At 43.2% G+C, this 114,425-nt stretch carries 111 protein-coding genes, 3 tRNA genes, 2 rRNA genes, 3 other RNA genes, 1 pseudogene and 1 CRISPR repeat array (2 of these 121 running past the window's edge); of the genes and pseudogenes, 45 read left to right on the top strand and 75 right to left on the bottom strand.

Annotated elements, in window-relative coordinates:
• Together PH_RS01165 and PH_RS01160 are read right to left on the bottom strand one after the other, a co-directional pair.
• Nucleotides 1-428 carry the 5' portion of a DUF92 domain-containing protein gene (locus tag PH_RS01165; protein ID WP_083755784.1) on the bottom strand. The gene continues 295 nt to the left of window position 1, outside the view, so only the first 428 of its 723 coding nucleotides appear in the window; its start codon is at nucleotides 426-428; its stop codon lies beyond the left edge, outside the window.
• Between the two features lie 30 nt (nucleotides 429-458).
• Nucleotides 459-965 (bottom strand): DUF3201 domain-containing protein, encoded by a 507-nt coding sequence (locus PH_RS01160; RefSeq protein ID WP_010884357.1) that lies wholly within the window; start codon nucleotides 963-965, stop codon nucleotides 459-461.
• 54 nt (nucleotides 966-1,019) lie between these two features.
• Between PH_RS01160 and PH_RS01155 the strand changes: the two genes are divergently transcribed.
• The 4 genes from PH_RS01155 to PH_RS01140 all read left to right on the top strand — a co-directional run bounded on the left by PH_RS01155 (nucleotide 1,020) and on the right by PH_RS01140 (nucleotide 4,028).
• Nucleotides 1,020-2,153 (top strand): site-2 protease family protein, encoded by a 1,134-nt coding sequence (locus PH_RS01155; RefSeq protein WP_010884356.1) that lies wholly within the window; start codon nucleotides 1,020-1,022, stop codon nucleotides 2,151-2,153.
• On the top strand, nucleotides 2,150-2,677 hold the full coding sequence (locus tag PH_RS01150) for a TIGR00725 family protein (protein ID WP_010884355.1): 528 nt from the start codon (nucleotides 2,150-2,152) through the stop codon (nucleotides 2,675-2,677). The genes PH_RS01155 and PH_RS01150 overlap by 4 nt, the downstream gene beginning before the upstream one ends.
• Complete coding sequence (locus PH_RS01145; protein WP_048053070.1) at nucleotides 2,658-3,356, top strand: HAD family hydrolase; 699 nt, start codon at nucleotides 2,658-2,660, stop codon at nucleotides 3,354-3,356. Before PH_RS01150 ends, PH_RS01145 begins: the two co-directional genes overlap by 20 nt.
• A gap of 96 nt (nucleotides 3,357-3,452) precedes the next feature.
• A complete protein-coding gene (locus PH_RS01140) occupies nucleotides 3,453-4,028 on the top strand; it encodes an ECF transporter S component (protein WP_010884352.1) in 576 nt (191 codons plus the stop codon).
• Here the strand turns inward: PH_RS01140 and PH_RS01135 are convergent.
• The 3 genes from PH_RS01135 to PH_RS01125 are packed head-to-tail and all read right to left on the bottom strand — an operon-like array spanning nucleotide 4,008 to nucleotide 7,323.
• The gene (locus PH_RS01135) at nucleotides 4,008-4,631 is read right to left on the bottom strand and encodes a DUF257 family protein (RefSeq protein WP_010884351.1); all 624 of its coding nucleotides are present in this window, start codon (nucleotides 4,629-4,631) and stop codon (nucleotides 4,008-4,010) included. The genes PH_RS01140 and PH_RS01135 overlap by 21 nt on opposite strands.
• Nucleotides 4,632-4,681: 50 nt before the next feature.
• Nucleotides 4,682-5,962 carry a TldD/PmbA family protein gene (locus PH_RS01130; RefSeq protein WP_010884350.1) on the bottom strand — a complete coding sequence of 427 codons (1,281 nt, stop codon included), beginning with the start codon at nucleotides 5,960-5,962 and terminating at the stop codon, nucleotides 4,682-4,684.
• Nucleotides 5,959-7,323 (bottom strand): TldD/PmbA family protein, encoded by a 1,365-nt coding sequence (locus PH_RS01125; protein ID WP_048053068.1) that lies wholly within the window; start codon nucleotides 7,321-7,323, stop codon nucleotides 5,959-5,961. The genes PH_RS01130 and PH_RS01125 overlap by 4 nt, the downstream gene beginning before the upstream one ends.
• A 60-nt stretch (nucleotides 7,324-7,383) precedes the next feature.
• Here PH_RS01125 and psmB point away from each other — a divergent pair, with 60 nt between their 5' ends.
• The 4 genes and pseudogenes from psmB to PH_RS01105 all read left to right on the top strand — a co-directional run.
• Nucleotides 7,384-7,977, top strand: coding sequence for an archaeal proteasome endopeptidase complex subunit beta (psmB, locus tag PH_RS01120; RefSeq protein WP_010884348.1), 594 nt, complete (start codon nucleotides 7,384-7,386; stop codon nucleotides 7,975-7,977).
• A 14-nt stretch (nucleotides 7,978-7,991) separates the two neighbouring features.
• On the top strand, nucleotides 7,992-9,044 hold the full coding sequence (locus tag PH_RS01115) for a hypothetical protein (protein ID WP_010884347.1): 1,053 nt from the start codon (nucleotides 7,992-7,994) through the stop codon (nucleotides 9,042-9,044).
• A gap of 78 nt (nucleotides 9,045-9,122) precedes the next feature.
• Nucleotides 9,123-10,919, top strand: coding sequence for a glutamine--fructose-6-phosphate transaminase (isomerizing) (gene glmS, locus PH_RS01110; RefSeq protein ID WP_048053067.1), 1,797 nt, complete (start codon nucleotides 9,123-9,125; stop codon nucleotides 10,917-10,919).
• 14 nt (nucleotides 10,920-10,933) lie between these two features.
• Nucleotides 10,934-13,741: pseudogene (locus tag PH_RS01105) on the top strand (STT3 domain-containing protein); the annotation flags it as partial.
• An 85-nt stretch (nucleotides 13,742-13,826) separates the two neighbouring features.
• Here the strand turns inward: PH_RS01105 and PH_RS09535 are convergent.
• Nucleotides 13,827-13,884, bottom strand: an RNA gene (locus tag PH_RS09535) — C/D box small nucleolar RNA.
• 108 nt (nucleotides 13,885-13,992) lie between these two features.
• On the opposite strand from PH_RS09535, the gene PH_RS09530 reads away from it, so the two are divergent.
• Together PH_RS09530 and asnS are read left to right on the top strand one after the other, a co-directional pair.
• Nucleotides 13,993-14,049: C/D box small nucleolar RNA (locus PH_RS09530), an RNA gene on the top strand.
• Nucleotides 14,050-14,148: 99 nt separating this feature from the next.
• Nucleotides 14,149-15,453: an asparagine--tRNA ligase gene (asnS, locus tag PH_RS01100; protein WP_010884344.1), complete on the top strand. Its 1,305-nt coding sequence runs from the start codon at nucleotides 14,149-14,151 to the stop codon at nucleotides 15,451-15,453.
• A 7-nt stretch (nucleotides 15,454-15,460) separates the two neighbouring features.
• Here asnS and purF read toward each other — a convergent pair whose 3' ends face one another.
• Nucleotides 15,461-16,795, bottom strand: a complete 1,335-nt coding sequence (gene purF, locus PH_RS01095) for an amidophosphoribosyltransferase (protein ID WP_048053066.1) — start codon at nucleotides 16,793-16,795, stop codon at nucleotides 15,461-15,463.
• 83 nt (nucleotides 16,796-16,878) lie between these two features.
• On the opposite strand from purF, the gene purC reads away from it, so the two are divergent.
• Nucleotides 16,879-17,583, top strand: a complete 705-nt coding sequence (purC, locus tag PH_RS01090; protein WP_048053065.1) for a phosphoribosylaminoimidazolesuccinocarboxamide synthase — start codon at nucleotides 16,879-16,881, stop codon at nucleotides 17,581-17,583.
• A gap of 6 nt (nucleotides 17,584-17,589) precedes the next feature.
• Here the strand turns inward: purC and PH_RS01085 are convergent, their stop codons facing one another.
• Together PH_RS01085 and PH_RS01080 are read right to left on the bottom strand one after the other, a co-directional pair.
• Complete coding sequence (locus PH_RS01085) at nucleotides 17,590-18,390, bottom strand: hypothetical protein (RefSeq protein ID WP_048053064.1); 801 nt, start codon at nucleotides 18,388-18,390, stop codon at nucleotides 17,590-17,592.
• On the bottom strand, nucleotides 18,335-19,027 hold the full coding sequence (locus tag PH_RS01080) for a hypothetical protein (RefSeq protein ID WP_010884340.1): 693 nt from the start codon (nucleotides 19,025-19,027) through the stop codon (nucleotides 18,335-18,337). Before PH_RS01080 ends, PH_RS01085 begins: the two co-directional genes overlap by 56 nt.
• 85 nt (nucleotides 19,028-19,112) lie before the next feature.
• Between PH_RS01080 and PH_RS01075 the strand changes: the two genes are divergently transcribed.
• Together PH_RS01075 and PH_RS01070 are read left to right on the top strand one after the other, a co-directional pair.
• Nucleotides 19,113-19,730, top strand: a complete 618-nt coding sequence (locus tag PH_RS01075) for a potassium channel family protein (RefSeq protein ID WP_010884339.1) — start codon at nucleotides 19,113-19,115, stop codon at nucleotides 19,728-19,730.
• Nucleotides 19,717-20,289, top strand: a complete 573-nt coding sequence (locus PH_RS01070; RefSeq protein WP_010884338.1) for a potassium channel family protein — start codon at nucleotides 19,717-19,719, stop codon at nucleotides 20,287-20,289. The genes PH_RS01075 and PH_RS01070 overlap by 14 nt, the downstream gene beginning before the upstream one ends.
• On the opposite strand, the gene PH_RS01065 is transcribed toward PH_RS01070, so the two are convergent.
• From PH_RS01065 to PH_RS01050, 4 genes are read right to left on the bottom strand one after another with little or no spacing between them, the layout of a single operon-like run.
• Nucleotides 20,278-21,213, bottom strand: a complete 936-nt coding sequence (locus PH_RS01065) for a radical SAM protein (protein WP_010884337.1) — start codon at nucleotides 21,211-21,213, stop codon at nucleotides 20,278-20,280. The two genes, PH_RS01070 and PH_RS01065, sit on opposite strands and share 12 nt — an antisense overlap.
• A complete protein-coding gene (locus PH_RS01060) occupies nucleotides 21,203-22,366 on the bottom strand; it encodes an MFS transporter (protein ID WP_010884336.1) in 1,164 nt (387 codons plus the stop codon). The genes PH_RS01065 and PH_RS01060 overlap by 11 nt, the downstream gene beginning before the upstream one ends.
• On the bottom strand, nucleotides 22,366-23,283 hold the full coding sequence (locus PH_RS01055) for an isoaspartyl peptidase/L-asparaginase family protein (RefSeq protein ID WP_010884335.1): 918 nt from the start codon (nucleotides 23,281-23,283) through the stop codon (nucleotides 22,366-22,368). Before PH_RS01055 ends, PH_RS01060 begins: the two co-directional genes overlap by 1 nt.
• 53 nt (nucleotides 23,284-23,336) lie before the next feature.
• Nucleotides 23,337-24,248 carry a phosphate signaling complex PhoU family protein gene (locus PH_RS01050; RefSeq protein WP_010884334.1) on the bottom strand — a complete coding sequence of 304 codons (912 nt, stop codon included), beginning with the start codon at nucleotides 24,246-24,248 and terminating at the stop codon, nucleotides 23,337-23,339.
• Nucleotides 24,249-24,343: 95 nt separating this feature from the next.
• Here PH_RS01050 and PH_RS01045 point away from each other — a divergent pair, with 95 nt between their 5' ends.
• The gene (locus PH_RS01045) at nucleotides 24,344-25,501 is read left to right on the top strand and encodes an MFS transporter (protein WP_010884333.1); all 1,158 of its coding nucleotides are present in this window, start codon (nucleotides 24,344-24,346) and stop codon (nucleotides 25,499-25,501) included.
• Here the strand turns inward: PH_RS01045 and PH_RS01040 are convergent.
• The 3 genes from PH_RS01040 to PH_RS01030 are packed head-to-tail and all read right to left on the bottom strand — an operon-like array spanning nucleotide 25,498 to nucleotide 28,189.
• Nucleotides 25,498-26,082: an indolepyruvate oxidoreductase subunit beta gene (locus PH_RS01040; RefSeq protein ID WP_048053062.1), complete on the bottom strand. Its 585-nt coding sequence runs from the start codon at nucleotides 26,080-26,082 to the stop codon at nucleotides 25,498-25,500. The genes PH_RS01045 and PH_RS01040 overlap by 4 nt on opposite strands.
• Nucleotides 26,083-26,094: 12 nt before the next feature.
• Nucleotides 26,095-27,246: a DUF1464 family protein gene (locus PH_RS01035; protein ID WP_010884331.1), complete on the bottom strand. Its 1,152-nt coding sequence runs from the start codon at nucleotides 27,244-27,246 to the stop codon at nucleotides 26,095-26,097.
• Nucleotides 27,239-28,189, bottom strand: coding sequence for a beta-ribofuranosylaminobenzene 5'-phosphate synthase family protein (locus PH_RS01030; RefSeq protein ID WP_010884330.1), 951 nt, complete (start codon nucleotides 28,187-28,189; stop codon nucleotides 27,239-27,241). The genes PH_RS01035 and PH_RS01030 overlap by 8 nt, the downstream gene beginning before the upstream one ends.
• A gap of 61 nt (nucleotides 28,190-28,250) precedes the next feature.
• Between PH_RS01030 and PH_RS01025 the strand changes: the two genes are divergently transcribed.
• Complete coding sequence (locus PH_RS01025) at nucleotides 28,251-28,934, top strand: class I SAM-dependent methyltransferase (RefSeq protein WP_010884329.1); 684 nt, start codon at nucleotides 28,251-28,253, stop codon at nucleotides 28,932-28,934.
• Here PH_RS01025 and PH_RS01020 read toward each other — a convergent pair.
• Both PH_RS01020 and lysS read right to left on the bottom strand, forming a co-directional pair.
• Entirely contained in the window at nucleotides 28,905-29,810 is a 906-nt protein-coding gene (locus PH_RS01020) for a hypothetical protein (RefSeq protein WP_010884328.1), read from the bottom strand. The genes PH_RS01025 and PH_RS01020 overlap by 30 nt on opposite strands.
• Nucleotides 29,811-29,813: 3 nt before the next feature.
• A complete protein-coding gene (lysS, locus tag PH_RS01015; RefSeq protein ID WP_010884327.1) occupies nucleotides 29,814-31,385 on the bottom strand; it encodes a lysine--tRNA ligase in 1,572 nt (523 codons plus the stop codon).
• A 231-nt stretch (nucleotides 31,386-31,616) separates the two neighbouring features.
• Here lysS and PH_RS10070 point away from each other — a divergent pair, with 231 nt between their 5' ends.
• A complete protein-coding gene (locus tag PH_RS10070; protein WP_010884326.1) occupies nucleotides 31,617-31,790 on the top strand; it encodes a hypothetical protein in 174 nt (57 codons plus the stop codon).
• Nucleotides 31,791-31,855: 65 nt separating this feature from the next.
• On the opposite strand, the gene PH_RS01005 is transcribed toward PH_RS10070, so the two are convergent.
• The 6 genes from PH_RS01005 to PH_RS00980 form a co-directional block, all read right to left on the bottom strand.
• Complete coding sequence (locus PH_RS01005) at nucleotides 31,856-32,419, bottom strand: DUF366 family protein (protein WP_048053061.1); 564 nt, start codon at nucleotides 32,417-32,419, stop codon at nucleotides 31,856-31,858.
• 5 nt (nucleotides 32,420-32,424) lie between these two features.
• Complete coding sequence (locus PH_RS01000) at nucleotides 32,425-33,894, bottom strand: DUF2139 domain-containing protein (RefSeq protein ID WP_010884324.1); 1,470 nt, start codon at nucleotides 33,892-33,894, stop codon at nucleotides 32,425-32,427.
• A gap of 95 nt (nucleotides 33,895-33,989) precedes the next feature.
• Nucleotides 33,990-37,039: ribosomal RNA gene (locus PH_RS00995) — 23S ribosomal RNA — on the bottom strand.
• Nucleotides 37,040-37,160: 121 nt separating this feature from the next.
• Nucleotides 37,161-37,238, bottom strand: a tRNA-Ala gene (locus PH_RS00990).
• A gap of 58 nt (nucleotides 37,239-37,296) precedes the next feature.
• Nucleotides 37,297-38,793, bottom strand: a 16S ribosomal RNA gene (locus PH_RS00985).
• The 16S and 23S rRNA genes sit together here with 1 tRNA gene alongside, the layout of an rRNA operon.
• 335 nt (nucleotides 38,794-39,128) lie before the next feature.
• On the bottom strand, nucleotides 39,129-40,019 hold the full coding sequence (locus PH_RS00980) for an LEA type 2 family protein (RefSeq protein ID WP_010884323.1): 891 nt from the start codon (nucleotides 40,017-40,019) through the stop codon (nucleotides 39,129-39,131).
• Between the two features lie 62 nt (nucleotides 40,020-40,081).
• On the opposite strand from PH_RS00980, the gene PH_RS00975 reads away from it, so the two are divergent.
• Entirely contained in the window at nucleotides 40,082-40,690 is a 609-nt protein-coding gene (locus PH_RS00975; RefSeq protein WP_010884322.1) for a MarC family protein, read from the top strand.
• On the opposite strand, the gene PH_RS00970 is transcribed toward PH_RS00975, so the two are convergent.
• Both PH_RS00970 and PH_RS00965 read right to left on the bottom strand, forming a co-directional pair.
• On the bottom strand, nucleotides 40,677-41,192 hold the full coding sequence (locus PH_RS00970) for a metal-dependent hydrolase (RefSeq protein WP_010884321.1): 516 nt from the start codon (nucleotides 41,190-41,192) through the stop codon (nucleotides 40,677-40,679). The two genes, PH_RS00975 and PH_RS00970, sit on opposite strands and share 14 nt — an antisense overlap.
• Nucleotides 41,189-42,376, bottom strand: coding sequence for an ATP-binding protein (locus PH_RS00965; protein ID WP_010884320.1), 1,188 nt, complete (start codon nucleotides 42,374-42,376; stop codon nucleotides 41,189-41,191). Before PH_RS00965 ends, PH_RS00970 begins: the two co-directional genes overlap by 4 nt.
• A 73-nt stretch (nucleotides 42,377-42,449) precedes the next feature.
• Here PH_RS00965 and speE point away from each other — a divergent pair, with 73 nt between their 5' ends.
• The gene (gene speE / locus PH_RS00960; RefSeq protein ID WP_048053060.1) at nucleotides 42,450-43,283 is read left to right on the top strand and encodes a polyamine aminopropyltransferase; all 834 of its coding nucleotides are present in this window, start codon (nucleotides 42,450-42,452) and stop codon (nucleotides 43,281-43,283) included.
• Here the strand turns inward: speE and PH_RS00955 are convergent.
• Nucleotides 43,271-44,605 carry a DEAD/DEAH box helicase gene (locus PH_RS00955; RefSeq protein ID WP_010884318.1) on the bottom strand — a complete coding sequence of 445 codons (1,335 nt, stop codon included), beginning with the start codon at nucleotides 44,603-44,605 and terminating at the stop codon, nucleotides 43,271-43,273. The two genes, speE and PH_RS00955, sit on opposite strands and share 13 nt — an antisense overlap.
• A 103-nt stretch (nucleotides 44,606-44,708) precedes the next feature.
• On the opposite strand from PH_RS00955, the gene PH_RS00950 reads away from it, so the two are divergent.
• The 10 genes from PH_RS00950 (at nucleotide 44,709) to engB (ending at nucleotide 54,350) form a co-directional block, all read left to right on the top strand.
• On the top strand, nucleotides 44,709-44,921 hold the full coding sequence (locus PH_RS00950; protein ID WP_010884317.1) for a PRC-barrel domain-containing protein: 213 nt from the start codon (nucleotides 44,709-44,711) through the stop codon (nucleotides 44,919-44,921).
• Nucleotides 44,918-45,313, top strand: a complete 396-nt coding sequence (locus PH_RS00945; protein WP_010884316.1) for a UPF0146 family protein — start codon at nucleotides 44,918-44,920, stop codon at nucleotides 45,311-45,313. Before PH_RS00950 ends, PH_RS00945 begins: the two co-directional genes overlap by 4 nt.
• Entirely contained in the window at nucleotides 45,310-46,275 is a 966-nt protein-coding gene (locus tag PH_RS00940; protein ID WP_048053059.1) for a ribose 1,5-bisphosphate isomerase, read from the top strand. The genes PH_RS00945 and PH_RS00940 overlap by 4 nt, the downstream gene beginning before the upstream one ends.
• A 260-nt stretch (nucleotides 46,276-46,535) precedes the next feature.
• Nucleotides 46,536-47,768, top strand: coding sequence for a PLP-dependent aminotransferase family protein (locus PH_RS00935; RefSeq protein WP_048053058.1), 1,233 nt, complete (start codon nucleotides 46,536-46,538; stop codon nucleotides 47,766-47,768).
• Nucleotides 47,769-47,900: 132 nt separating this feature from the next.
• Entirely contained in the window at nucleotides 47,901-49,535 is a 1,635-nt protein-coding gene (locus PH_RS00930; RefSeq protein ID WP_010884313.1) for an extracellular solute-binding protein, read from the top strand.
• 4 nt (nucleotides 49,536-49,539) lie between these two features.
• Nucleotides 49,540-50,478, top strand: coding sequence for a carbohydrate ABC transporter permease (locus PH_RS00925; protein WP_010884312.1), 939 nt, complete (start codon nucleotides 49,540-49,542; stop codon nucleotides 50,476-50,478).
• Nucleotides 50,478-51,347, top strand: coding sequence for a carbohydrate ABC transporter permease (locus PH_RS00920; protein ID WP_010884311.1), 870 nt, complete (start codon nucleotides 50,478-50,480; stop codon nucleotides 51,345-51,347). The genes PH_RS00925 and PH_RS00920 overlap by 1 nt, the downstream gene beginning before the upstream one ends.
• Nucleotides 51,348-51,360: 13 nt before the next feature.
• Nucleotides 51,361-52,449: an ABC transporter ATP-binding protein gene (locus tag PH_RS00915; RefSeq protein WP_010884310.1), complete on the top strand. Its 1,089-nt coding sequence runs from the start codon at nucleotides 51,361-51,363 to the stop codon at nucleotides 52,447-52,449.
• 79 nt (nucleotides 52,450-52,528) lie between these two features.
• The gene (locus PH_RS00910; protein WP_048053057.1) at nucleotides 52,529-53,719 is read left to right on the top strand and encodes a proteasome-activating nucleotidase; all 1,191 of its coding nucleotides are present in this window, start codon (nucleotides 52,529-52,531) and stop codon (nucleotides 53,717-53,719) included.
• A gap of 58 nt (nucleotides 53,720-53,777) precedes the next feature.
• On the top strand, nucleotides 53,778-54,350 hold the full coding sequence (engB, locus tag PH_RS00905) for a GTP-binding protein EngB (protein WP_010884308.1): 573 nt from the start codon (nucleotides 53,778-53,780) through the stop codon (nucleotides 54,348-54,350).
• Here the strand turns inward: engB and PH_RS00900 are convergent.
• Together PH_RS00900 and PH_RS00895 are read right to left on the bottom strand one after the other, a co-directional pair.
• Entirely contained in the window at nucleotides 54,322-54,789 is a 468-nt protein-coding gene (locus PH_RS00900) for an Lrp/AsnC family transcriptional regulator (RefSeq protein ID WP_010884307.1), read from the bottom strand. The two genes, engB and PH_RS00900, sit on opposite strands and share 29 nt — an antisense overlap.
• Nucleotides 54,790-54,860: 71 nt before the next feature.
• A complete protein-coding gene (locus PH_RS00895; protein ID WP_048053056.1) occupies nucleotides 54,861-55,925 on the bottom strand; it encodes a Clp1/GlmU family protein in 1,065 nt (354 codons plus the stop codon).
• A 48-nt stretch (nucleotides 55,926-55,973) separates the two neighbouring features.
• Here PH_RS00895 and priL point away from each other — a divergent pair, with 48 nt between their 5' ends.
• Both priL and priS read left to right on the top strand, forming a co-directional pair.
• The gene (gene priL / locus PH_RS00890; RefSeq protein WP_048053055.1) at nucleotides 55,974-57,158 is read left to right on the top strand and encodes a DNA primase large subunit PriL; all 1,185 of its coding nucleotides are present in this window, start codon (nucleotides 55,974-55,976) and stop codon (nucleotides 57,156-57,158) included.
• A complete protein-coding gene (gene priS, locus PH_RS00885) occupies nucleotides 57,106-58,146 on the top strand; it encodes a DNA primase catalytic subunit PriS (protein WP_010884304.1) in 1,041 nt (346 codons plus the stop codon). Before priL ends, priS begins: the two co-directional genes overlap by 53 nt.
• Here priS and PH_RS00880 read toward each other — a convergent pair.
• The 11 genes from PH_RS00880 to PH_RS00835 all read right to left on the bottom strand — a co-directional run bounded on the left by PH_RS00880 (nucleotide 58,143) and on the right by PH_RS00835 (nucleotide 67,714).
• Nucleotides 58,143-59,261, bottom strand: a complete 1,119-nt coding sequence (locus tag PH_RS00880; RefSeq protein ID WP_010884303.1) for an ABC transporter ATP-binding protein — start codon at nucleotides 59,259-59,261, stop codon at nucleotides 58,143-58,145. The genes priS and PH_RS00880 overlap by 4 nt on opposite strands.
• 69 nt (nucleotides 59,262-59,330) lie before the next feature.
• On the bottom strand, nucleotides 59,331-61,232 hold the full coding sequence (locus PH_RS00875) for an alpha-amylase/4-alpha-glucanotransferase domain-containing protein (protein ID WP_010884302.1): 1,902 nt from the start codon (nucleotides 61,230-61,232) through the stop codon (nucleotides 59,331-59,333).
• Between the two features lie 38 nt (nucleotides 61,233-61,270).
• Nucleotides 61,271-61,593: RNase P RNA component (gene rnpB, locus PH_RS09510), an RNA gene on the bottom strand.
• A gap of 5 nt (nucleotides 61,594-61,598) precedes the next feature.
• Entirely contained in the window at nucleotides 61,599-62,168 is a 570-nt protein-coding gene (locus tag PH_RS00870) for an aldolase (RefSeq protein WP_010884300.1), read from the bottom strand.
• On the bottom strand, nucleotides 62,155-62,736 hold the full coding sequence (locus tag PH_RS00865; RefSeq protein WP_010884299.1) for a membrane protein: 582 nt from the start codon (nucleotides 62,734-62,736) through the stop codon (nucleotides 62,155-62,157). Before PH_RS00865 ends, PH_RS00870 begins: the two co-directional genes overlap by 14 nt.
• A gap of 33 nt (nucleotides 62,737-62,769) precedes the next feature.
• Entirely contained in the window at nucleotides 62,770-63,891 is a 1,122-nt protein-coding gene (locus PH_RS00860; RefSeq protein ID WP_010884298.1) for a tripartite tricarboxylate transporter permease, read from the bottom strand.
• Nucleotides 63,866-64,567, bottom strand: coding sequence for a hypothetical protein (locus PH_RS00855; protein ID WP_010884297.1), 702 nt, complete (start codon nucleotides 64,565-64,567; stop codon nucleotides 63,866-63,868). The genes PH_RS00860 and PH_RS00855 overlap by 26 nt, the downstream gene beginning before the upstream one ends.
• A gap of 67 nt (nucleotides 64,568-64,634) precedes the next feature.
• Nucleotides 64,635-65,390, bottom strand: coding sequence for an RAD55 family ATPase (locus PH_RS00850; RefSeq protein ID WP_010884296.1), 756 nt, complete (start codon nucleotides 65,388-65,390; stop codon nucleotides 64,635-64,637).
• Between the two features lie 12 nt (nucleotides 65,391-65,402).
• The gene (locus PH_RS00845) at nucleotides 65,403-66,149 is read right to left on the bottom strand and encodes an ATPase domain-containing protein (RefSeq protein WP_048053054.1); all 747 of its coding nucleotides are present in this window, start codon (nucleotides 66,147-66,149) and stop codon (nucleotides 65,403-65,405) included.
• Nucleotides 66,150-66,240: 91 nt separating this feature from the next.
• On the bottom strand, nucleotides 66,241-67,164 hold the full coding sequence (locus PH_RS00840; RefSeq protein WP_048053053.1) for a radical SAM protein: 924 nt from the start codon (nucleotides 67,162-67,164) through the stop codon (nucleotides 66,241-66,243).
• A 100-nt stretch (nucleotides 67,165-67,264) separates the two neighbouring features.
• A complete protein-coding gene (locus tag PH_RS00835) occupies nucleotides 67,265-67,714 on the bottom strand; it encodes a molybdenum cofactor biosynthesis protein MoaE (protein ID WP_010884293.1) in 450 nt (149 codons plus the stop codon).
• 54 nt (nucleotides 67,715-67,768) lie between these two features.
• Between PH_RS00835 and PH_RS00830 the strand changes: the two genes are divergently transcribed.
• Together PH_RS00830 and PH_RS00825 are read left to right on the top strand one after the other, a co-directional pair.
• Nucleotides 67,769-68,725: a tetratricopeptide repeat protein gene (locus tag PH_RS00830; RefSeq protein WP_010884292.1), complete on the top strand. Its 957-nt coding sequence runs from the start codon at nucleotides 67,769-67,771 to the stop codon at nucleotides 68,723-68,725.
• Nucleotides 68,722-69,495 carry an NAD+ synthase gene (locus PH_RS00825; protein WP_010884291.1) on the top strand — a complete coding sequence of 258 codons (774 nt, stop codon included), beginning with the start codon at nucleotides 68,722-68,724 and terminating at the stop codon, nucleotides 69,493-69,495. Before PH_RS00830 ends, PH_RS00825 begins: the two co-directional genes overlap by 4 nt.
• Here the strand turns inward: PH_RS00825 and PH_RS00820 are convergent.
• From PH_RS00820 to PH_RS00815, 3 genes are read right to left on the bottom strand one after another with little or no spacing between them, the layout of a single operon-like run.
• On the bottom strand, nucleotides 69,479-70,660 hold the full coding sequence (locus PH_RS00820) for an NAD(P)/FAD-dependent oxidoreductase (protein ID WP_010884290.1): 1,182 nt from the start codon (nucleotides 70,658-70,660) through the stop codon (nucleotides 69,479-69,481). The two genes, PH_RS00825 and PH_RS00820, sit on opposite strands and share 17 nt — an antisense overlap.
• Nucleotides 70,657-70,851 carry a DUF362 domain-containing protein gene (locus PH_RS09640; protein WP_010884289.1) on the bottom strand — a complete coding sequence of 65 codons (195 nt, stop codon included), beginning with the start codon at nucleotides 70,849-70,851 and terminating at the stop codon, nucleotides 70,657-70,659. The genes PH_RS00820 and PH_RS09640 overlap by 4 nt, the downstream gene beginning before the upstream one ends.
• Entirely contained in the window at nucleotides 70,820-71,536 is a 717-nt protein-coding gene (locus PH_RS00815) for a sulfur metabolism transcriptional regulator SurR (protein ID WP_048053052.1), read from the bottom strand. The genes PH_RS09640 and PH_RS00815 overlap by 32 nt, the downstream gene beginning before the upstream one ends.
• 130 nt (nucleotides 71,537-71,666) lie before the next feature.
• Here PH_RS00815 and PH_RS00810 point away from each other — a divergent pair, with 130 nt between their 5' ends.
• Complete coding sequence (locus PH_RS00810; protein WP_010884287.1) at nucleotides 71,667-72,347, top strand: protein disulfide oxidoreductase; 681 nt, start codon at nucleotides 71,667-71,669, stop codon at nucleotides 72,345-72,347.
• On the opposite strand, the gene PH_RS00805 is transcribed toward PH_RS00810, so the two are convergent.
• From PH_RS00805 to cas6, 15 genes are all read right to left on the bottom strand, one after another.
• Nucleotides 72,344-73,792: a hypothetical protein gene (locus tag PH_RS00805; protein WP_048053051.1), complete on the bottom strand. Its 1,449-nt coding sequence runs from the start codon at nucleotides 73,790-73,792 to the stop codon at nucleotides 72,344-72,346. The two genes, PH_RS00810 and PH_RS00805, sit on opposite strands and share 4 nt — an antisense overlap.
• Nucleotides 73,793-73,802: 10 nt before the next feature.
• On the bottom strand, nucleotides 73,803-75,875 hold the full coding sequence (locus PH_RS00800; RefSeq protein WP_010884285.1) for a CRISPR-associated helicase/endonuclease Cas3: 2,073 nt from the start codon (nucleotides 75,873-75,875) through the stop codon (nucleotides 73,803-73,805).
• Nucleotides 75,876-75,878: 3 nt separating this feature from the next.
• Nucleotides 75,879-76,367 carry a CRISPR-associated protein Cas4 gene (gene cas4, locus PH_RS00795; protein ID WP_010884284.1) on the bottom strand — a complete coding sequence of 163 codons (489 nt, stop codon included), beginning with the start codon at nucleotides 76,365-76,367 and terminating at the stop codon, nucleotides 75,879-75,881.
• Entirely contained in the window at nucleotides 76,364-76,621 is a 258-nt protein-coding gene (gene cas2, locus PH_RS00790) for a CRISPR-associated endonuclease Cas2 (protein ID WP_048053050.1), read from the bottom strand. The genes cas4 and cas2 overlap by 4 nt, the downstream gene beginning before the upstream one ends.
• Nucleotides 76,621-77,574, bottom strand: coding sequence for a type I-B CRISPR-associated endonuclease Cas1b (gene cas1b, locus PH_RS00785; protein WP_010884282.1), 954 nt, complete (start codon nucleotides 77,572-77,574; stop codon nucleotides 76,621-76,623). Before cas1b ends, cas2 begins: the two co-directional genes overlap by 1 nt.
• Before the next feature lie 20 nt (nucleotides 77,575-77,594).
• Nucleotides 77,595-79,350: a CRISPR direct-repeat array (repeat unit 29 nt; unit sequence CTTTCCACACTACTAAGTTCTACGGAAAC).
• Between the two features lie 526 nt (nucleotides 79,351-79,876).
• A complete protein-coding gene (gene cas5, locus PH_RS00780; RefSeq protein ID WP_010884280.1) occupies nucleotides 79,877-80,560 on the bottom strand; it encodes a CRISPR-associated protein Cas5 in 684 nt (227 codons plus the stop codon).
• On the bottom strand, nucleotides 80,553-81,548 hold the full coding sequence (gene cas7i, locus PH_RS00775) for a type I-B CRISPR-associated protein Cas7/Cst2/DevR (protein WP_048053048.1): 996 nt from the start codon (nucleotides 81,546-81,548) through the stop codon (nucleotides 80,553-80,555). The genes cas5 and cas7i overlap by 8 nt, the downstream gene beginning before the upstream one ends.
• Nucleotides 81,535-82,830 carry a hypothetical protein gene (locus PH_RS00770; RefSeq protein ID WP_010884278.1) on the bottom strand — a complete coding sequence of 432 codons (1,296 nt, stop codon included), beginning with the start codon at nucleotides 82,828-82,830 and terminating at the stop codon, nucleotides 81,535-81,537. Before PH_RS00770 ends, cas7i begins: the two co-directional genes overlap by 14 nt.
• A complete protein-coding gene (gene csx1, locus PH_RS00765; protein ID WP_010884277.1) occupies nucleotides 82,821-84,074 on the bottom strand; it encodes a CRISPR-associated CARF protein Csx1 in 1,254 nt (417 codons plus the stop codon). Before csx1 ends, PH_RS00770 begins: the two co-directional genes overlap by 10 nt.
• The gene (csm5, locus tag PH_RS00760) at nucleotides 84,071-85,177 is read right to left on the bottom strand and encodes a type III-A CRISPR-associated RAMP protein Csm5 (protein ID WP_143522634.1); all 1,107 of its coding nucleotides are present in this window, start codon (nucleotides 85,175-85,177) and stop codon (nucleotides 84,071-84,073) included. The genes csx1 and csm5 overlap by 4 nt, the downstream gene beginning before the upstream one ends.
• Complete coding sequence (csm4, locus tag PH_RS00755; RefSeq protein ID WP_010884275.1) at nucleotides 85,170-86,036, bottom strand: type III-A CRISPR-associated RAMP protein Csm4; 867 nt, start codon at nucleotides 86,034-86,036, stop codon at nucleotides 85,170-85,172. Before csm4 ends, csm5 begins: the two co-directional genes overlap by 8 nt.
• The gene (csm3, locus tag PH_RS00750; RefSeq protein WP_010884274.1) at nucleotides 86,026-86,901 is read right to left on the bottom strand and encodes a type III-A CRISPR-associated RAMP protein Csm3; all 876 of its coding nucleotides are present in this window, start codon (nucleotides 86,899-86,901) and stop codon (nucleotides 86,026-86,028) included. Before csm3 ends, csm4 begins: the two co-directional genes overlap by 11 nt.
• Nucleotides 86,898-87,380, bottom strand: coding sequence for a type III-A CRISPR-associated protein Csm2 (csm2, locus tag PH_RS00745; protein WP_010884273.1), 483 nt, complete (start codon nucleotides 87,378-87,380; stop codon nucleotides 86,898-86,900). Before csm2 ends, csm3 begins: the two co-directional genes overlap by 4 nt.
• 2 nt (nucleotides 87,381-87,382) lie before the next feature.
• Nucleotides 87,383-89,668: a type III-A CRISPR-associated protein Cas10/Csm1 gene (gene cas10, locus PH_RS00740; RefSeq protein WP_048053047.1), complete on the bottom strand. Its 2,286-nt coding sequence runs from the start codon at nucleotides 89,666-89,668 to the stop codon at nucleotides 87,383-87,385.
• Nucleotides 89,665-90,384: a CRISPR-associated endoribonuclease Cas6 gene (gene cas6, locus PH_RS00735; RefSeq protein ID WP_048053046.1), complete on the bottom strand. Its 720-nt coding sequence runs from the start codon at nucleotides 90,382-90,384 to the stop codon at nucleotides 89,665-89,667. The genes cas10 and cas6 overlap by 4 nt, the downstream gene beginning before the upstream one ends.
• A gap of 176 nt (nucleotides 90,385-90,560) precedes the next feature.
• On the opposite strand from cas6, the gene PH_RS00730 reads away from it, so the two are divergent.
• Nucleotides 90,561-91,070, top strand: a complete 510-nt coding sequence (locus PH_RS00730; RefSeq protein ID WP_048053543.1) for an RNA 2'-phosphotransferase — start codon at nucleotides 90,561-90,563, stop codon at nucleotides 91,068-91,070.
• Nucleotides 91,071-91,084: 14 nt separating this feature from the next.
• Complete coding sequence (locus tag PH_RS00725; RefSeq protein WP_010884269.1) at nucleotides 91,085-91,573, top strand: biotin transporter BioY; 489 nt, start codon at nucleotides 91,085-91,087, stop codon at nucleotides 91,571-91,573.
• Here PH_RS00725 and wtpC read toward each other — a convergent pair.
• Genes wtpC through wtpB form a run of 4 tightly spaced genes read right to left on the bottom strand, consistent with a single transcriptional unit; the run spans nucleotide 91,558 to nucleotide 95,015 of the window.
• Nucleotides 91,558-92,595 (bottom strand): tungstate ABC transporter ATP-binding protein WtpC, encoded by a 1,038-nt coding sequence (gene wtpC, locus PH_RS00720; protein WP_010884268.1) that lies wholly within the window; start codon nucleotides 92,593-92,595, stop codon nucleotides 91,558-91,560. The genes PH_RS00725 and wtpC overlap by 16 nt on opposite strands.
• Before the next feature lies 1 nt (nucleotide 92,596).
• A complete protein-coding gene (locus PH_RS00715; protein WP_010884267.1) occupies nucleotides 92,597-93,322 on the bottom strand; it encodes a DUF3226 domain-containing protein in 726 nt (241 codons plus the stop codon).
• Nucleotides 93,322-94,275 carry an AAA family ATPase gene (locus PH_RS00710; protein ID WP_010884266.1) on the bottom strand — a complete coding sequence of 318 codons (954 nt, stop codon included), beginning with the start codon at nucleotides 94,273-94,275 and terminating at the stop codon, nucleotides 93,322-93,324. Before PH_RS00710 ends, PH_RS00715 begins: the two co-directional genes overlap by 1 nt.
• Entirely contained in the window at nucleotides 94,272-95,015 is a 744-nt protein-coding gene (gene wtpB / locus PH_RS00705) for a tungstate ABC transporter permease WtpB (RefSeq protein WP_048053045.1), read from the bottom strand. Before wtpB ends, PH_RS00710 begins: the two co-directional genes overlap by 4 nt.
• A gap of 97 nt (nucleotides 95,016-95,112) precedes the next feature.
• On the opposite strand from wtpB, the gene PH_RS00700 reads away from it, so the two are divergent.
• Both PH_RS00700 and PH_RS00695 read left to right on the top strand, forming a co-directional pair.
• A complete protein-coding gene (locus tag PH_RS00700; RefSeq protein WP_048053044.1) occupies nucleotides 95,113-96,285 on the top strand; it encodes an MFS transporter in 1,173 nt (390 codons plus the stop codon).
• Nucleotides 96,282-97,004, top strand: a complete 723-nt coding sequence (locus PH_RS00695; protein ID WP_010884263.1) for a DUF72 domain-containing protein — start codon at nucleotides 96,282-96,284, stop codon at nucleotides 97,002-97,004. The genes PH_RS00700 and PH_RS00695 overlap by 4 nt, the downstream gene beginning before the upstream one ends.
• On the opposite strand, the gene wtpA is transcribed toward PH_RS00695, so the two are convergent.
• The gene (wtpA, locus tag PH_RS00690; RefSeq protein ID WP_010884262.1) at nucleotides 96,984-98,006 is read right to left on the bottom strand and encodes a tungstate ABC transporter substrate-binding protein WtpA; all 1,023 of its coding nucleotides are present in this window, start codon (nucleotides 98,004-98,006) and stop codon (nucleotides 96,984-96,986) included. The genes PH_RS00695 and wtpA overlap by 21 nt on opposite strands.
• Nucleotides 98,007-98,125: 119 nt before the next feature.
• On the opposite strand from wtpA, the gene PH_RS00685 reads away from it, so the two are divergent.
• Both PH_RS00685 and PH_RS00680 read left to right on the top strand, forming a co-directional pair.
• Nucleotides 98,126-99,421, top strand: coding sequence for a 2,3-diphosphoglycerate synthetase (locus PH_RS00685; protein ID WP_048053043.1), 1,296 nt, complete (start codon nucleotides 98,126-98,128; stop codon nucleotides 99,419-99,421).
• Nucleotides 99,393-100,298 (top strand): 2-phosphoglycerate kinase, encoded by a 906-nt coding sequence (locus PH_RS00680; RefSeq protein ID WP_010884260.1) that lies wholly within the window; start codon nucleotides 99,393-99,395, stop codon nucleotides 100,296-100,298. Before PH_RS00685 ends, PH_RS00680 begins: the two co-directional genes overlap by 29 nt.
• On the opposite strand, the gene PH_RS00675 is transcribed toward PH_RS00680, so the two are convergent.
• From PH_RS00675 to PH_RS09785, 4 genes are all read right to left on the bottom strand, one after another.
• Entirely contained in the window at nucleotides 100,284-100,991 is a 708-nt protein-coding gene (locus PH_RS00675; protein WP_010884259.1) for a biotin--[acetyl-CoA-carboxylase] ligase, read from the bottom strand. The two genes, PH_RS00680 and PH_RS00675, sit on opposite strands and share 15 nt — an antisense overlap.
• Nucleotides 100,992-101,222: 231 nt before the next feature.
• Nucleotides 101,223-101,726 (bottom strand): putative toxin-antitoxin system toxin component, PIN family, encoded by a 504-nt coding sequence (locus tag PH_RS00670; protein ID WP_010884258.1) that lies wholly within the window; start codon nucleotides 101,724-101,726, stop codon nucleotides 101,223-101,225.
• Complete coding sequence (locus PH_RS00665) at nucleotides 101,681-101,983, bottom strand: hypothetical protein (RefSeq protein WP_048053042.1); 303 nt, start codon at nucleotides 101,981-101,983, stop codon at nucleotides 101,681-101,683. The genes PH_RS00670 and PH_RS00665 overlap by 46 nt, the downstream gene beginning before the upstream one ends.
• Before the next feature lie 89 nt (nucleotides 101,984-102,072).
• Entirely contained in the window at nucleotides 102,073-102,210 is a 138-nt protein-coding gene (locus PH_RS09785) for a hypothetical protein (protein WP_158298154.1), read from the bottom strand.
• Between the two features lie 306 nt (nucleotides 102,211-102,516).
• On the opposite strand from PH_RS09785, the gene PH_RS00660 reads away from it, so the two are divergent.
• The 3 genes from PH_RS00660 (at nucleotide 102,517) to corA (ending at nucleotide 103,689) form a co-directional block, all read left to right on the top strand.
• Nucleotides 102,517-102,593: transfer RNA gene (locus tag PH_RS00660), tRNA-Phe, on the top strand.
• 7 nt (nucleotides 102,594-102,600) lie between these two features.
• A tRNA-Gly gene (locus tag PH_RS00655) sits at nucleotides 102,601-102,678 on the top strand.
• A gap of 39 nt (nucleotides 102,679-102,717) precedes the next feature.
• Nucleotides 102,718-103,689 (top strand): magnesium/cobalt transporter CorA, encoded by a 972-nt coding sequence (gene corA, locus PH_RS00650; protein WP_010884256.1) that lies wholly within the window; start codon nucleotides 102,718-102,720, stop codon nucleotides 103,687-103,689.
• Between the two features lie 8 nt (nucleotides 103,690-103,697).
• Here corA and PH_RS09915 read toward each other — a convergent pair whose 3' ends face one another.
• On the bottom strand, nucleotides 103,698-104,180 hold the full coding sequence (locus PH_RS09915; RefSeq protein WP_231833705.1) for a hypothetical protein: 483 nt from the start codon (nucleotides 104,178-104,180) through the stop codon (nucleotides 103,698-103,700).
• On the bottom strand, nucleotides 104,181-105,041 hold the full coding sequence (locus tag PH_RS09910) for a serine hydrolase domain-containing protein (protein ID WP_231833704.1): 861 nt from the start codon (nucleotides 105,039-105,041) through the stop codon (nucleotides 104,181-104,183).
• A gap of 115 nt (nucleotides 105,042-105,156) precedes the next feature.
• Between PH_RS09910 and PH_RS00640 the strand changes: the two genes are divergently transcribed.
• A complete protein-coding gene (locus PH_RS00640; protein WP_010884252.1) occupies nucleotides 105,157-105,633 on the top strand; it encodes an Lrp/AsnC family transcriptional regulator in 477 nt (158 codons plus the stop codon).
• Here the strand turns inward: PH_RS00640 and PH_RS00635 are convergent, their stop codons facing one another.
• From PH_RS00635 to PH_RS00615, 5 genes are all read right to left on the bottom strand, one after another.
• On the bottom strand, nucleotides 105,634-107,025 hold the full coding sequence (locus tag PH_RS00635; RefSeq protein WP_048053041.1) for an aspartate aminotransferase family protein: 1,392 nt from the start codon (nucleotides 107,023-107,025) through the stop codon (nucleotides 105,634-105,636).
• Between the two features lie 18 nt (nucleotides 107,026-107,043).
• Nucleotides 107,044-108,180 carry a YkvI family membrane protein gene (locus tag PH_RS00630; protein WP_010884250.1) on the bottom strand — a complete coding sequence of 379 codons (1,137 nt, stop codon included), beginning with the start codon at nucleotides 108,178-108,180 and terminating at the stop codon, nucleotides 107,044-107,046.
• Between the two features lie 274 nt (nucleotides 108,181-108,454).
• The gene (locus PH_RS00625) at nucleotides 108,455-109,582 is read right to left on the bottom strand and encodes a cation:proton antiporter (protein WP_010884249.1); all 1,128 of its coding nucleotides are present in this window, start codon (nucleotides 109,580-109,582) and stop codon (nucleotides 108,455-108,457) included.
• Between the two features lie 24 nt (nucleotides 109,583-109,606).
• Nucleotides 109,607-111,319: an archaeosine synthase subunit alpha gene (arcS, locus tag PH_RS00620; RefSeq protein ID WP_010884248.1), complete on the bottom strand. Its 1,713-nt coding sequence runs from the start codon at nucleotides 111,317-111,319 to the stop codon at nucleotides 109,607-109,609.
• An 11-nt stretch (nucleotides 111,320-111,330) separates the two neighbouring features.
• A complete protein-coding gene (locus PH_RS00615) occupies nucleotides 111,331-112,233 on the bottom strand; it encodes a coiled-coil protein (RefSeq protein ID WP_010884247.1) in 903 nt (300 codons plus the stop codon).
• A gap of 178 nt (nucleotides 112,234-112,411) precedes the next feature.
• On the opposite strand from PH_RS00615, the gene PH_RS00610 reads away from it, so the two are divergent.
• On the top strand, nucleotides 112,412-113,194 hold the full coding sequence (locus PH_RS00610; RefSeq protein ID WP_010884246.1) for an energy-coupling factor ABC transporter ATP-binding protein: 783 nt from the start codon (nucleotides 112,412-112,414) through the stop codon (nucleotides 113,192-113,194).
• Nucleotides 113,191-113,940, top strand: coding sequence for an energy-coupling factor transporter transmembrane component T family protein (locus tag PH_RS00605; protein WP_010884245.1), 750 nt, complete (start codon nucleotides 113,191-113,193; stop codon nucleotides 113,938-113,940). Before PH_RS00610 ends, PH_RS00605 begins: the two co-directional genes overlap by 4 nt.
• Here the strand turns inward: PH_RS00605 and PH_RS00600 are convergent.
• Nucleotides 113,876-114,425 carry the 3' portion of a hypothetical protein gene (locus PH_RS00600; protein ID WP_048053040.1) on the bottom strand. Its footprint extends 104 nt past the window's final position, so 550 of the gene's 654 nt are visible here — the last part of the coding sequence; the start codon falls outside the window, past its right edge — the gene reads right to left on this strand; its stop codon occupies nucleotides 113,876-113,878. The genes PH_RS00605 and PH_RS00600 overlap by 65 nt on opposite strands.

Here is a 114,425-nt window from a genome sequence, read left to right as displayed (position 1 = left end):
ATAATGGGGTTTTTACCGAAGGCCTTACCGATTTCACTCGCTAATGTATCAGCGTTTGCAGTAGCTATCGCAGAGAAAACCCCGGCCCATCCCCAATCCTTCTCAGCAAGGACTTCAAGTATTAGGAAGAGAAGAGGAGCCAAACCATTACCTAGGACGTTACCAACACTCCTATAGACATCTTCATTTAAACCCAGAGCATTCTTCTCATTCCATTTAATCCTAGTAGCTAACGTTCCAGCTATTAAGAAAGTTAAGAGTGCGAGAAATGGAAGATAACCGCCAAGTATTATTATAGCATACCCAAGAAGGATAGCAATTAATGACCCCTTTTTATCCAAGGCCTTAACCTTATAGGCCAGGTATCCCAGGAACGGAATCACAATTATTGCAAGGAGTCCCTCCATACCTATCCCTTGAGAGACCATAACCAGCACCCTATATTTAAGCTTTATATACTAGAGGAGGTCAAATTCTCTAGCGAGCTCAATAAACTCCCTTAGTTTTCTTTTTAGCTCTTCCCTGTTAAAGCTCGTATCAACTTCGAAGTTTATAAACTCTTCATCACTATTTTTTATCTTTTCAAAAACTTCTTCATATCCCCTCGGATTGTTCGGATTGTAAAAGTCCTCCAGAAAATTTTTCATACCATAGATAAACGATTGCTTCTTAAACTTCCTTAGAAATCTACCTATGAACTCTTTCGTTAATTCATCCTTCGAAAATGCAAAGACGAAATAAAATCCCTGAGGTGTAGCCCCCACTTCACCTCCCGGTCTTATCGTAAATGCAGGGTGGGGATACTTCATCTCTTCCCATCTCCCATCAACGTAGAGATAAGCATTAAACACTTCACCTACCTCCTCCACCTCAAAATCTTTAAGCTCTTCTCTTAGCTCTTCCCTTAGTTTAAATGTCTCCTCCCACATTTTATTTAGAAAATTATGGATCTCCCTAATATCCATAGGACTTCCCCCTCTAGGTGAACCTTAAAAAGGTTTTTAATTATCACCCAACTGGTGGGACTGTTGGGAACGCTCACATATGCAATCCTGGGTATCTTAATATTTTGGGCTTTAATATCGATACTCGGAACAAGTATGAGAAGTGAAAGTTTAGAGATAGCTCCCTTCCAGATAATATGGCGAACTAAAAAATTTATTAATTTCATCGATAGGATAGGAAGAAAGTATCAAAGATTCTGGAAGATTTACGGAGATCTAGGGATTATAACGGGATTTGGAGGAATGATTTTCGTGCTTTATTATTTTGCAAAGCAAGCTTACAATATAATAAGGCCGATAAAACCTGTAACCATGCCATCCGTTCAATTGGTAATTCCTGGTGTTACAATTCCCTTAGTCTACGGTTTAATAGCACTAGCCATTTTGGTAATTGTTCACGAGCTAAGTCATGGCTTCGTTGCAAGATCTGAGGATATTCCCCTCAAATCTGTGGGTTTACTACTCTTTATAATAATCCCTGGGGCATTCGTTGAGCCGGATGAAGATCAACTCAAAAAAGCCCCTCTTAGAAGTAGGCTAAGGGTCTTTGGAGCCGGAAGCTTTGCAAACTTTGTGGTCGCCCTAATATCTTTACTTCTTGTTAACGGAATTGCACTGGCATTCGAACCCCATGGAGTTGAGATAGCAGGTACGATAAAGGATAGCCCAGCGTACAATGTACTACAGAAAGGAGACGTAATAATCGGGATAAATGGTATGAAAATAGAAACCCTGGAAGAATTCATGGAATTTATGAACAAAACTAGGCCCAATGAAGAGATAACTCTCACAGTAATAAGGAATAAAAAGATAATTAACATTTCAATAATCCTGGGAGAGCATCCAGAAAGGGCAGGGAAGGGGTTTATAGGAATTTACCCAACCCAACACTGGATCTCTAAGATTGGATTTGATAAACCCCTCACCATTGTTCTAACAACATTCTACTGGATATATGTTCTGAATTTTGGAGTCGGATTAATGAATCTCCTCCCCGTTATCCCACTCGATGGAGGAAGAATGCTAATTGACACTCTAACGGAGCTCTCTCCAAAGTTTGGAAAAGCCATAGGGTATTCAATCATGCTTATCTCCCTCCTTCTTCTTGGAATAAATCTAATACCCGCTATTAGGGGGTTTGTAGGATGATACAGATAGCGATAGCAGGCTCAAGCGATGAAAAACCACTGGAAGTCGCAGTTAGAAAGACCAAAGAATTCATCAAAGCCCTACCATCTGATGTAATACTTATGACCGGTGGTAGAGGAGGAATAATGGAGGTAGCAAGCGAGGAATTTAGGAAAAAGGGAGGAATTGTGGTTGGGATCTTACCGTATTCAGATAATGGAAACAGATTTAACACGGTCAGGGTAAAAACAGGATTAAACCCTGTAGAGAGAAGCGGGGTTTTGATTGAATCTGCCGATGTTCTGGTCGTCCTAGGAGGGGGAGTTGGAACGATGATAGAGGCTTTAATGGCCTACAATCTAGGGATCCCAGTAATAGTAATCACAGGAACAGGGTACGCGAGTGACAGGTTAATGGAACTTGCAAAGGAAGGATACTTCGATCACAAGAGGATTGTGAAGGTTATATTTACTGATGATCCTAAAGAAGCCGCTAAATTAGCCCTCAAAATTGGGGGTGAGAGAAGTGAAGCTCGTGACATTTGATGTCTGGAATACCCTACTTGATCTAAACATTATGCTGGATGAATTCTCCCATCAGCTTGCAAAAATTAGTGGACTTCATATAAAGGATGTTGCAAATGCTGTTATAGAAGTTAGAAACGAGATAAAAAAGATGAGAGCCCAAGCGTCTGAAGATCCCAGGAAAGTTCTTACCGGTAGCCAAGAAGCCCTCGCAGGAAAGCTGAAGGTAGACGTTGAACTCGTAAAAAGAGCTACCGCGAGGGCCATTTTAAATGTCGATGAAAGCTTAGTTCTGGAAGGAACCAAAGAGGCTTTGCAATTCGTAAAAGAGAGAGGATTAAAGACAGCTGTTATAGGAAACGTTATGTTCTGGCCTGGCTCATACACAAGGTTACTTCTTGAGAGATTTGGGTTAATGGAGTTCATAGACAAAACATTCTTTGCTGATGAAGTTCTCAGTTATAAGCCGAGGAAGGAGATGTTTGAAAAGGTACTTAACTCCTTTGAAGTGAAACCAGAAGAGTCCCTACACATAGGGGATACGTACGCCGAAGACTATCAGGGGGCAAGAAAAGTCGGGATGTGGGCCGTGTGGATAAACCAGGAAGGAGATAAAGTCAGAAAGTTAGAGGAAAGGGGATTTGAGATTCCAAGCATAGCTAACCTGAAGGATGTTATTGAATTGATCTCAAAAACTTAACTCCGAGCCTTTTTTAGTATTCATTACTTCTCGCTTGTTCCAATTATAGAACATATATTTAAAAATATTGTCTCAAAGTTAAAACGGGATGTAAAAATGAGCAAAGCAAAGCTAGTAGCGTTTACATCAATTATGGTTGCACTAAGTATTATTTTCGAGATACTTCCCTTAAAGGTCAGAACACCCTGGGGGATGAACATAGATTTAGTTGCTGTGCCAATAATCGCACTGTACCTCCTCCTGGGATTTAGGGCGGGATTTTTCGGCTTGATAACCATGACAATTGCTCTTTTCATAATATCAGGGCCAAATACTATGGGAATCGGGCCTATAATGAAATTCTTTGCAACCCTCTCAGTACTCATAGGTTTAGAAATTTCTGGAAGGATAACGAATAAATTTGGAGTGGGATACCTTATAATCGCATTTATCCTGGGAAGCATAATTAGGGATGTTCTAATGATACTCCTCAATTATTACTTTGCCCTTCCCCTCTTCCTCAAGATGCTCGGGTACAGCATAAGCTCGAGGAGCGATGTAATTAGAATAGTCGAGGAAATGACAAAGACGCCCTTCTGGCTAGCGATAGCACTACCAAATACAATCCAAACTGGAGTTGATATCTTTGTTGCTTCACCAGTTATTAAAAGGCTAAAAGTTGAGGAGCGGTGATACTATTTTCCCAGCTATCTCATCTTTTATCGATTTTTTGATAATGATTCCCGAATCCGTTATTTCTAGAATCGAAGTAACGACCTCCTCAAGAAGATCCAAGATTGGGGAAGAATGCTTCTCTATTACATTCCTATTAACGAAATAGAACGCTATCCTTTCCTCTCTTCCCACATAGTTAGAAACCATTTTGACGACATTTATGTTCTCAAAGGTATTTCCAAGTAAGATTAACTTATGAAGTCCTAAAACAGGATTTATTACCGGGTAATCCTTTAACTGGCTTACTATCTCCATATACTCCTGCTCACTTATTACATATTTACTAATATTCAACCTCCCGATTACCCTTCCTATATCCTTTGTTCCACCCATTTTTATTACTTGGACGTTCTCTAATGGAGCAACGTCAAACCCCGCAACCTTCAACCTCGTGTAAAATTCATAGTAGGTATCAAGTATGTCATCTACAACAATGGGAAGTTTTGAATTATTGACTATATAATATAGTAACAGCTCGGCCCTAGATGTTCCAGAGTATTCCACCAATACAGTCTCACCAACTCTGAATAACTTAAAGAATTTCTCGCTATTCATTTGCATCCCCTGATATTATTCTTTAAACTATTTTTAAACCTTAGTAAAGGTTTATATTAAACTATCCTCCCCCAGGTAGTTATTTTTGGCGCAATAAAGTCATCTAAAATTTCAACATTTTTATCAATACTTGTAACATTTTTTAACATTTCAAAAATATTGCCTACTATCATGTTTCCTTTAAAGGGTTTAACTCCCCTATTATTGACGATATATCCTAGTTCGATGTTCAAAGAAAAATCTCCCGTTATAGGATTTGCCGTATGCTCCCCATAAACGCTCCTTATAAAAATTCCTTCGTCAAGAGTTTCATTTCCCGAAGGAATTAGCAAATTACTTGAGTCTATAATAGGCTGAGATGAGTAACTCCTAATGGCGTTTCCTGTGCTCCCTATTCCAAGTAGAGAGCCGTATTTTTGGTCAGAGAGGAAAGATGTCAAAACACCATCTTTAATTATGAATTTCCTCATCCCAGGATTTCCTTCTCCATCAAAACTATAACTTCCTAAACCTTCGTCGATCGTAGGATCATCAATAATGCTGAAACTTTCAGAGGACACTTCAACTCCAAGTCTTTCAAATCTACTTCTCTTCATGTAAACACTTTTTGCCGAAACGTTTGGGACAAATATTGAGAGAAAAGATATCAAAGCCTTCGGCTCAATTATAATCTCTCCTTCATATTTCTCAATTTTCTTAGCCTCTCTACTAAGCTTGAACTCAAACATTGCAGTCTCCTTAATTTCCTCTACTACTTTTTCCATGTCTGGAAGAACTCTAAATGATTTACCATAACTACCGCTTCCCTTACCCTTTTCATAGGCATAAAGACCGAGCGTTAAGAGCGACCTATTCTCTGAGCCCTCAACTCCATTTGAGTTCATTATCCCCCTAATCCCAGTAGACGTCCCTATGGAAGCTTCTCCAAAGACTTCGATATTCACTAATTCAGTTCCATAATAAGAGAGATCCTCAATGGAAAGGTCGACTATTCTTTTATCATATAGTCCCCTAATAGATGGATACTTCCCGGGGACTGGAAAAGCTGGATATTCAGTGCCTGAGATTTTAGCTATTTTCAATGCTCTCTTAACTAGGAGTTCAAGCTCATCCTTTGAGAAGTCTGAACCTGAAAGGTAAGAAAACCCTATCTTACCTCCAACTAAAATCCTGAGCCCAATTCCACTTGAAACTCTATAAGTACTTCTCTCAATTTCAGCCCTCCTAATTTTTCTAAACTTTAACGAGAGTGAAGAAGCTGATTCCCAATAAATCTCCCACTCAACGTCGAAACTTTTTAGTATCTTAACTAACTTCTCAACATCATCTACAATCATTCAAGTCCCCCCACTATGGCTTTCGTTAAAACATGAGGCCCCCCGTCATCTACAGGAACCCATTGTCCCTTTCCACAGAAACCGGGAAATTCTATTTTTAGATCATTACCAATAGCCTTTATTTCCCTTAAAGCACTAAGTATGTTCCCACTAAGGGCTACATCCCTTAAATGCCCTTTTATTTCACCATTCTCAACTAAATATCCTTCCTTTGCAGCGAACATGAAATTACCGCTTGCAACGTCGACTTGTCCACCTTTATCTCCTATCATGTACACACCAAATTTAACTTCATCTAGAATCTCCTCAAATCTCCAATCTCCCGGCTCTATATAAGTGTTCGACATTCTAACTAACGGAACATGAGAGTAACTTTGGGCCCTTCCATGCCCATTAGGTTCCAGGTTAAGTAGGCTCGATGTTTCCCTATCATTGAGGTAATTAACCAGCACACCATCCCTTATTATTTCAACCCTCTTCCCTGGGATCCCTTCGTCATCATATATGTACGATCCAAACTTTCCGGGTAACGTTGGATCGTCTACCACGGTAAGTTCTTCAACTGCAATCCTCTTCCCAAGCATTCCAGCTAAAATGCTTTCCTCCTGCTTTACGGCATCAGCTTCACTTGCATGCCCCAGGGCCTCGTGGATGAAAACCCCGGCCAATTCAGGATCCATTATAACTTGCATCTCACCAGAAGGAGGAGATCTTGCCGAAAGTAAAGAGACGGCCTTTTTGGAGACAAAATTAGCCCAGTGTTCAAAGTCTATTTTTTCAACTATCTCCCAACCTCCCGTCCCGCCGAAGGATTTCCAATAGGTCTGCATCTTACCTGAAAACTTAGCAACAGATGATATCGATAAGTACACCCTCGGAACAGTGCTCTCTATTATGCTACCCTCTGAGCTCAAGTACAGCTTTTTAACGATGATATCTGAATAAGAAAACTTTCTTGTCTTTATGTTTTCTCTTTTCAGCATGTTGTTAACTTCAACACCAAGTTTAACCTTTTCCTCGAGGTCGATATCTTTAAGTTTGATTCCTTGCTTAACCTCTACATTATCCTCAATCGGATCTCGAGTATACACGGAGGTAGAAATCCTGGAGACCTTGGCCATTTTTATTGCGGTTTTAACGATTTCCTCAATTTTAGTAAGATCATTTGTAGATGCAAATCCCCACCCATTTATAAGCACCCTAACTCCAACGCCTCTCTCTCCATTGTTCTCTAAGTTCTCTACCTTACCGTTTTCAATCGTTAATTCTGTGTATTCAATAGATTCCATCCTTATATCCATGAATTTTATTTCACTAGAACTTGAATACTTTTCAAGAACCTTTAGGATCTCATCGATCATGATAAGATCCCGAGGTAAAGGTATTAAAAATAGTAACGTTAAAGTTTTCGTGGTGAGAGCATGAACAGAAAAACAGGAACAACAACAGTAGGGATTAAAGTCAAGGATGGAGTTATCCTCGCCGCTGATACTCAGGCGTCTCTTGATCACATGGTGGAAACACTGAACATAAGAAAGATAATCCCAATAACTGATAGAATAGCGATAACAACTGCTGGAAGCGTTGGAGATGTCCAAATGATAGCCAGAATCTTGGAAGCGGAAGCAAGATACTACTATTTCGCCTGGGGTAGACCAATGACTACGAAGGCCATGGCAAACCTCTTGAGTAATATACTGAACGAGAACAAATGGTTCCCATATTTAGTTCAGATAATTATCGGAGGATACGTTGATGAACCAACGATAGCAAATTTGGATCCATATGGAGGGTTGATATTTGACAATTATACAGCGACAGGCTCCGGAACACCCTTTGCTATTGCCATATTGGAGGAAGGTTATAAGGAAAACTTGGGAATAGAGGAAGCTAAAGAGTTAGCCATAAAAGCAATAAAAGCGGCCGGCTCCAGGGATGTCTACACGGGAAGCAAGAAGGTTCAGGTAGTCACGATAACGAAGGAGGGCATGCAAGAAGAGTTTATAAAGCTCTAAAGAGAGAATGAAATATGAAGAAGCTCGCCCTTCTTACTGTTATAATATTTATTTTAATCTTTCAAGCACTATCGACTATTTCTCCCCCAGATGAAGTGCTGAAAAAGGTTTACCTAATAGAAAGGGATGTTGAGAGAATAAGGGAAATAACACCAGAAGAGAGACCAAAGTTTATTATAATAACTAGGGAGGAAGCTAAGGTACTTTTTACACCCCCAGTCCCAACTAAAGAGATGAAACTAAGGGAGATTGTTTATAAGGTAACGTTCATACTTCCTCCAAATAAAACATTATTCAAAGAGAAAAAAGAGAGCACCGCAAACTGGATAGCGGCTACTGTAGGGAATAAAATATACATCATAAGGGAGAATTTTTTATCATCCGGAGATATAGCTTTAAGGGCTACTGCTCATGAGTTAACTCATATCCTTCAAAGGAAATTAGTGAGAGAAAGAAATGAAAAGACCTTTGATGAAAAATTAGCCTTTAGCGCATTGATTGAGGGAGACGCAGATCTCGTAGCTGATATATTCTGCAGGGAACATGGAATAAGGATAATCAAGATAACCAATATATCCAAGAGAAACCTCTTCTGGAGTTTAAACGTCTTCCCCTACGTTTTTGGAGATAAGTTCGTCTATTACCTTTACAACAAGGGGGGATGGGAGTTAGTAAACTCAGCCTACAAGGATCCGCCAACCTCAACGAAAGTAGTTATGTTTCCAGAACTCTACCTTAGGAGATGGAAACCAAAGAATGTAACTCTTCAAGTTAATGGAGAACTTGAAGATACTTTAGGAGCGTACTACATATTCCTAATATCGTTAAAAGTCTACGGATGGAATGAAGCTATGAAAATAGCAAGGAATTGGGAGGGGGATAGGATAGTTCTCGTCAACGAAACTTACGTAATTTGGAAGATAGAGTTCTCATCAAGGGATTGTGCAGAAAAATTTGAGAGTATACTTAAGCACCTCTCTCAAACATCGAGCTTTGCAAAATACAGAATAACTAGGGAGGGAAATGCTGTAATCATGGAGGCTCAGGTTAAACCTCCTTCATCATGAGATCAGCTCGGATCCAGTTCTTCATCGCCCAGGAAATTTTTTTAATATGCCCCAATATTAAGTCTTCAGGTGGAAAATGTGTGCGGTATAATAGGATACATAGGGCCTAGGAAGGCCTCTGATGTCATCGTTGAAGGTCTCAAAAGACTTGAATACAGAGGATATGACTCAGCGGGGATAGCAACCTGTTATGAAGGTAAAATATTCATAAAGAAAGGAGCTGGAAAAATTGATGAACTTGTAAAGAAGTTAAACTTCTTGGAATTACCCGGGAATATAGGAATAGGACATACAAGGTGGGCGACTCATGGAATTCCAAATGACACTAACGCTCATCCCCATACCGATTGCACGGGAAAGATAGTCGTCGTTCACAATGGAATAATAGAGAACTTCCAAGAACTCAAGAGAGAACTGCTAAAAAGAGGGCATGTATTTAGGAGCGATACGGACACTGAGGTAATTGCTCACCTTATTGAGGAAAACCTCAGGATAACTGGAAATTTTGAAGATGCTTTTAGAATGTCACTTCTTAGGCTTAGGGGATCTTACGCTCTCGTAGTTCTCTTCGCAGATGACCCTGAAAGATTGTACATAGCTAGAAAGGACAGCCCCCTTATAATAGGCATTGGGAAGGGAGAGATGTTCATGGCTAGTGATATCCCGGCATTTCTAGCTTATACTCGCAGGGCCGTGTTCTTAGATGATGGAGAATACGGTATAGTTTCCAAGGATTGGTTTACGATAAAAGACATTATAACGGGAGCTGTCAAAACAAAGGAAATTCACGAGATCCAATGGACCCTAGAGATGGCCGAAAAAGGTGGATATGAGCACTTCATGTTAAAGGAAATCTTTGAACAACCAAAGGCTATAAAAGATGCAATTTATGGTAACGTTAAGGAAGCTCCAAAAGTTGCAGAATTGCTAATGAAATATGACAGAATAATCATTACAGGAATGGGAACATCGTACCACGCGGCCCTCGTTGGAAAGTATCTAATTCAAAGATTTGGGAAGGTTCCCGTAATTGTGGAGGAAGCTAGCGAGTTAAGGTATGAATATGAGGATATCCTAGATAACAGATCCCTTCTGATAGCAATAACCCAGAGTGGGGAAACTGCAGATACCGTAGCGGCTATGAAGCTTGCTAAATCAAAGGGAGTAGAAGTCGTAGGGATCGTTAACGTCGTTGGTAGTTTAGCAACTAGAATTGCAGATGAAACCCTCTATACTCATGCTGGACCAGAGATAGGAGTTGCAGCAACGAAAACTTATACGACCCAACTAGTGGTTCTTACATTACTAGCTAAGGAGCTCGGGAAGCTAGTTGGAATAGATGTTTCTCAAATTGAAGGAACAATCCCGAGGCTACCAGAACTAGTGGATTCATCCCTTAAGATTAACGACAAGATAAGGGAAATTGCGGTCAAACTAAATGATAAGAGGGATTTCTTCTACATTGGAAGGGGAATAAATTATCCAACGGCCCTGGAGGGAGCCTTAAAAATAAAGGAGATAGCGTACGTTCATGCGGAGGGGTTATCAGCAGGAGAGTTAAAACATGGGCCACTAGCCCTAATTGAAGATGGGATCCCAGTCGTCGGGATAGCACCGACAGGTAAGACATTCGAAAAGATGCTATCAAACATTGAAGAAGCCAAAGCCAGGGGAGGATTTATAATCTCCCTAGGGGATGATGTAAGGTTGCATCAGGTTAGTGATATCTTCATTAGATTACCTAAAGTTCCCGAAGAATTAGCTCCCATAACTTATATAGTACCGCTTCAGCTATTAGCGTATCATTTAGCCGTCCTTAAGGGTCATAACCCCGACAGACCCAGGAACCTTGCAAAGTCTGTAACTGTGGAGTAGGGGGTGTTTAGGAAATGGTGAAAAGCAAAGTTAAGAAGGTTGAGAAAGGTAAAGAAGGTGAAGAGAAGAGAAGTACTTACGTTCTGCTCAAAAAGGTGCTGATACCAATTTTAGTATTTGGGTTCGCAATCTATGCATTTTACCTTCGCCACTTGACGGCTGGAAAATATTTTCCAGACCCAGATACATTCTACCATTTTGAGATCTACAAGCTAGTCCTAAAAGAAGGATTACCCAGGTATTATCCTATGTCAGATGCACCATTTGGAAGCTTAATTGGGGAGCCTCTTGGTCTATACCTTCTCCCAGCAGCCTTCTATAAAGTGGTTTCATTATTCGGTTATAATGAGCTTCAAGCATTCTTACTATGGCCTCCCTTCGTTGGGTTCCTTGGTGTTATAGCAGTTTATCTGTTGGGAAGGAAAGTCCTAAACGAGTGGACTGGGCTGTGGGGAGCAGTAGTACTAACGGTATCTACAGCAAACTTCTCAAGGACTTTTTCAGGGAATGCAAGAGGTGACGGGCCATTTATGGCTTTGTTCATATTCGCTTCAGTTGCAATGCTCTATTACCTAAAAGAAAGCAATAAAACTAGAAAAATTATATACGGAACTCTCTTCGTCTTATTAACTGTAATCTCATTGGGCGCATGGAACGGATCCCCCTTCGGCTTGATGGTTCTCCTGGGCTTTGCATCGCTACAGACGATAATCTTATTTATCTTTGGAAAACTAGAAGAACTCAAAAAGTTCGTAAAAGAATTCTATCCAGCATATCTGGCAATTTTAGCCTTTGGCTACGCCCTAACATTCCCCGGAATAGTAAAGATTGGAGGATTCATCAGATTCGCCTTTGAGGTGTTCCTAGGGCTAATATTCCTCCTTGTGATAATGCTCTACGGAGGGAGGTACCTAAACTACTCTGACAAAAAGCATAGATTTCTCGTGGTTACTATCATAGTTTTACTCGGATTTGGAGGGGCCTACGCGTACGTGGGACCAAAGCTCTTTAGATTAATGGGAGGGGCTTATCAGTCGACTCAAGTCTATGAGACAGTTCAAGAGCTTGCAAAGACAACGATAGGTGATGTAAAGGCCTACTATGGAGTTGAAAGTGGGAATGGACTAATATTCTTCCTCAGCATCCCTGGGCTTTTGATACTCTTAACAAAGTACTTATATGATCTGTTTAAGAAAGCGAAGAGTGACAATGAAACCCTATTCGCTCTGGTATTCTATACAATGTCCCTCTACCTGCTGTACCTGGCCGTTAGGTTCCTCTTCCTGGCAAGTTACGCAGTAGCACTTTTCTTTGGCATATTCATAGGATTCTCAATGGATGTTATAGAGAAGATGAAGGAGAACATCGGAATAAAGGCCGCACTTGGGATCGTGCTCTCCCTAATGATACTCGTTATCCCATTCGTCCATGCTCCAGTACTAGCTAGAAGTGCTAGGGCCTTAAAGAATACCGAGATAGAGGTCACAGGATGGGAGCAAGCCCTGAAGTGGTTAAGGAGTAACACGTCAAAGTATGCAACCGCAACATCCTGGTGGGATTATGGATACTGGATAGAGTCGAGCTTGCTGGGTAACAGAAGGGCGAGCGCTGACGGTGGACACGCCAGAGATAGGGATCATATACTGGCCTTATTTTTAGCTAGGGATGGGAATATCAGTGAAGTTGACTTCGAAAGCTGGGAGTTAAACTACTTCATAATATACCTCAACGACTGGGCTAAATTCAATGCAATAAGTTACCTTGGAGGGGCTATAACCAGGAAAGAATACAATGGAGATGAAAACGGAAGAGGAAGGGTTACGACAATACTACTAACCCAGGCAGCAGGAAACGTTTATGTTAACCCGTACGCTAGGATAGTAATAAAAGTTATCCAGCAAAATAAGACGAGAAGAATAGCCGTAAATATAGGGCAACTAGAGTGCAGCCCGATACTTTCTGTAGCATTCCCTGGGAACATTAAAATTAAAGGAAGTGGAAGATGTAGCGATGGTAGCCCCTTCCCATATGTCGTATACCTAACGCCTAGCCTTGGAGTTTTGGCCTATTACAAGGTCGCAACTAGCAACTTCGTCAAGCTAGCTTTTGGAATTCCAACATCAAGCTATTCAGAATTTGCAGAAAAGCTCTTCTCAAACTTTATACCAGTTTATCAGTACGGTAGCGTTATAGTTTATGAATTCAGACCGTTTGCCATATATAAAATAGAGGACTTCATAAACGGAACATGGAGGGAGGTAGGAAAATTAAGCCCAGGAAAGCACACCTTAAGGCTGTACATTTCAGCGTTTGGGAGGGATATAAAGAATGCAACGCTTTACGTCTATGCATTAAATGGAACGAAAATCATCAAGAGGATAAAGGTAGGCGAAATAAAGTACATGAACCATCTAGAGGAGTACCCAATAATCGTCAACGTGACTTTACCTACCGCTCAAAAGTACAGGTTCATCCTCGCCCAAAAAGGCCCAGTGGGAGTTTTAACTGGTCCGGTAAGGGTAAATGGTAAGATTACAAATCCAGCCTACATTATGAGGGAGGGAGAATCGGGAAGGTTAGAGCTCAAAGTGGGAGTTGACAAGGAATACACCGCAGACTTGTACCTAAGGGCAACCTTCATATACTTAGTTAGGAAGGGAGGAAAGAGCAATGAAGATTATGATGCATCCTTCGAGCCCCACATGGATACGTTCTTCATAACAAAACTCAAAGAGGGAATAAAGCTACGTCCAGGAGAAAACGAGATAGTGGTTAACGCTGAAATGCCAAAGAACGCTATATCCTCCTACAAGGAGAAGCTGGAGAAAGAGCATGGAGATAAGCTTATCATAAGGGGAATAAGAGTGGAACCTGTGTTCATAGTAGAAAAGGAGTATACAATGATCGAGGTCAGTGCATCGGCTCCTCATCACTCCTCAGAGTGAGGGAAAAACTCATCATCCCTCTTTTTATTTTTCGCTAAGATTAATAAATAATTCTCTATAATTTTTAACCGGCCCGGTTCCCGCCCTCTCCGGGGAATCGTGAACCGGGGGTTCCGACCGGGCCGACAGGGGATGAAGAGCTTTTGCTTTGCTGAGCAGATGATGACCACGCCCTTCGCTGACCTGCTATTTGACAATTTTTCCAAGAAATTTTGAACAAAGTATCACAAATAACCGAAGAACTTATATAGAATGCATATGGAAATTTGGCTCAGTGATGGATTATGATAGAGAAAGTTTACTGTCAAGAGGTAAAGCCTGAGCTAGATGGTAAAAAGGTCAGATTAGCCGGGTGGGTTTATACTAACATGAGAGTTGGAAAGAAGATATTCCTGTGGATTAGAGATTCCACGGGAATAGTTCAAGCCGTGGTTGCAAAGAACGTTGTTGGAGAGGAGACATTTGAGAAAGCCAAGAAATTGGGAAGAGAATCAAGTGTAATTGTTGAAGGAATAGTAAAAGCCGATGAAAGGGCCCCAGGAGGGGCCGAGGTTCATGTAGAAAAACTGGAAGTAATTCAAGCTGTAAGCGAATTTCCAATCCCCGAAAACCCAGAACAGGCGAGTCCTGAACTTTTATTGGATTACAGGCACCTTCACATAAGAACCCCAAAGGCTTCAGCTATAATGAAGGTAAAGGAAACATTGATCATGGCCGCAAGGGAATGGCTATTAAAAGACGGATGGCATGAAGTATTTCCCCCAATCTTAGTTACTGGAGCTGTAGAAGGTGGAGCAACACTATTCAAGCTTAAGTACTTCGATAAATATGCCTACCTAAGTCAATCTGCTCAGCTTTATTTGGAAGCGGCCATATTCGGACTAGAAAAGGTCTGGTCATTAACACCAAGTTTTAGAGCAGAGAAGAGCAGAACGAGGAGACACCTTACAGAGTTCTGGCACCTCGAGCTCGAAGCCGCGTGGATGGATCTCTGGGATATAATGAAAGTTGAAGAGGAGTTGGTTAGCTACATGGTTCAAAGAACCCTAGAGTTAAGAAAGAAGGAGATAGAGATGTTTAGAGATGACCTAACAACTTTAAAGAATACGGAACCTCCCTTCCCAAGGATTAGCTACGATGAAGCTATAGATATTCTCCAGTCTAAGGGAGTTAACGTTGAGTGGGGAGATGATCTTGGGGCTGATGAAGAGAGGGTACTAACAGAAGAGTTTGATAGGCCATTCTTCGTCTACGGTTACCCCAAGCACATAAAGGCATTTTACATGAAAGAAGATCCTAACGATCCAAGAAAGGTTTTAGCCTCTGACATGCTCGCCCCAGAGGGGTATGGAGAGATCATTGGGGGAAGTCAGAGAGAAGACGATTATGATAAGTTACTCAACAGAATACTAGAAGAGGGAATGGACCCAAAGGATTACGAATGGTACCTTGACCTTAGGAGGTACGGAAGCGTTCCCCACAGCGGATTTGGGCTAGGAGTTGAGAGACTGGTAGCCTGGGTTCTAAAGCTTGATCACATTAGGTGGGCAGCACTCTTCCCGAGGACTCCAGCTAGGCTGTATCCATAAAACTGAGCTAAACCTTAAAGTCAAAAGCCCACTCTGGATAGTTTCCAGTTAAACATGCCATGCAAAGCTTATCAGTCCCTATAGCCCTCTTAAGCCCCTCTACACTTAGGTAGGCTAGAGAATCAGCTCCAATCTCTTTCTTTATCTCCTCAATACTCTTCCAAGCTGCTATAAGCTCATGTCTTGTCGGAATGTCTATCCCCATATAGCATGGATACCTTATCGGGGGAGATGCTATTCTCACGTGCACTTCCCTAGCCCCCGCATCTCTAAGCATCTTCACAATGTTCTTCATCGTTGTTCCCCTTACTATTGAATCATCAACAAGAACTATCCTCCTTCCCTTAATGACTTCTTTAACTGGGGAGAGCTTTAACCTAACCTTGATTTCTCGCCCACTTGGCATTATGAAGGTTCTCCCGATATAGCGATTCTTTATAAGCCCCTCCATGTAGGGGATCCCACTCTCGTGAGCAAAACCCAAAGCTGCAGTTCTCCCTGAATCGGGAACAGCTATTACCACATCTCCCTCAGCTGGACTTTCCCTAGCCAATTCAACTCCCATTCTATAGCGAGCCCAGTAAACGCTTATTCCGTTTATAATGCTATCAGGTCTTGCAAAGTATATATACTCGAAGACGCAATATGCATGCTCGGATCTTCCAACTATCTTACTCTCTGCTTCCCCATCCTTAACTACAATAACCTCACCGGGAGATACATCCCTTATGTTAGTACAGAACATCCTGAGAGCAGAATCCTCGGAAGAGAAGTAATATCCATCCCCAGCTCCAAAACTCAGAGGCCTAAAACCCACAGGATCCCTAACGGCTATAAGCTTTCCATTGAACAACATTAAAACTGAATAAGCCCCTTTAACTTCTTCAAAAACTCTACTCATGGCTTCAAATTCATCCTTCAGCTCAGAGTAATGATTTAAAAAAGAGACCGCTATAACTTCCGTATCGATGGAAGAGCGAAATTTAAATCCTCTACTTTCATAAAACCTCCTTAGGGGAAGAAAATTTGTAAGCGTGCCGTTATGAGCTATAGATACCTTATACCCACAACATTCAACCTCCAGCGGTTGGACTTCTGAAAGGGAACCCGATGTTGAGTACCTAACGTGCCCTATCACGGGATTACCATTTAACCTCCGAATACTGCCCCCCTTAAAGACTTCGGAAACAAGCCCATGACCTTTAACCGTTCTTATATCCCCATCCCAGACACTAATTCCAGCCCCTTCTTGCCCCCTGTGTTGGAGGGCCATTAGGCCATAATAAGTCTTTTTAGTTGCATCCTGGGAATAAGCCCCAAAGATCCCACACTTCTCTTTCATGATTTCACCTCTCATCTTTTGCCAGATATATGTCTAAAAAATCTTAAAAGTATTATGATTTTTACATAAACATGGTGAAATTAATGGAAGTTTATGAGGGAAAAGCAAAGAAGATGATCCCAATTGACGATGATAAACTTATAATGGAGTTTAAAGATGATGCAACAGCATTTGATGGAACTAAGAAAGCAAGGTTTAAAGGAAAAGGATGGCTAAACGCTCAACTTTCAGTTATATTCTTTAAACTCCTGGAAGAGCACGGAATAAAGACCCACTTTATAGGTGTAGCAGGAGGAAATAGGCTCATAGTTGAGAAACTTGATATGTATCCGCTTGAAGTAGTGGTAAGGAACGTCGTTGCCGGGAGCTTGAAGAAGAGGCTACCACTACCAGAGGGTTATGAACTCCCCGAGCCAATAGTTGAGCTCTATTACAAAAACGATGAATTGCATGATCCTATGATTAACTACTACCATGCTAAGGTCCTTGGAATAAGTTTGGATGAGATAAAGAAGATTGAGGAGATTGCTCTAAAGGTCAATGAGATCTTAAAGGATTACCTTGCAAAAAAGGGGATTATCCTGGTTGACTTCAAGCTCGAATTTGGGAAGGATAAGAACGGGGATATAGTACTGGCCGATGAAATAAGCCCCGATACATGTAGATTCTGGGATGCAAAAACTAAGAGAAGCCTAGATAAGGATGTTTTCAGGTTTGATAAGGGAGATCTAATCGAGGCCTATAAAGAAATTTACGAGAGAATAACTGGAGAAAAGCCCGAATTTTAGCTTTATTTAGTAAAACCATATTCTATTTCCTTTCACTTTTAGGTAGCCAAGCGTTTGAAGCTCTTTTAAAAGATCTTCCAGGGCCTCCTCTTCAAAGTAGATCCTTAGATCTCCATGTTCCCCTCCGATCTCTATCGGTTCACTTGATAAGAGAAGGTCTATGAGCTCATCCTTCTTCCTAATATCCTTTACAAGGGATAAGATCAACTGAGATAATGCACTTTTAGCTATTCCAGCAATTGCTGATTCAAGAAGAGCTTCCTCATCAACGTATTCCTCAGCAATGTCAAGGGCCCTCTGAATAGCTTCTAGTTCAACTTCCATAATCTCAACATAATACCGCTTTAGAAGTTTTACCTCTGTAACTAACTTTCCTCCAACCCTTTCCAGATTTTCAAGGTCTTCAAGCACCTCATCTGCAGGTACCGAAAGTTCAATTTCTAACTCCTCAAGCGGAACATCTCTTAGGAGCTTTATTTTTCCATCATCGGAAAATTCAACACAATTATTTTCTACTAGGGCTTCTAGAACTTCAATAACTAAGGGCTCATCACTTATTTCCTCAAGGTTTAACTCTCTTGTTCTTAACTTACCCATTATCTCTGAATATACATTTTCAAATTGAGACAACCTCTCCAAGATCGACTCAATTTTCAAGTTTTTAAGCTCATTAAACTTCTTCCTTAGACTAATCATATGGTTAATTTCCCAATCAAGTTCTTCCTTCGGTTTATTCATTATACCCGCTTTGCTAAGCCTCTTCGATAATTCGCTCAGATACTCCTTTGACGGAACCTCTATTCTCATGATCCTCACCTAGGATACTTTCAAGTAACATTCTTATTGGCCCTCTAACTAAGTTTATAGTATTTTGCACCTCTAGGTTATCCACCTTATCCCTATGTAAATATAGGTAAAGAGCATATGCAACAACTTTAGGATCTCCCACGTTAGCATGCTCTAATGCCCGAGAAAAAAGTGGATCTTTGAGTATATCATCCGCCACGGCCCGAATTAGTTCCTCATCTCCCTTTTCAAGTCCTCCCTTGATTCTTTTATAAAACTTATTGGCTATTAACCTGTAGAACACTATTTTTTCTTGGATAGAATCTTCCTCAACTTTAGGACTGGATGTCAACATGAATAAAAAGAACACAAGGATAACCGTGACGACAATCAGGATAGAATAGTTAAGCGTTCCAAGCCCATATTTGTACCTGATGACAATTAAAAGAAGGATTTCAAAAAATAGGAAAACAGCGGTAGCTATAAGATAGTAGATTGAATATCTACTCTTCTTTTTTAACATATCCTCATATTTTGAGGAAAGAGAAGACTCTCCTTGCAACGCAACTTCTTCTAATACATTTGCCCTCTCTTCAAATTTCTTTATCTCCAAATCGATAGCCTTTAAGATATTCTCGCTAGTCATGGTACCTAACATTTGTTTTATGTTAACAAGTTAAAAACATTGATGAAAACTTTTTATAGAAACTAGGAATAACAACACCGGGAGGGAGCCAGAAAAGATGGAGGAGGTTGAGGAGTTTAAATATGAGCCAAAGAGCGTTAAAGAAATTTTCATTGAAATGAAAGATACCGTAGAATTAATGGTTGATCTCGCTTATGCGTCGCTGCTTTTTGGAGATAAGGAAATTGCTGAGGAAGTTTTAGAGCTAGAAGAAAGGATAGACCTCCTAAATTATCAACTCATGATGCATAGCGTTCTAGCTGCTAGAAATGTCAAAGAAGCAGAGCAGGTAATAACAATACTTCAAATAGCCAATGCCATAGAGGATATATCAAACGCCGCTGGAGATCTAGCAAAAATGGTACTCGAAGGTGTGGAACTTCACCCAGTAATTAAAGAGACAATACTAGAAGGAGAAGAGATAATTGGGAAGATACAAGTGTATCCCGAGTCAGTTATAGTTGGTAAAACCCTAGGAGAACTAGATCTAGCAACTAACACAGGTGTATGGATAATAGCTGTTAGAAGAGGAAAAAGATGGATATTTGGGCCAAATGAGAACTTCAAAATAAGGGCCGGAGATGTGCTAATTGGAAGGGGAACTAGAACTTCTATAGATCACCTTAAAGAAATTGCTAGGGGAGCGATAAGGGTGATCGGAAATGAAAGAGCTTGAGGAGATAAGGAGTTGCCTAATTGAGATGAGAAATCTATCTTCATTGATGATAGATTTAGCCCTATCCTCTGTAATGTACAACAGCGAGGAGATAGCTGAGGAAGTTTACTTACTTGAAGAAAAAATGGATGAACTCACACTAAAGGTCAAGAAACTCGCCCTTGAAGCTGCAAAAAAGATCGATGACCCGGAGAGCATGCTTAGCGTAATAGAGATGGCCAATATAAACGAGCAGATAAGTGACTCAGCCTATGAAATAGCTGATTTAGTGCTGAGAGATGTGGAACCCCATCCCATAATTAGGAAGATAATGCACGATGTTGAAGAGGAAATAGGAAGGGTAAGGGTGAACAAAGGCTCCATTTTAGTGGGGAAGAGTCTAAGGCAACTTAAGCTACCTTCAAAAATAGGAGTGAGAATTATAGCTATTAAAAGGGGAAATAGGTATATATACAATCCCCCTAGTAATGAGATAATTCGGGAGGGAGATACATTAATAGCTGTAGGAGCAGGAATTGACAAATTAAGAGAATTGGCCAAAGAGGAGTCAGAGGAATAATTCTCTCTTTATCTTTTCAAAATCATTTCTGGCCATCTCAAGGGAAGGGTAGTTATAAGGTTCCCTACCTGGCCTTTCGTTATAATAAGGCCTATTACACCAGGGACATCCGTAGGTTATGAAAGCGGATGGAGGAATATCATAGCTTGGAAGATGTATAAGATTTCCCCTCTCATCAAATTCAAAATCTGAAAATTCTACCTTGCCAGTTCTTATAAGGTAGTGAGCTGCCTGAATCTTCCTATACCTCTCAATTGATGGTGGGGGATAATTTTCCATCTGTGTCCCTTTCAGTGGTGTAAAGGCAAAGAGGGAAACTATACCACCTTTTTTATACACTCTGAATATCGTTTCAATTAAATCCCTATCTTTTTCACCCAGCCCAACAATTATATGAACAACACCCCTCCCCCTGCCAAACACGGACACTACATCTTCAAGGAACATCCACATATCATCCCAGGAATGCCTCGATATCTTCACATTCCTATAAATTTCCTCGCTAGCAGCATCTAACCCAATTCCAATGTAATCAACACCAAATTTCTTGAACTCCATGAGGATATCTTTAGAAACAGGCGTTATTGAAATAGATATTGGAGTCTTAAGAACGCTGAGCCTCTCTAGAATTCCCCAGATGTCATCTATTAGTCCTGGATAATCTATTGTTTGTAAACATACCCTTTTAAATGACCCATTGTGAAAATTCTTGATTACATCTTCGATGTTAAAAGCTGGCCAACTTATCCTAGAAAGCATCTTCAAATTGGCCTTGCTAGATCTAGCCTGAGCACAGAACTTACAATCATTTATGCATTTTCCATCATGATAAGTCATTAGGTAAGCGGTCGTGGGTTTGACTACTATCTTAGCTCTGATAAGGCCCATAGCTACGGCCGTTCCATATGAAACCCTAATTTTCATTCTTATCCCTCCAAATTACCGGGATATTAACGATTAGTAGGGAAAGTAGGGGTAGTAATGCAACCACTGGAAAGACACCTTCATAACCTGAAAGCTGGGCCACGTATCCAAGTCCCACTTGACCGCTTAGCATCCCTAAGTCAAAAAACATCGTATAAATACTTGAACCCATCGTTCTTATCCTTCCAGGTAATTTAGCTAAGGCCATGTACTGCAACGCTGGATACGTTAATCCGAAGCCAGCTCCCGATATGAAGGCAACTAAGTAGGAGTGAGGAGGAAACTTAAACTTCACGAGTAATGCGTATGAGATAAGGATCATCCCCACACCTATTCTAGCAACTGGAATTGGACCAAACCTATCAGCACTTCTCCCCCCAACCACCCTAGTCAGGAAACTTGAAACTCCCATAATCATCATATAAAGGCCGAATATTCCTTGTCCTAGACCGGAAACCTTATACAAAGCAGGCAAAAACGTTACAACGCCAGAATACGCTACAGATATGAAGAACAAACTTAAGCATGCAGTTATAAAGAATACCCTTATTAGTTCTCTATAGCCCGAACGTTCCTCACGTTTCTCAAACTTAATTTCACCAACTTCTCTCCAAACGGCAAGAACGAAAATTGCTCCGATAATAGAGAATAGGATAGCCAATAGAAAAGCTGAAACGAAACCAAATCTATCCGAGACGAACCCACCTATCCCTGGTCCTATTATATTTCCCAGGGAAAACATCATTCCCCTCCAACCTAGGGCCTCTCCAACCCTACCCTTTGGAGCTAAGTCTACAGCAGAAGAAAGGGAGGATGGGAAAAATATTCCCATTCCAACCCCATGAATCGCCCTACCTATAGCAAAGATAAAGATACTATGAAACATTGCCGAAATTATATAGAATACACCAGATATAATTCCAAGGATATTTCCCAGGAACATCGCATGAAATCTATATCCCCTATCCCCTATATAACCCCCGAAGAGCTTCGAGACGAGGGATACACCGCTTGTAACACCAGCAACGAGTCCAACTAAGAACGGCTCCGCTCCAAGGGTTATAGCATACGGTGAGATGAGAGGGTTAAGTACACTTATACCAAGAAAGAAGAAGAGCGTTGAAAAGTTAAGGAACCACAAGTCCCTTAGCACTAAACACCAGCCTCCGGTTCCTCCATACCATCTTTCATATAAGCATAGCTCATATGCTTCGTATTCTTAGCGAACCCAACGTTACCGGCTGCATCTACCATTATTATCCCCATAGTATCCTTCCCAAAGTACTTTGTTGCAAGAGAGATTGCCGCATTGCTGGCTGCTTGAGCATCCATACCAAGTCTGACGAAGTCGGTTGCGGTTTTCGCCAATGCAAGTCTTATTGCAACCTCTCCTAGTCCAGTACAAGACGCTCCAGCAACTTCATTTGCATAAGTTCCAGCCCCTATTATGGGAGTATCACCAACCCTTCCAAACATCTTCAAAAAAACTCCCCCAGTTGAAGTTCCTGCAACTATTTCTTCCCCGTCAAAAGCTACGGCCCCAACGGTACTCCTCAAAACTTCTGGATACTCTTTTATAAGCTCACCAAGCTTTTTCCAGTACTTGATCTCACCTTTCATTAGCTTTTCCTTTAGTTCTTTCCACTGCTCAATCCTTTCTTCCGTTATTGGATTGTATTCAGGGAATCCCATGAGTCTAGCAAACTTTACTGCACCTTCCCCAACAAGGAGTACATGATCAGTCTTTTCCATTACCTTTCTTGCAACACTTATCGGATTCTTAACTCCCCATATCCCGGCCACAGCTCCAGCTTCTAGCGTCTTCCCTCTCATTATTGCAGCATCCATTTCAACTTTTCCATCGATCGTGAGAACGCTCCCAGTTCCGGCATTGAATATAGGGTTATCCTCAAGAACTTTAATGGCTTCCTCCACAGCATCTAAAGCAGATCCCTTCCTAAGTTCTTTCCACCCAACAATAACGGCTTCTTTTACTCCCTCAATAACCTTTGGTATCCTTTCTTCTTTTTTTATTGTTCCAGCACCCCCATGAACGATGATAGCTACCATTGCCCATCCCAAAATTGAAAGGATATCGAAAGGTTAAAAGAATTATGGAAACGTTAGCCTATCGCCATATTTATTATTACCTCACCAATGTTCTCAAGGTATTCCAATATTCTCCTGTAACTGTCCATGGCTATGGACTTTTTATAATCGGTAGCCTTGGCTTCTTTGGAGAGCTCAAGCATGAGCTTGTCTACCTTATCAAGATCCCTAACATCTACCTGATTAAGCATCTCAGAGAACTTTGTTTTCAAATACTCAACGTTTATTTTGTCCGGGTTCTCAGCTATCCTAATTATGTGATCTCCAATCCTCTCAACATTCCTGGCGATTAAAAGGATTCCCATGAGATCAAATGGCCTCTTAACAAGGCCACTTTCCTCGCTCACATCCTTCTTTGAAAGTAGTCTATTAACGGCCCTTATTATTAGGAAGTAGAACCTATCCAGCTCATTTTCTAAATCATTTATATCCCTTAAAACCTCCCCATCTTGACCTCTAATTATGAAATCTAGATCCCCAAACATCGACAATACGATGGCTTTCATCCTCCTCAAAAGCTCAAGCAAATTTATCTCTCCCTCATCCAAAAGACTCTTTGCCACGATCCTGTGTTGCTCATCCAAAACAATTTCAACCCCAGGAAGACTCTGCAATATCTTCCTAATTGAAATCTTATACAGAGGCATCTCATCTTCAAGGACTATCTCCAGGGTATCATATCCCCTTATGTAAGCTGAGATTACAAGCCTTATTGCCATTTCTGGAGAGTATTTCTTCTGTATCTTTAAGATCTTGGTTTTTGGGCGTTCTTTGTGCTTCCCAGGAAAGATAGTTATACTCCCGTCTGGATTTATCACCATAGAAATTATATCTCCCTGCTTTAAACCCTGCTCTTTTACCCACTTTTTAGGTAATGAAACTATATAGGAACTTCTTCCAGTAAATTGTATCTTCCTAAACTCCATATTAAATCACCAGATCATATAGAGGAGAACAGTAAATAATAATTTTTAAGTCCGATTAGATAATCTTATAAACGCTATGATATCGATAATCAAACATGGAAAAAGATGCAAAGGTACTCGTCATAGCCACGGCTGTCGGTCAACTTTTTCTCCAGTTCTCATGGTTCATAATGCCTTTCTACTTAAAGGCGTTGGGATATGACATGAACAAGATGGGTATCCTATTCTCCACTCAAACATTAATAGGGGGTATTTCGTTTCTTTTAGCTGGTCAACTTTCACTAAAGTTTGGATATAAGAAGACACTAATTCTAGCAGCGGGAATGGGAGCCCTTGGAAGGATCTTTCAAGTATTAGCCTATAATTTTGAGATGTTACTCCTTGGCTTTTTCCTAGTTGGGGTAAACATGGGCCTTAGGGATCCCAATTATTCGGCCCTCCTAAGTGAGAAAGTTAAAAATGAAGAGGAGAGGCACAGAATATTCTCATATTCCTTTGGATTAGGAACCCTAATGAACGCTCTTGGAGTTTTAGTTGCAGGATATCTTCCTGGGCATTTGGTTAGTTTAGGGTATTCGGAAAGATTAGCATATAAATTGGTTATAGCTTTAGCACTAATACAATTTGCAATAGTCTTTCCAGCCCTCATTGTAATTAAAGATGTTCCCGTTACAACTTCCAAAATTAAGTGGAGAAAGGAGTTAATCATTAAGATTCTAAAATTTTCCCTGCCAAGTGCTTTGATAGGGCTCGGAGCGGGAATAACTATTCCCTACATGAGTATATATTTCAATTTAAGATTTGGACGGGATATAAGAGAGATAAGTTGGGTATTCTTCAGTCAGGAAGTCGTTATGGGGCTCGGATCATTCATCCTACCAGCTCTAATTAATAGGCTTGGTCCCGTTAAAGTTATCACGTACTTCCAGGGGAGTGCTGCCTTTCTCTTCCTAATCTTCCCCTCATTACCAACATTTGCTATAGCTTCATTCGTTTACATCATAAGATCGATCCTCATGAACATAGTCTGGCCCGTTAATGACTCCTTTATGATGGGCTTCTTCTCAACGGAGGAAAAAGCAACTGCTGCAGGAATTAGAAGGGCATTTTCCACTTTTATGCGAGGACTTGGGAACTACATAGGCGGAGCGCTCTTTGCAATTTCCCTGGCCTATCCATTTTATACAACGGCCATCTTTTATATTATAGCAACAACCATGTTCTACGCATTCTTCATAAAATATAATCATTAAAGGGAAGCGAGCTCAACTCCCCTTTCAAAGGCCCTAAAGTTAATATCCCAGAGCTTTTCTCTCAATGTTAGTTTTATACCCTCAATAATGCTTTCCTTCTTCAATGGTAACAATCCCTTTCTCCAAGCAAATCCCGTCATTAGAACCCCTAGTGTTCTAGGATTTATTTTGTCAGCTTCCTCCTGGAAATTCCTCATTTCAACCCTGCATATCTTTCCTATGGCCTCCTTTATCTCTTCTAGATCAGGGTACCTTTCCTTTCCAACTAATGTAGTCGCTGTATGGATTGGATAAGCGTTTATTATCGCATAGCTCTTCCTGCTTAGAAATCTAGCATTTCTCAAAGCTTCTACGGGCTCCAAGGCCAGCATTAAATCAGCTTTTCCTTCCTCAATTAGGGGAGAGTAAACTTCTTCTCCAAACCTTAAATAGCTGAGAACGCTACCATAACGCTGACTCATACCCAAAGTTTCTCCGATCCTTACCCTGTAACCTTCAATCATTGCGGCATTTCCAATTATCCTAGAAAGTGTTAATCCTCCCTGTCCTCCAACTCCAGCAATTATTAAGTTGAACTCCAATTTCACCCACCCCTAAATTTCAAGCTTTTCAAAAACCTTAAGCCTATCCCTATCACTCAGGTGAACCCAGTCAAATATCTTACCGGAGCTCTCCCTCAACTTTAAGACCTCTATAAGTTCCCTATAAATACCGCCAGCAATTGCATTAGCTAGTATTGCTCCTCCTTCAGCAGCTTCTTTAGCCTTTGCCCTACTTTCTAGCTTTCTAACTTCAATACTAAAACCGTACATGGAGAAAGCTTCCTCCAAAGATTCCTTAACATCCTTAAAGAACTCTGGTATCCTCGAAAATCTTCCGCTTAGATATATAGCATCAGGAATAACCGAAGGTAGTAGTGAGAAAACATCCTTAACTATTCCCTCTATCATTGCATTGTATCCTTTGGCCACATTTTCATCTTCCTTAGCAAGCTTTACAAACTCCTCAGGGGAGACTTCAAAAGGATCTATTCCACCTATATAAGCTGCTCCTCCCTCAAAAAGCTTGAGCTTGCTAAAGTCCTCAAGGGCATTCGCTAGGGCATAGGCTAATTCAGAATCCATAAATCCCATGCCGAGATAACCTGTAAAGCCAGCTGTTCCGGCCATTGCATCCACTATTTGACCGTTTTTAACGGCCATAGCTGAAGTGTATGCAAACCCTATTTCAACAGCTATGAGGTTTACCTTATCATAAGGTATTCCCTCCCTCTCTGAATGCCTTACAATTGAGAGAACCACCGTAAATACCTTGTCTGATGTACCTAAATCTATTTTATTCGCCTTCCTCCACTCTGGAACAGTTGGAAGGTGTATCACGCCCGGAGTGAAGTAGATGTTCAAATCCTTTGCCTCTCTCATGAGAACCATGAGCTCCCTAAGACCAACGATCTTAAGCCTCCTCTCAACATCGGCCTTAGTTATAAAAGTTGCAAGGGCTATTTCCTCATTGGTTGCTTCTCTAGCTGGCTTTAAAGGAATCCCATAACCCGAGGGTCCAACTATCGCATCTATAGTTCCATGCTCCCTTTGTACTTCCCTCAAAATGTCGACTATTATCCTGGGATTCTTAGTTACCTCATTTCTGTCGACTGCTACATCAACTATAACTTCTCCCGTCTCGTCATCAAAACCGAATATATCCATACTTTTAGTTCCGGAATCAATGCCAATCGCTTTAACCATCTAAAATCACCGCCCCTGTATTATTAGCTTTAGTTATGAAGACTTCACCACTATCTCCATTTTCTTCAAACAACTTTTTTATCTTATCCCTTACAATCTCGGCCTTGTGCCTATCATCGACGAGCCCGTAAAATGTGGGACCCCAACTGCTCTGACAGGCACAGTATGCATCTTCCAACATGACTTTAATTCCCTCACTAACCAACTCACAGCAATATATACTCTCCTGGTAGTCGCTCCAGAATTTACCTAACAGGTTATTAAATTGATAAAGCCCCTCTCCAAAAGCCTTTATATCCCTTTCAACAAAAGCTGGAAGTATTTTCATTAAGACTATTCTCGATAATCTATCAGCCAGTTCAGGTGGCATTTTCTTTAAGTTCGTCAATATCTCATCTTCAACCCTTCTAACTTCTTCCAAATCTTTTCTAGGGGTTTCAGGTATTGCCACAACGAAAAACCAATTTTCAGGGATATTTTCTCTAAATATTAATGGAGGAACAACTTTTTCTCTTTTATTTACAGGAAATCCTCCTTCAACTATAAATCCGCCAAGTTTAACAGCATAAAAACCCAAAGCCGTTATTAACCCTCTTCTCACTGTTAACGCTATATCTTCAAGACTTAAACCTAGATTGTAAATCCTATTAATCCCTAGACCAAGGGTTAAAGCTAAAGTCGTATGAAAGCCGAGCCCTACCCATTTCGGGATGTAATGTTTAATTTCAATTTTAACAGGAGGAAATTCATACTTCTCCCTTAATCTCTCCAAGAACCTTAATGCATCTTTATCGTTAGCTTTATCTTTCTCCGAGGTTTCGATTTCAACCTCCAAGTACGGATATTCAATGGCAAATCCCAAAGTTCCAAAGAGCCTACCCATATCCCCACTTAAGTCTGGGTTTCCAGCATGGAGGTGAGCTGGAGCGATTATCCTCACCATTCAACCACCGTGTTAAGGTGTCCTCTAAATATTTAAAATTGTTCAGGATTAAGCTATAAACATGGGTTTTAAAGAATACTATAGGGTATTTCCCACATATACAGATATAAACTCCCAAGAGTATAGGAGTAGGATAGAAACTCTAGAGCCCCTGCTAATGAAGTACATGAAAAAGAGGGGGAAAGTGCTCGACCTTGCCTGTGGAGTTGGAGGTTTCTCTTTTCTCCTGGAGGATTACGGATTCGAAGTCGTTGGAGTGGATATAAGCGAAGATATGATAAGAAAAGCAAGGGAATATGCAAAGTCAAGAGAATCAAATGTAGAGTTCATCGTTGGAGATGCTAGAAAGTTATCCTTTGAGGACAAGACCTTTGATTATGTAATATTTATTGACAGCATAGTTCACTTCGAACCTCTAGAGCTTAACCAAGTATTTAAGGAAGTTAGGAGGGTATTAAAGCCCAGTGGAAAATTTATAATGTACTTTACAGATCTCAGGGAACTACTTCCTAGGCTTAAAGAAAGTTTAGTAGTTGGTCAGAAATACTGGATAAGTAAGGTAATTCCAGATCAAGAGGAAAGAACAGTTGTTATAGAATTTAAGAGCGAGCAGGACAGCTTTAGAGTGAGATTTAACGTATGGGGAAAAACAGGAGTCGAGTTACTGGCAAAGCTATATTTCACTAAGGAAGCGGAGGAAAAAGTTGGGAATTATTCATATCTCACCGTTTATAATCCTAAATAAAATATCTTTATGATTTCCAAAAGCCTCAACCATCTTTATAGATGAAGCGAGGGTTAGGAACTTATTTATATTTTCCAAGATTGTCTCCGTTATCGGGACATCTAAAGGCCTCGGTTCATAGTAGTCAACCCCCTTTAAAAGAGAAGTTGCAAAATACCAGAGTATCTTCTTTACCTTCCTTCCTGTTACCGGTGAAAAACCGGCCCCTAAGCAATTAAACGCCGCATGAAGAACAACTATAAGCTTAATCTTTACCCCATTTTTCATGAGTTTCTTCCTTTTATTAGAAGCTATGACCTTTATCCTGTATCCGCTCTTAGTTTCATCATCATAAGGAACTTCAACCCCATATATCTCCTCTATCTTGGGGTCATAGACTAAAACATCAGTACCTCCAACAACGTAGAGCCCATCTTTCCTGGGCTTAATCACGGTATTTTCAGTACTTAGGATTGTAAATCCCTCTGTAAGGGCTAGGGTTGAGATCGTGCTCTTTCCACTGTGAGGATAACCGAGGAACAGTACCCCATAGTTTCCGAGAGATATTGAAACAGAATCCGTAATGAACAACTTCCCAATCTTAGCTCCAGCTCTTGCAACTGCTTGAAGTAGGAAAAATATTGGAGATTCATTAACATAAGCTGAAGGAACAGGGGATTCTATCTTGTATTTATCAATAGTGTTACCTTCATCGTATGAGACGGCGAAGACTCTAAAGGTATCACCTTTAAACCTCTCAACTATAATATGAGGCTCCGCTTCGGTAAAAGAGACATCAGGAAGGTACCTCCTTGAGAATACAGTAAGAAAAGCATCTTCAAAACCGTCATCTAACTCTCCCTTAAACGAGACGTTAACTCCCGCGGCACTCAGCATAAGCTATCCCTCAAGTCTAAGTCGTTTAATAACGAAACTCCTATCAAGAGATGCCAGGAAACTGGCCAATCTCGGTCCCCTTTCCTTTCCAATAAATAATCTGTAGAGCGTCGAAAACCACTCCCTACTGGATATCCCCCTCCTCTTGGCAACTTCGAATAGAATGTTATTAAACTCTTCAACGCTAAATTCCTCATGATTCTCAAGCCACTCAGCAACCTCATTCATGGCCTCCCTAACATCTTCACTTACCTCAACTTCTGGAGGTTTCTCAAGTATTGAGAATTTAACATCCTCAGGGGCATACTTTTTAACCCAATTCCTAGCAAGGTTTATCCTAAGTTTAACCCTCTCAACGTCCTCCTTGGATAGATCCCTGGGAATATGTCCCTGTTTGATTAGAACATTTATTATGTCTTCTTCGGTTAAATGCGGTAACTGAACCAACACCGCTAGGAACCTAAAAGGAGCTTGAGCGACTAATCTCTCAGGCTTCTTAGGCATTGAAAGCTCGTAAGTCCTCCTTAATTCTTCATCATCACCTTTACCACCCTCAACCCCGAAGTATATTCTCTCAACTTTATCGAACTCATCGTAGAGGTTTAGAATGCCAAGACCTAGATCTATCTTTATCTCCTTGTTTGGCCTATGCCGAGCGTAGATAAATCTAACGAGACCTGGCTCAAGAACCTCATACAGATCGCTGAGTAAAATAACATTTCCCTTACTACCACTCATCTTCCCCTTCTGCCCCTTAATTCCAACAAACTCATACATTAAAGATAACGGAGCTTCCTTTCCATAAACTTCCTTTATAATCTCCTTTCCCGTATCGTAGCTTGAACCAGCCACAAGATGATCCTTTCCAGCAGGTTCGAAGTCAACGCCAAAGTGAGACCAACGCATGGGCCAATCAACACGCCACCTCAGTTTCACGTTCCCACTCCTTATATCAACCCATCCCTCGTGACCTTCGGGGCACTTATACTTAACCTTCCAGCCCCCATCCCATTCAATGATCTCTGCTTCCCTCCTATGCTCAGGGCAGTAAACCATTGCGGGCCACCAGTTCTCTGGAAGGGGAGGTTGTTTCGCAATTTCCCTATACTTGTTTAGTATCTCCATTATCTTATCCCTTTTCTCAAAGGCTAACCTTATCTCCTCAGAATATTCCCCTCTCTTGTAGAGTTCACTCGCATAAAGAAAGTCAACTTCGATCCCTAATTTTTCTACCTCCTCCTCGAACTTTCTCATGAAGTGTTCAGCATAACTCTCATGGCATCCCCAGGGATCAGGAACTTCACTAATGGGCATTCCCAGGTAATCTTTCCATTCCTGGGGAACGTTCCTTGGAACCTTCCTAAATCTATCATAATCATCCCACATGTGGATGTGCCTAACCTCATACCCCTTATCCCTTAGGGCATGGCCCACAATATAAGCTGTAAAAAGCTCCCTAAAGTTCCCAACGTGAACGTAACCACTTGGCGTTATTCCACTCTCAACAACGTACTTCTCCTTCTCCCCCCTCTCTCTAATTATTTTATCAGCAATATAATCGGCCCAATGAACCATATAATCACCAAATTTCGAATTGATATTATGTTTTTAAGTATTTAGGAAAAGTAATTTATTACGCCACTGCAGCATGTAATAATTGCGTTGGCATTTATTTTAGTCGCAATAATAAATACCAAGGTACTTGGAGAGGATTTGGCCTGGGATTATACTTTTCAATTGTTCCAGCAATCTTAATGCTCTATGAAGGATTGATAGACAAAAGAATATTTTTCATTCTTTGCAGCATTGTTTGGAGGAGCACAGCTAGTATTACACCTAAAAGAGAAAGAGTTAAGGTGGTTCCAAATAAAAGATAATTATGGTGAGGTATTCTTTGCTTTTTCGGCCTCGATAACAACGCTCCTTATCCTCGGATTCTTAGGATTTAAAACATACTTTGCGATAATTGCAGGATACTAACCCTAAGTGAGTATCAAAAATCCATAGAGGATAACATTGCCGTTCCAGTAGTGGGAACCTTAATATTACGTTACCCATCTAACCTTTAAGGAGTCTTTCCTAACCTTTTCAATTTCCTCCACTAAGGCTTTTGCACTCCTCTCCATAAACTCAGTGGGATCTATACCTAACTCCTCTAGCCCAATAGCATCAACCCCAGGAGGAACGCCAACCGTTTTCACGTTCAATCCTATGTGGATCTTAATACTAACAGGCGAGACAGTGGCTATTGATATGCTCAACTTTCTTCCGTTTACATAAATATCATCACCCCTTCTACTAGCCTCGATCCCATAATTCCAAAGCAATTCAACGAGCCTAGCTATGAGGAGCTTCTGAAGGGAAGAAGCCAACAATATATCTGGGTGCCAAAAAAGTTCAAGAATGTAATGCACCATATCATCCCCTTTTATCTCCTTCCTAAGCCTAAGATCTTCTATGTCAACCATTTCCTCGACCTTAACGTTGCACTTGCCCCTAAACACGACCAATGAATCACCTAGTATTCCAAAGTTCCTATATGCCCAATGACTTCTTATTGCAGATCCATCATAGTCAATTCTCCTCTCCTTGATAATGAGCAACTCCATTGAATTCACCTCAACTCTATAATAGCCTTCCCTGATTTGTCCTCTTCCTTAACTTTAAATGAAACGATCCCTGAGAATGAAGAGAGATCTATAACGTTTCTTCCCCTTCTTATTTCGAATTCATCGTAATCAGCATTTTCTAAGGGTAAGGCTAGGTCATATTCATAAACCCTTAGCTTATTTTCTTTAGAGGCCTTTAAGATAAGCCTCGGTTCCCTATAACCTTCAAGCGGTATTCCTCCAAAAGTGTCTCCCCCGGCCTCAAAGACAGGGCCTAAAGGAACTGAAAATCTAACTGGAGGTGAGGTCCTCAAAATTTCATCCTGGGAGAGTACTACTATTCCTCTTTGACCTGTATCAAAAGGTGTAGCATCCAGGGCCCCAGTATTTGGAGTGTTACTCGTTGCCACAAGGATCTTATCCTTAACCTGCTCCAGAGATGTAATTCTAGCTCCGAACACACCGACTATTCTAACGCTCGGAGGGGTAATATAGACCAGGACGCTGGGACCTACTATTGTGTTCGTGAATTTATGGTAAATCATTTCCTCCTCGCTCCTGGGCTTATAATAGGCATCATGGTGAGAGTTGAAACCTATCAAAACACCTCCTCCAAAGGGTAGTGCATTCACCCTAAATGGAGCATAAAACGTGTAAAAGTCAAAAAGCCTAACGAACTTAAATTCTTCCCCATTGTAGGGATTACCCACGAAGATTCCACCTCTGACGAAGGCAAAAGCCCTGTTATTTATAGAGGCCATTGCACCCAAATGAGGAGCCAAATATCTTTCCCCATCAAGGCTTTCACCAAGCCCAAACGCATCCCACTTCTCGCTCACCATATCTAGAGCATGGATCTCTCTTAGCCCTTGGGTATAATTCTTTCCAACCCCAAAGAAGGCAACGTCATGAACTTGAGTACCCTTAGGGCTAGGTTTATCACTTAATCTTCTAATACCTCCCCTCCTCCTATCCAGGGAGTAAACTCCAAGATTCTCATGGCCATCTTCTCTAGCGAGAAGTAGCTCATCCGTATAGGGATTATAAAGGATCTCGCTCACCTCACCACACCACTTTTCAGGATGATGAATTGATTCTTTCCAAACCAACCTTACCCTTCCGGTTAAGGTGTCATATTCGTGAACGTGAGAGTACTTGTTTGAGAAATCAATTGTAGCTTGGCCACTTTCCTTTCCCCTGAATTTTGCTGGAGCATGAACCCAACCTCCAAAGTAAATGAACTCGTCGACAACCTCTACGGCATTGTAGGTGTCCCCTCCAGACGTCGGTCTCGGTCCCACGAGTTGGAACTCATAAACATCATGAGAATCGTTGGTAATGAAATGGGCTTCACCTTCAAATGCCAAGGTAAAGTATAGGGTTTCGTTGTGGTACCTTAAACCAAAAATTCCCCCACTTCCCCATTCTGGACCGTACCTTGGAGGAAAACGATGAAGCTTCTCAAGAATTCCCATGTTACCACCAGGTAAAATCTCAAGAACAGAATATTTAATGGTTTCGAGGGCCGTGCATAGGCGGGTGGCCTGTCAAGTGCCTGGCCCCTCCTTCGGGGGACAGGACCTCGGGCGATTGGGAGCGGCAGACTAAGCGGGTCGGTTGACCCTTCCCGCTTACATCCCCGCCCCATCAACCGGGTCTTCTACCCGAGCCCTCGTCCCTGGCTACGGGCCGGTCACCCAGGCCCAAATGCCAGGGAACGGCCGCCTATTTTCGGGGGCCGCTTCGGCCTTAGATGCCTTCAGGCCTTATCGGCTGCGGCGTAGCTGCCCGGCTATGCCCGGGAGGACAACCGGTAGACCAGAGGCCGCGGCGCCCTGTTCCTCTCGTACTAAGGGCACCTTCCCCTCAGGCGGCCAACACCCCCGGTAGATAGCATCCGACCTGTCTCACGACGGTCTAAACCCAGCTCACGTTCCCCTTTAATGGGTGAACACCCCCACCCTTGGCCCCTGCTGCAGGGCCAGGATGGGGAGAGCCGACAGCGAGGTAGCAAGCCTCGGGGTCGATATGGGCTCTCGCCCGAGACGACTCTGTTATCCCCAGGGTAGCTTTTCTGTCATCCCTGGCCCCCACCGGGGAGGCACAGGGGTTCGCTAGGCCACCCTTTCGGGGCTGGACCCGCCTCTGTTACGGGTCCAGTCAGGCCGGCTTTTGCCCTTGCACTCTACGGCGGATTCCTGACCCGCCTGAGCCGACCTTAGGGCGCCCCCGATACCTTTTCGGGGGCGTGCCGCCCCAGCCAAACTGCCCACCTACCGCTGTCCCCCCTTTCGGGGGTTAGCCACGCGGCGAGGAGTGGGCGGTGTCTCATGGACGGCTCCACCCGACCCGGAGGCCGGGCTTCGACGCCTCCCGCCTACGCTGCGCACCCCTCGCCGCGTGGCAACGGCAGGCTGCAGTAAAGCTCCATGGGGTCTTCGCTTCCCACCGGGGGTCCCTGGCATGCGCGCCAGGCAGAGGTTTCGCCGGGCCCCGGCCGGGGACAGCGGGGACCTCGTTACGCCATTCATGCAGGTCGGCATTTAACCGACAAGGAATTTCGCTACCTTAAGAGGGTTATAGTTACCCCCGCCGTTTACCGGTGCTTCACCCGGTTGTACCCGGGCTTCACATACCGGCACTGGGCAGGCGTCGGCCCCAGTACAAACCCTTTCGGGCTAGCTGGGACCTGTGTTTTTATTAAACAGTCGGGCCCCCCTAGTCACTGCGACCTGCGGGTTACGCACCCGCAGGCACCCCTTCTCCCGAAGTTACGGGGCCAGTTTGCCGAGTTCCCTCGGCCGGGTTTCCCCCGACACGCCTTAGGCTTCTCACCCAGGGGCACCTGTGTCGGTTCTCGGTACGGTCGCGGGGGATCGGAATTCCCGGAGGGCTTTTCACGGGCCCCAGGGATCGGCGGAACCCCCCTAACGGGGGGCCATTCGCGCTTTCACCCGGTTCTCGCCATTACGGCACTCCCCGGGCTTATACGCTTAGCCGGCCTCATCGGCCGGTCCGCCTACCCCGAGGCGTCACCCTCCGGGCTTGCGTTGCCGCACCTACCCCCGCGGTACGGGAATATAAACCCGTTTCCCTTTCCCCCGCGCCGAGTTACGGGCGGGGTTAGGACCGACTAACCCACGGCTGACGACCATTGCCGTGGAACCCTGGCCCCTCCGGCGGTCGGGATTCTCACCCGACTACGCTGCTACTCCCGGCAGGATCCGCGATACCGGCGGCTCCACCGGACCTTACGGCCCGGCTTCTACGCCACCGGCACGCCCGCCTACCCGATCACGGACCAATCGGTCCGTGCGCCGGGGTCTCGGCGGCCGGCTTGAGCCCCGTCCATTTTCGGGGCCCCGGACCTCGACGGGTGAGCTGTTACGCACTCTTTAAAGGATGGCTGCTTCTAAGCCTACCTCCCCGCTGTCTAAGGCCCGGGACACCCTTTGGAGTAACACTTAGCCGGCACTTTGGGGCCTTAACCCCGGTCTGGGTTGTTCCCCTCTCGGTGGACGGCTTACACCGCCACCCTACTCCCCCCATCTACGGCGGCGGTGGGTTCGGAGTTTGACAGGAGGCCGGGGGCTTTCGCCCCCTGCACCTCCAATCAGTGCTCTACCCCACCGCCTACCTCCGGGGAGGCCATCCTGCGGGATGATTCGGCGGGAACCAGCTATCTCCGGCCTCGATTGGCCTTTCACCCCTAGCCCGGGGTCACGGGAGCGAACTGCACATCAGCACCCCTAGCGGGCCTCCATCCCTCTGTTGAGGGACTTCACCCTGCCCCGGGCTAGATCGACCGGTTTCGGGTCTCGCGGCCGTGACTCCGGGCGCTTTCGCACCCCGCCCCTCACCGGGCATAAGCCCGGCTGCGGGCATGTCGGTTTCCCTGCGGCTACGGGGCTTAACCCCCTTAACCTCGCCACGGCCGCGAACTCCCTGCCCCGTGTTTCAAGACGGACGGTGCAACCCCGGTCCCCTCCCCTCGTACTCCCGCGTCGCCGCGGTTTCCTTCGGGGAGGCTCATTCCTTTCGGGCCGCACCCTCCTATCGCCGCCCGGTTTCAGGCTCTTTTCACCCCCCTCCCGGGGTGCTTTTCAGCTTTCCCTCACGGTACTAGTTCGCTATCGGTCTCGGGACGTATTTAGGGTTGGGAGCCGATGCCTCCCAGCTTCCCGCCGGATATCCAACCGACGGTACTCAGGGTCCCCCGAGACCCTGCGGGCTTACGCCTACGGGGCTATCACCCTCTCCGGCGCCGCGTTCCAGCGGACTTCGGCTTCACCCGCGAGGGTCTCATACGGGGGCCCTACAACCCCACATCCCCCGAACCTCGTCGGTCCGGGGTTCAGTTTGCCCTCTGCCGTTTTCGGTCGCCCCTACTCACGGCATCGCTTTTGCTTTCTTTTCCTGCGGGTACTAAGATGTTTCAATTCCCCGCGTTCCCCCTCCGGGGATAAACCCCGGAGTGCGGCATAAGCCGCGGGAGGTCCCATTCGGGAATCCCCGGTTCGACGGCTGCCTGCGCCTCGCCGGGGCTTATCGCAGCTTGCCACGCCCTTCGTCGGCGCCCCGAGCCGAGCCATCCACCGGGCGGCTTAGAGTCCTGACCCCCTACCGGAGGGGCCAGGCACTTCTTGGGCCACCCGCCTATGCACGGCCCTCATCGTCGCCCCCTATTCGGGGGCCTTGGGCCCTTCCGTCCCGAGCTGGGCTCGGGACGTGCATCTCTTCGTGGTGGACCGGCCGGGATTTGAACCCGGGGCCTCCGCCTTGCAAGGGCGGCGCTCATACCAGGCTGAGCTACCGGCCCACCAACAAAAGGGCAGGCCCGGCACCCCTTTAGTCCCCCGGACGGGGTTTCCGGCGATAGGAGGTGATCGAGCCGTAGGTTCCCCTACGGCTACCTTGTTACGACTTCTCCCCCCTCACGGAGCCTAGGCTCGACCCGACCTCCCGAAGGAGATCGGGCCTCACCTAGGCCCCGCTCGGGTGGAGTGACGGGCGGTGTGTGCAAGGAGCAGGGACGTATTCGCCGCGCGATGATGACGCGCGGGTACTAGGGATTCCAGCTTCACGCGGGCGAGTTGCAGCCCGCGATCCGAACTGAGGGCGGGTTTAGGGGATTACCTCCCCCTTTCGGGGTCGGCACCCATTGTCCCGCCCATTGTAGCGCGCGTGTAGCCCGGGGGTTTCGGGGCATACTGACCTACCGTCGCCCGCCCCTTCCTCCGGCTTATCGCCGGCAGTCCCCCCAGAGTGCCTCCCTCCCGAGCGGGAGGGACTGGCAACTGGGGGCGCGGGTCTCGCTCGTTACCACACTTAAGTGGACGCCTCACGGTACGAGCTGACGGCGGCCATGCACCTCCTCTCGGCGCGTCCGGCAAGACCTTCAGCCTGGCCTTCATCCTGCCGTCGCCCCCGGTGAGGTTCCCGGCGTTGAATCCAATTAAACCGCACGCTCCACCCCTTGTAGTGCTCCCCCGCCAATTCCTTTAAGTTTCAGCCTTGCGGCCGTACTCCCCAGGCGGCGGGCTTAACGGCTTCCCTACGGCACCGGGCGAGCTCGAAGCTCGCCCGACACCTAGCCCGCATCCTTTACAGCCAGGACTACCCGGGTATCTAATCCGGTTCGCTCCCCTGGCCTTCGGCCCTCACCGTCGGACCCGTTCCAGCCGGGCGCCTTCGCCACTGGCGGTCCCCCCGGGATTATAGGATTTCACCCCTACCCCGGGGGTACCCCCGGCCTCTCCCGGTCCCAAGGCCCGCAGTATCCCCAGCGAGCCCCACGGTTGAGCCGTGGGATTTCGCCAGGGACTTACGGGCCCGGCTACGGCCGCTTTAGGCCCAATAATAGTGGCCACCACTCGGGCCGCCGGTATTACCGCGGCGGCTGCCACCGGCCTTGCCCAGCCCTTATTCCCGGAGCTTTTTACACTCCGGAAAAGCCGTGCCAGAGGCACGGCACTGGGGGTCCCCCCGTCGCGGTTTCCCGCATTGCGGAGGTTTCGCGCCTGCTGCGCCCCGTAGGGCCTGGACCCGTGTCTCAGTGTCCATCTCCGGGCTCCCGCTCTCACGGCCCGTACCGATCTTCGGCTTGGTGGGCCGTTACCCCACCAACTACCTAATCGGCCGCCGGCCCATCCTCGGGCGGAGCCTTACGGCTCCCTTTCGGCCTGGGGACCTTCCAGTACCCCAGGCCTATGGGGGATTAGCCCCAGTTTCCCGGGGTTATCCCCCTCCCGAGGGTAGGTTACCGACGTGTTACTGAGCCGTCCGCCGGTGGCGTCCCAGAAGGGACGCCCCCTTGACTCGCATGGCTTAGTCGGACCCCCATAGCAGTGGCCTCCGGCAGGATCAACCGGAATTAAGGGAGTACGGCCGGTGGAACTCCCCACGCGGGGGAGTACCAAATTCCCCGTCCGGGGGTTTGACCGGGGTGCCGGGCCTGCCTTACTCCCGAGGGGTCCCCCACTCGGGGTTTTCCTCGGGAGCGCATTCCCTATACCCAGGGGAGGAGGGCGGGGTTCATTCCGGGGGCTTTGCCCCCAATCCCCCCGACGCCGCCGTCTTGACCCCTGGGCTTTACCCCCTTATTCGGGGGCTCCACCCTATAGACAATCATCCCCTATAATGAAAAATTTTTGCACACCTTAATGATTTGCCAAAAATTTGTTAAAATATCCCCCGAGATTGTTTGAGATTAACCAAATTTAATGCTACCAAGGATATCAGTTTCAAACGTCGTTTCAATATCCTTTATTGGAATCTCATATTCAACCCCACCAACCTTCACTACTAGATTTATATCGGCCCTTATAGTGCTTCTCTCTCCATTAGTGATGTGGGTTTTGAAGGCTTCCTTGAAGTTATCTACGTCAAGCACCAGCTTAACCTTAACTTCCCCCCTGGAATTCGGCTGAAGGACTGTTCCCTTCAGGATAACGCCCTTTCCAATGTTCACGCTATTCATGTAAAGGTCAGCACTAAGACCCGTAACGGGTATTGGAAATGAATTCGGATTATACAATTTCAACCACCCAATAATTTCAATGCTATCATTAGAGACCCTACCCCATTTTGCATCCATACCCTCTATTCCTGGGGTCTTAAGGGGTATTCCACCTATGCTGTATATCTTTGGCTCAACCCTCAAATTCTTCAGGTAACTTAGAAGATCCGTTTGAAAGTTTACATCCCTAGAGTACTCAACTGGGATTACATCGAACAACTCCAACTTTGCATACACGCTAACGGTGCTTTCTTCCTTCTCTTTAATGTGATTTATTAAAGCTGTAGTCAGGTTATCGAGGTTTATTATAGAGTCTATTGTGACCTTTCTCGAAAATATAGCTATGTTAGCCCTTTTAGTTTCCCCAATCTTAACTCCCGCAAGCTTTACTTTTATCGTTTCCAAGAGTATTGGAGCTGGAGAGGGATTGCTAAGGTCAACATTTAGCAAGAGCTCTATGTTGTCCCCTTTAACAGCCCCCCACTCACCTGAGATTTCCGGATGAAAGTTTAAGATAAAATAAGCTGAGTATACTATCCAGGAAAGGAAGATTATAGTAATTATCGCCCCAACCTTTCCCATGATATCACCTTAAAATAAATTGTAGAGTGAAGCTTATAAGTCATTAGCCCCTGAAGGAATGCATGCTCAAAGAGATCCTTAGCTCGGCCCTATTGATGCTCATAATGATAGATCCGAGTGACAAGATCCTCCTTGTAAGCCTGCTTAGAGAGGATTTCCATATAGAGGACGTAAAAAGTCTAATTATAAGGGCAAACTTAATCGGATTTATCCTTTTACTCCTTTTTGCGGTCGCTGGGAAGATAATACTTCAGGATATATTTCACATAGAGTTAGATGCCCTTAGAGTAGCTGGCGGATTTGTGTTATTTAAAATTGGATTGGAAGCCCTAGAAGGGGGAGGAATGGTAACAATAAAGAGGGAGAAGAATATACTAGCCCTGGCCGCAGTTCCCGTAGCCACGCCATTAATTGCAGGGCCAGCGGCAATAACTGCAGCAATAACGCTAACGGCCGAGCATGGGATAATAGTCTCTATAGTCGGGACGCTAATTGCCATAGCAATAACGGCCGCGCTAATGATGATAGCCCTATACTTAATGAGGGGGATAAGCAAAACGGCACTCAGCGTTACGATAAGAATTATAGGGTTGTTCATCATGGCCATAGGAGCTCAAATGATGATCACAGGGGCTGGAGGTATAGTGTTAAACCTTATTAAAGGAGCTTGACGCTTTTATCGGCAATTAGATGCAAAAGATATCCCATAAATGAAGCAAAACCTACCAAATATGCTTCCCCATTTGAGAGCGACGTCCCATACTTAACAGCGAAAAATACAACGATTCCATAGATTACTGCAAACAATACGGAATGAATTATTCCCCTGTGCCTGGGCATCATGGCCGAAAATAGGAACCAACCAATCAATGCAAACGCTCCCCCCACGATCCACGAGACCACTAGGGCGTATTTTACATTCAAATAAGGGTACACCTTAACGGCAACTATGCTCCCAAGGATTACTGAGAATATCGGCTTTATTCCTCTATGAATTAAGGAATCTGGATGATCAATATCTGGAAGATCGCTACCTAGGACATAAAATGCATATCCAAGGATTAGGGAGGGGAATGTCAGCTTTAATGGAAGATAATTTGAGAGGATATAAGCTAAAAGCACAAAGAGAGGGTAAGTCCCCAAACCTAGCAAGACGTGCTCCTCGTAGTTCATTCCCCCTTCTCCTCCAGGAACTTTCTAACGTAATCGGGAACCTTATAGTTCCCCCTGGGATCTCCCACTAGAAAGCCCAGGCTTACCAAGTGTTCTAATTTTTCATAAGCTTCCATTCCGGGGATCTTTAGTTCTTTGGCTATCTGAATGTAACTCACGGGGCCTCCTTCGAACTTCTCAACAATGACCTTCACGAGATCCTTGAAATCGCTGGGTATTCTAGCTATATATTCTTCCAAACTCTTAGGCTCTTCTAAGATCGTTGTAACAACGTATTCATTTATTGGATCGAATTTGTGCTTCACGGCCTCACTTAAAACGTAATTTAATAACCTAAGGATTTGTCTCGGATTACCCTTTCCTAATTCATGGATTAGTTTTATAGCATCCTCGGTAAATGGATACAGGGGATCCGCTGTATCCCTTATCCTAACTTTTGCAAGTCTCTTCTTTACTAGCTCTATAATTTCCTGATAGCTCATGGGCCTCAATTTGAATTCGTAATGCAACCTCATGAAGAAAGCAGGGAACTGGCTTGAATATTCCTCATAAGCTTCTGGGATGCTAGCAAATGCGAAGACACAGCCAGGGGGCATATTACTTATGAAGTGTCTCAGCATTTCAAAGAATAGTATCTTCTCCTTTTCAGTTGCACCTCTCATGTTCTCGAGTTCATCTAAAAGCAACGCCGAATACTGATATTTTGAAAGTTCCCTAGTCAGCATTTCCGCTATATCTCTGCTCTTATATTCATCCGTTGAAGATAGCATCTTTTCTAACCTTGTTATAAATCCTAACTTCCTCGAAAGGTTTTCCAAGAACACGTTCGTTCTATTCTTAGGTGGTCTTAAAGAGGCGAATATATCCCTCGTAATTTTCAATACATCGGTGGTATCAACTTTTATGTAGATAACCTTTCCACCTCTATCCTCTATCACCCTCGCAATGCTCTTGAGCCTTTGAGTCTTACCCATTCCAAGAGGGCCTACTATTGAAAGCGTTATTGAACTTCTATTTCCTATGACATCAGATATTAGGGATGAAATCCTCATATCAACCTCTTGATAAACATGAATCGACTCTATATCTTCAATTCCCTCACTCGCAAGTTCTATGAATGGGTTCCTGGATAGGCCATAAACTTCATATGAAGGAGAAGCGTAGATTCTCCGAGTACTTTCCATCGGTGCCCCTCCACTTTTATATTACGGCATTCTTATAAAACTTTTAATTATGGTATTGAATTAGGTGAGAGATATGGAGTTTATCGAGTGGTATCCTAGGGGATATGGTGTTGCGTTTAAGGTTAAAAGAAAGATCTTGGAAGAGCAATCTGAATATCAAAAAATTGAAGTTTACGAGACCGAAGGCTTTGGAAAGCTACTCGCCATCGATGGAACCGTTCAGTTAGTTACTGAGGGAGAAAAAAGCTATCATGAACCTTTAGTGCATCCCGCAATGTTAGCTCATCCAAACCCAAGGAGAGTTTTAATTATTGGTGGGGGAGATGGAGGGGCAATACGAGAGGTTCTGAAGCATGAAGAGGTAGAAGAAGTCATAATGGTAGAAATTGACAAGAAAGTCATTGAGATCTCCGCAAAGTACATAGGGATCGATGGAGGGATCCTAGAAAAGATGCTCTCAGATAAGCATGAGAAAGGTAAATTAATAATTGGGGATGGTGTTAAGTTCATAGAGGAAAACTCTGGATTCGACGTGATAATAGTTGATTCCACAGATCCAGTTGGGCCTGCAGAAATGCTCTTCAGCGAAGAGTTCTACAAAAACGCATACAGGGCCCTTAACGATCCAGGAATTTACGTAACCCAAGCGGGGAGTGTATACTTATTCACAGATGAATTTTTAACGGCGTACAGAAAAATGAGGAAGGTATTTGATAAAGTCTACTACTACTCATTCCCAGTAATAGGCTATGCTTCACCCTGGGCATTTTTGGTAGGGGTCAAGGGAAGTATTGACTTTATGAAAGTTGATGCAGAGAAGGGTAAGAAGTTAGGACTCGAATACTACGATCCAGACAAGCATGAAACCCTATTTCAAATGCCAAGGTATATAGTTCAAATGTTATAGTATTTCCCGTAATATTGCTTGAGCGCTTTCTGTCTTTCTATGAAATGCGTAAAGAGTAAAGGATCTGTATCCCTAACATCGACTATTACGGCCTCTCCTCCAGGCTTTGGCCTTAAGGCCCTACCTATTGTCTGAATTGTCATTACATCACTTTTTCCTCCTCCCGCTAAAATTATTGCAGATATCTCTGGAATGTCTACACCTTCCTTCAAAAGCGTTGAAACTAAAACTGGTATCTCCCCCTTCTTGTACTTTTCAAGTATTTCCCATCTATTAGGACTCTGAGAGCTCAAAAATTCAGCATTAATTCCCCTATCTCTAAGCATCTTCACGAGTATCTCCCCATGATCTATCCTCTTAACGTCGATTAGTACCCTATGACCCTGCTTAGCTAATTCTATAGCCTTTTCAACTATAGCCCTATTCCTTTCTTCATTTTCCATAACTGCTTCTTCATAAAGCTCCTTATACTTATCGGCAAGTGCCGGCATCTTAGAATCGTATTCTATAACTTCAAATTTTGGTTTAGCTAAGAAACCTTCCTTAATTAAATCCTCTGCTTTGACTTCATAAATTATTGGGCCAACGACACCCTCGATTTTCATCTCCTCTCCCCTTAATCTCCTCCAGGGAGTAGCCGATAGTCCGAACCTGTAAACTTGAGGTAAACTAATACCAACCTTGTAAAACTTTTCAGCCGCTGAAGTTCTATGACACTCGTCAAACATCACGATTGCATACTTGTTCTGGAGCTTATCTGTTCCTCGGGAAAGTAAAGTTTGAATCATTGCAACGGTTATGGGACCTTCGCTCCACTTGTTATCCCCTATAATCCCAGGTTCTACTCCTAAGATTTCTCGAACCTTATTAGCCCACTGATACAGCAATTCCTTCGTGTGTACAATTACAAGGGCACTCTTATTGATCTCATGAATAATTCTAAGCCCTACCACAGTTTTCCCGCTACCTACTGGTAGGGCAAGAACACCCATTTTCTCTTTTATTGCCAATTTAACGGCTTTTTTCTGGTACTTCCTCAGCTTATACTCCTCATTCCACTGAGAATTTAGAGGTTCCCCCTCAATTACCCTCTCATCTTTAACCCTAACCTTGTACCCTTTTGAATTAAGGTACTTTTTTACCCTGGGTAACAATCCAATAGGAAAGGTGTTCGTATATGGATCGTAGAGGCTCTCGGCCTTATCCCACCTTCCAAAATCCCTCCTAAATGATAATAAATTATATATTTGAAAATACACCTTAGGATCGGCCCTCTCAACCTTGACCTTCGCGCTACCCCTTGGGATCCTAAACACTACCATAATCTCACCACTACAAAGGGGCTATTTAAGGAGCCTTGCTTATAAAAATTTGCTACTAATACTTTTAAATTTACTAGTTCATAGTTAGGGAATGGTGAACTAAATGGTTATGGAATTATCAAAGATGTACGGGAAGCTGATATATAACACCAGGGGCAAGTACATTGGAAAAGTTGATGAAATTGTAATTGACATCAAGGAGGGCGAAGGAAAGGTTCTAATACTTGCACTACCAGGAGAAAGGGTTGGAGTTCCTTACGAAAAAGTTACAGCAGTTGGAGATATAATTTTAGTCCAAGCCCCAGAGAGGAAATGATCGAGGTTGCAGAGATAATAGCAAGGGAAATTAGAAGGGGAAAAATCGTCGAGATTGGAGTAGGCTTCTACTTAGAGGTTGCTAAAAGGCTAAGAGAATCAGGAATTGATATCCTCGTAGTAGATATCAATGAAAAAGCAATTAATTATGCAAGAAAGCAGGGAATCAAAGGAGTTGTTGATGATATCTTCAATCCAACCTTAGGGATATACAAGGATGCCAAGGCAATTTATTCAATAAGACCAGCACCCGAGATGATGAAACCCCTCCTCGATCTTGCAAGGAAACTAAAAATTCCACTTTACATAGTCCCACTTACTGGGGATAGGACTCCAAATGGAATGAAATTAATTAACTATAAAGGAATACCAATATATAAGTGGGAGCCATGATAGTTAAGGAAGTTTATGAGACTGCTGAAAAGATAAAGAGTATGGAGATAAGGGGGGCCGGAAGGATAGCTAGGGCCGCCGCACAAGCTCTAATGATACAAGCAGAAAAAAGCAAAGCTAAGGAGCCCGAAGAGTTATGGAACGAACTAAAGGTGGCCTCTAAAATCTTATACAATACAAGGCCAACCGCTGTTTCCTTACCAAACGCCTTAAGGTACGTGATGCACAGGGTAAAGGCTGCTTATTTAGGAGGTGCTGACCTAGAAACCCTAAGGTTCACAGCGATAAACTCTGCAAAGGAGTTCATATACAATTCAGAAAAAGCCATAGAAAGGATAGGAGAAATAGGGGCTAAGAGAATTGAGGATGGGGATATAATAATGACACATTGTCACAGCAAAGCCGCGATTAGTGTTATGAAAAAGGCATTTGAGCAAGGAAAGAACATTAAGGTCATCGTCACGGAAACGAGACCTAAGTGGCAGGGAAAGATTACGGCCAAAGAGCTAGCAAGTTATGGAATTCCAGTAATTTACATCGTTGATTCAGCTGCGAGGCACTATATGAAGATGACTGATAAGGTTGTTATGGGAGCTGATTCTATAACAGCTAATGGTGCTGTAATAAATAAGATAGGGACGTCATTAATAGCATTAACTGCTAAAGAACACCGGGTCTGGGTTATGATAGCGGCCGAGACTTATAAGTTCCATCCGGCGACGATGCTTGGTCAATTGGTTGAGATAGAAATGAGAGATCCTACCGAAGTTATACCGGAGGAAGAATTGAGGACATGGCCCAAGAATATAGAGGTTTGGAACCCCGCTTTTGATGTAACTCCACCAGAGTACATAGACGTTATCATAACGGAGAGGGGAATAATACCACCCTATGCAGCGATAGATATACTGAAGGAAGAATTTGGATGGGCATTAAAGTATAAAGAACCATGGGAAGATTAGATTTATATTTCCTTTCTTGAAATAATTTATGAAGCCCGGGGAGCACCGCCGAAGGCGGAGTCAATGAACTTGGGCGGGTTATTACCCCCGCATCTTTTCTAGATATTTTACATTTGAGGCATCATTTGTAACCTACAACTTTACAAAAGTAAACATGAAAATCAGGAAATGCCGAAACATTTATATTTAATTGACGAAACATACCAGTGCATGAAGATGTTCAGCTGAACATATATGTTCACTCTCAGGAGGGAATTGGGATGGAAGAGAACATTAAAAGCATGCTTGGGGATGTTGAAAGGTTCTTCTCGAAAAAAGCTCTAGAAATGAGGGCTTCAGAGGTTAGAGAGCTATTAAAACTTGTAGAAACTAGTGATATAATAAGCCTAGCAGGAGGGCTGCCTAACCCCAAAACATTCCCAAAGGAGATTATTAGAGATATCCTAGTGGAGATCATGGAGAAATACGCTGACAAAGCTTTACAATATGGAACTACAAAAGGATTCACGCCTCTAAGGGAAACTCTAATGAAATGGCTAGGAAAGAGGTATGGAATATCCCAGGATAATGATATAATGATAACAAGTGGTTCTCAGCAAGCGTTAGACTTGATTGGTAGGGTGTTTTTGAACCCAGGGGACATAGTTGTTGTAGAAGCCCCAACGTATTTAGCGGCACTCCAAGCTTTTAACTTCTATGAGCCCCAATACATCCAAATTCCCCTAGATGATGAGGGTATGAAGGTTGAGATACTTGAAGAAAAGCTCAAGGAACTTAAATCCCAAGGAAAGAAAGTGAAAGTAGTATACACAGTTCCAACGTTTCAGAATCCAGCCGGAGTTACAATGAACGAAGATAGGAGGAAATATCTCCTGGAGCTCGCGAGTGAGTATGATTTCATAGTCGTTGAAGATGATCCTTACGGAGAGCTAAGATACTCAGGAAATCCAGAAAAGAAGATAAAGGCCTTGGATAACGAGGGTAGAGTAATTTATCTAGGAACGTTCTCAAAAATATTAGCTCCAGGGTTTAGAATTGGATGGATGGTTGGAGATCCTGGAATTATAAGGAAGATGGAAATTGCAAAGCAAAGCACCGATTTATGCACAAATGTCTTCGGTCAAGTAGTTGCCTGGAGGTATGTTGATGGTGGATACCTCGAAAAGCATATCCCAGAGATAAGGAAATTCTACAAGCCAAGAAGGGATGCAATGCTCGAGGCCTTAGAGGAGTTCATGCCTGAAGGCGTTAAGTGGACAAAGCCTGAAGGAGGAATGTTCATCTGGGTAACGCTTCCAGATGGAATAGACTCAAAGAAAATGCTTGAAAGGGCTATAAAGAAGGGAGTAGCCTACGTCCCTGGGGAAGCATTTTATGCGCATAGGGATGTTAAGAACACAATGAGACTCAACTTTACGTACGTGGATGAAGACAAAATAATGGAGGGAATAAAGAGACTTGCAGAAACTATAAAAGAGGAGCTCAAGGCTTAGTTTTCATTATTTTACCTATTCTGAGAGAAATTAATATCTAACCGAAACACTTTTTAAATACCCCGAATAACTTACATTGGACTTTTCAATTTTAGTGTACTTTCTTAATTCGTCCTCTAAGGGGGGTGAAAGATGAGGGGCAAAGGAGTAATACTAGTGGCTTTAATGCTTTTCGCAGTGTTCGCCAGCGGTTGCATTGGTGGAACCTCAACGAAAACCCAGGCACCATCAGAAGTTAAATTAACAGGAGATTTCAATAAAGATGTCATAGAGATCGGAAAGATACTTGAAAAGAATGGAATAAGTGAAGTGAAGTTCGCAGCATGGGGATCCGGGGATCCAAACAGTGTAATGAGAGTTTACGGAATTGTAGACGCGGCCTATAAAATAAATAGGATATGGAAGGAGAATGGAATTAACGTCAAGATAACCGTCACAGTAAAATACGACCAGAGCTTCAAGGATCAATATCAAGAGTTCCTAAGCAAGCAACCCCTCGGCCAAGCTGGTGATTTCTTCGTCAACAGTTATGCGTTCCTTCCAAACTTAGCGGATGAAGGATACATTCTTGACATAACGGATTATGCAAAAGCGTATCAATCTCTGATAAATGACTTCTATCCTTCACTACTTGAGGCCGCTAAGTATAATGGAAAGCTTTATGGACTACCACAAGACACCGAGGCAAGACCCTTGTATATAAGAAGGGATGTCGCCAAGTGCGCTGGCTTAGATGTTTCAAGTCTACCAGAGAAAGTTAAGAATGGAGAATTTACTTGGAGTGATGTTTACTACTGGGCAAAGAAGGCTAAGGAAAAGGGCTGTGCCGAATGGGGATTGATACACAGAAAGGGTTCAGCCCATCCAGACTTGATCCAGTTCATATTCGCGTTCGGAGGGAAGCTTTACGATGAAAAGAATGGCAAGTTAGTTCTAGACGTTCCCGCAGTATACAAATGGCTCTACGTAGAATGGAAGTTTGCTCAGGATGGATTGCTACCAAAGGATATCATGAGCTGGGATTGGGCAAAGCAGATCCATCCAACGATCGTTGAAGGAAGAACGCTCTTTGACATCGGAGGAACATGGTACTGGACAGAGTGGCAAACGAAAGACTACTACTCTAAGGAGGGAACACCAAGGCCCTTAAAACCCGAGGAAGTTAAAGAGTGGTTCGCATACACTCTATTCCCAGCAGGTGAAAAGGGAGACAAGCCGGTAACGCTAAGCCAACCCTTCATCTGGATGATAAACTCAAAAGCGGGACAACTTAATCCAAAGTACGAGGAGCTCAAGGATGTTTATCATGCATTAGCATTCCTCATGATAGTTAAGGCTAGTGACCCAGAGATAAATGCAATCCACAGTGTTATCTCAGCTCACTTACCAGTTAGAAAGGAAGCTGCTAAGTTAATAAAGGACGATGCATGGCTTAACAAGCTCAAGAACTTAGATCTGGACTTAGCCCCAGAGGTTAAAGAGAACATCAAGGGGATAGTGGAGAAGACCGTGAACCCAATAAATGCCAAGTTCTTAGCCGACGTTAGCTACATGCTAGAGTACACCCACCTAGCCCCGGCCCATCCGAAGTATCCAGCTCTAGCAGACATATTCAAGGAAGCGGTAGATAAAGTTCTAAGAGGGGAGATGACACCAGAAGAAGCAGTAAAGTTCATAGAGGACAAGATAAATGCTGACGTAGAGCTCTCAAAGAACGTAGAAATAGTGGGAGAAATTCCAAAGGACTGGAAGTTCCCCCAGGGGTGATTAAATGAGTAACGACAAGGTCAGGGCCCTTTCCTTTTTCCTTTCTCCCATGTTATTAATGGTTGCCCTATTTTACTTAATCCCCCTTGTATTAACGGTATACATTAGCTTTACTGGAATGAGAAATTGGAACGTTGAGAGATATCTAGGAGATTTTGTTGGGGCTTACAATTATGAAAGGTTATTCCACATGTTTAAATACGATCCAAGCTTTAAAGCAGTTGTTCTTACTACAATAGTTTTCGTTATGATCACCTTAATAATCAACGTATTGGGAGGGTTAGGCCTCGCTTTAGGTTCCTTCTTTATGAGCGAGAAACCAAGTACTATATTTAGACTGTTATGGCTTCTCCCTAGAATGTCTCCGATAGCGGTTTATAGCCTCGTCTGGTACTACTTCTTCCACGGAAGCGAAATAGGCACGTTGAACGCTATACTTATGAAGCTCGGCTTTATAAATGAACCTATTCCCTGGGGTCAAATTGTACCATGGGGAGCATGGTCCATTATAATCTTCGTTAACGGTCTAGTAGGTGTAAGCTTTGGCATGATAGTGTTTACTTCCGCCCTAAATCAAATACCAAAAGAGTTAGTCATAGCGGCAAGAGTCGATGGAGCATCTGCTTGGCAGATATCAAAGAGGATCCTATTACCTCTGATGAAGTGGCACTTCCTATATGTTTTGACATGGCAATTCCTAAGCTTGTTAACAACCTATCCGCACCTCTTCCTCCTTGTGGAGTGGGATTTAGTAAACAGAGATTATGGAACGACACTAGCGCTTTACGTCTTTAATACTGCATTTGGAAGAGGGGAACAAGATCAAGGGTTAGCAGCTGCAGCTGCGGTAATACTCTCAATACTTGGAATAGTCGGTGGAATGATAACTCTGAAAGTTCTGAAATTTGAGGAGATGATCAAGAAGCCAAGGGGTGATCTTTAATGAAGGATGTTGAAACGAGATCCAAGAAGGGAGAAGTCGTCTTAATCCTAGCGATCTTTCTTGCATCATTACCCCTATTAATTGGATTCACGCTCTTAATGCTTTCAAGCTTCAGCACAACTATGATCACAAATTTTGACTTTAAGGACTTTCATGTAACCCTTGAAAACTGGATCAATGTTTTTCGAGGTAAGTTAGCTATCACGGGAGGAGTTAGGGTAAACATGGGGAAAATATTCTTAAACACGCTAATAGTTGCTCTTGGAGTTTCAGGCCTTGTTACAATAATAAGTGTGATGTCCGGATACGCCCTTTCAAGAATGGATTTCAAGGGAAGGAAGCTCATGATAACATCATTAATGCTTCTCCACGCATTTCCTGGAGTTGCCCTAATAGTGGGAGTTTATCTACTTTACAGGATCTCGTTCCCAGGAGAGCAGTCTCTTGTTAGATTATACTCTTTTATCTATGTTATATTTGCAAGGGCGGCCTTAGAGGTTCCGATGTCGGTCTGGCTCATGAAGGGATTCTTTGACAATATCCCCTGGGAGTTTGAATGGTCCGGAATTATAGATGGAGCCTCAAGAATAACAGTGTGGAGAAAAATAATGCTTCCCCTTATAAAGCCAGGGATCCTAGCAGTAGCACTATTTTCCTTTTTAGCTGGATGGCAGGATATAATCTACGTGAGGACATTCCTCATTGACCAAACCTTGGCCACCTTTATAGAGGCAAACATAGAGGCAGAGTACACCCATATGCCCATGATAGCGGCCGCTGGAACTCTATACTTGCTACCCACTATAATATTCTTCTTAACGGCCCAACAACTGTTACTTAGAGGGTACTCAGGAGGTATAAAAGGGTGAGAGGGGGATTAAGATGGTAGAGATCAAGCTCGAAAATATAGTTAAGAAGTTTGGAAATTTCACAGCGCTGAACAATATAAATCTAAAGATAAAAGATGGGGAGTTCATGGCCTTATTGGGACCATCTGGAAGCGGAAAATCAACACTATTATACACGATAGCTGGAATTTACAAGCCAACGTCGGGTAAGATATACTTTGACGAGAAGGATGTAACGGAACTACCACCTAAGGATAGAAACGTTGGACTTGTTTTCCAGAACTGGGCTCTTTATCCTCACATGACTGTTTACAAGAACATAGCCTTTCCACTAGAGCTTAGAAAAGCTCCAAGAGAGGAAATAGACAAAAAAGTTAGGGAAGTTGCGAAGATGCTCCACATAGATAAATTACTCAACAGATATCCATGGCAACTCAGCGGAGGTCAGCAGCAGAGAGTTGCAATAGCAAGAGCATTAGTTAAAGAACCGGAGGTTCTTCTGCTGGATGAGCCTCTCAGCAACTTAGATGCCCTGTTAAGATTGGAAGTTAGAGCAGAATTGAAGAGGCTTCAAAAAGAACTCGGCATAACTACCGTGTACGTAACCCACGATCAAGCAGAAGCTTTAGCTATGGCCGATAGGATAGCCGTGATAAGGGAAGGTGAGATACTCCAAGTTGGAACTCCCGATGAAGTCTACTATAAGCCAAAGTATAAATTCGTTGGGGGCTTCCTTGGAAATCCACCAATGAATTTTGTGGAGGCCAAAGTAGAAGATGGAAAATTGGTAATAACGGAAAAGAGCAAATTACCAATACCCAAGCAATACGTTGAGATAGTCAAGGAAACTGGAATCACCGAAGTCATAATAGGGTTCAGACCCCACGATGCTGAGATAGTGAAGGGTGAGGGAGAAGGGATCGTCGGAGAGGTTTATTCCTTTGAGCCCCTAGGAAGGGAGCAGATCGTTACAGTGTCAGTAAATGATTCGATCGTTAAGGTATTTGCACCAGAGGGGGAACACTTCAGCTTTGGAGAGAAGGTAACGATCAAAGTTAAAGAAGAACTACTCGTTCTTTTTGATAAGAAAACCGAGAAAGCCCTTGAATTCTCAAAGCTTTAAGATTTTATGATTTCTCACTTTCAAACAAACCTTTATAAGCTTTAAAAAACCTACATCATTTAGGTAAGAGGTGAGTGTAATGAGTGGTGACGAAGTTCAATTTCAAGGGGATTACGATGATTATATAACGTACCTCAAGAGAAGGATAAGACAACTTGAACTTCAGGTGAGGATGCTTGAAGCTGACAAAGAGAGACTAGAGAGGGAGTTATCTAGGCTAAGAAGTGAGATGTCAAGACTAAGACAACCTCCAGCTTTTGCAGGAACGGTCATAGAGGTCCTAGATGAGGATAGGGCCATAGTCCAAAACTACAATGGCCCAAGGTTCGTAGTTAGAATAGCCCCCTGGATAGACAGGAAAAAGCTGAGACCAGGAACTAGGGTTGCACTTGATCAAAGGACAATGGCCGTGGTGGAGATACTCCCCACATCTAAAGATCCCACAGTACTGGGATTTGAGGTCATAGAAAGACCAAATGTAACGTACAACGATATTGGAGGCTTGAAAAAGCAACTACAGGAGTTAAGGGAAGCCATAGAGCTGCCCCTCAAACATCCAGAGCTCTTTGAAGAAGTTGGTATTGATCCTCCAAAGGGTGTTCTTTTATACGGCCCCCCAGGTTGCGGAAAAACGTTAATGGCAAAGGCCCTCGCCCATGAGGTTAACGCAACGTTCATTAGAGTTGTGGGAAGCGAGCTCGTTAGAAAGTACATTGGAGAGGGTGCAAGGCTCGTTCATGAGTTATTCGAACTTGCAAAGGAGAAGGCCCCAACAATAATATTCATAGATGAGATTGATGCAATAGGAGCAAAGAGAATGGATGAAACCACAGGAGGAGAAAGGGAGGTTAACAGGACACTCATGCAACTACTCGCTGAAATGGATGGATTCGATCCAAGAGGAAACGTAAAGGTTATAGCCGCAACTAATAGGCCAGATATACTAGATCCAGCCCTACTAAGGCCGGGAAGATTCGATAGACTAATTGAGGTTCCACTTCCAGACTTCGAGGGAAGGCTTGAAATCTTAAAAGTTCACACGAGAAGAATGAAACTCAAAGGCGTTGACTTAAGAGCCATAGCAGAAATGACAGAGGGAGCAAGCGGAGCAGATTTAAAAGCCATAGCTACTGAAGCTGGAATGTTTGCAATTAGGGAGAGAAGGACATACGTAACTCAGGAGGATTTCCTTAAAGCAGTAGATAAGGTTCTAGGAAATGAAAGAAAGCTATTACAACAGATAACGTCCCATGAAGTTATCTACGGCTGATCAATCTTTTTCTTTTTACCCTATGAATTTATAAATCCCATAATTTTGTTAGATTCCGATGGCAACTATAATATTCGCAGGTAGATCAAACGTTGGAAAGAGCACCCTTATTTATAGATTAACAGGGAAAAAAGTTAGAAGGGGGAAAAGGCCAGGAGTAACTAGGAAAATAATTGAAATAGAGTGGAAGAATCACAAGATCATTGACATGCCTGGCTTCGGGTTCATGATGGGATTACCGAAGGAAGTCCAGGAAAGGATAAAAGATGAGATAGTTCACTTCATAGAGGATAATGCAAAAAATATTGACGTCGCAGTATTAGTTGTCGACGGAAAAGCGGCCCCAGAAATCATTAAGCGATGGGAAAAAAGAGGCGAGATACCAATAGATGTAGAATTTTATCAATTCCTAAGGGAGTTAGACATACCAACGATAGTTGCCGTGAATAAGCTGGATAAGATAAAGAATGTTCAGGAAGTAATTAACTTTCTAGCAGAAAAATTTGAAGTACCCTTAAGTGAAATTGATAAAGTATTCATTCCAATCTCAGCAAAGTTCGGAGATAACATTGAGAGGTTAAAAAATAGAATTTTTGAGGTTATTAGAGAACGCCAAGGACGACGTGTGTAATCGTCTCCTTAACACCATCCAAAGCGGCTATCTCCTCAAGAATCTCATCGAGTTTGCTTTTATCCGCTTCTATTATTAGATCTATATCCCCGGTCACGCGATATATCTTTTTGACCCTCAACTTCCTTATAGTATCGTAGACTTGCTTTCTTTTTGTTGGCTCGATTTTTACAAATATGAATACATCACCCCTCTTTTCACCTAGAAGCTCAAGGGCCTTATCAGTTAAGTCTATGAATCCCCTTCCAGTTCTTATGTATCCAAGCTCTTTGAGAATCTTCAAATGATTACTTAGGGCTTGCCTTGTTATTCCAAGCTCCTGGGCAAGCTCATCCTGTGTTTTCTCCACGGTATGAACTTCAATAGTTTTCCCTTCCCTGTACAGTTTCCTCAACAATTCTATTTGTCTGTTAGTCAATTCCACTCTTTCTCTTGTCATAGTGCTACACCTTTCTTGAAATTTACAAACTTTAATGGTTTCATATATTTAATAAACCTTTTGCTTAAGTATTAAAGTACCTCCCTATCTAGCAACCCAAGTTCCTCACCATCTTCCCTAACTCTGATCCTACCAAATCTTATCTCTGTGATTATTGAAATATCCTTAACTGGAGTTAAGACTTCAAGCCTCCCCTCACTAAAATTTATAGCCTTGAGTATTCCAACTCCTTGACAAAAACCTTCCTTATCTAGCAAACCTAGAAGTAAATTGCTAAGCTTAGAAAAATCAAAGTACCGGACAACGTTTTTATCAACAACCCTCGGTCCCTCACTTGTGTCAACCTTTACCACGAAGTACCTTTCACCAAGCTTCCTACCATGCAAGATGAGCCACTTAAAAAGCCTCTCAAGCAAATTTTTTTCTCCTTCTTCAATGGGCTTTCCCTGGAACATTGAGGTTCCAGTTACCAAGATATCATTTACATTGAAAGTAACAATCCTTGAATTTTCAAAATATCTCTTCCATTTCTCCCTTCTAAGTTCTTTCCTTTCACTCCTAGAGAATTCTTTAACCTTATCACTTACCCTAAGCTTTAATGTTATATCTTCAAATCCCTTAATTATCGGGGTTAGCTCATTCTCCCTCTCCAGGGCGAGTATTAGATCCGGCTTTATTGCCTCTATTTTCATCCTTTTCAGTTCTACCCCAGGGCCATATATCATGCCGGTAGTATCTATGAGCACGACGTCTGAAAACTTCTTAGCCAACTCAGCTAATTTCATTACACCAATTACCATTTCGCCAAAAAATTGGCTAGGAGTTATAGTTCCTACAAAGTAATGAGCAAAAGGTGTTAGGTCTTCAAGGGAAGAAAAATGAGTATCGACGAAAGCTAGACTTATCGTTGCAGGGGGCAAGATACTCTTTTGACCAACGTCACTATCAATTATCGAGACCCTAAACCCTCTTGAAATCAGCTCGTTAGCAAGGTATATCGTCAACGTCGTCTTTCCAGTGTCAACATCACCTATTATCATGACAGTTGCAGGCTTCTTTAGTGAGGATATCTTCTCTGCGGCAATATATCTATCTTCTGGAACTTCATTGGTAAAAAAAGCTTTATTTGTGCCCATTTTGCACACCTCCGTTAACATTTTATCTTGATAGCTTTAGTGATGATCATGCTCGACCCATTTAGTGAAAAAGCTAAAGAACTACTAAAAGGATTCGGGTCAATTAATGATTTTATGGACGCAATTCCAAAAATAGTTAGCGTTGACGATGTGATAGAAAGGATTAGGGTAGTAAAAAATGAGAAACTGATAGACAAGTTTTTAGATCAAGATAACGTAATGGATCTAGCTCAATTCTATGCCCTATTGGGGGCCCTATCCTACTCACCCTATGGTATAGAACTCGAACTTGTGAAAAAGGCGAACTTAATTATTTATTCAGAGAGACTAAAAAGAAAAAAGGAGATCAAGCCGGAGGAGATAAGCATTGATGTGAGCACCGCCATAGAATTTCCAACAGAGGATGTAAGGAAAATTGAAAGAGTTTACGGTAAAATTCCAGAGTACACAATGAAGATCTCTGACTTCCTAGATCTAGTTCCCGATGAAAAGTTAGCGAACTATTACATATACGAAGGGCGTGTGTACCTCAAGAGGGAAGATCTAATAAGGATATGGAGCAAAGCCTTTGAGAGGAATGTGGAAAGGGGCGTAAACATGCTTTACGAAATTAGAGATGAACTCCCAGAATTCTACAGGAAAGTTCTGGGTGAAATCCAAGCCTTTGCGGAGGAAGAGTTTGGAAGAAAATTCGGAGAGATTCAAGGAGGAAAACTAAGGCCGGAGTTCTTTCCCCCTTGTATTAAGAACGCCCTAAAGGGTGTTCCTCAGGGAATTAGGAACTATGCAATTACCGTATTATTGACGAGCTTTTTGAGCTATGCAAGAATCTGTCCAAACCCACCAAGGAGGAACGTTAGGGTTAAAGACTGTATAAAGGACATTAGAGTAATAACTGAGGAAATTTTACCGATAATAATTGAAGCCGCAAATAGATGCTCACCTCCATTATTTGAGGATCAACCCAATGAGATCAAGAATATCTGGTACCACCTCGGATTTGGATATACAGCAAATCCTAGCCTCGAAGACAGCGGAAATTCCACCTGGTACTTTCCCCCAAACTGTGAAAAGATAAGGGCTAACGCCCCACAATTGTGCACTCCCGATAAGCACTGTAAATACATCAGAAATCCATTGACGTATTATTTAAGGAGGTTATACCTGGAGGGAAGAAGGAATGCTCCTAAGAGAGGTAACAAGAGAGGAAAGAAAGAACTTTTACACCAATGAATGGAAGGTTAAGGACATACCAGATTTCATTGTGAAGACATTAGAGTTAAGGGAATTTGGATTCGATCATTCGGGAGAGGGGCCTAGTGACAGGAAAAACCAATATACTGACATTAGGGATCTCGAAGATTACATAAGGGCCACGGCCCCCTATGCCGTTTATTCCAGCGTTGCACTTTATGAGAAGCCCCAGGAAATGGAGGGATGGTTAGGGACTGAACTCGTCTTTGACATAGATGCTAAGGACTTACCGTTAAGAAGGTGCGAGCATGAGCCAGGAACAGTATGTCCAATTTGCTTAAACGACGCTAAGGAGATAGTGAGGGATACCGTAATAATACTAAGGGAGGAGTTAGGATTCAATGACATACATATCATATATTCTGGAAGGGGTTACCATATTAGAGTTTTGGATGAATGGGCCCTCAAGCTAGATTCGAAGTCCAGGGAAAGAATTTTGTCATTTGTTTCTGCTAGTGAAATCGAGGATGTTGAAGAGTTCAGAAAACTTCTCCTGAATAAGAGGGGATGGTTCGTTCTAAATCATGGATATCCAAGGGCTTTTAGGCTCAGATTTGGCTATTTTATACTGAGGATTAAGCTTCCCCACCTCATAAATGCTGGAATAAGGAAGAGCATTGCCAAGAGCATCCTTAAATCAAAAGAGGAAATTTACGAAGAATTCGTAAGGAAAGCTATTCTTGCAGCTTTTCCCCAGGGAGTTGGAATCGAAAGCCTAGCGAAGTTGTTCGCACTCTCCACCAGGTTCTCAAAGTCATACTTCGATGGGAGGGTAACCGTTGATCTAAAGAGGATTCTAAGACTCCCTTCAACGTTGCACTCTAAGGTAGGACTAATAGCAAAGTACGTAGGAACTAACGAGAGGGATGTTATGAGATTTAACCCCTTCAAACATGCGGTACCAAAGTTCAGAAAAGAGGAGGTAAAGGTGGAATACAAAAAATTCCTGGAAAGTCTCGGAACTTAAAAGATGGCCTTTTCAGTGTCTTTCCTAAAGATGTGTATCTTCTTCATGTCAAACACGACACTAACTTCATCTCCCTCCCTAACTTTTGACTCCTTGGGAAATTTCGCTGTAAAGGATATATTTCCTCTCCTTAGGTGAACTATCTTCTCCCCTCCAAGGTTCTCTATTATGTCCACGGTAGCTTTTACCGTGTTCTCCTCAGGAACGTCAATATGTGTAAAGGATGCATCGTGTACATCCTCGGGCCTTATGCCAAATATCACTTCCTTACCCACCATATTTTCCTCTTCAAGAACTTCAAACTGATCCTGAAGGAGCTTTAGCTTGAATTCTCCGAAGTCTAAAAATCCATCGTCGGTAATTGTCGCATCAAGGAAGTTCATTGGTGGGCTTCCTATGAAGCCCGCAACAAAGGTATTAACTGGCTTATAGTAAACTTCATCTGGGGTCCCAACTTGTTGAAGCTCTCCCTTATTCATGACGGCTATTCTATCACCCATCGTCATGGCCTCAACCTGATCATGGGTAACGTAGATGGTGGTAACGCCGAGCTGTCTCTGCAGCTTCTTCAATTCAGCACGCATCTTAACCCTTAGCTTGGCATCCAAATTACTCAAAGGTTCATCCATAAGGAAAACCTTTGGCCTCCTTATTATTGCCCTTCCCAACGCAACCCTCTGCCTCTGACCTCCGGAGAGTTCTCTGGGCTTCCTATTGAGTAATTCAGTTAAGCCCAGCATCTCCGCAACTTCCCTAACCCTCTTATCTATCTCCTGCTTCGGCACTTTCCTCAACTTTAATGGAAATGCAATGTTGTCGTAAACTGTCATGTGAGGATAAAGGGCATAACTCTGGAATACCATTGCAACATCTCTCTCCTTAGGAGGTACGAAAACCCCCTTTTCGGGATCGGCCACGAGGTTATCCTCTATATATATTTGGCCCCTAGTAGGCTCCTCCAGTCCCGCTATCATTCTAAGCGTCGTTGTTTTACCGCAACCACTAGGGCCTAGGAGAACCAAAAATTCCCCATCTTTTATTTCTAGGCTTAGATCCTTAACCGCGGTAACATCCCCAAATCTCTTCCATATGTTTATGAGCTTAACTTCGGCCATCCCAATCACCTCTTCTTAAAAATAAAATTGCATGAGAAGACTAAAAACATTTCCTGGAAAAACATTGCTTCACATACTCTCTTTGAACTTCAATTTAATATTGAGCATTTTCTCTATGGGATACAGGAAGGTATAGCTAACTCCCTGTTGAACAAAATCCCAACCTGACTCGCTCTGGCTCAATGTTTTTATTGGAAATTTCCAAATTTTTGCCTCTTTTTCACTCTCGATTTTCACTTTACCAAAGATGTCTTTGACCTCTATCTCCTTAGACATGAACTCAGCTGGATACTCCACGGTGCCCTGAACAGCCAAGTTAATTTCAACTCCAAACATTAGGCCCAGCTCTTCCTTAGAAACTATCCTATACTCCGTGGTAAACCCATCTTTGTTAAGCCTTAGTACTTTCTCTACCTCAACGCTTATCCCTTTAACTTTACCAGATCTCCACAATCTCAGCTTATCCTCAATCTGATAGTGATAGGAACTCATCAAGAAATCTCCAAGCTCCCTATACTTAGAGAGCATGTAATTATCGAGGACCTCGGTGGGTAAGAGAAAGTGATCTTGAAGCATTCCCCTTGGCCACTTGTCATAGCTTAATTCTCTCTTCATCCCTTCAGGAATATCTTTCAAACTATGATAATGCTCCCACCTCCTAGCCACCACGTCGAGGTAGTTTACATACTTTTTCTTAGAGCTCATTTCGAAGATAGCTCCTCCATAATGCGGCTTTACAACTAAAATAAAGTTCTCGTTTTCTAGCATGATCTCTTCTCCACCATCAAAATCTAAATCAAAGACCCTATTCTCCGGTTCCAAATAGCTATGGGCCTTAATTAAATTCCTCCACACTGCTCGCCTTATATGGGGGAGGTAGATTCCACCAAAAACACCATGCCAGTATGCATCGTTACACTGGGCCCTAAGGACAAAGATCCTGGCCGTTGGATTATTCCTTAAAAGCTTACTGAGCATTAGCATTCGCTTATGCATGTAGTTCCCTTCGGGATATTTGTAGAGAAAATTCTTCCAGATTCCTCCCCTAACGAATATCCTGTACTTTTCAAAGAGGTTAAGTTCCTTAAGTTTCTTAATAAACTCAAAGAAGAGTTTTGCCTGTCTTGCTGGTAACGACCATTCACTCATTTCAAAGTAGGAAGCTATCGGTAAATAAACTAAACCCTTTGGCCTAAATTTACTTAGATACTCAGAATAGAGCATCAAGTTTATCTTGTCATCGCTGGATATCCTATCAAAGAACTCCTTCAACCATCCCCTTTCATAGACTAATTCGTGGGTACCAGGCCACGCTCCAAATTTCTCACCGTCATCATGGAATACAGCAACTTTGCTCTCATCTTCATCTGCTAATGAATGGAGGTACTCTAAAGTTTCGTTTACGGGTCTAAATGGGATTAAATACCTTAGCTTCTCATCTATGGGGAAAACAACAATTGCTTCGCCTCCATTTTCAGTGTAATAGGGCCAAAAAAGCTCTTCCTTAGAGAGGCCAGCGCTCATAAAGTGATAGTCATCGAGGATTACATACTCAATACCCGCTTCCCTCAGTGTCTTAACAAGTTCAGGCTCCCATACCCTTTCAGTTAACCAAAGTCCCCTGGCTTCATAACCCATTTTTCTTGCCCATCCCTTTGACAGCTTAATCTGCTCAACCCTATCCTCCTCAGGTATAGCAACCAATATTGGCTCATAAAATCCTGCAACCACAAGTTCAACTTGACCCTTCTTAATTAGGGATTTCAGCAGATCTATATATTCAGGCCTATTCCTCTCTAGCCACTCAACTAAAACACCGCTTATGTGAACCGCAACCTTCATATTTGGATACTCTTCAAGGGTTTCCAGGAAGGGTCTGTAAGCTTTTTCATACGCTCTCTTAATAATCCATTCAAAATTCCCCAAGGGTTGATGATTGTGAACTCCAAAGATGAAATTTATCCTTGGCATACTTATAGGAGGATGTTACTTCCTAATAAAGATTATAGGCGAGGGGGCTATAGCCCGCCTTCTGTACTACGGGGGCATTCGACTAAGCGGCCTACCACGGGCCTCACACCGGGAACTCATCGGCCCTAACTCGGCCTTGCACCCCGCGGGACGGCCGTTTCACCGATCCCCTCGGGATCGTCTGCGGGTTAACTCGGCCCCCGTCACCAGGAGCCTTCACCGCTTTCATCCACATCCCCCGAGGGGCGTGTCGTTTCTGTGCCGTTGCCCTCCCTCTCGGGAGGTGCCTTGCGGCACCGCGGCCCCGGTGCGGTGGGCGGAACTTCCTCGGGAGCACCCCGAGGGCCCCCAGCCCCCTCGCCTACTTTAGTCTTTCTTTTCTGGGGCTATAAACTTTTGGTACCAGAGTCTAGCAACTTCCTCAACAAGCTCCGCTCTGTAGAAAGCTTCCCTAAGACTTCTCCCAACGGTTACAATACCGTGCCTCTCTAATATAACGGCATCATAATCTTTCATTGCTTCGGAAACTTGTTGAGCTAGCTCCACACTCCCTGCGGGCTTAAATGGGAGTACTGGAACCTTCTTGAGATAAAGCTCAGCTTCAGGAGTTATCATAGGGAGCTCTTTCTCAAAAATTGAGAGGGTTATGGAGTAAGGTGGATGAAGGTGAACTACGGCCCTTACATCCGCCCTATTTCTATAGACACCTAGATGAAGCCTGAACTCTGAAGAAGGTTTCACGGAGGAGAGTATTTCACCATTCAAAGTTAAGGTCGAAACTTGAGAAGGAGTAAGCTCCCCCATTACCGAGCCTGTACCTTTTATAAATACATATTCACCAACCCTGACGCTTATATTACCCCCAAATGAGCCAGTGAGACCCTTAAGATGGGCTAACTTTGAATAGTAAATAAGCTTATATTTAACGTTCCTCACTTATGATCACCTCTATTCCACAGTCCAAGCAAACTGCTTTCTCTTTTTTCCATCTAAGCTCTCCTCCACAAACTGGACACACGTTCAGCTTTCCGCTCTCTCTCCAAAGTTTAAATGTATAACTATCGATCTTCAATTTCACTTTCCTTCCAACTTCAAATTCACCTAAAACGGGATAGCTCTTAAGTTCAAAGGTTTTAGCATCTATAATTACAGGTTCAATTCCAAGGTTCTCCTCGTATTCAAGCTCATTTGCCGGAATGATTTCTATCACATAGCACTCTATCTCCTTATCGTAGTATGCAACGAGTTCCAGAGCATCGCTGAGCTCTCCGCTTGCTGAAATGAAGTCTATCACAATCATGTTCTTCCTGGGAATTAAGAGGGCTACCACGTATCTATTCCTAAACAGGGCTATTCCTTCATCCTTGTAAAGATTTCTCAGTCCTATCTCTTCGATTATCCTGGATACCTCTTCGGGATCTGGTAATCCTTTTTTATTAACTATTGCATTCCAAAGTCGCTTTGCAATTGGAAAGGCCGCCATTATCGGCTCATTAACGTCCATCCTTCACCACCCATAGAATTCTAAAGACTTGGACTAGATAATCGTTTCCACGAGAATGGGAACCATGAGAACACCCATGTACGTTACCCTAGCAACTCCCCACATAGGAGCTAAGAAGCCAAGGAACATCGCCGAGAGCATGAGCGTTACCCCAATTATCCCGTTGTACACGTATCCAAGTATGAAAAGGAAGGATAGAATTAAAATTATCGAAAGTCTATACCTTTTAAAGGCTAATTTACCCATGAGTAGGGCTAATTTGGGTGCTAGGCTTAAAACTATCATCCCCGCTGAGAGGGCCAGGAGGTATAAATAGGGGAGCTCATTAAGGGATACATCCCCTATGGCAACCATGACACCATTTCTAGCTCTCCCAGTTAGGGCCAAATTTACAAGAGAAAAAGAGTAAGCTGCTGTATTCGTTGAATATACGATCGTCAAGAAGTCTTCATCATTCTCCGTGAACTTGGAGCCCAGGAGAGAAGACTGTCCAGCCGTGAGGGTTGGTAATAAAGATGCCAAAGCTCCAAAGAAAGTCCCCAAGGCCGAGAATTTTATTATCCTAAGCTTTGAAATTCTCAACTCGGAATCTTCAATTTTAACTTCACTAGGAGGATTCAAGTAAGCTTCAATAAGGAGGGGAAGTGCAAATAAACCGGTAAAGAGAGGGTAAAAGGGATCATGCACAGGTAACCTAAACGTTATAAATCCCAAGAATCCTGAAAGTAGGAAGATCGCCAAAGCGGCCACCTTATTCCTCTGGAACATTATTATAAGTAGGGATAGCACGGCAACAAAGAGGATGCCAAACTTATACGTATAAAGGGGAGCTACTAGAGTGTACAAAGGTAAAGCCAATATTGATAGTATTAAAGCGAGCATACTAGCCGAGATCGAAAGCCTAACTAATTCTCCAAATCTCCCCTGGATAACCATCCTATGGGAAGGTAAAAGAGAAGGGACGGTATCATCGGCCTCAGGAACACCAAACAAAGCGGAGGGGATTGAGTCCAGGAAAGTATGAACTAGGCCCATAACGAATAACACGGGAATTGGCAAGGATAATCTGCTTAGAGAATTAACGTGGAGACCGGGAGTTAATCCCGTTAAGGTTCCAAAGGCCACCCCTTCAATTAGATTTAGAAGTTCCCTCATCTTTAATCACCGTAGTGTTGTAAGCGTACATCGTTATTTTGCTCCCATAAACTCTAACTATCCCAATTAGTTTAACGAAGTCCCCCTTAACTAAGGTTTGATTGTTCCTAAGGTAAACCTTTATTTTCTTGTCATTCCAGATTACATAAGCTGGATTTCCTCCTTTAACCACTAAACCCTCGATTTCAAGAGGGTAACCATCTCTCGCTTCCCTAATTCTTCCTAACTTTCTGTACTCAACTGGAACTAATTTACTTCCGAAGAACACGCCCCTGACCTCAACTATATCTCCCGGAGAAACGTTCTCCAGCTCATATTTAAGGTAAACCCTTTTAGGGGTAAGTATCGAAGGAGAGTAATCAACCCAATATGCCCCTCGAATTATCTCAAGTTCTAAACTCCCATTCTCGATTTTTCTAGGCTTTATTCCACCATTTCTATAGACTCCAACAATTTTGTAAACTTTACCAACCTCCAAGCCCTCATAAACTGGTATCGAAATTTTTCCATCGGTTAATATGCTGAAGTCTCCCGATGAGTACCCGCAAACTCCAGAAAATTCCACAAGATCTCCCTCTGAGGCTTCCAAGATACTTTTTGGTTCAACGTTTGAAGCAAAATTTGAGAGGATTAAGAAGAGCAAGGATGCGAGCAAGTAAATAACATCTCGCCTCATGATTTAGAATATGCCATGCACTCCTTAAATATTTTACTATAAGCATTAGAAATAGTTTGACTTTATTTTACAGGATTAGCTTAATGCCTTGAGATGTTATTGAATACTCTATCCAATCCAATCTGTGAGCTGTTCTCCTCATTCCATATATTCTGAGATATCTCTTCAGGGTCTTTCCTTCCTCAACAAGCCTTAACTCTATTATTCCATCCACTATGGCCTTAACCATTGTCTCAACGTATGGTTCCTCAATCCCAGAATTCATCTCTAAAACCCAAACCTGCCTATTCCTATGGGCAAACTCCCTTAAATCTTCCAGGAACTTATAAATTTCTTTCTTTGAAGTCTCGAAAAATATCGGCGTCATTGAAGATATGAACCCGACAACTCCATCAGTCTTAACGCTTGATAATATCTTTAATGTAGTATCCTTAATCGCATCGAGCAGGTTCACGGTATTGCTCAAATCCCCAACTATAGTTTCCTCGAATGAAAACTTTGGAGCTTTCCTAAGCCTTTGAGTGTAAGCATCCAAAAGGATTATTTTATCATCTAAGTATGGAGTGAATTCCCATCCAAACTCTAGGGCATTGCTTATGAACTCGTATTTAGATATGTCAACCAAAACTCCTATGACAGGTACACCAAGTTTTATCTGATTATAAACGAACTGAGTTAAGAAGGTGCTTTTACCAGCTTTAGGGTCACCGATAACTAAGACGACGCTTCCCCTAGGAATACCTCCATTTATTAGTTCATCTATTATTCCCGTCGGGACTCTCTCAACTGTCCTTTCGATCTTTTCCTCAATGGGTTCTTCCATAACCTCTCACCCTTAGTATATCTCTCCGCTCGGATACACGACGATACCATTCGGCCCTATCTCAAATGGATACTTCTTCATAGAATGCCTCGTCTCACGCATCTTCCTTATTAAAACGTATCTCTTCAACTCAATGTTCTTTTCCTGGAGATCCAGTACAATTACTCCCCTTGCTATGAACTCCTCAATTCCATACCTACTTAGCTTACCATGCTGAGGATCGGGAGCTTCAGTAGTTAAGATCGTTGTAACACCCATTTCAAGGAGAATCGTATTTAATTTAAGCAGTACTTCCCTTATTTTCCTCTCCTCTTCTAACCTTAGAGCTATCGAAGGTATCGAATCTATAACTAATCTCTTTGCATTTATCGCCTTCACAACCCTGTATATGTACCTCAAAAAGTTATCCACATTAAATCTATCCTCAAGGACAAACTTTTCCTCACTGGGTAATCCCACTACGGAGCTAACACCATCAACAATCGCTATTTTTCCTTCCTTTTCGTACTTCTCAAAATCCCACCCGAATGATGCCATTTCCCTTCTTAAATCTCTAGCCCTTTCTTCTAGAGTTACAAAGACTCCTGGCTCCCCATATTCCTCGGCACCCTTGTAAATGAATTGAGCGGCAAAGGTCGTTTTACCTGTCCCAGTTCCACCGGTGAGTAGGACGGTAGTTCCTTCTGGAAAACCTCCCTCAATCAATTCATCAAACCCTGGAATACCACTTTTAACTCTCCTAACTGGTTGGTAAGCCATAATCCTCACCTCAAGTAAGCTTAATCAAGTTGAAGTTTGGACAAGAGAAATATAAAGATTTTGCTTGAGCAACAAAAGAGAACAGGAAATATCAAAGGGCATCTAGAAGTGGACAAAATTCTACACCAAATAATTCTCCCGTTGCTTGATATTCTAAGGCCCTACAATCATGGCACATATACCTGAAGGAACATCTTTTGCAAGTTTCTATTTTGTCCTTGGTAAGCTTCCAGAACTTCCTCAGTCTCTGTTTTTTAACTATCGTCTTTAGACTCTCCTTAGTGACATCGCCGACTATAAACTTCCTAAGTAATGGACATGGAGTCGCAAAGCCCTCTGGACTTATTGCTACCAAACCGGACATACAGGGGCTATAAGTTATAGAACTCGGATTCAATATTTTTCTGACCTCTATGGGGTTAAAGTCGAGGAACTTAAGTGAACCAGGGTAAAGTAGATCAACCCAAACTTCACCCGAGAATCTTAGGCCATCATCCAGTAATTTCCTGTACTGGGTATAATTGGCGACTATCAGGAGAATATCAACGTCATCAATAGAATCATCAAGCTCCTGGTAAAAGTATTCCCCAACAAGTTTAAACTTCCTATCTTTTGGAACGTTAGGAACGTCAACGGAGAGGGCTATTAAGTACGTATCAAGCCCTTTCTTGGCCGAATACTCAGCTAGTTCTACGGCATCTTTGATGTCATCATAATTTGTTATGTAAACTTCGCCATTGGGATTGAGCATGCTAAATTCGTCTATGACCTCTTTAAACTTTGAAATAGGCAATTTCTCACGATAGAGCGTTAACCTATTATTTCCAAGACACCCTATGCTCCTTGGTATACCCTCCACCTCAGAAAATTTTCCTTTTCCCCTTCCTATTAGAAGGATTATCCTCTCAAGCTTCCCCTTGTGAAACTTTGACGTCCATGGAGGCTTGGAGACGGTAACGATCTTAGCCCTCCCAAATGATACCTCATCTGCAACAATAACCCTCGTCTTCTCCACGGAGTTCACCAAAATAGGAAATTACTCAGGAATTATATTAACTTTTTCTATACGGATTTTGCTTACAATTAAAAGTAGTAATTAAAAAATTAACGAGAACCTATATTTTTCCGGCAGGAACTGCTTTATCTCCCTCGATCCAATATTCTCCTTCCTCCGTTATTTCCCTCTTCCAGATAGGAACACGCTTCTTAACCTCATCAACCATCCAAATACAGGCTTCAAAAGCTTCCCTTCTATGCTTAGAAGATGCAATGACAAGAATAGTATTCTCGCCTATTTCCAATTCTCCGACCCTATGCCATATCAAAGCGTCTATAATTGGGAACTTACTTAACGCTTCCTTCCTAATTTTCTCCATTTCCTTGAGGGCCATCTCCTCGTAGGCTTCATATATAAGCCTCTTTACCCTTCTACCAAAGTTTTCATCCCTAACTTTTCCCAGGAATATCACGATCCCTCCAGTTGAACTAGATGAAATCAACGAAATGGCCCTAGCAATATCAAAATCCGCTGGTTTCTTGATAAGGGCAATCTTTGAATCTTCCATCCCTCATCCCAACATATTTAAGTTCCTTGAAATTTAAGATTAGCGGGAAGGAGAATGGAAGCTGAAGAGATAATAGGGCTCTTAAAGAAAGGTGACCTTGAAAAGGCAAAGGATGCTCTCAGCAAAGAGATAGACAACCTAAGTGATGAGGAACTAAAAGAAATCTTAGAGGTTGCCGAATCAGTGGCAAAGGAAAAGGAGGATATAGAGTTACTAAAGCTCGTCGTCTACTATTATGCAGAATTCTTCGGAATCGATAAGCTCGAAGAGTTCGAAGGTATAGCAAAAGAGAAAGGGTATGAAGGGCTAATGCACCTCGCAGATCTGTATTCCCTCCTAGGCTATCCCGAAAAGGCATTGGATATTTACAGGGAACTCCTAAAGACGGATTTAATAAAAGAGAAAGAGCATATAGGGGAAATTTATTATGGGATAGCAACAATTCATGACGAACTACAGGAATACGATAAGGCCCTGGAAGCTATAAACGAGGCCGTCAAAGCGTTTAAAGAGAGTAATAACGTTGAGAAGCTTCATCAAGCTGAAGTTTATAGGGCGTATATAACGTTTGAAAATGGGGATAGGGATAAAGCTAAAGAGATCCTAGCCGGTTTACTTCCACACGTGACCAATAGAGAGATAAAAGCCCAGATACACCTCGTTTTTAAAGAGATTTTTGAAGATGAGGAAAACTATGAGGCCGCAATCCAGGAATCCCTCTATTCCTTAATTGAGGGTATTGATACGGAAGTTTTTGACCTTGCATTCGACGGCTTAATAGATTTAATATGGGAGCTAATACTCGAGGATAAGTTCGAGGAAATTTATAAGAGCATGCCAATGTTCAAGGTTGCGATACCCAGCCTTAAAGACTTCTTCGAAGGGGTAAGAAGGATAGCAATGTACAGAGAGGGGAAGATTGGAAGGGAAGAGGTTAGCGAGATCTTAATGAAGGTAAAGGATGAAAGGCTTGTATCAATCTTAGAATTCCTGGGGGAAGCAGAGGTATGAGGATATTAGACTATGACAAAGTTATCGAAAGGATACTAGAGTTCATAAGGGAGAAGGGGAATAATGGTGTCGTCATTGGAATAAGCGGAGGAGTAGATAGTGCAACTGTTGCTTACCTAGCAACTAAAGCCCTAGGGAAAGAGAAAGTCCTCGGTTTAATAATGCCCTACTTTGAGAATAAAGACGTTGAAGATGCCAAGCTCGTCGCTGAAAAATTGGGAATAGGGTATAAAGTGATAAACATAAAGCCGATAGTCGATTCATTTGTGGAGAACCTTGAGCTAAACTTGGATAGGAAAGGACTCGGGAACATAATGTCCAGAACTAGGATGATAATGCTCTACGCTCACGCAAATTCTTTGGGGAGAATAGTTCTAGGAACTAGCAACAGGAGTGAGTTTCTAACTGGATACTTCACGAAATGGGGAGATGGAGCGAGTGACTATGCCCCAATAATAAATCTCTACAAAACCGAAGTGTGGGAGATAGCGAAGAGGATAGGAGTCCCCGAGAGAATAGTCAAGAAAAAACCAAGCGCTGGACTCTGGGAGGGCCAGACGGATGAAGACGAACTTGGAATTAGCTATAACCTTCTCGATGAGATACTTTGGAGGATGATAGATCTTAAGATCGGGAAGGAGGAGATAGCCAAAGACCTAGGTATACCGCTGAGCTTGGTAGAACGTGTTGAAGAATTGATAAAGAAAAGCGAGCACAAGAGAAGGTTACCGATAGGGCCGAGCTTCGAGGATCTCATAGTAGGGCCTTAAGTATCTCGAGCCTTCTCCTGCTCATCAAAACTTTTGGATGCTTCATCAAAGCTTTGACTACCTCGATGTAGTTACCGCCAGCGATCTTCTCAAGGTCTGTTCCACTTACCAGCTGAACGAAAACGTCAAGATCCTCATCCGTAAGCTTCTCCATGGCCCTCCTTAGCCTCAGTAGCTTTTCCATCCTAGGACCCTCAGTCTTCCACCACTCCTCCTTGTAGTTCTTGAGTAGCTCAAGGTTCTCCTCTTCAAGGGCCTTGATTATCCACTTAGAGGCTATCGTTGAAGCTTTCATAGCTTCGGCCATTCCACCGCCGTGTATAGGATTTACTTGCCTTGCAGCATCTCCAACCACAAGGACGTTCTCCTTCACGAGCTCTTTTACGAAGCCCCCAACTGGGATTAAACCAACGTTAACCTCGAGGATCTTGTTCCTCGGTATATTATTCTCCTTAAGCCACTTGTCTAAGTAATACTTGGCCGTCTTCTCATTGTCGGAATTTATCCCGATACCAACGTTAGCCCTGTCTTCATCCTTTGGGAAGACCCAAACGTAACCCCTAGGTGCTACCTCATTTCCGAAGAATAGGTGGATCAAGTCCGGATCAAAGCCCTCTATTATCATCTCGTACTCGTAGCCAGAGTCAAACTCGTGGGGAGGGGCGTAGGTATCTATGCCGGCCTTCCTAGCTATAGTACTTTCCACACCATCAGCAGCAACTATAACCTTTGCTTCTATCTCCATAGGCTCGCCCTCATGCTTAGCCTTCACGCCAACTATCTTTCCTTCCCTCCTTATTACATCAACGACCTCGGTTCTAGCTAAAACTTCAGCACCCGCTTTAGCTGCATAGTAAGCTAGCATTTTATCAAAAACCTTCCTCTCCAGGATAACCCCGCTGACCTCCTTATACCTGAGCTCAGCTGTATAACCACTAGGCGAGTATATCTTGGCCCCATAAATCTCCCTGTTTATGAACCTCTTATCATAGGGTATATCGAATTGCTTAAAGGCGTTAATAGTTAACCCCTCAGCACACTGCTTAGGGGCCCCTATAGCGGGCTTTTTATCAACTAGCAAAACTGAGAATCCGGCCTTAGCTACGTTCCTCGCAACTATGGGCCCAGCAACTCCAGAACCAACAACGACGACGTCGTACCTCATTGAGACACCTCCTCATAGCTTAAGGCCCCAACGGGACATGCCTTTATGCAGATCATGCACGATATGCACTTATCCTCTATGAACTCCCAAGACGAGGAAACGTGAATCGCCAACGTTGGACAAACACCAACACAACCACCACAGAGGTAGCACTTATCTTCATTCACCAGAACCCTGATTTTCTTCGGCATTCCAATCACCCTTCAAAATTTTATCCTCGTCGATGAGAACCTTTTCGTTGTTTATTAACTTTATCGGTACGAATCTACCCATTTCGATTATCTTCTCCCTCACCTCTCTCTCCTTTAGGTTAAGTCTATCACTCAGCTCCTCCACGCTCGCCTCACCATTTAATAGGATGTAATGAAGGATAGCCAGTTGAGTCATATCACCAATTTTCTTAAGGTATTCATCCTTTATCTTCTTGATAAGCTCATTTCTGTAGGCTTCCAGGGAGATAAAAGCCTTTAATATCTTCTCAAGTTCTCTGTTGGCCTTCAAGAATTCAGACAAAAGATTGTTTAACCCCTCAGGACTTTTATCAAGCTTTGAAAGTTCAACCCTAACATCTTCAAGCTTCGGTTCCCCGAGCTCAAACCCCTTAAACCAGAACATGTCAGGGGTTAAAGTTACAACGTAAGACTTTGCTACGGAAATCTTATAGTACTTCTTGGTAGGCCCTATGAACCTCTCCTCCTTCTCATAGGACTCTAAAATCCCCTCCCTCTCCATTATTTTCAGATGCTTAGCTACGGCCGTCGATGAAACGGTAACCCTGCTACTCAACAAGCTGAAATAACATTCGGTACATGTTAAGTGGGAAAGTAGATCCCTCCTAACTTTGTTTCCCAGGATGTAAAAGATGTCGGGTTCCATCTTTACCACCTACCCAGATGTGTGGCGCAAAGCTTATATATTGTGCATTCAACTTTCGGTTGGAAACCTGAGTTTAATTCAACTTTAAGTTTGATAATGAACATTATAAACGTTTAGTGGGGGGATAGAAATGGGACTAATAAGTGAGGAGGACAAGAGGATAATTAAGGAAGAGTTCTTCTCAAAGATGGTGAACCCAGTCAAGCTCATCGTCTTCATAGGAAAAGAACACTGCCAATACTGTGATCAGCTTAAGCAATTAGTTCAGGAGCTCTCAGAGCTGACAGATAAGCTGAGCTATGAGATAGTTGACTTCGACACTCCCGAGGGAAAGGAGCTAGCTGAGAAGTACAGGATCGACAGGGCCCCAGCAACTACAATAACCCAGGATGGAAAGGACTTCGGCGTTAGATACTTCGGAATTCCAGCTGGACACGAGTTTGCAGCATTTCTTGAGGATATAGTTGATGTAAGCAAGGGAGACACCGATTTAATGCAGGATAGCAAGGAGGAGGTTTCAAAGATAGACAAAGACGTCAGGATATTGATCTTCGTAACGCCAACCTGCCCATACTGTCCATTAGCCGTTAGAATGGCCCACAAGTTCGCAATCGAGAACACAAAAGCTGGAAAAGGAAAGATCCTTGGAGACATGGTGGAAGCTATAGAGTATCCAGAATGGGCCGATCAGTACAACGTCATGGCCGTTCCAAAGATAGTAATACAGGTAAATGGAGAGGATAAAGTCCAATTCGAGGGGGCTTACCCAGAGAAAATGTTCCTGGAAAAGCTACTTTCAGCCCTAAGCTAGCCTTTAATCTTTAATATCCTTGGATAGTCGAAGTTCTTAACTATTAGCCTCTCTTCTATCCAATCTCTAGAGCTCTTGCCCCTCCAGATCCCCTTGAGCTTATATTTTCCCAACGAAAGTTCTCCCAACAGCACCGCTAAGGTGTATACGCTATCCCTAAGCTCCTCCCAGGAACCCTTTAAGGTCGAGCCAAAGCTAAATTCCCAGTCAAGCTTAAAGGGAATCAATCCACTGCCCGCCAAGGCCTGCATTTCGCCAAACGCTCCGTCGTCTAACGTAATTACTATTACATCGGCATCTTTCTCCTCGGCAAAGACCTTGTAGTCGAGGGCTATCTTTGTATCTCCCCTAACCGTCTCCCTTGACTTGGCAGGTTCCGCTCCCACCTTCCTTAGGTTTTCAAGCTCAACACTTCCAAGCCAACCAAGCCTAGCCTGCGGGGTTGGTTGGTTAGCGTAATCTCCATATTTAGAATCGTAGGGAAGCTTTGAGTTAAGCTTAGCTCCAACTTCCCTCTGAACCTCCTCCGAGTATACAAAGTCAACTATGAGATTACCCTTCTCCTTAAGACGCTCATCTGAGAGAAGCCTAGATGGAACCCTAAAGTAAAGAGCATTAGTATCGAACCCAACGTAAACCGGCCTCCTACTCCCCTTATGGGCCCTTATTACCCTTATCAACTCATCCCAATTCCTGAACTTCGCGAGACCTCCCGAGATCAGGGCTTCCTTGACCATGTTGTAACCTCCATGCAACTCCTCATCGATATCTATGAACGTTGAAACCCTAAACTCAACTTCCCTATCGAGCTTCACAGTTCCAAGAACGGAATTTTTAATCTTTATGGGGAAGTTTCTTTCCTCATCCACGTACAGGGAATTAAGGACTCTCATTACCTCCTCTCTAGTTATCCTAACTTCGACAGGCTCTTCTCTCCTCCTTCCAGCAAAGTTTATCCTTCCCTCAATGCCAGTGAGGTGCTTCTTCTGGAAAAGGGCCTGCTCGGACATTGGAATGTCGAAGAGCAACTTACCTATGTATTTAGGAAAGTTGTTCAAATGCAGGTAAACTATCTCATGGGCATTGCTGGCTATCCCAGCCCCCAGCATCAGAGCGCTCATGAACTTCCTTCCTGGGGTTATATCAACCACGACCTCGTGCTCAGGAACGAGAGATTTTAACAGGTTAGAAACCTTTTCTCGGAACTCTATGGGATTTTCCTCATTAAACTTGACGCTTTCATCACGTATGACCTCTATTTCCTTTCCGTAAGCGTTGCCCAAGCTCGCTATAAGGTTAACCAGTTTCTCGACCTTCTCAAGTATCTTCTCGTTCCAGAACAGATAAACTCTATCAGGAACCCAGGAATAAACCTCAGCTAAATACCATATCGGATTAAAGACGGCTTCCGGCGAAGTTCCAACAGTCGTTACATACACCCTCATCCAAACCACCTCAGAATATTAACCCCTTCCTCTCAATCAAGCCAACTTCGGAATCGTACTCAAGATCAATACCATAGACTCCAAATAACTTGTAAACTTTTTCATCGTAGAGTAGATTATCCTTGAGAATCCAAATTGGAACGTTAATAACGCTCCCTATAACCTTAAACATGCCCTCAGCTTTCTCCTTTTCCCCTAGATCATCCCATCTCTCGGCCAATTCTACAACATTATTCCAAAACTTAAGGGGAATTGCAGGAAGGGACATGAAGGTATCTCTAGTTGAAAGCCAGCTCTCCTTTCTAAACCTATGTATCGTCCTTAGGGCCTGCCTCTCGAGATATTTTTTCTTCAGTTCACTCTCATATTCATCCCAAATTTCCTCGTAAAATGAATCGTTTAACCTTAGGAAGTCAAGCTCATTCTTGGCCTCTTCAAGCTCTTTTACCATGGAAAGAGAAGCTTCAACACTCCTCTTGGAATAAGGAAGATAAAACCTCTTACCCTCCACTGCATACACGTAAGCTCTACCCTCCTTCATCCCCCTCCTGTTCACCCTCCCAAACCTCTGGATGAGAGAATCGATGGGGGCCACCTCGGTATATAGCGTATCATAATCTATATCCAGGGAAACCTCTACTACTTGAGTGGCAACCAGAATTCCCGAGCTTATCTCATTTACCAGCCTCATCTTTTCCTCCTTATCCCTAACCGTGAACCTCGAGTGGAAAAGATACACATCGTCCCTCCTCTTCTTTAGCTCCTCATAGATTTCCCTGGCCCTTGTTACAGTATTCGTTATAACGAGAACTTTCCCCTTTTCCCTGATTATGGAGTCTATATCCTCGAACATTGGAAGATCCCTGAACCAAACCCTCACCCTTCTCTTGGACTCGTACCTCCGCTTAACCTTTTCGAAGGGTATAAGCTCTTTAAGCCCCACTTCCTCCAACTTCTCTCTAAGGAGGGAGGGCATAGTAGCTGATGTAACGACCACCTTACTCCCAAGGTAGTTCACTGCATACCTCAAGCCCTCCAAAATTAGGGAGAGGGTGTATGGTGTGTAGGAGTGGATCTCGTCAACGATTAAGTGGGATCCCCGGAGGGATAGCTCCCTCAGAGGGAATTTAAAGTAATTTATGAATGCTAGCAAAACCTGATCTATGGTGGAAACGTGGATACCCTTCATAGCGTACCTATTAATCAACCTTTCACTTAACTTACCCTCCTTATAAAGGGAATAGAACAGCATTCCGTGACCGAAGGAAACGTTATCCTTTCCGAACATCTCCTCAAACCTCTTCCTCATTGCCTCAACGGTTGTTATCGTCGGGAGGGTATAGATAACCTTAGGGGAATCAGCGATCGCAAGCAAACTAGTCTCAGTCTTTCCATCCCCCGTTGGGAGCAAAAAGTAGCCACTTCCCTTTCCCATAATGAACCCTTGATAATCCCTGGGTTTCCAACCCTTAGAGGATAGGTAACCGATCACCCTATCCCTTACGAAGCTTCCACTCGTGTAGTAACTTCCAACATCAAGGGAAGCACTCTCCAGCCAATCGGAGAGTCTTAAAACTCCGTTAAACAGGGAATAAAGATTTCTCAGCATAACGGCATTCTTGGATTGACTGAGTTTGTAAAAGATTTCATCCCTAAGCTCGTAAACCAAGTCAGCTGGACTAGAAACAACTTTTCCATCGATTATCAAAGCCTCATCTCTATCTATCTCATCCTGATAAAGGGCCTCGTGAAAATCGGAGTGGTGTGTTAATATCGAGAGGAGGGCTATCTCCCTGAAAGGACTTTCACAGTTCAGGAACCTAGAAGCCAGCTCAACCCCCAGGAAGGCATGGGGAGGGGCCCTACCCCCTTTCCTTAGCTTCTCCTGGAACCTGTCATCCAGCTTCCCCACGTCGTGAAGGAAAACATGCATTAAAATGCAATCCCTAGCTTCACTAGGATAGTTAATCCTCTCGAGGATTCTCTCAGCTATCCTCTTTGCATTTAAAGAATGCTCGTACAGCGTCTTATCCGGCTTCCCAAGCTTCCTCTTCATGAGTTCAATCAATTCCCCGAACTCCATCCCTCACACCCAGCATAGATCCCTGTAAGAGCACTTCCTACAGTAAGGTTTTTTAACAGGCTTTGGAGGCTTTGGGGAGGAAACAACTTCCTCAATACCCTTAATAGCTTCCTCAATCACCTTAATGTTCTCCTCTTTCAGCTCAATAATCTCCCTCTTACCCTCCTTGGGATAGGAGATTACCCCAATTGCATCAATTCCGGCCTTCTTCAGGTAGTAAAGGTAGTACTTGAGTTGCCATTTTGCAGGTTCCTCTAGCTTTGAGCTCTTTTTAATCTCTATCACCTTGAGCCCACCCTTGGTCTTCAAGGCATCTATCTTGATATCCTCCAGGAGAACTTCCTTCCAGGAATCTTCGTATGCTTCCTCGTGGATCAGCCTACCTATTATCATATCCTCGTTTTCAAAGTCAAAGTTTATTCCCCTGGAAAAGAACCATAGTTCCCTCTTACATGTAAAGTAGTACTGAACCATAAGGCCCGTGACCCTCATATTATCATCTCCACGGGGCTCTTATCCCTCCCAACGACGTGAAGGTCAAAGTTCTTTCCTGGGAAGATGTAAATTAGAACTGAATCATCTTCCTTTACAATTCTCTTAAGCCTCATTTCAAGCTCATAGAGTTGGGCCTTGCTTAGCTCTCCCTCAAACACGCTGTTCTGTCTCCAAAAAAGGTAAGTTTTAAGTAGCTTATGAACCCTATTAACCCTCTCAACGTTGACATCGTAAACTACGATCACGTACATTACCACCACGCCCTAAGGGACTTATACTCCTTATCCCCGATGAGATGCTTGAGGAGGGAGTACGCTTCAAGCCTTATAAGGTACCTAACCGAAACTTTTCTCCTCAGGGTGGGATGGAGAACCTTCCTTGAAAGCTCATCGTTTATTCCTCCAAGGAAAATCTTAACCCCTTCAGAGTTCAGGAGAACCCCAACATCCCTAACGAAGTGCTCCTCCCTTATTATCCTCTTGTTAACGAGCCTCAAGATAACCCTGAAAACAACAATTGGCTTGAATATCTCGGCTAAATCCAGGGCTAGGGAATACCTCCTCTCCCTGGGCTCATGAAGGTAACTTATCCCTGGGTGAAGGTAGGTCTTCCTAATCTCGCTTAGCGTGACGGTGTAAAGAACGGAGTTCCCATAGCTTATCATGGCATTAATCTCATCCCTGGGAGGCCTCCTGTTCCTCTCGTCGAAATTGAAAAACTTCAACAGGTGAGAGAAGTGGGCATAAAATGTTTTCCACAGCTGGCTCTCGATGCCCATTAATTCCTCTATCGACTCTCCTTTAAGATCTATGTCTGCTAGATCCTTATATTCAGCCCTTTGAGATTTTAAAAGGGAGATCATAGAAGCCCTAGTCCCCTCAAGTATTTCCCTTGCTATGTAAAGCCTCTTTTCATTGTCAATATAATGAGAAGCCTGGGCGACAACTATAGAACCACTTATCTGGGATTCGGCCGGCAAGTAAGAGCCTCTATAATAACCGTACTTGTTATAAAAGTGGACAGGAACATCGTTATCACTTAACAACTTTATTGCTCCACTCGTGAGGGTTACAGGCGCAAAGCAATGAATTTCACTTATCGTGTTTATTGGCAGGGCTCTTTTCATCTCTTCGTTAACAAAGAACAGGGTATTTGCCTTCCTTTCAAGGATACCAGGTTGGGTAATATATATCGGAGACTTCATCCCTGGTCACCTAAATTATGATTTAGGCACTATTTAGTTCTACGGAAACACCATTGAGAAGGAGCTTGAAAACAAGGAAGAGTTTGGCTTTCCACACTACTAAGTTCTACGGAAACCCAGCTGCCAGCACCGCTCATTAACAGGCTACTGGTTCTCTTTCCACACTACTAAGTTCTACGGAAACGGAGGTGGTGTTGTTGTGGCAAGTCATACCCCAGAGGTCTTTCCACACTACTGAGTTCTACGGAAACAGGCAAGTGTCGGAAAGGGCGTCGGCAATTGGCGAAGTCTTTCCACACTATTTAGTTCTACGGAAACCATTTAAGAGAGAAAGAGATTATCAGAGCCTAAAGAACTTTCCACACTATTTAGTTCTACGGAAACAAGTTTGGTACGGAGTTTGGAGGAAAAATAACCATTACACTTTCCACACTACTAAGTTCTACGGAAACAGACTTCCGCATCGCAGTACTTGACAACACGGGATTAATCTTTCCACACTACTAAGTTCTACGGAAACCCAGCCAAAGAACTCCTCTCTCCTCTTCCTCCTACCCTTCTTCTTTCCACACTACTAAGTTCTACGGAAACCTATAGAGGGAGGCGTCATAACCCCAGAAGAGCTGAGCTTTCCACACTACTAAGTTCTACGGAAACATTCAGAGAGCCCAGAGTATGTCGTAGTAATGCTACTATCTTTCCACACTACTAAGTTCTACGGAAACTTGGGTTGTTCCTGCAAAACGCAGGCCTCGACAGTTTCTTTCCACACTACTAAGTTCTACGGAAACGGAAACCCCAAAGTACACAATAACCTACACGGTTGCTGATGACAAGGTTGACTTTCCACACTACTAAGTTCTACGGAAACTCGCTTGATGTCTACAGATATCCTTATTAGATTTTATGCTTTCCACACTACTAAGTTCTACGGAAACTGGAAAGTTCATCTGCGGGCACATGTCTGCAAGGATTGTATACGACTGTCTTTCCACACTACTAAGTTCTACGGAAACCGAGCTAGAAACAATAAATGTTCCAGCAAGTGGCTGGACGCTCTTTCCACACTACTAAGTTCTACGGAAACGTTATGTCGTCGTAACCGTTCGCTGGGATGTTTCCACGCCCTTTCCACACTACTAAGTTCTACGGAAACTGAATTCGACGTAGCTGAGAATTTGGGCTATGGAATTGACGTCTTTCCACACTACTAAGTTCTACGGAAACAGAGGGAATCGGAGAAACCCTGATGTCTTCGTGAAAGTCTTTCCACACTACTAAGTTCTACGGAAACTTGAGGTAGAAAAACCAGAGAACCCGTATAAATCAGCTTTCCACACTACTAAGTTCTACGGAAACAGTTTCTGGGTCATACTCTAAATGGGCAAGGTCATCAACTTTCCACACTACTAAGTTCTACGGAAACGGATTGTTCCAGAATTTGTTGGCAATAGTGCTTCAGATACTTTCCACACTACTAAGTTCTACGGAAACTTGAAGTATGATTCTTGGATGAGCAATACTCTAGTTAGCAACTTAGTCTTTCCACACTACTAAGTTCTACGGAAACCTTCTATGAAGTCATCATATGTTATTACATCCTTCTTCAAGTCCTTTCCACACTACTAAGTTCTACGGAAACCCATTTAAGAAGCCTCCTGAGGATGAGGAGCCAGACCTCTTTCCACACTACTAAGTTCTACGGAAACAGTGGAACCGCTGGGGTTAAAGTCTACTTCGAGCTCTACTTTCCACACTACTAAGTTCTACGGAAACTTTTGGGTTTTTTGCTTTATTCGTTTAATAAAAGCCTCTCAAAGTTTATATAATTTACTCACTGTGGGAACCGGTAATACTGGACTTCATTTATAAACCTAACACAAAAATCTAGAAGTCACGAGAAAGCCCAAACAAGTTATTAAGCAAAAATCCTCTCAATTTAACTGGAAAGGAGAGATCGAAATTAAATTAAGCCAATTTAACACGCTAACACTAAAAGCCTTTAAAAACAAACTCCTAACAAGACTCCTAGACCATCCAATTAAGGGGTCAAAATCCTTCAAAGTTAAAATAAAGCGTTAAGATAACTCGAATTCCAAATGAATACAATTGACAAGAAATTACCACTATAGTGGTAAACAAAAAACAAAAAGACTAACGAGAGGATTAAACTAAAAACAAGGGAGTAAAAACACCCTGTTATGGAATCTAGACCCGAGCAGGGTATTAAACCAAAAACAAGAGAAAACAAAAAGAGAAAACAAAAACCCGTAACACGAAAACAAAAACAAATGAAAAAGAATTAAAATGTTGCTATGGGTTCTCCGTCAAATAGCAGGACATCAATTTTCTTCTCAAGCTTTACATATCCCCCCGAAAATGCTATAAACCTTCCGTACACCGCTCTTCTGCTTTTTCCTTTATAGGTGAACTTTACTGGAGCTTCGTACACCTTTGGAACCAGAACCTTTCTCCTTAACGGCACGAACTCCTTGAACTTAACCTCAGGAATTACGCTCCTTAATATATCCTCCTTCCCCTCCTGGACATCCACAACTTCAACGTACCTTTTCTTTCCAGGGTAGAATAGGCTCTCGCTATCCCCCATGTAGGGAACGAACTTTGGATCTAGCAACCCCTCATAGGCCTCTTCAATAACCCTTTCCTCCCCAGCAAAGAACATCCTAAACCTTGGCTTGTAGAGGCTAACCCTAGTTATAGGATAGCTGGGTGAATAGGGATTCTTGTATATGACACTTACCTCCTCTATCTTCTCCCCAGGATCCTCAATTATCACCCCATACTTAATCTTCTCCAGCAGTTTCTTAAAGCCCTCCTCTCCAAGCCCCATGCATCCGGCTAACATCCCAACAGCTGTAGTTTTAGGAGGGAATGGATAGGTGTCAAGTAACAATGATGTGTGAGGAATCCTAAAGTGGGCCTGAAGCGGCCTGGCATCCACTATGAGGCCAAGCAACTCACTCACCCAGGCTTATTTCCTCTATCACCTTCCTGAGTTCCTTCATGCTAACGATTCTAACTTTTTCTAAATTCTCAAAGGTCCCTTCAAGCTCATCGACGTTAGCGAACTTGCTCTTGAACAGACCTATGTAAGCTTCTTCAACGTTATCGCTGAACGTCTCTATAGCTTCCCTGATCCTTTCAACGTCTATGATCATCTTCCCGTCGATGTAACCCTCTTTAACTCTCAGGGAGTCTCCTACCACCGGTATCTTCCTCTTCAGCTTAACGAGCATCATAACCTCGGGGTATACCTTTGTGAAGAAGTTGCTGAGCTTGGCCCCTCCATGGTACTCCATTATGGCCGTGAGCAGGGCCTTAAGCCTTTTCTCCCTCTCTTCCCTGGGAAGCACGTAGAGTGTTACCTCCCTTCCCGTTACATCCTTTACGGATATGACTTCAAGGGAATATTCCCCAGGGTTAAGCTTTGGAACCTCCAACCCCTCAACGAAAACTCCTAGCCTATCAAGCTCTATGAAGTAGTTCCCCCTCATCACGTTCGTCGTTATCTCAGTTTCATAGATGTTGTGCTGATCCCCAGTGGGATCATACCTAACTCCAAAATCCCTATCTTCCTGGTAGGGGAAGATCGATATCATTCCGTTCGTCCTTACGACTGATGTCCTCCTTAGAGTTGCGTTCTTACCCTCGATCTTCTTCGCTATCATGTAACCAAAGAGATCATCGTCTATGTACTTGTAAGGTTCCCCGGCCGAGACTATCACCTTCTGCCCACCCTCGGATCTCGGATAAATCTGGCTGAGCTCCCAGCCAAGCTCTTTTAAAATCTGCCTGAGGTGGTACTTAACGCTCTGGCCGCTTACCCTAACATATTCCCTTCCGTCCACCGGATCTCTAACCTTCTTTAATACTGAGATCACACCTTCCGTTCCGTTGGAATTTAAGTTAGCACCTTCAACCTTCGTTAGTGTCACAACTTCAATGGCCTTCATCCTCCTCACCTCCATGAATTGCGTTCAGCATACCATTTAGGAGGATAGCCTTGATGGTCTTCCACTCCTTTTCGTTCTCGTATATTGGCCTCACATCCATCGCTATTTCCAGCTTGGCTTGAAGCTCAACCAACTTGTTTACGAACTCCTCAAATCCCCTAGCCCTGAAAAGCTCCCAAACGTACTTCTCCAAGTTTGTTCCCCTAACCATTTTCCCTAGGGAATACCCCAATCCGTTTACCCTTTCGAACGTCCTTAAATCCACTATATCACCTCCAAATGCTTTAAAATAAGCCCTAACCCAGGTTAAATAGTAGAAGGGTAGGGGAAGATCCCTTTTATACCTCTCCATGAAGATCCTATTGAGCAGGATGAAGTCGAACTTTCCATCGAGAAGCTTCCTTATGAACTCCTCCCTCTCAAGCGTGTTCTTCTTTTTATCCTTACCTCTAGGTACCGAGAGGTTCTCAAAGAATAAGGCCACAGCGGAATCCTGTCTTTTGTACTTCTTCGTTTCCCTTCCTTTTTCCTGGATCTCGCTCAGGAAGTTTATTAGCTCAACCAACTTAATCCCCTCTATAACCTCACTCCCGTAGAATTGTCCAGTTCCATAGACAAGGAAAACTCTAACGAGCTTTCCCAAGTCTATGGCCTCTTGAAGTAGTCTCCTCCTCTTAAGGAACTTCACAAACTCGTGAAGAATAGAGAAGAAGGTTTCGTTTGGATTGTAAGTCCTTAGGGTCATTCCCACCCTTACCTTTCCCTTTTCGAACTCGACTCTATCCCTCCAGAACTGCTTGAACATAAAGAGCATTCTCCTCAACGTCTCCTCCTCAGCATCGAAGAAGAACTTGAGCCTCTCCCTTCCCAGGGGGACTATGAAGAGGTTGGCCATGGCCGAATAAAGCTTAAAGGCATGTTCCAAGCAAAAGGATAGCCTGTTTTTCTCGTTAACTATCGAGTCTATCTTCCTCTCGAATGGGTATATGAAAGCCCTGTTAGCTACCACCTCACCCTCCCTACCGCATATGGAGCATACCCCTCTGGTTCTCTTAAGGAAGGCCGACTTTATCTCCCTACTAGTTACAGATACTTCAAAGCCCATAGATTTTAGAACCCTAAGTCCCTCACCTTCATCGTTTATCGGAATGAAATTTAAAGTCAGCTCCTCTATTGGCCTGGCCCAGTACTCCTCTATGATTTCCTCATTAATTTCCGATATTCCGAGGTCTTTAAGAAAGAGTTCGCCGTTCTTAAGGTAAGGAACTAACGTCAGAACCACCTCCTGCTCGTGAGGATCTCGCGAATCACTTTCTCAGCCTTTTCTTCCTTCCCTCCCCACCTGACTTTTCCCTTCGTGTAACGGAGGTAGAGTTCTCCATTCCTCTTAACTTCAACTAAGTTCGCCTCGAGCCCAGCGTGGGCAAAGAAGTTTCTGGGATCCACCTGTGGATTGGCGTTCTTGAAGAATTCCGAGAGTTTAACCCAACCTTCAGTTTTCTCGACCCTATTGGCCACGTTGTCGAGCTCAACCTTAGTTGAGTGCTTTATTCTACCGGTGAAAATTTCCTCGCTTATCTTGAGAAGCTCCTCAACCGAGGCTTCATCCTTCGGAAGGTTATACATCTCCTTTAAGTCTTTGAGAACCCTAAGCTGGAAGTAAAGTTTTGCCAAGCTTCCGAAGTCCTTCCCCAGGGATATGCTCCTAACAACCTTACCCTCACCAACATTGAAACCCTCAAGAAACTTCGCCACAACATCTTCCAGAACTCCCTCAACCTCTCCTTCCTGGGGGTACATCGTCGTAAATACTAGTGGAAGACCATGCTTCAGGGAGGCTATCCAAGAGTTAATCCTCCCAAGATCGAGTTCTTTGGCCTTTAGCCTCCTAGCAATTTCGCCGAACTCCACCCGATCCATGGAATAGTTAACCAGGAACTTACCCTCCAGGAATTCGGAGAGGGGTTTTGGATCGATCGTTGCCTCCTCAATCAAGTTCACCCTCAGGTGCCTAACGCTACCATCAACAAAGGGATCAGAGCTGTATGTCTTCAGAACTACACCCTTCCTTATGGATAGGATTCCAAGGAGCTCTTGAACTACCCTTACTGTGAAGAAGGTTAAGTAGTTGAGCCCATGGGTTACGTCTAGATGAACTTCCTTGATCTCAAGTGGTAGCTCCTTGGCCAGCTCGTAAAGGAGGAACATATAAGCATCCATTGGATTCCCGAAGAAGGACCCGTTTGAAAAGCTTCCACTCCCAGGAACGACTATGATTTTAACGTCTTCAACACCTAGCTGGTTTGTGAACTCTTTTACCTCGTCCTTAACAGAATTCCACATTGATTCCTGGGATGAGAAATCTGATGATAAAGTATCCGGAACTATTATAATTGTTTCCTGTGGCCTTATAACGTCAACCATTATGGGTAGCGTGGATCTTGATTCAAGAGATTTTCCAGAGAAGGTGTACTTGGCAACCTTCCACTTCCTAAAATCTCCCCAGGGAGATATCAAAACCCTCATATCTTAATCCACCCCATTGGTTGTCCGTTCGCCAGCCTCTTCGTTTTTGGGAACCTCTCGACGATCTTATTTGTATGGGGATTTTTTCCAAGACCGAGCTTTCTTCTAACCCTTTCCCATCCCCTCTTTCTCATTAGTAGGATCCCAACCGTCATTGATATCCAGCCACTCCCCCATCCGAGCCTAATTACATCTCTTTCTTTTACGTTATCTAGCTTAGCAAGCTCCCCGTAAAATTCCTCCACAGCTTTCCACACGAATTCCTCAAAGTCTTCTCCCGCTAAGCAGTGCCACAATAATCCGTTGAAGTAGTCAGAGCCTATCCTAAGTAGTTCCCTATCAACCTTTACCTCGGCTTCAAACCTCGTCCCTGGGTCCAGGGCTTCAACCCAAATTGGAATGCTGGATCCCCAACCCACAACCCTTACCTCGTAAACGGATAAGTTGTCGAGCGGAATCAATCTTGAATCCCTGACTATCAAAGCTTTCATTGGATCTCTCTTCGGTTCATACCTGAACCTTCTCTCGGCCTCAAATCCGAAGACTATGGCCTCAAGGATATCGTCGGCCTGTTTACCCCTAACGTTTCCCCTACCCAAGTAAAAGAGATAATAGTCAAGCAGATCCTGATTTCCCGGGTGGGTAATGGCCCTTATTATGTTCCCAGTCGTCTTTCCGTATTTTCCCAAAGCCTCAACAACCGTAGGCACGTCACCACAATCCTTCAGGACTTTGTATAGTACAGCAGTCCTTATGGCCCCTTTGAGGGATGTTCCCGGTATGTAGGGTTTCCCCTTAATCTTTATGAACTCCTTGATCCTCGAGCTTTCCCTTCCCAATTCTCCCCTTATCCTGAGCGAATACCTAGCGTAATTCCTGGGGTCAAGGTGCAACTTCTCAAGGTATCCCCTCCATAGGTACAGGGAACCCGGAGGATTCCTTAGGAAGTCGAGGAGCTCTTCAACCTCAACGCCGAGCCTTAAAAGATCATTAATCAATTTCTCCGTATCTAAGACGATTATCCTATCCCCCAAGGGGTAAAAGTCAACAGGCGTTAGCTCGTTCCCATTCCCTATGTGAAGTGGCGTCAAAACTTCAAACATGGCCCACGGCCTCCTCCGGAAGCGATGCCCTAACAAGGAAGGATCTAGCATAAACGTAGACGGGATAGGATAAGGAAAGATCAAGGGTTATCATCTTCCCGCGATCCTCTCTACTCAAAGAGCCCTCGACGACCATGGGGATCTTCGGCCTCCTCTTTCCCTGGCTCCATCCACCAAGCTTAACGATCTTCCAAAGTATAAGTGAGGTCTCATTCTCTGGAACAAAGGGAGAAAGCGTTACGTAAGAGTTTTCCCTAGGTTCCTCTATTTCAAGCTCCTCTATCTCAACCTCGAACAATCCGTATCCCCAAGTCCCCTTACCGCCAATCCCCTGATCTTCCAGGAGTCTCATGGCCGGTACTATGTACTTTTCGAACAGCTTGTTGGAGCCATCGTAGAGGAAGTACAGGCCCGAGTTCTCCTTGAATGTCACCAGATCCCAGAAGTATAACGAAGAGTCGTTGGATACCCTGTCGAGGCTAACCTTTGGTAGCTCAATTACCTTGTAAGGTAGCTCCTTGACTTCAAACTCTTCAAGCCTTAGGGCCTTCTCAAAACTTTCCAATGGGATGTAGTCTTTTTTCTTTACCTTCTTCACATCTTCCTTCTTTGTTTCAAAGAGGGTTTTTACTACCAAGTCCACGGAGAGAGGTTTTGGAAGGAAGTAAGTTTCACCATCGTAAGGGAAGGCCGAGGTTATCTTGGCATCATCGTTAATGAACCCTGCTATAAACTTCTCAACCTCCTTCCTTCCATAGAGCAATCTGATTGCATTTGAAATTGCCCCAAATATCGTCGTCGCCCTTGGAATTCTGGTGAAGGGACCTTTAGGTTTAAGCTTGACCACCTTAGCCTTCAATACCCCCTACCCTCCTATCGAACTCACTAGTTATCGTTTCAAAGTTCTTGAGAAGATCCTCAACCCTTTCGTACTCAGTCTTCTTGACGATCTTACCCTCGTCTCCAGTCCTATAGTACTCCAGAGGCCTAAGCTCCAACCCCTTCACATGGAACCTTACTTTCCCGTAGCCCCTGGATCCGGATCCTCCCAAGTAGCTATCCTCGAGCAATAACATTGAGGTAAGCAAATTCCTTAGATCATCCTTCCACTCCTTCAAATCCTCTATGGTGTATATTATTTCGAAATCAAACCTGGTTCCGGCCACGACCCTCTCGGTAGTTCTTGGATTTGCTTGAGAAGTAACCCTATCTATCCCAACTTCTATCTTCGCCTCTGTTATCGCTTCCCCATTCTCCCATTTCTTCTTCCATTCTTCAGTTAGAAAAGCATCTCTTACTATTAATCTTGAAGGGAAGTTGCTCTCTTTTCCACTCGATCCATAAAGCCTGCATACGGGGCAGTTCCTGGCCATTTCATAAGTACTACAAACGTGTATCCAGACGTTGTTCAACTTTTTATTGAAGAACTTACCGCAGTTCTCTTTTCCCACATCCCTACAGCTACCCTTTGAGTAATTGGAGAGGGAGCTGTACTTACTCTTTAATTCATCTAACCTTGTGTTCACGTATATCTCGAAGAGGGACCTAAGCCTACCTTTCAGCGAAGACCCAGGTATGTAGGGAAGGCCCGTATGGGGATCCTTTATGACTGGATTGTCTATGCCACCTATCTCAGATACTTCCCTTTGGCTACCTATATGAAGTCCGGTAACTGCTTCTATTTCTCCAGATATGATTATTTTTCCGTAAAATTCCCTATTCATTTTTCTTCACCTCCAAAGAACCTGTGATAAGCAACAACGGCCTGAAGAAAATCGAAAAACTTTCCAAAGTACCTCCTAGCAAAGTCCTCATCCTCGGACATCTGTTTGAGCATCGGGTCTAAGACCCTATAGAATGCCTCTATGCTACTCCTTTCCCTTCTTCCGGCCCTACCAACCGTGTATGCCAAAAGAAACCTCATCCTCGTAACATCTAGGGTTATGTTCTCGGCCCTTCCTACCCTTATCTTAAGCTCTATATCTCTAGCCATCTCAAGAACTCTTCTTACTTGATTCGTCTTTAGGCCTGTTACTTTCAAAAATGCCGCAACCTTCATTGCGTTTTCTAACAACCTGTATGGTTCCCACTCGTGGAATTTTTCCGCTGATCTTGCAATTTCCTCAGTTTCCCTTCTGTACTTATTCACGTCTATATGTTTGCTATTTACTTCATCTCGAATAACGAACGGGTCTAAACTCATAACTAACCACCCCTAACAGCGGTTAGAATAACCTTCAAAACGCCATCAATCCAATAAATCGGCTGAGGTTCCCCTCTTTCAAGGGCCTCAACGTCTATACCGAAGAGAGTCCTAAACTTCTCCTCAAGCTCATGCCTACTAAGATGATACGCCAGGAGATAGGCCCATTTAACATCCTCTGGATCCTTAGCGTACAGATCCCGTATTTCTAGCATCTTATAGAGAAGTCCCTTCTTATCCCTGAACTCCTCCCTAAGCCCGTTACTGTAAATTTTTTCACCGATATCCTTCCAGTATTTTATGTAAAGATCCCAGGGGTAAGATTTCCTGAAAGTTCCAAGTCTATCAACTATGTAAACAGCGTTCCTACCCTCATCCTTAGCTATGTCAAGTCTCTCCTTCATAACCTCGGCTACCCTGTATATGGGAGTCTTTGGATGGAAGTAGCCGAGGGCCATCGAAATTGTTAAGTTATTTCCAGTATAAGAGGAGAAGGCATTTCTCACCCTAAATGCGAGTTCAAAGATCTCGTTCCATGCTCCAACAATAAAGAAGTCATCGCCGCCAGCGTAAACGACGACCACGTTTGGCCTCTCCCTCCACTCTCCTAGGGATGGGACATAGCCAATGACATCTTCATAGTACCCCCTGATTATCTGCTTAAGGTAGAACTTGAAGAAGTAATCCATGAAGCGTGAGGCCGTTGCATACTCAGATATAGTCTCTCTATTGGAGAAGAAGAGACCGAGATGGTCAACGTCTCCCTTTATAACCCCCACGAGTTTTGCTCCCTTGCTAGCCTCCGCCAACTCCTCAAATGTTACCACCTGATTTCCTTCACCTTCCTGATAGTAATCGGAGACGAAGTAAGGAACAAAAGTACCCTCTACCTCAGCTGAAGGTTCAAAGGTATTCTTAAGCAGATAATACTTAGCTCCCTTAGGAATTATCCCAGTTATGGGAACGAACTTAGAGAAGGGACCGGAGAGCTCTCCCTCGTATCCCTTCTCAAAGAGGGCGAATCCCTTGACCTTTAGCAGGTTCCCTCCCAGGTGGAAGAGGGCTTCACATGTTTTGCAAACCTTACCGATCCCTTCTAGCTCGATACCCTCCTCCTCCCTTATCTCCCTCCCACAAACTGAGCACTCTATTAGCCTTTCAGAATACCTCTCAAAGCTGAAGATATTGTCAACGAACTCGAACCTTCTGAGCTTCCTCCTCGCAACCAATTTACCTAGCTTCTCCCTTACCTCCCTGAAATCCTTAACCATATCCTCTCCTTTTACCTTCATCCACTCCAATCCCAAGTACACTTCACCATCCAGGTTATTCCAAAGCCATTCAGAGAGCTCTTTTCTAATGTTTTCCAATTTATTCCTTGCTTCCCCAGTGTTTTGGGCAATTATCATGAAATGTCCTCCTGCATTGAAAACAACATTAGCTAATGTTAGATCGAGCTCCTCTATTATCCTAAGCACAACATCCCAGGATATCAGCTCCAGGTAGGAGCTTCTAGCCCTCAGGTACTTCAGAGTTCCCTTACCGCTAACGTTGTAGATGTAAGCTTGAATTCCAGAGAAATCCCCCTCTATTAAAAGAAGATTCTCCTCTTTCATGCAGTTATCTGCTTCTCTTAACTTCTTAGGCCTACAACCAGCATTATAGAGGGCCAAGGCTATTGCCGATGTCATCTTTAAGTGATCGTAAAGAGAAATTACGTTGTTCTCGGTTGTCGCTGAGCTCACAAAAGTTAGGTACTTCTCAAAGAGGGGTAAAATTCTATCAATTTTGAGGGGTGTCTCTAAGAGCTTTTTCCTTATGATATTCACGATGTATCTGTAGTCATCTTTCGTAACTTTTTCAATGTGTCCAGGAAAAGGTAGCCTACTTTCACTAAGCTCAACTAGGGGATATGCAAGCTCCCTGTTAAAAACGGATTTTAGAGGCCTAGTTACATCATATCCGGTTTTTCCTGGCTCCTCTCTTTCCTTGGAGGATATGTTGTCGGCCACGTAGACCAAGTATAAGGCTACCTTTAGCTCCTCATCGAGGCCAAGGTCATCTATCTCTCTCATCCTATCCTTGTGATGGTACTTAGAAAATAGGGCTAGCTTCTCATAAATCCTAGCAGTATCTTCTCTTCCCTTCTTTTTAAACTCTTCAGCAAGTTCAAGGAGAAAATTAAAGCCTTGCTCACTATGATCCCCTTTATACAGACTAGCCCTCTGAACCGGCTTTCCAATATCGTGGAACAAACCACCGAGGGATATCAAATCTTTAGCGTTCAATTTTTCACCCCCTTAATAGGATTCAAGAAACCAAAACCGAGACTGTTCTTTTCTCCCAACCCGCAGTCCATGATGAACCTGTAGAATCTCCTTTCCTCAGGCTTTATTCTTTCCTTTTCAAGCAATTCCCAGTTGGTTCCTATTACTGGGAACGGAACTCCATTTTTCACAACCTTAACGTACACATCTACCTTCCCGTTCTTTCTGACCTTGGGAATTACCCTATCGAATATCAAGCCCTCAAGATGGAACTCATCCCCGTAAAAGGAGTTGAACTTTTTCTCAGCATTCTCCTTCAACCTCTGCAGGAAGAAGAGAAGATCCCTATGCTCGTGCAACTTAAAGTACTCATTCTTCCTGGAATCCTTGTAGATCACTACCGGAGAACCAGTTTGAAAGGCCCTCTTAAGCTTGAGCTTGAACTTCTTGACCTCTACAAGCTTAATCTCATCCTTGCCAATGTAAACGTGATCCCTATCCTTTAGGGAGAGATAGAGGGCGTTTATAAAACCGCTATCCGGGGAGGCTATTAAGAGGCTATAATACCCCTTGGAATCCCTAAAAACATCCGAGAATGTAAAGAATTTAAAGCCCCTTCTATTGTGCCTATCCTCGTACTCTGTGCCCCTTAGCATATTATAAATGAAACCCTGGACAGCGTGCTTATTGGGCTGGAACTTGTCCCCATCATAAATGAAGCTCAATTTGAGCCTCATGTAAATCACCCAAAAGCAATAAAATTATACCCAAGGAGACATATAAATTTCACTATTTACCACGTTTTGTAAATACTCAATTCTACATCCTCCATTTTTACTAAAATCTAAAGTAAGAAAGGCTTTTTATTGAAAAAGGGAAAGCAACAGATGTGAGGTTCAAAGTCAGCAAGCTGATGGCCTATATACTAAGGCACTCCCCATGGGAATTTGGACTAGAGCCAGACGAAGAGGGATTTGTAAGCATTGAAGAGTTAGTCAACGCTGTAAGGAAGGTCTATCCCTGGGTTACCGAGGAGTACATTAGGGAGATCGTAGAGAGGGATGAGAAGGGAAGGTACGAGATAAGGGGAAATAAGATCAGGGCTAGATATGGGCATAGCTATCCAGTCATCCTAAGGCACGAGGAGGATAAGGAGAGTAAAGTCCTCTACCATGGAACTGTGAGGAGAAATCTGAAGGGAATAATGAGAGAAGGGATAAAGCCTATGAAGAGACAGTACGTCCACCTAAGCATCAACTATGAAGATGCCTACAATACTGGAAGGAGACATGGAGAAGACGTTGTCGTTTTGATAATAGATGCTGAATGCCTCAGGAATAAGGGATACAAGATTTTAAAGGCCGGTAAGAAAGTCAGAATAGTCAAACATGTTCCAGTTGACTGCATTTCCGGAATACTTTAACTTAGGGGATTATCATGAAGGCCAAAGAGGTTTCCCTAGTGGCACTCTTCGTGGCCCTAACATCAGTTGGAGCCCAGATAAGCGTTAGCATAGGCCCAGTACCCCTAACCTTGCAGGTCTTCTTCGTTATATTAGCAGGATTAGTGCTAGGGCCAAAGCTCGGATTTCTAAGTATTTTAATCTACGATATTCTAGGGGCCCTGGGAATTCCAGTCTTCGCAGGGTTCAGCGGAGGTATAGCTCATATACTAGGGCCAACCGGAGGGTACATAATAGCCTTCCCAATTGCAACTTTCATAGCCGGGTTAGGAAGAGGAAAGGTGAGGTACCTAACATCCCTCATGGGGCTCCTCGTGATATACTTAATCGGTTGGATGTGGCTAGCAAGGTTCGTAGGATTTAATAAGGCCTTTATTCTCGGCGTTTTACCCTTTATAGTTCCAGATATAGTTAAGGCGGCCACCGCAGTTATTATAGCCGAAAGGCTTCAAGGAAATACGTGAATTGCCGAAGCCTTAAAGCTAGCGTACACTTCTTCTCCTTCCCTTATCCCAAGCTCTATCAGGGAGGATCTCGTGATGAAAGCCCTTAAGATAATTCCACCAAGGTTAAGGGTAAGCTTAACTAAAGCCCCTAAATCCTCAATACCTTCAACCCTAGCCTTGAAAACGTTCCTAGCTGAAGTTTTAACGCCTTCCATGAAGATGGTTATATCCTCAGGCCTTATCCCTACTCTAACCTTACCCCATACTTCCCTGGGAAGTTCTATTCTAAGGTCTCCAACCTTTAAAATTCTTCCATTTGCGACCCCTTCTATTATGTTCTCAAAACCCAGGAACCTTGCAACTTCTTCACTCTTAGGCTTAGAAAAGACATCCCTTACATCACCAACTTGAACTAACCTCCCCCTCAGCATTATCCCAACCCTATCCCCCAAGCTTAGTGCTTCCTCAAATGAATGAGTAACGTGTATAGCCGTAAACCCGAACTCCTTCCTCCACCTCTTCATTTCCCGGATAAGCTTAGACTTTGTTTGCACATCTAGGTTAGCAAATGGCTCATCCATAAGTAAAAGCTCGGGTTTGACGACTAAAGCCCTGGCTATCGCAACCCTTTGCTGTTCTCCCCCGCTTAAGGTCCTGGGCTTCCTATGGAGGAGGTGATCTATTCCTAGGGATTCCGCAACCTCCCTTACCTTTCTCGCTACTTCCTTCCTTGGAATTTTCCTAAGCTTTAGCCCAAAGGCTATGTTATCGAAAACTGTCATGTGAGGGAAGAGGGCGTAATTTTGCGGTATATATGAGAAGTTCCTCTTCTCGGGAGGTAATCCAGTTATATCCTCTCCCCTAAGCAAAATCCTCCCGCGATCCGGGCTTATGATTCCAGCTATTATTTCTAGCAACACTGTCTTTCCGGATCCGCTGGGGCCTAAGATTATGAAGTGTTCCCCCTCCCTAACGTCGAAGCTTATCTCCCTAAGCTTAAACTCCCTGTAATCCTTTGATATTGACTCAACTTTGAGCATTTTACCCCACCATCCTTTCAAGGAGAGGAAGGAGATTAACCTCGGAGAGAAACCTTATGAGAAGCTCCCTATTTCTATGGATCATTATCCCTATGTATTTCTCGTAGAGCCCCGAGAGGCAGTCACCAGTGTAATCATTAGCTATGGAGAGAATATGCATGACATCCTTCGGTGTCAGCTTATCCCCTTTATCCTGGCTTAAGGCCCTCATAGAACCCCTATACTTTTCCAGAATTCCATCTAGCTTAGCGAGGTAAGCTAGAGAAAGCTCTAGCTCCTTCTTTTCTTTTACGAAGGGCTCGTTAAGCGTTAAGTTACCCATACCATAGGGATAAATCTTTACACCCTCTGTTACTATAGCTCCATTATCTACCCTAACTTCACGCTCCCTAAGAAAGCTGAGAACCCATTCAAACACGTCATTTCCTTCGTCTACATCCCTAACGACGTATACTTCCTCTACGTTTAAGAGGCCGAGCTTAACTGAATCGAGCACGCTCTTAAGTACCTTGGGAATTCTCTGCTTTCCCTCAGCATGTATAATAACGAGGGCTATGTTATCTTTCTCAAGGACTAAAGGATGCTCTCCAATCCTAAATCCCCACTTTCCAATGGGAAACTCAGGAGTTAACTTCTTAGCCTCCCTAAAGCCGTAGAGCTTCTCAAGAAGAACCTTAAAGAAGGATTCATCGGTTTTTCCCTCAACGATTATAAGCTTGATCCTCATCAGAACCCCCTCAGGTCAACGCCTATGCTTTCCCTGAGCTCACTCGCCCTCTGAAATTCTATGGACTCAACTTCAATCCTCCCTTCAACGTTCTTCATATATATCACGAACCCATCCCTACCCATTTCGAGCATTAGGTCTAAGAGTTCTAAGCTATGAGTGGTTAGAAACACCTGAACATTGTTCTTCTCAGAACCCCTAACTAGAGTCTGGATCATGACCTTAAGTGACTTAGGGTGATGAAAAGCTTCAGCTGAATCTATTAAGAGCACCCCATCCCTGAGGAGGGAGGAAAGGAAGGAGATTATCATTGCACTCTTAAATCCCTCTCCCATGAGGTAATAGGGGTAAACACCGTACTTCGTCTCAACATAGAGCACCCAGTTATCCTCCTTCAGCAGGGGGCTAAACCCTTCAACTTCAGGGTAAGCCTCGTTAAGCACCTTTATGCTATCCTTAACAACCTTCCTCTCGTAGGCGTAGGAGTATAAGCTCTCAGCATATCCAAATCTCCTAAAAGTTAAAGGGGTTAAGAATTCGAAGTTCTCTTTAGGGGAAAACCTCGCCAATAGTACCGCTTGGGAAGCAAGCCTTCTTATCGATTCCCTATCAATTTTATAGAAAGGCTCTCCATTCAACTTGAACTCGAGGGAATGCTTTGAGTTCAAGGCTTCCAGCGTCTTACCAGTAGATGATATACTGAATGAATCCCCACCATTATAGAATAGATCATCAACTGTCTGGATCCCATACCATCCCCTCCAGATTAAGATCTCATGGAGCACGTTACCAAACGTTCCTGGGTCAGAGCTTCCTAAGAAGAGGGATAAAGCTTCGAGCAACGTTGACTTCCCAGAGTTGTTCCTCCCGACGATTACGTTTATCCTCCTTAAGCTAGAAAGCTCAAGCTCCTTAAGTCCTCTAAAGCCTTCAACCCTTATCGAGTCTATCATTCCCTAACCCTCCCTATGAGCCACCTTAAGAATACAAATATCGAGAGGCTGATTAACATTAGCATTACGGAAATAGGCCTGGAAGCCCTTAAGCCGTAGTTGTTAAAGTACTCCATAACCAAAATCTGGGCCGTCTTAGGATAATAGGCCACTATGAGTATAGCACCAACCTCGCTCATGGATCTCGCCCAGGCCATTATCCCACCACTGGCTATGGAAGGAAGGGCCATCGGAAGTGAAATTGAAAAGAATGTTCTTATTCTGGAAGCTCCCAGAGTTCTCGCAACGTGCTCCAACTTCTCATCAACTGCTAAAAAGCCATCTCTAGCTGAGTTTATTGCAAAAGGGGCTGAGACGAATAACATAGCTGCAATTATTCCTTTATAGCTGTCCAAAATTGCATTGGAGAATGTTACCAGAAGCATTATACCGACTACCGAGTGAGGAATAACTACCGGAACATCGATTATAGCTTGAACGAAATTTTTCCCCCTAAAATCCTTCCTAGCCAGGATGTAACCTAATGGAACCCCAAAGAAGAGGGATATCAAAGCCGTTGCGGTTGCAGTGAGGAGAGAGTTCCTAAGGGCTTCAAGGACGAGGGGATCGTGAACAGTCTTTACCAGCATTTCAAAGTCAAGGGCTTGCTTTGCAAAGATAGTGACTATGGGGAGAACTATGTAAACAACTAGAAAGCTACCAAGGGCCGCGAAGAAGTAGAGCGCATAATCCCTTCCCATCACTAATCCTCAAGATTGTTAACTTAAAAACATTCTGTTAAGTAACTTCACTTATCCGGTGATACCTTTAAAAAGCTTAGAAAAAACATCACGCGAGATGGAAGCGAAGAGAGCTCTAGGGATAACTATGCTAATCCTTTCGGCCTTCCTGGGGACGATAGGGTTTAGGCTTTCAACTCCCGCAATAGCTTTTTACACGCGGGATATTCTAAAAGCCTCAATGCTTTCTCTTTCTCTAGTTTCAGTGTCATTTATACTAGCAAGAGCTTTTTCAGCCCTCTTTTCAGGAATATTACTTGAGAAAGGGAAGAAATTCCTCTACCTAGGGGCCTTTGCTATGGCCGGAAATGCACTTATAGTGCACTTATACCCACTAACAACCAACTGGATCCAAGTAGTTGGTATAAAGATCGCCAACGGATTTCTAAATGGTATAAGCTGGCCCACGGCCCAGTTCGCAATAGCAAGCGCAAGCCCTGACAAGATTAGAGCTAGAGTCACGACTATTTACTTCTTCCTAGCCAGCGTTGCATCCCTCCTTGGAAATTATGCATATGCGTACTTAGCCGATTTAACGCTGAAAGTCCAGATGTTAATTGTCTCCTTCTTTTACCTCCTCACGACCTTATCAATGTTCCTAGCCTATTATTTCCTCTACGCATACGTCACTCCAAAAAGGAAGGAAAGAAAGGGAGAGAAACTACCCCTAGATCCGGGGAAGATCCTGGCCATAACCTCCCTAATAGCCATAATAACCGCATTTTCTTCTGGGGAGATAACTTACGTTTACGTTTCTGAAGCTTTAGGAATTGAGAAAGGGATGACGGCCAAGCTCTTAGGATGGATAAGCTTTACCGCAACGGCCCTAAGTTATTTAACTTCCTGGAAGGCCGACGTTGGAATGGTTAAAGAAATGGTTTCCCTGATCTCAATTCTCTCAGCGATTTCACCTCTCCTAGCTTCTATAAAAGCTCCAGTAACTGTTTTCTTAGGCGTGTTTCTTGCACTATTTTCATCCCAAAGCTTCAGGCCGATCTCCAGAAAGGTTCTCGTCTCATATCATAGATCCTCCCTAGCCATAGGGAGCTTAAACGCAGTACAGAATCTGTCAACCTTCGTAGGAGGGCTCTTCTTTGGACTTGCATATGGATTTGGAGAAATTCACTTTCTCACCACAATAAACCTCGGGCTTGCGAGCTTCCTTCCCTTTTCCATAGTACTAATAATTATGGGAAGGTATATAGGAAGGGATGAGAACGAGGAATCATGATACACGTAGGAACTTGCGGATTTTGTGAAGCTAGAGAAAAGTACTTTAAAGATTTTGATGCAGTCGAAGTTCAACAGACGTTCTACAAGGTACTCCAGGAAAAGACCCTTGAGAGATGGAGGAAGAAAGCTCCGGAGGAATTTACATTCTCCATAAAGGCCTTCCAAGGAGTTACACATCCATCCAATAGCCCAACGTGGAGGAGAAGCAACGTTAAGCCTTCCAAGAACGTCGGATTACTAAGGCCAACGAACGAGGTTCTTCATTATTGGAGAATAACCCTAAAGGAAGCTAAAGTCCTGGGAGCTAGGTTTATCCTAATTCAGCTACCTAGAAGCTTCAAAGAGGGTGAAGAAAGCTTTGAAAATGCGGAAAAGTTCTTTAATGCAATAGATAGGGGAGACTTTGAGATAGGTGTTGAACTGAGAGGGTGGAGCGAAAAGGGGGTGAAGAGGTTCGTTAGAGAATTTGATGTTATAGACGTCACCGACCCTCTGCTTAGGATTCCACTCCACAAGGGGAGCGTTAACTATTATCGCCTCCATGGAAAGTACGAAGGAGGGAAAATAATATACAACCACAGCTACAGCGATGAAGAATTGAAAAAGATAAGAGAGAGGGTTCTCGGATGGAACGTTGAAGAGAGCTTCGTGTTCTTTAATAACACGAGCATGTGCAGGGATGCTAAGAGGTTTAAGCTAATCCTTGACCTCCACTAACCTCCTAATCTCTGGAGGAACGTTCCCAAAGGCTACAGGTGGAGAGAGGAACTCTTGATAGTTATCCTCAAATATCTTTCTTCCCTCGTTTCCCAATAAGAATCTTAGGAACTCTATAGCTAATTCCCTATTGGGAGCGTTTTTAAGTACCGTAATTCCATAAACTATTGGCTTAGCCTTTATAGTTTTACCCGTCGAACCCAGCGTTATGCTAACCCTACCGTAGAAGTCAGCTTTATTAAAGTCCCCTAGGTTTATATCATCAGGTAAAGTTATGTAGCTTAAGTGATGCTGCTTAGCAACACTCTTGTAAATAAATATGTAGTCCAAACTTCCCGACTCAACTAAACCAACTAGATCTGTCTCCTTCGGCCTCATGATAACCCGCTTATCCTTGATTATTATTTCCTTTGGAGCATATATTCTAGTCCCATTTGAGTAAATGTTGGTCGTCTTCTCGACGAGTTCCTTAAAAATGGGCCTTCCATAGTAAAGCTCCGCAAGCTTCATCACCATTACGGAGCGGTAACCGCAGGGATCCTGGTTGGGATCAGAAAAGCCAAAGGAAACATCTGGCCTTGAAAGGATCTCGTACCATTTATCCGGGTTCTTGAGCATTTCATCGGCATATTTGCTCTTATTCGTGAAGGCTATGACTATCTCATTGGTAGCGAAGAGAACGTAGAAATCCGTGTAATTAGGGATCATCAACTGAGGGATTAAAGTATAGTCGGCAACCGCAACTATGTCAGCTCTTTTCTTTAAATCTGTAACTTTCCTAACGGCTTTAACGCTTCCGCTTGCTTCATCCTGAAATGTAACCTTTACTCCAAGCTTTTCCTGGGCGTATTTAGTGAATTTTTCTTCCACCTGGCTAAGAGGGATACTCAGGGAACCTGCATGAAATATTATCAGTCTAGCTTCCCTACTTTCGCTTCCCAAGCATCCCAGGATAATGAAAGACAACAGCAATATACCTAAGATAGGAATTACTTTCCTCATCTCATCAATCCCCGGGACTTTGATGTAACTAAATTTTATAAACTTCTCGAAAGAGTTAAGTAAAAACAGTTAACATAAGAATAATTTTAACTTTTGGGAAAAAGAATGTGGGATACGCTATGAGGTTAGCCCTTATAGATGGTGAGCATTATCCAGATGTTAATAGGTGGGCGCTAGAGAAGCTTAAGGTGGATTGTGCAGTCTTCGTTGGGGGAATGGAGAAGATAGGTAGCATAAGGGATGTTGAAAGAACGCTGAGCATTAAACTTTATTATGATGAGGATATATTTAAAGCCCTTGAAAGGGCAATAGAGGAGAACGAGATAAGGGAAGTTATAGATTTAAGCGATGAACCCGTATTAACACCAGAAATTAGGTTTAGGATAGCTTCCTTTCTTTTAAAGAGGGGAATAACTTACATAGGGGCCGATTTCGAATTTAAACCGAAAGAGTGGATAAAGATTGACGTTCCCTCGATAAACATAATTGGAACCGGAAAAAGGATCGGGAAGACTGCAATTGGAGGGTTCGTTGGTAGAACCCTAAAGGAGGAATACAAAGTAGTTATAGTTACAATGGGAAGGGGCGGGCCGGAGAGTCCCGAAGTTATAAGGGGCGATCTAATGGAGATAACTCCGGAGTTTCTAGTTGAAGTATCTGAAAAAGGGAGGCATGCAGCTTCAGATCACTTTGAGGATGCTCTAACAGCTGGAGTAGCCACGGTAGGTTGTAGAAGGTGCGGGGGAGGATTGGCAGGCTTTACCTTCCTAGACGTTCTCCAGAAAGGAATAGAGGTTGCAAAATCCCTAAATCCTGAGATAATAGTATTTGAAGGCTCGGGAGCTAGCTTTGCAAACGTTCTATCTGAAGGATTCATTACAGTTGTCAGCGCACTCCAGGGGAAAGAGATCAAGATGTACCTTTATCCGCTCAGGATAAGCCTTGGGGATTTAATAGTGGTTACTATGGCCGATGAAGTTAAAGATCCGGGGAAAATATCAAGCTTGATAAAAGAAATTAATCCTGATGCAGATATACACTTAACGAGGTTTTCCCCAAGGCTCATAGGGAATGTAGAAGGAAAGGCCGTTGTCGTCACGACATCCACCAATTCTGCAAAGAGGGTTACCAAAGAACTTGAAGATAGAGGAATTGATGTGGTTGGATTCAGCGGGAACTTAGCTAATAGGGTAAAGTTGAGGGAAGAGCTAAAGAAGGTCAGCTATGACACCTTAATAGTCGAGCTAAAAGCTGGTGCAGTTGACGTTGCAATTAAGAGTGCATTGAGAAGTGGGAAGAGGATAGTCTTTCTCGATTACGAGCCAAAGAATATAGATGATAAAGATCTAAGGGAATCCGTAAAAGAGCTCGCGAGGAGGATCGTAAATGATAAGGGTCATAGAAAAGGGCGATAAGGTTTCATTGCCATTTTCACGAGGAATACTCACAAGATCCATAACATCAGTTGGGATAGACGTTGATCTAGCGTATTCCATAGCCATTGAAGTCCAAGAAGAGTTAGTGAAGAAGGGGAAAACAATAGTCACAAAGGATGAGATAAGGAAGCTCACCTATCAAAAGCTAATCGAAAAGGGTTTCAAGGAAGAAGCTAAGAGGTACATATTCTGGAGGAGATTTAGGAAGATGAAGGTACCCCTCATAATCCTTCTCGGTGGACCTACCGGAGTTGGAAAGTCAACTATAGCCACGGAACTAGCATTTAGACTTGGAATAAGAAGTGTAATAGGAACTGACTCAATTAGGGAAGTTCTAAGAAAGATAATAACACCTGAGCTGTTACCTACAATTCATACATCAACTTTCCTAGCGTGGAAGGAGCTAAAAGGAACCGTGACAGATTCTCCAATAGTAGCGGGGTTCGAAAGTCAGGTTAGTGCTGTTACAGTGGGGATAAATGCAATAATAGAGAGGGCAGTTAGAGAAGGGCTCAATGCAATAATAGAAGGGATCCACGTTGTTCCTGGTTTCGTAAAGGTAGAGGGGGAGATGACCTTCATGTACATGCTCATTGCTAGAAGCAGAGAGGATCTGGAAGCAAGATTTTATGAAAGAACTAGGTACAGTAAGAGGCCCGCTGATTACTATATCTCCCACCTCGATGAGATACTTGAGATTCAGGATTACCTGATAAGAAGGGCTAAGAAATTCAACGTTCCTGTAATAGAGAACGTTGAACTTGAAGAAACTGTAAGTAAGATAATGGAAGACATCATGCAAAAAACTATCGAAATTATGAAGGGGAAGGGATTAGATCTTTTAGAGGAACCTTAGCGAAACATCCCCATAGATTACTTTCTTTACTTCTCCACTATCGAGTCTGATGATTAACCTTCCAAAGTCATCGATATCTTCTGCTATCCCTTCAAAGCTTCCGTCACCTAATATTTTAACCCTCACCCCAAGGATCATGTTATCCCTGACAAGGTTAAGTATATCCATGGGATTTTTGAGGAAGTTCAAATATAGTCTATCTAAATTTGTAATTAAGGATCTAAAAACGCTCAATAGTGGAACTTCAGAGCCAAGCTCAAGCTTCATAGAAGTAGCACCGTTTGGAACTTTGTTGTTAACATTTAATCCTATTCCAAGCACAATCTTATCTCCCTTTCCCTCAACCAAAACTCCAGCTATCTTCTTGTAATTAACTAAGACGTCGTTGGGCCACTTTATCCTTCCATCTATCGAGAACTCCTTTAGGGTTTCCACAACCCCTACAGCTCCCAGGAATACTATCTTGGGAAGATCCTTCTGAGGAACCTTAGGGCTTAAAACGATGCTTAGCCATAAACCACCCTCTGGAGACTCCCATTTCCTGTTTAGCCTTCCATGGCCCATAGTTTGCTTATCGGCAACTATTACAGTACCTTCCTCAAGATATGAGGTTTTCGCAAATTCGTTAGTCGAAGTTATTTCCTGAAAGTAAATCACCCTCCTCCCTATTATGGAGGTCTTTAGACCGAGCATGTATAAAGGTAAGAGCTAGGATTTAAAATCCTCTTCTTACTCGAGAGAACCTTAAACCGATAGTTATGCTTGTACGCTATTTCCCTGAACCCAGAAAGTTCTTGAAGGCATACTGGATCGAGAAACCTAGAAGTTCAGGTAATCTAAGACGGTTGGTAGAGCGCACTATTTTGATATGATGAACAGAGCAAAAGAAGAGTATAAGAAGGTCGCCGGGAAGTTCCCGGTGCTTTAACTCCTTTTCTTTTTGTAGAATTCTATGAACTCTTTTGGAGTGAGGATGTAAAACTCATGTCCTTCGAGCTTAAACTTCTTTTCCTTATCCCTGATTCTTAACAAGTGCCTACGGTCATAGGTTATCAAGACATCAGCCTTAGCATTATACACCACGTCCAAAAAAGAAATATCCTCTGGATCACGGACTTTCTCAAATAGAGTTTTGGACTCTTTAAATGAACGCTTTATTTGAACCCTCTTCGAGTGAAATAGTACAACATCAACTCTCTTTTTAGAAACTTCAAACGGAATCTTCTTTATGAGTTTAGGATAACTGATAACCTCATAATACTCGGCTTTGGTTGAAGTGGAATAATAATTTATGATCTTCCCCTCAAAGAGAAGTTCAAGGACTTCAAAGGCGTGACCTTTAGACGATAACAGCGCTGGGATTAAAACGGATGTGTCAATAACTACTCTAAGCCGAGCTTCTTTAGTCTTCTTTCGATTTTCTCCCATTTCTTGATCTCCTCCTCGGCCTCATAATAGAGTTTAATGGCCTCTTCCTCGCTCATACGAGGTTTCTCATTCTTCCACTCCGCTATTATTTTTCTCGCTTCGGCCTTTGTCATCCTCTTCCGACTCTTTTTGAGCTTCTCTCGGTGAGCTTTCCATTCATAGTATTCGATAAGCTCTTTTGGGGAAACACCAACGGCCTTCGCAACTTCTTCAATGAGGAGTTTCACACCCTCCGAGTTCTTCACACTCACAGCCATATCCAACACCTTAAAGAATTTTTAGGGATGGTGATTATTAACTTTTCCTCCGCTTTCTTTTCCCCTTCCGATCAGGATAATCAATTTGCTTAATTTTCGAATGTCAAGTTAGTATCAACGAGAGCATAATAGTCAATAAGGTCTTCCTCGATCCCATACTTCCGCTTAAAATACCTCGCTACTCGTTGAGCTAGCTTTTCCTCCTCACGTTTAACCCTTGAAGACATTATTTAACCCCCTCACTTCGCCACAATCATTACATTATCAACTGCCAACATCGAGGAACTTTCGTCTAATTTCAGCCCAAATTTAACTTTTATAGTTATTGACTATCCAGCATACTTTGTTAAATCAACTGAAACCTGATACCACCCTTCATAACGATGCGTTGGATTATAATCAACTGAAGCATTCACATAATCCTCATAAATCCTCGCTCCATTCACATAAACCCTAAGGTACTTAAGTCGTGCATAAGGTTCATAAAATTTATAAATCCAAAGTAATGTGTTTCTATTGGTAGCTGCTTAGGTGGGGCGGTAGCTCAGCCTGGGAGAGCACCGGACTGAAGATCCGGGTGTCGGGGGTTCAAATCCCCCCCGCCCCACCAGAATTGTGCGGTGGTAGTCTAGCCTGGTCTAGGACGCCGGCCTTCCGAGCCGGCGACCCGGGTTCAAATCCCGGCCACCGCACCACAATTTTCTCTTTCTAAAACTAAAGGAGTAAGATAGGAAATGAAGAAAAGTACAAGTGAGATATCTGTGATAGCATATTCTAAGGACAAATTTATGAGTACGAAAGTAAGTTCACTTGAAGAGGCCCTATCTTTTAGGGATTATACCGTCGTCTGGATTAATGTCATATACTCCCCAGCTTTGGATGCCGAGCTTAAAAAACTAGGAGTGAGCAATAGAGTAATAAAGGCTATAAAACGAGATAGTTCAGCTAGAGTATTCATTTTCCCGGATTATATCTTCGTAATCCTTCACCAGGTTTATGAGGTCGCAGGTAGTTTGAAAAGGGAGAAAACATCAATTCTCCTGATGAATAACGTCATCCTCACGATTCAGGAAAGGCCAAGGGATGTTTTTAATATCATTAGGGAGAGCATACGAGAGGGAGAAGGTTCCCTTCGAAGAAAAGGTCCAGGATACTTATTTGTTGAAATTCTAGATGCAATAATAGAAAATTACGTCCCGATTTTAGAGAAGATAAGTGCAGAAATTGAGAAAATCGAGTCAAAGATACTAGCGAACCCCGATCAAGGAATCCTAAGGAAAATCCACAAAATGAGGCGTGACGTTCTCTTCATGAGACGTACAATACTTCCCCTGCTAACCTGCTTTAGACGAATAAAGGTAGAGGGTAAAGAATTTCTCGATGCCGAGACGGAAAACCTCCTAGAAGATTTATATGCCCACGTAAGGGATATCCTTGAAGTTATTGAAACCCAAAAGGAGCTCACGGATAGCCTTGTAGATATTTATTACTCCACGATCTCAATGAAGATTAATGAAATAATTAGGATTCTAACGGTTGTTTCAACTATATTCATACCCTTAACCTTCATCACAGGAATCTATGGGATGAACTTTAGATATATGCCCGAACTCCAGTGGCGTTATGGATATCCGGCCGTTCTAGTGGTAATGTTTGCATTGGCCATTGGCATGCTCCTATATTTCAAGAAAAAGAAATGGCTTTAAAAAGAAAATTAACCCTTAACGAGCTTGTACCTTTCGAACAGTAATTCAACGGTATTATCCTTTATGTAGAACTCAGCATACATCTTCCTACCATTTGAGAGGGTATAGCATTTAATGAAGTCTTCCTCAAGAACTTCTGGGAAGAGTGGTACCATGTACGTGAAGATCTTTCCTAGGAATTTCAGGTAAACTATATCTCCTTCAACCTTTACCTCGAATTTTAGAGTTCCCTTATACCCTTTGTAAAGGCCTTCTATTCTTTTAAGCTTCTTCTCCCTGCTTAAAAACGGTAATTCTTCCTCTGGGTTTTTGTCCAGTAGTAAAGCTAAAGCGTACATTCCTATGTAGGAAGGAGGATACCCTGAGGAGTTCTCAAGTACTGCAACGCCAATTTGCTTCTCAGGTATGTAACCAATGTACCCCGTGTACATCCCAACTGAACCACTATGGCCTATAAGCTTCTCCCCCAGGAAGTTTGGATATATTATCAATCAATACCCGTAAGATTCCCCTCCAAAGAGCTCCCATGGAACCTTTATGTATGGTTTCTCCATTGCTTCTATGGATTCCTTACTTACAACTTTCTCATCCCTTTCCATGTACATCTTTAGATACTTAGCCAAATCCAGGACATTACTTAGCAATCCACCATCGGAGGTAATCCCGTAGGGAAATCCCTGGGGAATTAGCTTTCCTTCTTTATCAACTATATACCCCATGGCAACATCCTTATCTTTCTCAACCTCCTCCTTGCTAAAGTAAGAGCGCTTCATTCCGAGGGGTTCCAAAATCTTCTTCCTTACGTATTCCTCATAGGGAACTCCTGAGACTTTAGAGATTATCTTTCCCAGGAGAACGTAACCCGTATTTAGGTAGAAAAATCTCTCACCAGGCTTTGCAACGGCCCACTTCTCCATATCCTTGGCAAACGCTATTATTTGATCGGGTGAAGCAACTGGAAGCCATCTATCTTCCCCAATCATGCCCTCTATGAAGGCCTCGGCATATCCAAGGGAAGGTATTCCTGAAGAATGGGTAAGAAGGTGGTGAATGGTCACAGGTTTCCCGAAGGGTCTCAGCTTTATGTTAACGTACTTTTCTACTGGATCTTCCAAGCTTAGAGCTCCTTCCTCGGCAAGCTTCATTATTGCCAATGCCGTGAAGCTCTTGGTTATTGAACCTATCCCATATATCGTTTCAGGCGTTGATGGGAGTTTAGCTTCGACGTTCCTATACCCAAAGCCCTTTGCATATATGACTTCTCCATCCTTAATTATGCTTATACTAATTCCTGGAACTTTCTTTTCTGACATTTTCTCAACGATAAAGCTTTCAAGTTCTACGAATTCCATGGTTATCACGATAAGAGAATTGACAAGTTTAAACTTTAGATTTTTCTCGATGTGATTGCCAAATTGACAATGGATAGATTATATAAATCCCCTAAATGTTTACCTAGATATACAGGTGATAACCGTGCCACACTCAAGAAAAGTTGAGCTGGACGAGATCGACAGGGCTATTTTAAGGCTCCTTCAAGAAGATGGACGAATGAGTTACTCGGAAATCAGCAGGAGGATAAACGTTCCAGAGTCAACGGTAAGGGCCAGGGTTAATAGACTGGTTAAAGAGGGGGTTATAAGGAAGTTTGCAGCCCTAATAAATCCCTTTAAAGCTGGATATGAAATAGTAGCGTTTATAGCAGTAGATGCGGAACCCGCAAAGGTTAAGCAGGTAGTAGAGGAGCTTGCAAAGTTTCCAGAAGTTGACGTCCTAGGAATAGTTACAGGGGCCCACGACATATTCATGCAGGTAACCGTTAAGGATCTTCAAGAGCTCGAGCGCTTTATCTTGGAGAAGATGGCAAAAATAGATGGAATAAAAAGCACGGAAACCTCAATACTAACGAGTGTGAAAAAATGGGGATATGCTAGAGTGTTTTAGTCACCATGCCCGTAAGAATTTCAACACCTCATCAGGAATCTTCCCTTCAACTGCATCTTTTATTGACTCCTCAATTATCTCTACCCCCTTATCCAAGTCTTCCTGGGGTATGTTGAGTGGTGGAGCTATTCTAAGAACGTTACCATGTTTTCCAAACGTTATCATTATTAATCCCTTCTCCCAAGCCCTCCAGGATATTTTCTGTGCTAGACTCCTATCAGGCTCCCTCGTTCCTTCCTTCACTATGTCAACCCCTATTAGCAATCCTTTACCCCTAACATCTCCAATTATTGGATAAGTCTCTTGAAGTTCCCTAAGCCTCTTTAGCATGTATTCTCCAAGCTTCTCGGATCTTTCAACGAGCTTTTCTTCCTTTATAACGTTAATAGTTGCTATTGCGGCCGAGGCATTTACGGCATGCCCAATGTGAGTGAACACGAAGAAGGGTACTGGAACGCTATCCATTATCTCAGCTTTTCCAACTACTGCGGAAATTGGCATACCCCCTCCCAGGGCTTTAGCTGAAACTATAAGATCGGGAGTTACGCCAAAGTGCTCAATTCCCCACCACCTTCCAGTCCTCCCCATTCCCGTCTGAACTTCCTCATCTATGAAAACTATTCCGTACTCCTCAGTTAGCTTCTTAAGGTCTCTTACAAATTCTTCTGGCGGTATAACAACCCCAGCGTCTCCCTGAATTGGCTCGATTATTATCCCCGCAACGTCTTCGTTAAGCTCCTTAATTTTCCTTTCAATTTCATCTAAGGCTCTGTTGGCGAGCTCACTTGGATCCTCGTAGCCATCTATTCCCCAGCTGTTCCTATAAGGATCCGGAAATTCAACGTGGTGAAAGTTGCCCATCGGATGTAAAAGCTTCTTCAGCTTAGGATCAAGTATCCCCGTAGCTGAAAGAGCTCCATATGTCATTCCGTGATAAGAGTGCAGAAAACTTATTATGTTAACCCTCTTCGTGTATGCTCTAGCAGCTTTTATGGAGGAATCAACTGCATCTGATCCAGAGAACCCATAGGTAACTTTCTTCTCAAAATTACCAGGAGTTATCTCAACCAACAGTTCAGCCAGCCTTACGGGAGGCTCCACATACAAGTACCCCATCGTGTAATTGAAGAACTTCTTAATCTGCTCCTCCACGGCCTTCACGACCCCAGGGTGTGTATGTCCAACATTGAATACGGCCGCACTCGTTAGGAAGTCTATGTATTCATTTCCATCTTTATCCCATATCCTAGAACCGCTAGACCTTTCTATGACCATCGGGTAATACTTAAAGCCAGAAGCCCTTGGAATATATTTTTCATCCAGCTTAACTATCTCTAAATTTTTTTCAATTTTTTTCGACGTATACTTTCTAATTTCATCCCACTTGGTCATGGAAACCACCTCAATATATCATGCCCTTTCCCAGAACTCCTTCATCCAGTTCGGATTTAGGATCCTGGCAACGCCCACCGTTATAAGCGGGATGAAGAGGATAGCAAAGAACACCCATGCAAGAGTTCCATATCCCTTTGCAACCAGTGCTATTATCCCGAACTTGGCCATCGCTATTGCAAGGATTATTATGATTGTGGCAATTACAGCTTCCTGCCTCCTCGTGAAGGAGATCCCCTTAGCTTCCTCAAGCTGAACGTCTATCCTCCTAACTATCGAGTGTATCATGCCTGTTCCAGTCTCTATTAACGTCCAAAAGACAGCTATAACGTAGAAACCCCTCAACCAAGTTGCTCCCACTATTTTCATTATCTCGTACCACGGGACTGGAGCATTCACAACGTTCTCATTGGTATAGAAGCCAAGCAGACTGAGCCAGGTGAGGAAAAATGCAACTCCAACGAATAGGGCCGAGTTAAAGCCAGCAATTATTGAGTCCTTTCTACTTTCAAGCCTATCTAGGGTAAAGAGAACCGCAGGAACGACAACCATGTTGTAGGCGAAGTACTGGATTCCAGAAATTAAGGCCTTTCCAGGGCCCCCAACTCCAAGGTTCTTTGCGAATGCATCTCCTATGTTACCCCAAGCAGCCTTTAAGGTTACGACCCAGAGGATTATATACATTATGTACAAAATTATAGTTCCAAGGGTCTCAAAAGCTTCGATGGCTTTCCTACCATAGAAGTGAAGCAACCCAACCATCGAGATTATCACTACCGCCCCTATCATGTAGGGAAGGCCAAACATGTCTTCCAGAATGCTAGCCGCTGCTGAGCCTACAACAGCTATGACTATTATCGCAAGTATGATGTAAGCTATGTCAAAGAGAGGCCAGAACTTCCATATTATTTGCTTCACCCAGGTCCTATAGTCAAAGGCCTTGAAAACCCTTGCAACTTCATACGAGAGGGCCGCTGAGATGAAGAATAGTATAGTTGCTATAACCACTGAATATATACCATAGACTCCATATTTTCCAGCATACTCCATTACTTCCCTTCCAGTTGTGAAACCCCCTCCCATGAACACGGATTGAAATATTATTGCTGGTAGCAACCATCTATAGAATATCCCATATCTATGCCCATTACTCATCTTCCTACCTCCACAACATATATCAACTCATCAAATTAACCTGCAGATATATTAAATTTTTCTCAAAATTTTTGCCAATTTATCTTATTATTTTTAAATATCAAGGCTAATTATACATAAAATTCCCCCAATATAAAAGGAAAGCATTATATGCTTTTCTAACATTACTAAGCAAAGTGTTATAATGATTGAGCTGATTATTCTAAAAATAAAAGGCCGATATAGTGAATATGAAAGATAAGGGAGGAAAAAATGTAACGTTGGACGAGAGGAACTAAAGGATCTGATATATACGCTTAAGCAGAAGGGGAGTTACCAATGTTGTCAAAAAGACCATGGTCATTGCAACGGTTAAGACGTCGCTTCCGGCTATTCCACTAGCCATTGCAGTAGTTATCATCGCTAACTCAACACCCAGTCTTGGAATCATCCCTATCCCTATTTTTAACGAGCTCTTCCAATCGAAGTTCGCTAGATATGCTCCAAGGCCGCATCCTATGACTTTACTTAACATGGCAATTAGAGCATATAAAAGTGCAAACACCTTAGCCTGAAGCAGAAACCTTGGATCTATTCTCATCCCAACGTCGACAAAGAACAGGGGGATGAATATCGAGTACCCAAGGGTATTCATGTGATCCTCAATCCTCTTTTTATAGCTCGTCTGTCCTATTGAGAGTCCTATTAAATAAGCGCCAAGTATTGAGGCCAAATTTAAGTGTTCCGCAAGATAGGCAAAGAGAACCAAGAAAACTACCGCAAAAGTAGTAGTAGCCTCTGGTAAGTCGATTTTAGATAACCTCCTGAAGGCATCCTCCATGAAAACAGGACCTATGTATAGGAATACGGCCAGAAATCCTGCAACTTCCAGTAGGATCTTCAAAATAATATCATAGTGCACGCTACCCTCCCTTAGAGTCGAGATAACTATCGTTAGGACTAGAATACCAAGGACATCATCAATTACAGCTGCTGCCAATATTGTAGTTCCCTCCCTAGTTCTAAGTTTCCCCAACTCCATCAGAACTTTAACTGTTATGCTAACGCTTGTAGGGGTCATCACGGCCCCATACAGCATAGCAGTTCCAAAGTCAAAGAAGGGGTAAGCCACGATAAAGCCAAATATGAATGCAAATAGAACGCCAACCCCAGCGACCAGAATACCTGGCTTTCCCACTTTTTTGAACTCCTCAAGGTCACTTTCAATTCCAGCCAAGAATAGTAACATTAGAACTCCAAGGTTTGCAAATTCAATTATAATTTCATTTCTTTCAATGATTAAACCCATTAAAATGCCGGCAAGGATCTGTCCAAGAACTATGGGCTGATTAAACTTCTCAAATATCCATCCCGAAAATTTTGCGACTGCAAGCAGTATGGCTAGTAGTAGTAATGTTTCCATATATTTGAGAATTTGAAGAGGGTATTATTTATTTTTTACCCTCTTCCTAACCCTTACAGCGATACCTTTCTTGGCCCTAACCATCTCTTCTCCACTTAAAACGGCCCTCCCCACCGCAACAACCCTTCCATCCCTCACGATTCCTACAATATCATTCGGCCTTATCCCCTCATCGGCCCTCTCCACACCGGCCGCAAAGACATCTCCCCTTATGTCAAAATCAACCTCAACCCAGTAGGAATTCAGCTTATCATATATCCTCTGCATTCCAAAGGGGGTCACACTTATAACTCCCTCTTGAAAAGTTCCCGTTTGGGAGTTATTGACTATCAATCTTAGCATTTTAGAGCCAACTATCTGGGCATTTTCAGGAAGTACGGCCTCTCCAGCACCCAGCCCAAAGTAATAGTCAAATACTTTCCTAACATTTTCATAGAATCTGTACCTACGATAATCCTTTTCAGCATCCCTGAGATCGAATTCTTTCAGGGTTTTCTTCAGCTTATCCAAGGATTCTTTAGAGATCGTAGAGGAACCAACTGCCGTGAATATTACATCCCTGTTCACAAGCTCCATTGCGTACTTAACGGCCTCCCTATATCCACCTTCAACGTGAGCTACTATAGGAATGTCAGGGTACTTCTCAATAGTTTGAGCAAGCAATTCTCCTGCAAATCTAACTTCGCTCTCGCTCCAGTGACCAGTAACGACTATATCATATTTAGCCAGCCACTCCCACTCCCTGGGAACGACTCCATAGGGAGAAGTCACTACCAGTTCATGAACCCTGTGTACCTTCTCTCCAAGCGCTTCCTTCATAACCTTCCTGTACATCATGTGAGATCTCGATCTCGAGTAAGGCTTCTTAGCTGAACATGGGAAGATTAGTAACAGATCAATTCCTTTAGGAGGTTCAAATCTTTCTTCGATTCTCTTCCTCCATCTAAACACTTCGGGCCTACTAATTGAATGCTCGCTAATAAAGACAACGGTTTTATCGTGAACTGGAGTGTACTTCTCCAGGTAATCTCCATGCTCCTTATCGGCTATTCTAAGGATCCCAACGTTCATAACAGTTGGAAGGAAGTTTTCAACCAAATACCTAAGTTTACCCTCTTGTATAGCGATCTTGATAATCTTAATCATTTCACGAGCGAATTCTATAGGATCGTTTGGCCTATCCCAAATTACCGGAGAGAAGGGGGTAAACCCTAAACCTTCGTATGAATAGATCTTTAGGGATCTCACGTCGAAGGCATCCACCCCTAGATAAACGGCTAATGGGTAAAAGAACGGTTCAAGGTCAGTTATTAAAACAGCGTTTGGAAACTTTTCTCTTAAAATCCTCAAGGTTGCTACGAATCCTCTATAGTCTTTAATCATTACTTTGGAATTCCCTATGTAAATTGCATCGAAGTCATTCTCTTCTATGAGCTCGACAAATCTAGGGTAGTACTTATCCCGTTTTAAGGCTGGAAAATAGAATGTGTTAAATTTTGAATAATCCACAGTCTCAATTCTCTTAAGGGCTTTTTCAATGACTTCATCAGGAGTATAATAGCTTAGAGGAATTGAAGGGGCCAAGTTAAAATCATAATCGTGATATTCCTTTGGATTAAAGTACGAGTTGAATGGAGAAATCGTGAAATCAACTCCAGCTAAAGCGGGAGTTTGAACTGGAGGCTCTAACCTAATAACCCCTAACCTTCCTGGGCCATCGTGCTTGATTACCTCCATGCTAGCTCACTTCAGACGAGGTTGTACCTCTGGAGTAGTAATATTTCATCCCATGTGAGCTTTTCTCCACGCTTGAACTTCTCGAGGGCTTGAACGGCTTTTTCGAAGTTTGCATCTCTCTTAGCCTTCATCCTTGCTACGAGTTTATAAGCTATAAGCTCCTTGTGCTTCTGATCGTACTCTAGAATCTTCTTTTCAACTTCCCTAAGTTCCCTTCTAACTTCCCTAATCTTCTCCCTAAGCTCCAGGACCTTTTGGTGATACTCATCAGCTTCCTTCTTAACTTCATCAGCTCTCTGATATGTCTTTATCATTTGCTCATGGAATTGCTGACTCTGATTAGCCAATTGTTGTATTTCCATACTTATAGCCCTTCTAGCCTTTTTAAGCTGATCTATCTTCTTCCTAACCTCTTGAAGCTTGTTATTGTACCTCTCAATTTGCTGGATTATCTCTAACTCAGTTGCAAGAACCTGAATTTGATCGACTATTTGCTTCTCCCTCTCTGGGGAAATATTTGGAGTAGTCTGAAGCTCCCACTCAAGCTTTTCAATTCTCTCTTCAATCTTCTCCTTGGGCATTTTAAGCCTTCTTAGTTGCTTGAACTCATCCCTTTTTGTCCTGTACTCCAGGACTTCTTGATAAAGAAGATCAAGTTTTGCGTTTATTTCGTCCCTATTTTTCTTTAACTCCTTTATTCTCTGATTTATTTCATCCCTCTTGGCCTTGAATTCTCTAGCCTTTTCACGTAGCCTCTTCACTTCAAGATTCTTTTCATCCCTCTTTTGAATCCAAGTGTTTAGCTCCTTCTGGAGCTCTTCCAGTTTTATTTCAATTTTCCTCTTCTCCTCTTGAAGTTCTTCAAGCTCTCTCTTGATCCTCTTAATTTCCTCTGGGTCAACTTTCACTTGCATATTCCTTCCCCTTTCCCACTTTTAGAATAGTGAGTTATCATCGACTTAATCCCTCGCTAATTTGGGAACGACTTTTTCAAATTAAAAACTTTTCCCTCATCTCCAATTCTTGAGGATCAAAGTTTACACTTCAAAGTCAAACCAAGGTTTTTAATCTAAACTAGCGAAAAGTTCTCTGATGATAGAGTTTAGAGACGTCTGGTTTTGGTATCAAGAAGGTAAAACCGTGCTGAAGTCTATTAGTTTTTCATTTAGCGAGGGTACCCTTGCTATAGTAGGTCCAAATGGTAGCGGAAAAACGACGTTAGTTAAAATGCTGAACGGTTTGCTCAAGCCTAAGAAAGGGAACGTTTTAATTGATGGCATCAACACTAAGGAAGTGAGTGTAGCTGAGCTGAGTAGAATAGTAGGTTACGTATTCCAAAACCCTGATGCAATGTTCTTCGAGGAGAACGTTTTTAAAGAGGTGGCTTTTGGTCCAAAAAATTTAGGCCTCAATGAGGAGGAAGTTAAGAAGAGAGTTAGATGGGCCCTTGAAGCTGTTGGGCTAAGGGGATTTGAAAATAGAAATCCGTTTGAGCTAAGTGGTGGAGAGAAACAGAGGCTTGCAATAGCATGCATTTTAGCAATGAAGCCAAAGTACCTAGTCCTAGATGAGCCAAACACGGGACTCGATGAGAGGGGGCTCCAGGATCTAATTAATGTCATTAAGAACTTAAGAAGAGAAGGAAGTTCAATAATATTAGTAACCCATGACATAGAGCTCGTGCTTGAAGTTGCGGATAAAGTTTTGCTCTTAAAGGATGGAGAACTAAAATTCTTTGGATCCACAAAAGAATTCTTTGAGTTAGATCTAGAAGGATTTGGTCTAAAGGAGCCTGAACTGGTAAAAATTTCAAAAGACGTTGGAATAAACTTTGTCAGAAACGTTGAAGAGCTTCTAAAGGTGATAGGGCTATGATGTACTCCCTTTACGTAGAAAAAAGATCGCTACTCCATGCTCTTGATCCAAGGGTTAAGATAATTGGAACGCTAGTCTTTGGAACAATAGGATTGATGATAAAAGATCCAGTGATATCCCCCCTTATATTCTTCCTAACCCTCCTGGGATTTAAAATCCTTGGAAAAATTGATTTTAGAACCCAGTTTAAAGTTATGAAACCTCTAATTCCGATATTCATTCTAACGTTCATTAGCTGGCCAATAATAGTGAAGCCAGTTGAAAAAGGGGTGCTTATAGGGATCGCCTATACATTTAGGATAATGGGAATAACCCTAATAGCATTCGGCCTAATGATGACGACTAAGCAGAGGGAATTGATAAGAGGATTTACAAAGCTTGGCCTCCCCTATGAGATAGGGCTGACAGTTTTAATAGCGTTGAGGTACATTCCAACGCTTTATTCATTGGCAAAAAATATAATGGATGCCCAAAGAAGTAGAGGTCTAGAGCTAGAAAAGGGAAACTTCATAGAGAGGAGTAGAAAGATGGTGGCAATTGTAATACCACTACTCGTTATATCAATAAAGACTGCACACGAACTAGCAATAGCTATGGAAAGTAGGGCTTTCGGAGCGTCTAAAAAGAGAACCCACCTTGTAGATTTAAAAATGAGAAAAAGTGACTATATAGCATTAACGGTTATTGTGATTGTTGCCCTTCTCTATTTGGGAATAAAATTTTCTTTACTTCCTCATCTACTGTAAATTCATGGTCACCTAGGGAGGACAGTTTATCGGGATAAGCTCTCAGAACGGTTACGGTTAACTTATATTTACCCCTATAATAGGATATCCTACCAACCAAAATTTGCTCAAAGACCTCTGGAACTATCAGCAACCTTCTAATCTCTCCTGGGAGGTTAAGTTCATTAAGATTTTGCTCTTCAATTAATACCATCCCATATAGTGTTTTTTCGCTGATCTCACTTTTAAGAGCTAAAATATCCTCCTTTCTTGGATCTAAGGCATTTAAAGAGCCCACCACAAATAGGGAATTCTCGCTAACGTATTTTATAGAAGAAATTATATCCCCCATAGTGTAGACCCTACCAAAGAAAATCCTGCCAGGATCCCCACCCAGGGAAGATAGAACATCCATGGAAAGCCTTGACGAGAGGTCTAGATAATATGAAAAACCAGGAAAACTTGAGACGGCTAGGTGAAGAAAGTAAGCATGAGAAAGCTGATCG

It is taken from the genome of Pyrococcus horikoshii OT3 (assembly GCF_000011105.1).
Classification (GTDB): domain Archaea; phylum Methanobacteriota_B; class Thermococci; order Thermococcales; family Thermococcaceae; genus Pyrococcus; species Pyrococcus horikoshii.
This window is presented reverse-complemented; position numbering and strand designations above follow the sequence as displayed.

Excerpts from the sequence above, each read along its gene's own strand:
- PH_RS01160 (WP_010884357.1), bottom strand. The coding sequence starts at position 965 with ATGGATATTAGGGAGATCCATAATTTTCTAAATAAAATGTGGGAGGAG.
- PH_RS01150 (WP_010884355.1), top strand. The coding sequence starts at position 2,150 with ATGATACAGATAGCGATAGCAGGCTCAAGCGATGAAAAACCACTGGAA.
- PH_RS01140 (WP_010884352.1), top strand. The coding sequence starts at position 3,453 with ATGAGCAAAGCAAAGCTAGTAGCGTTTACATCAATTATGGTTGCACTA.
- PH_RS01135 (WP_010884351.1), bottom strand. The coding sequence starts at position 4,631 with ATGCAAATGAATAGCGAGAAATTCTTTAAGTTATTCAGAGTTGGTGAG.
- PH_RS01130 (WP_010884350.1), bottom strand. The coding sequence starts at position 5,962 with ATGATTGTAGATGATGTTGAGAAGTTAGTTAAGATACTAAAAAGTTTC.
- PH_RS01125 (WP_048053068.1), bottom strand. The coding sequence starts at position 7,323 with ATGATCGATGAGATCCTAAAGGTTCTTGAAAAGTATTCAAGTTCTAGT.
- psmB (WP_010884348.1), top strand. The coding sequence starts at position 7,384 with ATGAACAGAAAAACAGGAACAACAACAGTAGGGATTAAAGTCAAGGAT.
- PH_RS01115 (WP_010884347.1), top strand. The coding sequence starts at position 7,992 with ATGAAGAAGCTCGCCCTTCTTACTGTTATAATATTTATTTTAATCTTT.
- asnS (WP_010884344.1), top strand. The coding sequence starts at position 14,149 with ATGATAGAGAAAGTTTACTGTCAAGAGGTAAAGCCTGAGCTAGATGGT.
- purF (WP_048053066.1), bottom strand. The coding sequence starts at position 16,795 with ATGAAAGAGAAGTGTGGGATCTTTGGGGCTTATTCCCAGGATGCAACT.
- purC (WP_048053065.1), top strand. The coding sequence starts at position 16,879 with ATGGAAGTTTATGAGGGAAAAGCAAAGAAGATGATCCCAATTGACGAT.
- PH_RS01085 (WP_048053064.1), bottom strand. The coding sequence starts at position 18,390 with ATGAGAATAGAGGTTCCGTCAAAGGAGTATCTGAGCGAATTATCGAAG.
- PH_RS01080 (WP_010884340.1), bottom strand. The coding sequence starts at position 19,027 with ATGTTAGGTACCATGACTAGCGAGAATATCTTAAAGGCTATCGATTTG.
- PH_RS01075 (WP_010884339.1), top strand. The coding sequence starts at position 19,113 with ATGGAGGAGGTTGAGGAGTTTAAATATGAGCCAAAGAGCGTTAAAGAA.
- PH_RS01070 (WP_010884338.1), top strand. The coding sequence starts at position 19,717 with ATGAAAGAGCTTGAGGAGATAAGGAGTTGCCTAATTGAGATGAGAAAT.
- PH_RS01065 (WP_010884337.1), bottom strand. The coding sequence starts at position 21,213 with ATGAAAATTAGGGTTTCATATGGAACGGCCGTAGCTATGGGCCTTATC.
- PH_RS01055 (WP_010884335.1), bottom strand. The coding sequence starts at position 23,283 with ATGGTAGCTATCATCGTTCATGGGGGTGCTGGAACAATAAAAAAAGAA.
- PH_RS01050 (WP_010884334.1), bottom strand. The coding sequence starts at position 24,248 with ATGGAGTTTAGGAAGATACAATTTACTGGAAGAAGTTCCTATATAGTT.
- PH_RS01045 (WP_010884333.1), top strand. The coding sequence starts at position 24,344 with ATGGAAAAAGATGCAAAGGTACTCGTCATAGCCACGGCTGTCGGTCAA.
- PH_RS01035 (WP_010884331.1), bottom strand. The coding sequence starts at position 27,246 with ATGGTTAAAGCGATTGGCATTGATTCCGGAACTAAAAGTATGGATATA.
- PH_RS01030 (WP_010884330.1), bottom strand. The coding sequence starts at position 28,189 with ATGGTGAGGATAATCGCTCCAGCTCACCTCCATGCTGGAAACCCAGAC.
- PH_RS01025 (WP_010884329.1), top strand. The coding sequence starts at position 28,251 with ATGGGTTTTAAAGAATACTATAGGGTATTTCCCACATATACAGATATA.
- PH_RS01020 (WP_010884328.1), bottom strand. The coding sequence starts at position 29,810 with ATGCTGAGTGCCGCGGGAGTTAACGTCTCGTTTAAGGGAGAGTTAGAT.
- lysS (WP_010884327.1), bottom strand. The coding sequence starts at position 31,385 with ATGGTTCATTGGGCCGATTATATTGCTGATAAAATAATTAGAGAGAGG.
- PH_RS01005 (WP_048053061.1), bottom strand. The coding sequence starts at position 32,419 with ATGGAGTTGCTCATTATCAAGGAGAGGAGAATTGACTATGATGGATCT.
- PH_RS01000 (WP_010884324.1), bottom strand. The coding sequence starts at position 33,894 with ATGGGAATTCTTGAGAAGCTTCATCGTTTTCCTCCAAGGTACGGTCCA.
- PH_RS00980 (WP_010884323.1), bottom strand. The coding sequence starts at position 40,019 with ATGGGAAAGGTTGGGGCGATAATTACTATAATCTTCCTTTCCTGGATA.
- PH_RS00975 (WP_010884322.1), top strand. The coding sequence starts at position 40,082 with ATGCTCAAAGAGATCCTTAGCTCGGCCCTATTGATGCTCATAATGATA.
- PH_RS00970 (WP_010884321.1), bottom strand. The coding sequence starts at position 41,192 with ATGAACTACGAGGAGCACGTCTTGCTAGGTTTGGGGACTTACCCTCTC.
- PH_RS00965 (WP_010884320.1), bottom strand. The coding sequence starts at position 42,376 with ATGGAAAGTACTCGGAGAATCTACGCTTCTCCTTCATATGAAGTTTAT.
- speE (WP_048053060.1), top strand. The coding sequence starts at position 42,450 with ATGGAGTTTATCGAGTGGTATCCTAGGGGATATGGTGTTGCGTTTAAG.
- PH_RS00955 (WP_010884318.1), bottom strand. The coding sequence starts at position 44,605 with ATGGTAGTGTTTAGGATCCCAAGGGGTAGCGCGAAGGTCAAGGTTGAG.
- PH_RS00950 (WP_010884317.1), top strand. The coding sequence starts at position 44,709 with ATGGTTATGGAATTATCAAAGATGTACGGGAAGCTGATATATAACACC.
- PH_RS00945 (WP_010884316.1), top strand. The coding sequence starts at position 44,918 with ATGATCGAGGTTGCAGAGATAATAGCAAGGGAAATTAGAAGGGGAAAA.
- PH_RS00940 (WP_048053059.1), top strand. The coding sequence starts at position 45,310 with ATGATAGTTAAGGAAGTTTATGAGACTGCTGAAAAGATAAAGAGTATG.
- PH_RS00935 (WP_048053058.1), top strand. The coding sequence starts at position 46,536 with ATGGAAGAGAACATTAAAAGCATGCTTGGGGATGTTGAAAGGTTCTTC.
- PH_RS00930 (WP_010884313.1), top strand. The coding sequence starts at position 47,901 with ATGAGGGGCAAAGGAGTAATACTAGTGGCTTTAATGCTTTTCGCAGTG.
- PH_RS00925 (WP_010884312.1), top strand. The coding sequence starts at position 49,540 with ATGAGTAACGACAAGGTCAGGGCCCTTTCCTTTTTCCTTTCTCCCATG.
- PH_RS00920 (WP_010884311.1), top strand. The coding sequence starts at position 50,478 with ATGAAGGATGTTGAAACGAGATCCAAGAAGGGAGAAGTCGTCTTAATC.
- PH_RS00915 (WP_010884310.1), top strand. The coding sequence starts at position 51,361 with ATGGTAGAGATCAAGCTCGAAAATATAGTTAAGAAGTTTGGAAATTTC.
- PH_RS00910 (WP_048053057.1), top strand. The coding sequence starts at position 52,529 with ATGAGTGGTGACGAAGTTCAATTTCAAGGGGATTACGATGATTATATA.
- engB (WP_010884308.1), top strand. The coding sequence starts at position 53,778 with ATGGCAACTATAATATTCGCAGGTAGATCAAACGTTGGAAAGAGCACC.
- PH_RS00900 (WP_010884307.1), bottom strand. The coding sequence starts at position 54,789 with ATGACAAGAGAAAGAGTGGAATTGACTAACAGACAAATAGAATTGTTG.
- PH_RS00895 (WP_048053056.1), bottom strand. The coding sequence starts at position 55,925 with ATGGGCACAAATAAAGCTTTTTTTACCAATGAAGTTCCAGAAGATAGA.
- priL (WP_048053055.1), top strand. The coding sequence starts at position 55,974 with ATGCTCGACCCATTTAGTGAAAAAGCTAAAGAACTACTAAAAGGATTC.
- priS (WP_010884304.1), top strand. The coding sequence starts at position 57,106 with ATGCTCCTAAGAGAGGTAACAAGAGAGGAAAGAAAGAACTTTTACACC.
- PH_RS00880 (WP_010884303.1), bottom strand. The coding sequence starts at position 59,261 with ATGGCCGAAGTTAAGCTCATAAACATATGGAAGAGATTTGGGGATGTT.
- PH_RS00875 (WP_010884302.1), bottom strand. The coding sequence starts at position 61,232 with ATGCCAAGGATAAATTTCATCTTTGGAGTTCACAATCATCAACCCTTG.
- PH_RS00865 (WP_010884299.1), bottom strand. The coding sequence starts at position 62,736 with ATGGACGTTAATGAGCCGATAATGGCGGCCTTTCCAATTGCAAAGCGA.
- PH_RS00860 (WP_010884298.1), bottom strand. The coding sequence starts at position 63,891 with ATGAGGGAACTTCTAAATCTAATTGAAGGGGTGGCCTTTGGAACCTTA.
- PH_RS00855 (WP_010884297.1), bottom strand. The coding sequence starts at position 64,567 with ATGAGGCGAGATGTTATTTACTTGCTCGCATCCTTGCTCTTCTTAATC.
- PH_RS00850 (WP_010884296.1), bottom strand. The coding sequence starts at position 65,390 with ATGGAAGAACCCATTGAGGAAAAGATCGAAAGGACAGTTGAGAGAGTC.
- PH_RS00845 (WP_048053054.1), bottom strand. The coding sequence starts at position 66,149 with ATGGCTTACCAACCAGTTAGGAGAGTTAAAAGTGGTATTCCAGGGTTT.
- PH_RS00835 (WP_010884293.1), bottom strand. The coding sequence starts at position 67,714 with ATGGAAGATTCAAAGATTGCCCTTATCAAGAAACCAGCGGATTTTGAT.
- PH_RS00830 (WP_010884292.1), top strand. The coding sequence starts at position 67,769 with ATGGAAGCTGAAGAGATAATAGGGCTCTTAAAGAAAGGTGACCTTGAA.
- PH_RS00825 (WP_010884291.1), top strand. The coding sequence starts at position 68,722 with ATGAGGATATTAGACTATGACAAAGTTATCGAAAGGATACTAGAGTTC.
- PH_RS00820 (WP_010884290.1), bottom strand. The coding sequence starts at position 70,660 with ATGAGGTACGACGTCGTCGTTGTTGGTTCTGGAGTTGCTGGGCCCATA.
- PH_RS09640 (WP_010884289.1), bottom strand. The coding sequence starts at position 70,851 with ATGCCGAAGAAAATCAGGGTTCTGGTGAATGAAGATAAGTGCTACCTC.
- PH_RS00815 (WP_048053052.1), bottom strand. The coding sequence starts at position 71,536 with ATGGAACCCGACATCTTTTACATCCTGGGAAACAAAGTTAGGAGGGAT.
- PH_RS00810 (WP_010884287.1), top strand. The coding sequence starts at position 71,667 with ATGGGACTAATAAGTGAGGAGGACAAGAGGATAATTAAGGAAGAGTTC.
- PH_RS00805 (WP_048053051.1), bottom strand. The coding sequence starts at position 73,792 with ATGAGGGTGTATGTAACGACTGTTGGAACTTCGCCGGAAGCCGTCTTT.
- PH_RS00800 (WP_010884285.1), bottom strand. The coding sequence starts at position 75,875 with ATGGAGTTCGGGGAATTGATTGAACTCATGAAGAGGAAGCTTGGGAAG.
- cas4 (WP_010884284.1), bottom strand. The coding sequence starts at position 76,367 with ATGAGGGTCACGGGCCTTATGGTTCAGTACTACTTTACATGTAAGAGG.
- cas2 (WP_048053050.1), bottom strand. The coding sequence starts at position 76,621 with ATGTACGTGATCGTAGTTTACGATGTCAACGTTGAGAGGGTTAATAGG.
- cas1b (WP_010884282.1), bottom strand. The coding sequence starts at position 77,574 with ATGAAGTCTCCGATATATATTACCCAACCTGGTATCCTTGAAAGGAAG.
- cas7i (WP_048053048.1), bottom strand. The coding sequence starts at position 81,548 with ATGAAGGCCATTGAAGTTGTGACACTAACGAAGGTTGAAGGTGCTAAC.
- csx1 (WP_010884277.1), bottom strand. The coding sequence starts at position 84,074 with ATGAGGGTTTTGATATCTCCCTGGGGAGATTTTAGGAAGTGGAAGGTT.
- csm5 (WP_143522634.1), bottom strand. The coding sequence starts at position 85,177 with ATGTTTGAAGTTTTGACGCCACTTCACATAGGGAATGGGAACGAGCTA.
- csm3 (WP_010884274.1), bottom strand. The coding sequence starts at position 86,901 with ATGAATAGGGAATTTTACGGAAAAATAATCATATCTGGAGAAATAGAA.
- csm2 (WP_010884273.1), bottom strand. The coding sequence starts at position 87,380 with ATGAGTTTAGACCCGTTCGTTATTCGAGATGAAGTAAATAGCAAACAT.
- cas6 (WP_048053046.1), bottom strand. The coding sequence starts at position 90,384 with ATGAGGCTCAAATTGAGCTTCATTTATGATGGGGACAAGTTCCAGCCC.
- PH_RS00730 (WP_048053543.1), top strand. The coding sequence starts at position 90,561 with ATGGCCTATATACTAAGGCACTCCCCATGGGAATTTGGACTAGAGCCA.
- PH_RS00725 (WP_010884269.1), top strand. The coding sequence starts at position 91,085 with ATGAAGGCCAAAGAGGTTTCCCTAGTGGCACTCTTCGTGGCCCTAACA.
- wtpC (WP_010884268.1), bottom strand. The coding sequence starts at position 92,595 with ATGCTCAAAGTTGAGTCAATATCAAAGGATTACAGGGAGTTTAAGCTT.
- PH_RS00715 (WP_010884267.1), bottom strand. The coding sequence starts at position 93,322 with ATGAGGATCAAGCTTATAATCGTTGAGGGAAAAACCGATGAATCCTTC.
- PH_RS00710 (WP_010884266.1), bottom strand. The coding sequence starts at position 94,275 with ATGATAGACTCGATAAGGGTTGAAGGCTTTAGAGGACTTAAGGAGCTT.
- wtpB (WP_048053045.1), bottom strand. The coding sequence starts at position 95,015 with ATGGGAAGGGATTATGCGCTCTACTTCTTCGCGGCCCTTGGTAGCTTT.
- PH_RS00700 (WP_048053044.1), top strand. The coding sequence starts at position 95,113 with ATGGAAGCGAAGAGAGCTCTAGGGATAACTATGCTAATCCTTTCGGCC.
- PH_RS00695 (WP_010884263.1), top strand. The coding sequence starts at position 96,282 with ATGATACACGTAGGAACTTGCGGATTTTGTGAAGCTAGAGAAAAGTAC.
- wtpA (WP_010884262.1), bottom strand. The coding sequence starts at position 98,006 with ATGAGGAAAGTAATTCCTATCTTAGGTATATTGCTGTTGTCTTTCATT.
- PH_RS00685 (WP_048053043.1), top strand. The coding sequence starts at position 98,126 with ATGAGGTTAGCCCTTATAGATGGTGAGCATTATCCAGATGTTAATAGG.
- PH_RS00680 (WP_010884260.1), top strand. The coding sequence starts at position 99,393 with ATGATAAGGGTCATAGAAAAGGGCGATAAGGTTTCATTGCCATTTTCA.
- PH_RS00675 (WP_010884259.1), bottom strand. The coding sequence starts at position 100,991 with ATGCTCGGTCTAAAGACCTCCATAATAGGGAGGAGGGTGATTTACTTT.
- PH_RS00670 (WP_010884258.1), bottom strand. The coding sequence starts at position 101,726 with ATGGGAGAAAATCGAAAGAAGACTAAAGAAGCTCGGCTTAGAGTAGTT.
- PH_RS00665 (WP_048053042.1), bottom strand. The coding sequence starts at position 101,983 with ATGGCTGTGAGTGTGAAGAACTCGGAGGGTGTGAAACTCCTCATTGAA.
- PH_RS09785 (WP_158298154.1), bottom strand. The coding sequence starts at position 102,210 with ATGTCTTCAAGGGTTAAACGTGAGGAGGAAAAGCTAGCTCAACGAGTA.
- corA (WP_010884256.1), top strand. The coding sequence starts at position 102,718 with ATGAAGAAAAGTACAAGTGAGATATCTGTGATAGCATATTCTAAGGAC.
- PH_RS09910 (WP_231833704.1), bottom strand. The coding sequence starts at position 105,041 with ATGGAATTCGTAGAACTTGAAAGCTTTATCGTTGAGAAAATGTCAGAA.
- PH_RS00635 (WP_048053041.1), bottom strand. The coding sequence starts at position 107,025 with ATGACCAAGTGGGATGAAATTAGAAAGTATACGTCGAAAAAAATTGAA.
- PH_RS00630 (WP_010884250.1), bottom strand. The coding sequence starts at position 108,180 with ATGAGTAATGGGCATAGATATGGGATATTCTATAGATGGTTGCTACCA.
- PH_RS00625 (WP_010884249.1), bottom strand. The coding sequence starts at position 109,582 with ATGGAAACATTACTACTACTAGCCATACTGCTTGCAGTCGCAAAATTT.
- arcS (WP_010884248.1), bottom strand. The coding sequence starts at position 111,319 with ATGGAGGTAATCAAGCACGATGGCCCAGGAAGGTTAGGGGTTATTAGG.
- PH_RS00615 (WP_010884247.1), bottom strand. The coding sequence starts at position 112,233 with ATGCAAGTGAAAGTTGACCCAGAGGAAATTAAGAGGATCAAGAGAGAG.
- PH_RS00610 (WP_010884246.1), top strand. The coding sequence starts at position 112,412 with ATGATAGAGTTTAGAGACGTCTGGTTTTGGTATCAAGAAGGTAAAACC.
- PH_RS00605 (WP_010884245.1), top strand. The coding sequence starts at position 113,191 with ATGATGTACTCCCTTTACGTAGAAAAAAGATCGCTACTCCATGCTCTT.